93 protein-coding genes, 6 tRNA genes and 1 pseudogene (1 of these 100 only partly in view) are annotated in these 86,285 nt (G+C 36.4%); 61 read left to right on the forward strand and 39 right to left on the reverse strand.

What is annotated here, in order from left to right; translation table 11 throughout:
* The 36 genes from AC4NPH_RS25345 to AC4NPH_RS25520 form a co-directional block, all read right to left on the reverse strand.
* Nucleotides 1-210, reverse strand: the beginning of a protein-coding gene (locus AC4NPH_RS25345; RefSeq protein ID WP_491939116.1) for a phage holin family protein. The gene continues 264 nt to the left of window position 1, outside the view; only the first 210 of its 474 coding nucleotides appear in the window; it begins with the start codon at nucleotides 208-210; the stop codon falls past the left edge of the window.
* 120 nt (nucleotides 211-330) lie between these two features.
* Complete coding sequence (locus AC4NPH_RS25350) at nucleotides 331-951, reverse strand: DUF4376 domain-containing protein (RefSeq protein WP_491939117.1); 621 nt, start codon at nucleotides 949-951, stop codon at nucleotides 331-333.
* Nucleotides 952-1,015: 64 nt separating this feature from the next.
* Complete coding sequence (locus AC4NPH_RS25355; protein WP_491939119.1) at nucleotides 1,016-5,809, reverse strand: poly-gamma-glutamate hydrolase family protein; 4,794 nt, start codon at nucleotides 5,807-5,809, stop codon at nucleotides 1,016-1,018.
* A 28-nt stretch (nucleotides 5,810-5,837) separates the two neighbouring features.
* Nucleotides 5,838-15,056, reverse strand: coding sequence for a hypothetical protein (locus AC4NPH_RS25360; RefSeq protein ID WP_491939120.1), 9,219 nt, complete (start codon nucleotides 15,054-15,056; stop codon nucleotides 5,838-5,840).
* An 80-nt stretch (nucleotides 15,057-15,136) separates the two neighbouring features.
* A complete protein-coding gene (locus AC4NPH_RS25365; RefSeq protein WP_491939122.1) occupies nucleotides 15,137-18,340 on the reverse strand; it encodes a hypothetical protein in 3,204 nt (1,067 codons plus the stop codon).
* Between the two features lie 20 nt (nucleotides 18,341-18,360).
* Complete coding sequence (locus AC4NPH_RS25370) at nucleotides 18,361-21,039, reverse strand: LamG-like jellyroll fold domain-containing protein (protein ID WP_491939123.1); 2,679 nt, start codon at nucleotides 21,037-21,039, stop codon at nucleotides 18,361-18,363.
* Nucleotides 21,040-21,051: 12 nt separating this feature from the next.
* Nucleotides 21,052-21,387: a hypothetical protein gene (locus AC4NPH_RS25375; protein ID WP_491939125.1), complete on the reverse strand. Its 336-nt coding sequence runs from the start codon at nucleotides 21,385-21,387 to the stop codon at nucleotides 21,052-21,054.
* Between the two features lie 12 nt (nucleotides 21,388-21,399).
* Nucleotides 21,400-21,819 carry a hypothetical protein gene (locus AC4NPH_RS25380; protein ID WP_491939126.1) on the reverse strand — a complete coding sequence of 140 codons (420 nt, stop codon included), beginning with the start codon at nucleotides 21,817-21,819 and terminating at the stop codon, nucleotides 21,400-21,402.
* Nucleotides 21,820-21,982: 163 nt separating this feature from the next.
* Complete coding sequence (locus AC4NPH_RS25385) at nucleotides 21,983-22,396, reverse strand: hypothetical protein (protein WP_491939128.1); 414 nt, start codon at nucleotides 22,394-22,396, stop codon at nucleotides 21,983-21,985.
* A 109-nt stretch (nucleotides 22,397-22,505) separates the two neighbouring features.
* The gene (locus AC4NPH_RS25390) at nucleotides 22,506-23,273 is read right to left on the reverse strand and encodes a YomU family phage tail tube protein (RefSeq protein WP_491939129.1); all 768 of its coding nucleotides are present in this window, start codon (nucleotides 23,271-23,273) and stop codon (nucleotides 22,506-22,508) included.
* Nucleotides 23,274-23,353: 80 nt separating this feature from the next.
* Nucleotides 23,354-24,109 (reverse strand): AMP-binding protein, encoded by a 756-nt coding sequence (locus tag AC4NPH_RS25395; RefSeq protein WP_491939130.1) that lies wholly within the window; start codon nucleotides 24,107-24,109, stop codon nucleotides 23,354-23,356.
* A gap of 23 nt (nucleotides 24,110-24,132) precedes the next feature.
* Nucleotides 24,133-24,648, reverse strand: a complete 516-nt coding sequence (locus tag AC4NPH_RS25400; RefSeq protein ID WP_491939131.1) for a hypothetical protein — start codon at nucleotides 24,646-24,648, stop codon at nucleotides 24,133-24,135.
* 17 nt (nucleotides 24,649-24,665) lie between these two features.
* Nucleotides 24,666-25,679 carry a hypothetical protein gene (locus tag AC4NPH_RS25405; RefSeq protein WP_491939133.1) on the reverse strand — a complete coding sequence of 338 codons (1,014 nt, stop codon included), beginning with the start codon at nucleotides 25,677-25,679 and terminating at the stop codon, nucleotides 24,666-24,668.
* A 2-nt stretch (nucleotides 25,680-25,681) separates the two neighbouring features.
* Nucleotides 25,682-26,116 carry a hypothetical protein gene (locus tag AC4NPH_RS25410; protein ID WP_491939233.1) on the reverse strand — a complete coding sequence of 145 codons (435 nt, stop codon included), beginning with the start codon at nucleotides 26,114-26,116 and terminating at the stop codon, nucleotides 25,682-25,684.
* A 15-nt stretch (nucleotides 26,117-26,131) separates the two neighbouring features.
* Nucleotides 26,132-26,650: a hypothetical protein gene (locus AC4NPH_RS25415; RefSeq protein WP_491939135.1), complete on the reverse strand. Its 519-nt coding sequence runs from the start codon at nucleotides 26,648-26,650 to the stop codon at nucleotides 26,132-26,134.
* Between the two features lie 291 nt (nucleotides 26,651-26,941).
* Nucleotides 26,942-27,925: a YonB family capsid-like protein gene (locus AC4NPH_RS25420; protein WP_491939137.1), complete on the reverse strand. Its 984-nt coding sequence runs from the start codon at nucleotides 27,923-27,925 to the stop codon at nucleotides 26,942-26,944.
* An 84-nt stretch (nucleotides 27,926-28,009) separates the two neighbouring features.
* Nucleotides 28,010-28,465 carry a hypothetical protein gene (locus AC4NPH_RS25425; RefSeq protein ID WP_491939139.1) on the reverse strand — a complete coding sequence of 152 codons (456 nt, stop codon included), beginning with the start codon at nucleotides 28,463-28,465 and terminating at the stop codon, nucleotides 28,010-28,012.
* A gap of 27 nt (nucleotides 28,466-28,492) precedes the next feature.
* Nucleotides 28,493-30,085, reverse strand: a complete 1,593-nt coding sequence (locus tag AC4NPH_RS25430; RefSeq protein ID WP_491939141.1) for a DUF8531 domain-containing protein — start codon at nucleotides 30,083-30,085, stop codon at nucleotides 28,493-28,495.
* A 16-nt stretch (nucleotides 30,086-30,101) separates the two neighbouring features.
* Nucleotides 30,102-31,586 carry a hypothetical protein gene (locus AC4NPH_RS25435; protein ID WP_491939142.1) on the reverse strand — a complete coding sequence of 495 codons (1,485 nt, stop codon included), beginning with the start codon at nucleotides 31,584-31,586 and terminating at the stop codon, nucleotides 30,102-30,104.
* Between the two features lie 18 nt (nucleotides 31,587-31,604).
* A complete protein-coding gene (locus AC4NPH_RS25440) occupies nucleotides 31,605-33,338 on the reverse strand; it encodes a terminase large subunit domain-containing protein (protein ID WP_491939144.1) in 1,734 nt (577 codons plus the stop codon).
* A 2-nt stretch (nucleotides 33,339-33,340) separates the two neighbouring features.
* Complete coding sequence (locus AC4NPH_RS25445; protein ID WP_442455869.1) at nucleotides 33,341-34,162, reverse strand: YonG family phage-derived protein; 822 nt, start codon at nucleotides 34,160-34,162, stop codon at nucleotides 33,341-33,343.
* A gap of 35 nt (nucleotides 34,163-34,197) precedes the next feature.
* Nucleotides 34,198-34,599, reverse strand: coding sequence for a hypothetical protein (locus tag AC4NPH_RS25450; protein ID WP_491939146.1), 402 nt, complete (start codon nucleotides 34,597-34,599; stop codon nucleotides 34,198-34,200).
* Entirely contained in the window at nucleotides 34,596-34,766 is a 171-nt protein-coding gene (locus tag AC4NPH_RS25455; protein WP_491939148.1) for a hypothetical protein, read from the reverse strand. The genes AC4NPH_RS25450 and AC4NPH_RS25455 overlap by 4 nt, the downstream gene beginning before the upstream one ends.
* Before the next feature lie 307 nt (nucleotides 34,767-35,073).
* Nucleotides 35,074-35,157, reverse strand: a tRNA-Tyr gene (locus AC4NPH_RS25460).
* Nucleotides 35,158-35,402: 245 nt separating this feature from the next.
* Nucleotides 35,403-35,723: a hypothetical protein gene (locus tag AC4NPH_RS25465; protein ID WP_491939149.1), complete on the reverse strand. Its 321-nt coding sequence runs from the start codon at nucleotides 35,721-35,723 to the stop codon at nucleotides 35,403-35,405.
* A gap of 56 nt (nucleotides 35,724-35,779) precedes the next feature.
* A tRNA-Trp gene (locus AC4NPH_RS25470) sits at nucleotides 35,780-35,853 on the reverse strand.
* A 78-nt stretch (nucleotides 35,854-35,931) separates the two neighbouring features.
* A tRNA-Ser gene (locus AC4NPH_RS25475) sits at nucleotides 35,932-36,028 on the reverse strand.
* Between the two features lies 1 nt (nucleotide 36,029).
* A tRNA-Arg gene (locus tag AC4NPH_RS25480) sits at nucleotides 36,030-36,104 on the reverse strand.
* A 61-nt stretch (nucleotides 36,105-36,165) separates the two neighbouring features.
* On the reverse strand, nucleotides 36,166-36,438 hold the full coding sequence (locus AC4NPH_RS25485; RefSeq protein WP_491939150.1) for a hypothetical protein: 273 nt from the start codon (nucleotides 36,436-36,438) through the stop codon (nucleotides 36,166-36,168).
* Nucleotides 36,439-36,470: 32 nt separating this feature from the next.
* Nucleotides 36,471-36,545, reverse strand: a tRNA-Asp gene (locus tag AC4NPH_RS25490).
* Nucleotides 36,546-36,763: 218 nt separating this feature from the next.
* Nucleotides 36,764-36,838, reverse strand: a tRNA-Asn gene (locus AC4NPH_RS25495).
* 203 nt (nucleotides 36,839-37,041) lie between these two features.
* Nucleotides 37,042-37,308: an HU family DNA-binding protein gene (locus AC4NPH_RS25500; RefSeq protein WP_442455874.1), complete on the reverse strand. Its 267-nt coding sequence runs from the start codon at nucleotides 37,306-37,308 to the stop codon at nucleotides 37,042-37,044.
* Between the two features lie 336 nt (nucleotides 37,309-37,644).
* A complete protein-coding gene (locus tag AC4NPH_RS25505) occupies nucleotides 37,645-38,706 on the reverse strand; it encodes a helix-turn-helix transcriptional regulator (protein ID WP_491939151.1) in 1,062 nt (353 codons plus the stop codon).
* Nucleotides 38,693-38,902: a hypothetical protein gene (locus tag AC4NPH_RS25510; protein ID WP_491939153.1), complete on the reverse strand. Its 210-nt coding sequence runs from the start codon at nucleotides 38,900-38,902 to the stop codon at nucleotides 38,693-38,695. The genes AC4NPH_RS25505 and AC4NPH_RS25510 overlap by 14 nt, the downstream gene beginning before the upstream one ends.
* Nucleotides 38,903-39,014: 112 nt before the next feature.
* The gene (locus tag AC4NPH_RS25515) at nucleotides 39,015-39,491 is read right to left on the reverse strand and encodes a hypothetical protein (protein ID WP_491939154.1); all 477 of its coding nucleotides are present in this window, start codon (nucleotides 39,489-39,491) and stop codon (nucleotides 39,015-39,017) included.
* Nucleotides 39,492-39,556: 65 nt separating this feature from the next.
* Nucleotides 39,557-40,231 (reverse strand): hypothetical protein, encoded by a 675-nt coding sequence (locus tag AC4NPH_RS25520; protein WP_491939155.1) that lies wholly within the window; start codon nucleotides 40,229-40,231, stop codon nucleotides 39,557-39,559.
* A 611-nt stretch (nucleotides 40,232-40,842) separates the two neighbouring features.
* On the opposite strand from AC4NPH_RS25520, the gene AC4NPH_RS25525 reads away from it, so the two are divergent.
* The 7 genes from AC4NPH_RS25525 (at nucleotide 40,843) to AC4NPH_RS25555 (ending at nucleotide 47,454) form a co-directional block, all read left to right on the forward strand.
* The gene (locus tag AC4NPH_RS25525; protein ID WP_491939156.1) at nucleotides 40,843-41,445 is read left to right on the forward strand and encodes a cell wall hydrolase; all 603 of its coding nucleotides are present in this window, start codon (nucleotides 40,843-40,845) and stop codon (nucleotides 41,443-41,445) included.
* A 291-nt stretch (nucleotides 41,446-41,736) separates the two neighbouring features.
* Entirely contained in the window at nucleotides 41,737-42,573 is an 837-nt protein-coding gene (locus AC4NPH_RS25530) for a hypothetical protein (protein WP_491939157.1), read from the forward strand.
* 322 nt (nucleotides 42,574-42,895) lie between these two features.
* Nucleotides 42,896-44,857 carry an ATP-dependent helicase gene (locus tag AC4NPH_RS25535; protein WP_491939158.1) on the forward strand — a complete coding sequence of 654 codons (1,962 nt, stop codon included), beginning with the start codon at nucleotides 42,896-42,898 and terminating at the stop codon, nucleotides 44,855-44,857.
* 115 nt (nucleotides 44,858-44,972) lie between these two features.
* Nucleotides 44,973-45,605, forward strand: coding sequence for a hypothetical protein (locus tag AC4NPH_RS25540; RefSeq protein WP_491939159.1), 633 nt, complete (start codon nucleotides 44,973-44,975; stop codon nucleotides 45,603-45,605).
* 22 nt (nucleotides 45,606-45,627) lie between these two features.
* Nucleotides 45,628-46,884: a hypothetical protein gene (locus tag AC4NPH_RS25545; RefSeq protein WP_491939160.1), complete on the forward strand. Its 1,257-nt coding sequence runs from the start codon at nucleotides 45,628-45,630 to the stop codon at nucleotides 46,882-46,884.
* Between the two features lie 26 nt (nucleotides 46,885-46,910).
* On the forward strand, nucleotides 46,911-47,219 hold the full coding sequence (locus tag AC4NPH_RS25550) for a hypothetical protein (protein WP_491939162.1): 309 nt from the start codon (nucleotides 46,911-46,913) through the stop codon (nucleotides 47,217-47,219).
* Entirely contained in the window at nucleotides 47,206-47,454 is a 249-nt protein-coding gene (locus AC4NPH_RS25555) for a hypothetical protein (RefSeq protein WP_491939164.1), read from the forward strand. Before AC4NPH_RS25550 ends, AC4NPH_RS25555 begins: the two co-directional genes overlap by 14 nt.
* 25 nt (nucleotides 47,455-47,479) lie before the next feature.
* Here the strand turns inward: AC4NPH_RS25555 and AC4NPH_RS25560 are convergent, their stop codons facing one another.
* On the reverse strand, nucleotides 47,480-48,115 hold the full coding sequence (locus tag AC4NPH_RS25560) for a MerR family transcriptional regulator (RefSeq protein ID WP_491939165.1): 636 nt from the start codon (nucleotides 48,113-48,115) through the stop codon (nucleotides 47,480-47,482).
* Between the two features lie 466 nt (nucleotides 48,116-48,581).
* Here AC4NPH_RS25560 and AC4NPH_RS25565 point away from each other — a divergent pair, with 466 nt between their 5' ends.
* The 35 genes from AC4NPH_RS25565 to AC4NPH_RS25735 all read left to right on the forward strand — a co-directional run bounded on the left by AC4NPH_RS25565 (nucleotide 48,582) and on the right by AC4NPH_RS25735 (nucleotide 71,419).
* A complete protein-coding gene (locus AC4NPH_RS25565) occupies nucleotides 48,582-49,550 on the forward strand; it encodes a ParM/StbA family protein (protein ID WP_491939166.1) in 969 nt (322 codons plus the stop codon).
* Nucleotides 49,543-49,809 (forward strand): hypothetical protein, encoded by a 267-nt coding sequence (locus AC4NPH_RS25570; RefSeq protein ID WP_491939167.1) that lies wholly within the window; start codon nucleotides 49,543-49,545, stop codon nucleotides 49,807-49,809. Before AC4NPH_RS25565 ends, AC4NPH_RS25570 begins: the two co-directional genes overlap by 8 nt.
* Before the next feature lie 8 nt (nucleotides 49,810-49,817).
* Nucleotides 49,818-50,045, forward strand: a complete 228-nt coding sequence (locus AC4NPH_RS25575) for a hypothetical protein (protein WP_491939168.1) — start codon at nucleotides 49,818-49,820, stop codon at nucleotides 50,043-50,045.
* Nucleotides 50,042-50,242 (forward strand): DUF2688 domain-containing protein, encoded by a 201-nt coding sequence (locus AC4NPH_RS25580; RefSeq protein ID WP_491939170.1) that lies wholly within the window; start codon nucleotides 50,042-50,044, stop codon nucleotides 50,240-50,242. Before AC4NPH_RS25575 ends, AC4NPH_RS25580 begins: the two co-directional genes overlap by 4 nt.
* Before the next feature lie 4 nt (nucleotides 50,243-50,246).
* Entirely contained in the window at nucleotides 50,247-50,405 is a 159-nt protein-coding gene (locus AC4NPH_RS25585; RefSeq protein WP_491939171.1) for a hypothetical protein, read from the forward strand.
* A gap of 64 nt (nucleotides 50,406-50,469) precedes the next feature.
* Nucleotides 50,470-50,730: a hypothetical protein gene (locus tag AC4NPH_RS25590; protein WP_491939172.1), complete on the forward strand. Its 261-nt coding sequence runs from the start codon at nucleotides 50,470-50,472 to the stop codon at nucleotides 50,728-50,730.
* Between the two features lie 2 nt (nucleotides 50,731-50,732).
* Nucleotides 50,733-50,918: a hypothetical protein gene (locus AC4NPH_RS25595; protein WP_491939173.1), complete on the forward strand. Its 186-nt coding sequence runs from the start codon at nucleotides 50,733-50,735 to the stop codon at nucleotides 50,916-50,918.
* Between the two features lie 3,417 nt (nucleotides 50,919-54,335).
* The gene (locus AC4NPH_RS25600) at nucleotides 54,336-55,211 is read left to right on the forward strand and encodes a GP88 family protein (protein WP_491939174.1); all 876 of its coding nucleotides are present in this window, start codon (nucleotides 54,336-54,338) and stop codon (nucleotides 55,209-55,211) included.
* A gap of 58 nt (nucleotides 55,212-55,269) precedes the next feature.
* The gene (locus AC4NPH_RS25605) at nucleotides 55,270-55,614 is read left to right on the forward strand and encodes a hypothetical protein (protein ID WP_491939176.1); all 345 of its coding nucleotides are present in this window, start codon (nucleotides 55,270-55,272) and stop codon (nucleotides 55,612-55,614) included.
* Between the two features lie 22 nt (nucleotides 55,615-55,636).
* Complete coding sequence (locus AC4NPH_RS25610) at nucleotides 55,637-56,050, forward strand: hypothetical protein (protein WP_491939177.1); 414 nt, start codon at nucleotides 55,637-55,639, stop codon at nucleotides 56,048-56,050.
* A 29-nt stretch (nucleotides 56,051-56,079) separates the two neighbouring features.
* Nucleotides 56,080-56,313, forward strand: a complete 234-nt coding sequence (locus tag AC4NPH_RS25615) for a hypothetical protein (RefSeq protein WP_491939178.1) — start codon at nucleotides 56,080-56,082, stop codon at nucleotides 56,311-56,313.
* Complete coding sequence (locus tag AC4NPH_RS25620) at nucleotides 56,313-56,609, forward strand: hypothetical protein (protein ID WP_491939179.1); 297 nt, start codon at nucleotides 56,313-56,315, stop codon at nucleotides 56,607-56,609. Before AC4NPH_RS25615 ends, AC4NPH_RS25620 begins: the two co-directional genes overlap by 1 nt.
* Nucleotides 56,610-56,614: 5 nt before the next feature.
* Nucleotides 56,615-56,839, forward strand: coding sequence for a hypothetical protein (locus AC4NPH_RS25625; protein WP_491939180.1), 225 nt, complete (start codon nucleotides 56,615-56,617; stop codon nucleotides 56,837-56,839).
* Nucleotides 56,836-57,078, forward strand: coding sequence for a hypothetical protein (locus AC4NPH_RS25630; RefSeq protein ID WP_491939181.1), 243 nt, complete (start codon nucleotides 56,836-56,838; stop codon nucleotides 57,076-57,078). Before AC4NPH_RS25625 ends, AC4NPH_RS25630 begins: the two co-directional genes overlap by 4 nt.
* Nucleotides 57,079-57,215: 137 nt before the next feature.
* A complete protein-coding gene (locus AC4NPH_RS25635) occupies nucleotides 57,216-57,620 on the forward strand; it encodes a hypothetical protein (protein ID WP_491939183.1) in 405 nt (134 codons plus the stop codon).
* A gap of 35 nt (nucleotides 57,621-57,655) precedes the next feature.
* Nucleotides 57,656-58,105, forward strand: a complete 450-nt coding sequence (locus AC4NPH_RS25640) for a hypothetical protein (RefSeq protein ID WP_491939185.1) — start codon at nucleotides 57,656-57,658, stop codon at nucleotides 58,103-58,105.
* Nucleotides 58,106-58,195: 90 nt separating this feature from the next.
* Nucleotides 58,196-58,618 (forward strand): hypothetical protein, encoded by a 423-nt coding sequence (locus tag AC4NPH_RS25645; RefSeq protein ID WP_491939186.1) that lies wholly within the window; start codon nucleotides 58,196-58,198, stop codon nucleotides 58,616-58,618.
* Nucleotides 58,619-58,702: 84 nt separating this feature from the next.
* Nucleotides 58,703-59,380, forward strand: a complete 678-nt coding sequence (locus tag AC4NPH_RS25650; RefSeq protein ID WP_491939187.1) for a hypothetical protein — start codon at nucleotides 58,703-58,705, stop codon at nucleotides 59,378-59,380.
* A 62-nt stretch (nucleotides 59,381-59,442) separates the two neighbouring features.
* On the forward strand, nucleotides 59,443-59,850 hold the full coding sequence (locus AC4NPH_RS25655; RefSeq protein WP_491939188.1) for a structural protein: 408 nt from the start codon (nucleotides 59,443-59,445) through the stop codon (nucleotides 59,848-59,850).
* 116 nt (nucleotides 59,851-59,966) lie between these two features.
* Nucleotides 59,967-61,253: a DUF262 domain-containing protein gene (locus tag AC4NPH_RS25660; protein WP_491939190.1), complete on the forward strand. Its 1,287-nt coding sequence runs from the start codon at nucleotides 59,967-59,969 to the stop codon at nucleotides 61,251-61,253.
* 128 nt (nucleotides 61,254-61,381) lie between these two features.
* Nucleotides 61,382-61,957, forward strand: coding sequence for a hypothetical protein (locus tag AC4NPH_RS25665; protein WP_491939191.1), 576 nt, complete (start codon nucleotides 61,382-61,384; stop codon nucleotides 61,955-61,957).
* Nucleotides 61,954-62,298, forward strand: coding sequence for a hypothetical protein (locus tag AC4NPH_RS25670; protein ID WP_491939192.1), 345 nt, complete (start codon nucleotides 61,954-61,956; stop codon nucleotides 62,296-62,298). The genes AC4NPH_RS25665 and AC4NPH_RS25670 overlap by 4 nt, the downstream gene beginning before the upstream one ends.
* A gap of 44 nt (nucleotides 62,299-62,342) precedes the next feature.
* Nucleotides 62,343-62,855, forward strand: a complete 513-nt coding sequence (locus AC4NPH_RS25675) for a defense against restriction DarA-related protein (RefSeq protein WP_491939193.1) — start codon at nucleotides 62,343-62,345, stop codon at nucleotides 62,853-62,855.
* A gap of 1 nt (nucleotide 62,856) precedes the next feature.
* Complete coding sequence (locus tag AC4NPH_RS25680) at nucleotides 62,857-63,093, forward strand: hypothetical protein (protein WP_491939194.1); 237 nt, start codon at nucleotides 62,857-62,859, stop codon at nucleotides 63,091-63,093.
* 40 nt (nucleotides 63,094-63,133) lie between these two features.
* Complete coding sequence (locus tag AC4NPH_RS25685) at nucleotides 63,134-63,415, forward strand: hypothetical protein (RefSeq protein WP_491939195.1); 282 nt, start codon at nucleotides 63,134-63,136, stop codon at nucleotides 63,413-63,415.
* A 127-nt stretch (nucleotides 63,416-63,542) separates the two neighbouring features.
* On the forward strand, nucleotides 63,543-64,181 hold the full coding sequence (locus tag AC4NPH_RS25690; RefSeq protein WP_491939196.1) for a hypothetical protein: 639 nt from the start codon (nucleotides 63,543-63,545) through the stop codon (nucleotides 64,179-64,181).
* Nucleotides 64,182-64,207: 26 nt separating this feature from the next.
* Entirely contained in the window at nucleotides 64,208-64,492 is a 285-nt protein-coding gene (locus AC4NPH_RS25695) for a hypothetical protein (protein WP_491939197.1), read from the forward strand.
* 108 nt (nucleotides 64,493-64,600) lie between these two features.
* Nucleotides 64,601-64,855 (forward strand): hypothetical protein, encoded by a 255-nt coding sequence (locus AC4NPH_RS25700; protein WP_491939198.1) that lies wholly within the window; start codon nucleotides 64,601-64,603, stop codon nucleotides 64,853-64,855.
* Between the two features lie 150 nt (nucleotides 64,856-65,005).
* A complete protein-coding gene (locus AC4NPH_RS25705) occupies nucleotides 65,006-66,034 on the forward strand; it encodes a hypothetical protein (RefSeq protein ID WP_491939199.1) in 1,029 nt (342 codons plus the stop codon).
* 16 nt (nucleotides 66,035-66,050) lie between these two features.
* Entirely contained in the window at nucleotides 66,051-67,058 is a 1,008-nt protein-coding gene (locus tag AC4NPH_RS25710; protein ID WP_491939200.1) for a hypothetical protein, read from the forward strand.
* A 380-nt stretch (nucleotides 67,059-67,438) separates the two neighbouring features.
* The gene (locus AC4NPH_RS25715) at nucleotides 67,439-67,792 is read left to right on the forward strand and encodes a hypothetical protein (protein ID WP_491939201.1); all 354 of its coding nucleotides are present in this window, start codon (nucleotides 67,439-67,441) and stop codon (nucleotides 67,790-67,792) included.
* Between the two features lie 70 nt (nucleotides 67,793-67,862).
* Nucleotides 67,863-68,909 (forward strand): tyrosine-type recombinase/integrase, encoded by a 1,047-nt coding sequence (locus tag AC4NPH_RS25720; RefSeq protein WP_491939202.1) that lies wholly within the window; start codon nucleotides 67,863-67,865, stop codon nucleotides 68,907-68,909.
* A 129-nt stretch (nucleotides 68,910-69,038) separates the two neighbouring features.
* On the forward strand, nucleotides 69,039-69,311 hold the full coding sequence (locus AC4NPH_RS25725) for an SWIM zinc finger family protein (protein ID WP_491939203.1): 273 nt from the start codon (nucleotides 69,039-69,041) through the stop codon (nucleotides 69,309-69,311).
* Nucleotides 69,312-69,423: 112 nt separating this feature from the next.
* On the forward strand, nucleotides 69,424-69,849 hold the full coding sequence (locus AC4NPH_RS25730) for a hypothetical protein (RefSeq protein ID WP_491939204.1): 426 nt from the start codon (nucleotides 69,424-69,426) through the stop codon (nucleotides 69,847-69,849).
* 250 nt (nucleotides 69,850-70,099) lie between these two features.
* Nucleotides 70,100-71,419: a phage lytic cycle repressor MrpR family protein gene (locus tag AC4NPH_RS25735; RefSeq protein ID WP_491939205.1), complete on the forward strand. Its 1,320-nt coding sequence runs from the start codon at nucleotides 70,100-70,102 to the stop codon at nucleotides 71,417-71,419.
* A 102-nt stretch (nucleotides 71,420-71,521) separates the two neighbouring features.
* Here the strand turns inward: AC4NPH_RS25735 and AC4NPH_RS25740 are convergent, their stop codons facing one another.
* Together AC4NPH_RS25740 and AC4NPH_RS25745 are read right to left on the reverse strand one after the other, a co-directional pair.
* Nucleotides 71,522-72,004: a hypothetical protein gene (locus AC4NPH_RS25740; protein ID WP_491939206.1), complete on the reverse strand. Its 483-nt coding sequence runs from the start codon at nucleotides 72,002-72,004 to the stop codon at nucleotides 71,522-71,524.
* Between the two features lie 24 nt (nucleotides 72,005-72,028).
* Nucleotides 72,029-72,403, reverse strand: coding sequence for a helix-turn-helix domain-containing protein (locus AC4NPH_RS25745; RefSeq protein WP_491939207.1), 375 nt, complete (start codon nucleotides 72,401-72,403; stop codon nucleotides 72,029-72,031).
* A 573-nt stretch (nucleotides 72,404-72,976) separates the two neighbouring features.
* On the opposite strand from AC4NPH_RS25745, the gene AC4NPH_RS25750 reads away from it, so the two are divergent.
* The 19 genes and pseudogenes from AC4NPH_RS25750 to AC4NPH_RS25840 all read left to right on the forward strand — a co-directional run.
* Nucleotides 72,977-73,477, forward strand: coding sequence for a hypothetical protein (locus AC4NPH_RS25750; RefSeq protein WP_491939208.1), 501 nt, complete (start codon nucleotides 72,977-72,979; stop codon nucleotides 73,475-73,477).
* Nucleotides 73,452-73,739: a hypothetical protein gene (locus AC4NPH_RS25755; RefSeq protein ID WP_491939209.1), complete on the forward strand. Its 288-nt coding sequence runs from the start codon at nucleotides 73,452-73,454 to the stop codon at nucleotides 73,737-73,739. Before AC4NPH_RS25750 ends, AC4NPH_RS25755 begins: the two co-directional genes overlap by 26 nt.
* A 104-nt stretch (nucleotides 73,740-73,843) precedes the next feature.
* On the forward strand, nucleotides 73,844-75,190 hold the full coding sequence (locus tag AC4NPH_RS25760) for an ATP-dependent DNA ligase (RefSeq protein WP_491939210.1): 1,347 nt from the start codon (nucleotides 73,844-73,846) through the stop codon (nucleotides 75,188-75,190).
* A 110-nt stretch (nucleotides 75,191-75,300) separates the two neighbouring features.
* Entirely contained in the window at nucleotides 75,301-76,197 is an 897-nt protein-coding gene (locus tag AC4NPH_RS25765; RefSeq protein WP_491939211.1) for a 3D domain-containing protein, read from the forward strand.
* Nucleotides 76,198-76,309: 112 nt separating this feature from the next.
* Nucleotides 76,310-76,855 (forward strand): dephospho-CoA kinase, encoded by a 546-nt coding sequence (locus AC4NPH_RS25770; RefSeq protein ID WP_491939212.1) that lies wholly within the window; start codon nucleotides 76,310-76,312, stop codon nucleotides 76,853-76,855.
* Nucleotides 76,856-77,294: 439 nt separating this feature from the next.
* Nucleotides 77,295-77,501 carry a hypothetical protein gene (locus tag AC4NPH_RS25775; protein ID WP_491939213.1) on the forward strand — a complete coding sequence of 69 codons (207 nt, stop codon included), beginning with the start codon at nucleotides 77,295-77,297 and terminating at the stop codon, nucleotides 77,499-77,501.
* Between the two features lie 11 nt (nucleotides 77,502-77,512).
* Nucleotides 77,513-78,112: a hypothetical protein gene (locus AC4NPH_RS25780; protein WP_491939214.1), complete on the forward strand. Its 600-nt coding sequence runs from the start codon at nucleotides 77,513-77,515 to the stop codon at nucleotides 78,110-78,112.
* Nucleotides 78,113-78,116: 4 nt separating this feature from the next.
* A complete protein-coding gene (locus tag AC4NPH_RS25785; protein WP_491939216.1) occupies nucleotides 78,117-78,317 on the forward strand; it encodes a hypothetical protein in 201 nt (66 codons plus the stop codon).
* 1 nt (nucleotide 78,318) lies between these two features.
* Complete coding sequence (locus tag AC4NPH_RS25790; protein ID WP_491939218.1) at nucleotides 78,319-78,630, forward strand: hypothetical protein; 312 nt, start codon at nucleotides 78,319-78,321, stop codon at nucleotides 78,628-78,630.
* A 17-nt stretch (nucleotides 78,631-78,647) separates the two neighbouring features.
* Nucleotides 78,648-78,848 carry a hypothetical protein gene (locus tag AC4NPH_RS25795; RefSeq protein ID WP_442455766.1) on the forward strand — a complete coding sequence of 67 codons (201 nt, stop codon included), beginning with the start codon at nucleotides 78,648-78,650 and terminating at the stop codon, nucleotides 78,846-78,848.
* A gap of 12 nt (nucleotides 78,849-78,860) precedes the next feature.
* Entirely contained in the window at nucleotides 78,861-79,445 is a 585-nt protein-coding gene (locus AC4NPH_RS25800; RefSeq protein ID WP_491939219.1) for an NUDIX hydrolase, read from the forward strand.
* 68 nt (nucleotides 79,446-79,513) lie between these two features.
* Nucleotides 79,514-80,125 carry a hypothetical protein gene (locus tag AC4NPH_RS25805; RefSeq protein WP_491939220.1) on the forward strand — a complete coding sequence of 204 codons (612 nt, stop codon included), beginning with the start codon at nucleotides 79,514-79,516 and terminating at the stop codon, nucleotides 80,123-80,125.
* Nucleotides 80,126-80,183: 58 nt separating this feature from the next.
* Complete coding sequence (locus AC4NPH_RS25810) at nucleotides 80,184-80,825, forward strand: PQ-loop domain-containing transporter (protein WP_491939221.1); 642 nt, start codon at nucleotides 80,184-80,186, stop codon at nucleotides 80,823-80,825.
* A gap of 193 nt (nucleotides 80,826-81,018) precedes the next feature.
* Complete coding sequence (locus tag AC4NPH_RS25815) at nucleotides 81,019-82,200, forward strand: hypothetical protein (RefSeq protein WP_491939223.1); 1,182 nt, start codon at nucleotides 81,019-81,021, stop codon at nucleotides 82,198-82,200.
* 113 nt (nucleotides 82,201-82,313) lie between these two features.
* On the forward strand, nucleotides 82,314-83,270 hold the full coding sequence (locus tag AC4NPH_RS25820; RefSeq protein ID WP_491939225.1) for an AAA family ATPase: 957 nt from the start codon (nucleotides 82,314-82,316) through the stop codon (nucleotides 83,268-83,270).
* Between the two features lie 126 nt (nucleotides 83,271-83,396).
* The gene (locus AC4NPH_RS25825; RefSeq protein ID WP_491939227.1) at nucleotides 83,397-84,041 is read left to right on the forward strand and encodes a hypothetical protein; all 645 of its coding nucleotides are present in this window, start codon (nucleotides 83,397-83,399) and stop codon (nucleotides 84,039-84,041) included.
* Nucleotides 84,042-84,052: 11 nt separating this feature from the next.
* Nucleotides 84,053-85,516, forward strand: a complete 1,464-nt coding sequence (locus tag AC4NPH_RS25830; RefSeq protein ID WP_491939228.1) for a hypothetical protein — start codon at nucleotides 84,053-84,055, stop codon at nucleotides 85,514-85,516.
* A 30-nt stretch (nucleotides 85,517-85,546) separates the two neighbouring features.
* Nucleotides 85,547-85,729, forward strand: coding sequence for a hypothetical protein (locus AC4NPH_RS25835; RefSeq protein WP_491939229.1), 183 nt, complete (start codon nucleotides 85,547-85,549; stop codon nucleotides 85,727-85,729).
* A 148-nt stretch (nucleotides 85,730-85,877) separates the two neighbouring features.
* Nucleotides 85,878-86,285 (forward strand): annotated as a pseudogene (locus tag AC4NPH_RS25840) (hypothetical protein); the annotation flags it as partial.

The following is an 86,285-nucleotide window of genomic DNA, read 5'->3' on the forward strand; positions in this document are numbered from 1 at the left end:
TCCTTGTCGCATTCTTTTACTTGAAAATTCCTTTGTGTAAAATCCCTTAATAATTCCTGTTAGCATATCTAAGACAACACATGTGATAAACACTTGAAAGGCTGTATCCCAACCTCCAAATAACGCTGTTAACCCTGTCATACCGCCTGTGAATAACAGAGGCAAGCTGTCTAAATGTTCTTGCTTAAAATAGCTGAATAGTACTTTCAATGGTGACACCCTTTCATTATGAATTTGCGTCATAATGATTTCCAGTGTCATCCAATTCCCTTAACTCTCTGATTATACCATATATCTATATATTTATCAATACTTTTGTTTAATATATTTTTACACAGTAGTATCAGGAGTTTCTGCAGGAGTTCCTTCTTCAATGGGAGTTTCGTCTACTGGAGTTTCAACATTTTCTTCTGAATTATTTTCTTCAGGAATAGTTTCCTCTTCTGTCGGAGTCTCTTCAATAGGTTTTTCTTTTCCAATGTTAAGAACCTCCTCATGTGTAGTAGCTTCAGCAACTTCCTTCTTAAGCATGTCGTACTTAAAGATAAGAGCCTCTTTGTTTTGCATACACTCGTAGAATACCTTTATCCACTCTTCTCTAGGGTGGTCAACGAATCCTGCATCTTCTGTTTTCCATTTAACAATCTGTGCGTCAGGATGATCGTTTAGATATTCTTTTCTTCCTAGCATGTTGGTTTGGTCATCACGATTTGTTCTGTATACGTGACCATTTGAAGCAGTAATTCCTACAAGTATTCTGTCTTCACATTCTTCTCTTAGCTGTTCGATTCTAAGGTTTTTATGATGTTCTAGAATATACTCTTCTGTTATTTGCTCCATAGGCACTCCCTCTTTACTAGCAAGATAAACGATAATATTATTCTTTTCAAAGATAGAGAGGGCATCAAAGCCCTTCTCTACTATTAATTTATCCAATGGATTTGTAATCACTTTTCATTCTCCCTTCTTACTTATTCTACAATAAACAACGTAATTTATCAATACTTTTGTTTAATTATCTTTTGCGGAGTTTTCCTTCTAGATAATCAACCTTTGCACTCAATTCTTGAATAGCTTTGAATGCATATGCTAGACCAGCATACAAGTCTAAACCGATCCCCTGAGCATCAACCATATCCATAGGTGCTTCTTCCAAGATGAAACCTGTTCTTTTCATCTCGTTATCATTGTCAGCATTTAAGTGATATTGATAAACAGGCGTGTCTAAGATTTCTTTTAATGCAGATTTGTATAATGGCTCAATATTCTTCTTCCATTCTCTACGAGAACTTACCTTGAATTCTGAAGCGTAGATAGGAATATAAGCATTATCGTTCGCATTAGTGGCGTGAATTCCTGCAGTTCCATCATCAACCTTTAAACGAGATGCGTTTGTTTTAAGGATAACCTCATTAGCATCAGATTGAATAACAAAGTTATTACCTGTTGCGTTCTCATGTCCAAAGAATGACTTACGACCAGCACCTGTTCCATCAGGGAACATCTCGATATATGCATCAGCAGTACCAACCATCTTCAACATACCACCTGCGCTACCCGAAATAGTAGTAACACCTTGCAACGATTGATTTCCCCAAACACTAAGGTTTCCAGTGGCTGTAATATCCTTAGCTGATAGACCACCATAGTCAGTGTCGTTCCAGTTTCTAATTTGTACAGTGTCAGAACCTACAAGACCTTTGACGATTGGACTACCTAGTTTTAATCCATAATGTGTCCCATATTTTTTAAGTGTTACATCGAAAGCCCCATCCATAACAAAGTTAAAAACTGGTGTATCGTCAATCGCTAGATATGTTAAATCGTTGGTAGCGTAACGTGTACGCTTAATAGTTCCTGCTATAGAGTAGTCGATTTTCGAACCATCATCACCAAGATAGAATGTGTTTCCTCTTGCCGATTCTAACCGCACTGCTGTTAATACAGCACCAGCGCCAAGTGTTACGTTACCATTTGCATCAACTTTAAATTGACCATTGCCAACAGTGATTCCATTTAAAGATTTGATATGTTTAGCTTCAATTGTACCATCTACAATTAACTCAGCATTTGCCATACGATGAATACGAATGTTGTCAACGATAAATGAGTTATTTGCTGTTTCATTCGAAGAGAAGCTGATCCAAATTTGAAGGTAACTAACGCCAGCAGGAACAACAAAAGTACCTGATTTATAGCCGAAGTTTTGACTCTTAGTTCCTGACCAATCTACCGCAGTGTACCAGTGGTTATCGCTACTTTTCTTAGCATCATATGTTTTAAATCCAATACGCCCAACGCCACTACCGTTGGAATTGTAGTATCTACCTTCAGCACCAACATAGAATTGCTGTCCTGCGGATACAGGGATAAGAGTGTCCATATATGCGCTAGAACTTTGTGTAGCATACGCATCAATCTGAAAAGCCCTGTTACTACCATTTCCATAGGTATAAGATGAGATATCAACTACACGATAGTTAGTCCCGCCTGTGAACCCCATAGGATTTGAATTAGGAGTGTCTAGTTCGAAGTCAGGGTTTTCACATAAGTTTGTAAAGTCACTCATCAACATAGATTTAGCGAAGATAGTTCCTGTCGCAATGTTTCCACCGTTAATCTTTGTAGCGTCACCATTGTATTTCCATAGGTCTATCTTAGTCTTGGCATCATTCCAGTTTGTCGCACCAGCAATCTTGGCATCAGGAATAGTTCCATAGATTTTATCAGGGTCTAAGTTTCCATCGCTTCTAAAGTTGCTTGCTCTATTCCAAACTGTCTTATTGTCATCAACAGTCTTTGTAACAGTATTTGCTGTGGTGTTTGCTGTATTAGCTGTACTTTGTGCGCCATCTGCTCGTGACTTCGCATCTTCACTAGTTGCCTTGATAAGAAGTGCTTTCTTATCGTAGTAATCATCAAACTTCGCTCTAAACGTTGTAGAGTTGATTGAAGTAGTTGTAGTCATATCAGCTAGTATTGAAGTTATATCTGTGTTCAGAGTATTGTAAGCTGTATTGAAAGCATCTCTTTCTGTAGTCTTGCCAAATGTTGTACCCATGTTATAAAGAGTTGTTTTCTCTGCTTGAATTGTAGCCCACTCTTTTTTAAGCTGTACTTTTTCTAAAGGAGTCACTTTAGAATCTGATGACATATCTGCAATATCACTCTTAGCTTTGTTAGCAGTAGTCTCAACCTCTTCAATATAACCAGTTACCTCTAAAGGACTTGGAGACCAAGAAGTAGGCTTAGAACCTAGTTCTACTTGCAGTTCTCTGATTACGAATCCTTGACCATCTACGCCAGTTCCAACGATACCAATCAATAAGTTAGCATCTGTTAAATCAGCAGTATGAGAGAACGTAAAGCTTACTCGTCTACTGATATTGTCGTTTTGGTCATAAACAGGAAAGTCATTCTTAACAAAGTTATTCAGCTTTTTAATAGTAGTTCCTTGACCACTTCTCAGATATACATAGTCAAATGAAGTCTCAAAACTATAAGCACTTCTAGCAATGAATGAACATACATAAGTCTTATTGGCTTGGATGGCGAATGTTGGCGTTTGAACTCCAATAGAACTTGTTGTAGCTGTTGCACTCCAAACCCTTATTCCAGTCTGCTTACTAACAGTTCCTGCTGGGGCAAATGTAGCAATTGTAGCTGAACCATACGCTTTCCAGCCTGAAAGGTCTCTAAGGAATCTAGTGTTATTGACTAAGTTTCCTCCACCAAGTTCAAGACCATCAATTGTACTCTGAGCAGTGTTTGCAAGACTTCTAGCCTTCTCATTAATTACCCTGTTAAGGATCGCTTTCTTATCGTAATAGTCATCGAACTGTGCTCGGAACGTTGAAGCTGTAACACTTGACGTTGTCTGCATATTTACCAATACACCACTAGAACCATTTAAAGTTGTATTCAAAGTATTGTATGCATTAACGAAGTTTGTCTTCTCTGTTGTGACACCATAAGTATTTGCTAATGTTTCATAAGAAGGTTTCTCAGCGCTAATTGTCGCCCATTCCTTCTTCAGTTGGACTTTTTCTACTGGCGTAATCTTAGAATCAGAAGACATGTCTGCAATCATCAAGTCAGATTGATAAGCCTTAACCTCTTCGCTCGTAGCTTCTCTAATATGAATTCTATCAAACACGATATCTTTAGGCGCTTTAGCCCATAGACCTGAGTAGTTACCCATTAGATATCCTGCCATGTTTGTCCATCCAGTTAAATCATCAGTAGGTCTGACTATCATCTTTCTAACAGTGTACCACTTATTTAAATCAGGATTAGTTACTTCTTGATTAAGCTTGATATACTGTCTATAAGGATTCATTCCTGTCCAATCAACAAGCAATCCTGCACCTTCTAAAGTTCCACTTACTAAGAGAAAGTCCATCTCTACTACAAGGTATTTAACGTTAGCTACGTTAGGGATGAAGAATGGAGCATTTAAGTTTAGTCCTAAGTCCTCTGTTCCAGTAGCAACCATTCTAATAGCATTACCACCACTTCTGCTCAGCGTATTCTCTTTCTTAACGCTTGATTGAACTGTTGAACCCCAATATCCAGTACCAGCAGGAATAGAGCCTGTCCAATCTAGGAATAGTGGATTCTTAATCATAGAGCCAGCGATTGTATTCTTAGCATCTGTAGCCATACTCTGCGCTGTATTGGCACTTGTCTGAGCATTACCAGCATTAGTATTGGCTGTATTTGCTGTCGTTTGCGCTCCATCTGCTAAAGTTTTAGCCTTAGTGGAGATTACTTTGGATAGGATCGCAAGCTTATCATAGTAATCTGCGAAGTAGTTTCGCATAGTCGTGCCATTGATACTACTTACTGTCGTTAGGTTTGATAGTAATGGATTTACATAGTTGTAAAGAGTAGTATATGATGTTCCATAGTTTGTCTTCTCTGTAGTGATTCCATAAGTTGTAGCAAGAGTATCATTTTGAGCCTTCTCTTTGATGATATTATCAAACTGGATTTTCAGGTTTCTTTTTTCTAATGGAGTTAACTTGCTGTCATTTGACATGTCGTTAACAATAGATAAATTGTAATCTGCACTTAGTTCTGATTTAGCAAGTTCCTTGAGGTTATATTGCTCACCTAGACCAAATCCTAGATTACCTTTGAAATCCATGTTGTAGGTAGTTTGATTATCTGTATTAAATCTTAGTTTCTTATACTCTTCTACTGCTGTATAAACAGCCTCTGCAAAGTCATAAATCTTCTGCGTCCAGTTCTTTCTATCTGAACGATTTGATTTTGACCAATCATAATTTGTGAAAAATGACTTTCGTTGCTGGGATGTTAATTCAAGCTGTACACATCCACCCTTCAATGTTCTATTAGATACGTTGTCAGGCTCTTCTCCAATAATGTTAGAAGGTGCGATTACAGCGTTAAATCCTCTCTTCGTTAATTCTGACCAAACCGCATTACGCAAAGGGATATCATTACCACCGATGTTTATAATCTCTGTATCTCCCGATGCACCATGCACTGCTACGTGATTCATAGCATTAGTTACCATCTTAACCATAGTAGGTTCATCATAATGAGTAGATGTAACGTGTAGGTCTCCATTATTTGCTGAGCGAATTCCTTCAAACGCAAAGTAGTTATAGCTACCTAGTTCAGCAATAAGAGTGGAGAGTTCAGAGACACCAATCTCTATCCCTCCACCATGGATTCCTGACACGAGAACATCTGTATCGTATGTTCTCGTGACAATCTGCCAATCTACTCCTTCTACTGTGTTTTGTTTCATTTCTGTCATTGAAGCATATAAATCTGCCATAGAGTAACTTTGTTACCTCCTTTGAATGTTATGCTAGTTCTTTATCAAGTCTAGCTTTCTTCGATATTCTCAATCCTTTAATAATGGTTCTACAGTCAGTTGCAACGTCTATCGTTTCTCCTGAATTGATATTTCCAAGAGCGTTTTTATCATAAGCCTGAATTCCTTGTTGAACTCCATTTATGAATAAGCTATAAGACAATGTCGCTGAAGACCATTTAATTGCCACTCTGAAATTATCTCCTGCTCTAACGAAGTCAGATAGGGTAGTTACACTAGTTGAACCAATGCTTAGTTTCACTTGGTTTGTGCTAGTTAAAGATAAGACCATCTTGCTTCCTGAAGAGTAATCCATAGACATTAAAGTTTGGTTTTTACCAGCCTCGATCGCATAGAATGCAGTCTCGATTGTACCCTCTTCAACATATACAGCATTATCAGTAGGAATCTTAAATGTTTCACCTTGAGAACTTTCAACTACTAATCCATTCATGTCGTAAACTGGCTGGTCAACTCCATAAGTTCTACCTTTGTAATCCCTTGTAGTTGCACGTTTGAAAGTTGGAGGCTTAGCACCTGAAGATATTCCACTCTCATTAGTATTCTTAGTAGTTGATTCAACCTTAGATTCTGTTGCAGTAATTCGCTCTTTTGTAGAGTTATCGAATGAAGAGAATGTTACTTGCCCTTCGATATCAACCTTACTACCTTGAATCTTAACTCCCTCTTTAGAAGCGTTGATTGAAGCTAGGACTCCATCCTTTTTAACTACGTTGATAGATACTTCATCAGCAGTTTGTTTGATTTGCGAAGCCATTGACTCTAGCTGTCCATTAGTATCTTCGATTGCTGGTTTCCAGCTAGTCTCCTTGTTTCCAAATTCGATTTGAAGATTAGAGATAGTTACTGTTCCAGTTAAATTGTCTAGTCGTAATTGGATACTCTTCGCAGTTCCATCTGTAGGTTGAGTTACTGTTTTAGAGAAGTGTTTTTTAGTTGTACTTACAGCAACAGTTCCACTCAACGTTCCCCAAGGAGTTCCACTCCACTGAACTATAGCAGTACCACTATTTACCGATGAGACAATGTCAAATGAAATTGTAATCTCTCTTCCTGCAACAAGACTGAAATCTATGTCGTAAAGATTAGATGTTTGGTTTGTTCCACCTGTACCTGTAGCAGTCTTTGCAGTACCTGTACCACGAGCCAAGTTAGTACCACCAATTGAAATACCATCAACTTTGTTACTAACGCTTGTCACAGTGCTAGTAATGCTATCTGTGGTCTGTTTGATTTCAGATTTTGCATTTGTGACAGCAGTACTAATCTTGCCATCAGCCTCAGTCTTCGTATAAACATCTGTCTTCTCAGCCTTAGAAGTTATTGAACTATTAAGCTGGTTAATAGATGTTTGTTGACTAGTAAGTGTTTGACCTTGAGTCGTTGTAGTAGACTTAAGCGTTGATACATCAGAGGCGATAGAATCAGTTGTAACTTTGATACTAGCCTTTGCATCATTGATCGCAGTCGTTACTTTCCCATCAGCCTCACTCTTCGTGTACACATCTGACTTATTAGCCTTTAATGTAATATCACTAGATGTTTGGTCGATAGTAGTCTGCATCGAAGTTAACTTAGTCTCCAATCCATCTACCTGACTTTGTGGAGTAACCTTAGTTACTCGTACATCAGTGAAGAACCAGTTACCATAACTTGAGGATGCATTGATTTGAGAGAAGAATCTTGCTCTTGTTTTCCCTGCAGGGACTGTGTATACTTGTTTGAAATATTGCCAAGTACCAGTGCCATTTCCAACGTGACCAGTAACAAGCCAAGTGTTTCCTGTGCCAGCATTGTCATTAGTATGCAATCCAAGACCAAATTTTTGAGTACTATCTGTACTAGCAACCCATCCTTCTACGATAAACTTATCTCCCTCTTTTACAGAGAAGTAATCATTGATATAGTTGTCTCTATTACTCTGTCTTCCTACGAAGTTCTTAGGTGCGCCTGAAGGCACTCCTGCGTCTGTAGAAGCGAAAGCAGTAGCACTCGTATAGTAAGTGTTCTTCTTTCCTTCAAATGAAGGGTTAGGATTATAGTTAGTCGAATCGGTATTTAGAGAGACCTTGTCATTTAATACATCAAATGTGCTCTGAGCAACTTTAGTGGCAATGTTGTCGTTCGCCACAGTTAAGCTTGACTCAGCATTTGTCACACGAGTAACTAATGCATTGAACGTTGAATTATCAGTTTTACCAGCCAATAGATTACTAGCTTCTGTCTTAGTGTAGACATCAGTCTTATTGGCTTTTAAAGTGATAGACTCATTGGTTTGTTGAATCTGAGTTGCCTGATTAGAAATCTGTAATTCAACAGCATCAATCTGACCATCAATCTCGCTCTTAGTGTAAGTTGTAGCCTTATCAGCCTTAAGAGTGATAGACTCCGCAGTCTGAGTAATAGAAGTCTCAGCACTTGTCATTCTATCTCCAAGCGCAGTTAAATCACCTTTAACCTCGTCAGGACTCAATCCCCATCCAGTAGATTTACTACCTTCTTCCAATTTAATCCAAGCGATTTGAATCTCTCCAGCATTATCTCGTTTAGATAGATAGAGTACTGGTTGATTACCTACAATCTTAGCCTTTTGAGTGAAGGATACTTCTTTCCACTCACCGTTAGTAGAATCAATGTAAGAGTAATCAAATACATTGTTTGTTCCATTACCATCCATATAAGTTAAACTGAAATCAGTTGTAGACTTAATCATCAGAGTAGTAGTATATTCTTTATCTGCCTTAAACTTTTGTGGATAGTAAGTGTATAAAGAGTTCTGTAGTACCCACCAACTTGTTCCACCATCGTAAGTAGCCTTTAGAACTTTCCCATAAGTAGAATCATCTACTAAAGCATATGATCCAGTAACACCTGAACCTTTTGATAATGCCCAATAAGTCAAGTCTTTGAACTTACCACTGTTTCTAAGAATCTGTCTTCCACCTATAGTCAGGTCTGCAAATTCAGTCTTAGTTACACGTTGAGTGATTTGGTCTGCTTGCAATTCAATTGAAGCTTCTGCATCAGACAATCTACCAGTAACCTCATCCAGTTCAGTCTTCTCAGCTTTTAATAAGATTGAATCCTGAGTCAATGAGATTTGAGTTTCAGAGTCGGTAATACGCTGGTCTAAGCCATCAATAATCTGCTCGTCAACTTTTAACGCAATGCTCTCATTCAATTGTTGAATTAGCGTTTGCTGGTCTTTGACAGTATTATTTAAAAGGTTGTAATCTGTTGTACTAACCTTTTGAGTAATCTCATCTTTTAACTGAACGATATCAGACTCTGCAGTTGTTAACTTTTGAGAGTAGGCATTGAAATCAGTTTGAGACACCTTAGAATTGATTTGGTCAGTATGAAGGGTGATTGAAGCTTCTGCATCAGAGATTCGATTGCCCATCGCTGTTACTTCAGTCTTTGTTGCTCTTAGTGCAATGTCACTTGCATTCTGAATAATAGAAGTTTCAGCTTGAGTTAATCGTGTCTCATTCTTATCTCCTACACCAATTACTGAAGTCATCTTATCTACGACATCAGATAGTTTAAGACCTAGATTAACGCTCTCTCCACCAGTGTTTTCATAGTGAAGGATTTCAATTGTATTCCATCCTGCTCTGAACGCTACCGCCACAGTTAGAGGAGTTGTGTTGCTTCCTCTTCCCATAATGCTACCGCCATTTAAGAAGATGCTTGCTCCATCATCGTTGGTAACACTCAAGTTTATTGTCTTAGCTGTATTCATATAGATATTTGTAAAGTAATGACCTACATAATAATCACCAGTAAATGGTTGTAGCTTAGAGTTATCGTCATAATCAATAACTAAACTAGGTGTCTTGCCTTTAATATGCGAAAATACAGGAACTGCAGATGATGAACCTAAGTTCATATCATATTTACTAGCAACCCATCTATTAACACCGACAGCATTATCCATCTCAGTCTTCGTTACTCTCTGAGCAATTTGATTGGCGTTAACTTCGATTTTACCTTCGGCAGTGCCAACTCTTGTTCCTAAATCAGAAACAGACTGTGCGCTTGCTTTAAGTGCGATCGCATCCTTATTAGCAGTAATCTGAGTTTCTGCTGTGGATACTCTACCCTCAAGTCCACCAATATCGTTTTGAACTTCTTGGACAGTTAAATCAAATCCATCTGCTCTTTGGTCAAGCGTCGAGATTTGACTAGTGTGACTAGATACTGTTCCATCGATATCATTAATAGTAGTCTGTTGATTAGAAGCTGTTTGCTTAATACCATTGATGTCAATATCAATCGAAGACATCTTGTTGTTATAAGTTGTCGTATCTACTTTTCCACCAAGCTTTGAATCTACTTCTGTCTTTTTATAAACATCAGTTGCATTCGCTTTAAGATTGATAGAGGTCGTATGCTGACCAATTGTAGTTTCAGCATTAGAAATTCTAGTTCCCTGACCATCGACAGTTGTACTTAAACTAGATACTGTTTGCGAGATACTATCTGCCTTTTGGTCTACGTTAGAGATACTTTGATTTACAGAATCAAACTGTGCATCTGTATCTAAGAAACTTGGAGACCAGTCAGTAACCCTTGTCCCACGAACCATCATTAAATGAGAAACCCAAAGCTTACCATTGCGTTGTAACCAAACCCTAGCATTTGCCTTTACAGTTCCTACTGGCGCTGTAATGTTTTCTGTAGTAACCTTTTGCCATTGGTCTAATTTCGATAAACTAGGCTTTGAAGTTGCAGTTGCAAGAGCACTTATTCTCGTTCCATCTGCTTTATAGAATTGCATTTCAAGAGTAGGTGAATTACCATCGATTCCATGCCCTGTAGGAATGTAAACCTCTGCACTAGCTGAGAATACTTCCCCTTCTTTCGCTTCAATAAGAGTAGGGTTGGCACTTCTCCATGCGTCTCCACTTAGTCCTGATACATCGTACTTAAATGTGTTTAACCCTTTATTCAGGAATGATGTATCTCTCGTTACTCCTGCTCCAAGAGAAAAGTAAGAGGCATCTTTCTTAATAGCTGTATTTCTTAAGATGTTCCCTGCACCAATTTGCATATTATTAATCTTAGAATCTACGTTAGAGACACTTTGACTGATCCCATCAGTTGTTACTTTAATTTCAGCTTTGGCATTGTTCACAGCAGTTGAAACTTTATTGTCAGCCTCAGTCTTCGTATAAACATTGCTTGCTTCAGCCTTCAATGCGATACTACTATTTAACTGAGTAATGCTAGTCCCTTGGCTAGAAATTGTTCTTCCTTGCTCATCAACAGTATTAGTTAAAGAACTAACAGACTGCTCAATACTGTTCGCTTTTTGAGTTACCGTAGATACATTTGATTTAGTTGTATCTAAATCGCTTGAGATATCAGATACCTCTTGTGTGATTCCATCGATGTCTAATTCAATCTGAGCAACTTTATTGTTGTATGTTGAATTATCCACCTTTCCACTCAATTTAGAATCTGCTTCGCCTTTCGTGTAAACGTTACTTGCTTCTGCTTTTAAGGCGATAGAACTTGCATGTTGGGCAATTGTAGTTCCTTGAGTTGTAACAGTTCCTTTAAGGGTATCAAAGTCAGTCTGTTCAACCTTAGATTCAATGGCATCTGCGTTAATCTGAATACTTGATTCTGCAACACTTAATCTATCCTCTGATTGACTAGTTCTATTTGCAAGTAAGGTAATATCAGATTTAGTTTGAAGAATTTCTGTCTCTTGTACAGCCATTTGCTGAGTAGTTTGGTCATACTCTGAGTATTCAACTTTCTGTGAGATTGAATCTGCAAGCTGTTCAATAGAAGATTGTTGATTTACCAATCTGCTATCATGGTCTCCTAGAGTTGTATTAATCTTGGAAACATCTTGTTTAATACCATCTGTAGTAACTTGAATCTCAGACTTAGCAGTGCTTACTGCAGTGTTGATTTTCCCATCAGCTTCAGTTTTAGTATAGACATCTTTCTTTTCAGCTTTCAAGTCAATACTTTGGTTTAACTGAGTGATTGATGTTCCTTGGGATGAGATTGTCTCACCCTGTTCGTCAACGGTTGTACTAAGAGAAGTTACTTGCTGTTGAATACTGTCAGCTTTTTGGTCAACACTAGAGATATCTTGGTCTAACTGAGTGATTTGACCAGTTTGAGTATTGACTGTGCCTTTTACATTAGTTACTTCTTGACTAATACCATCTGTAGTAAGTTTGATTTCAGCCATCTTATTGTTATAAGTAGTATTATCAACCTTGCCACCTAGTTTACTATCAGTCTCGCCTTTTGTATAAACATTAGAAGCTTCTGCCTTCAATGCAATTTGATTTGAGTGCTGGGCGATTGTAGTTCCCTGAGTCGCTACAGTTCCACTTAAAGTATCAAAATCAGATTGTTCTACTTTAGAAGTGATAGCTTCAGCAGTTTGGGTGATGTTTGACTCATTAGTAGTAACACGAGTTGTTAAAGCAGATAAATCAGATTGCTTAGCCTTAGAATTGATATCCTGTTGCATAGCATTCTTATCTGTAGTATAAGTAGTCTTTTCTACTTTAGAAGAGATTTGACCAGCTTGTACTTCCAGTTGAGCCTCAGCATCTTCTACTCTTCCTGTCACTGTATCTAAATCAGTTTGACTAGCCTTAAGCGCAATAGCGTTTTTGTTCTGAGTCACCTGAGTTTCAGCAGTTGACAACCTACCATCGATACCCTCTACATCGTCTTGAATTCCACTTACTGTTGTTTGAATCTGAGTAGCAGTTTGTTCTAATGTAGAAACATCTGTTTTAAGGTTAGTTATTTCACCTGTAGCGTTATCAATCTCACCTTCAGTAGCTGTAACCCTCTGAGTGATTCCATCGGTTGTAAGGTCAATCTCAGCCATCTTATTGTTATATACTGAACTGTCAACCTTGCTTCCTAATTTTGTATCAGTCTCGTTTTTCGTATAAACGTCAGATTTTTCAGCTTTAAGATTGATTTGTCCAGCCTGTGTAGTAATCTTACCTTCTGCAGTTGAGACACGACCTGTTAGCGTATCCATTTCAGATTGACTTGCTTTAAGCGCAATCTGTCCAGCTTGGGCAGTGATATCGCCTTCTGCTTTAGTCACTCTTCCCTTAACAGAATCCATTTCAGATTGGGTAGCTTTTAAAGCAATTTGCCCAGCCTGAGTTGTGATACTCGCTTCAGCATTAGTAAGCCTTCCATCGATATCTTCTGATTTAGTAGCAAGGATTTCTACTTGAGAAGCAGTCTGTAGGATACTTGTTTCTTGAGTTGAAACCTGTTGAGTTAACTCATCATAATCACTATACTCTACCTTCTGCGTGATCGAGTCAGCTAACTGTTCTACAGTCGCTTGCTGATTAGTTACTCTTCCTTCTAAAGCATCATAGTCAGTCTTTTCAACCTTGGAAGCAATCTTTGTAGCTTGAACCACTAACTCAGCCTGTGCCGATTGAACATCTCCACTCAATGAGTCAAAGTCTTCTTGAGAGGCTTTGAGTGCAATTTGCTCAGCGTTTTGGTCAATTGCTGTTTCAGCATTGTGAAGTCTTGTCTCGTGACCATTCGTAGTCTGTTGTAGATTACTTACATTCTGACTAATACCATCAGTAGTAACCTTAATCTCAGCAACCTTATTATTGAAAGTCTGAGAGTCTACTTTTGTGCCTAACTTTGTATCAGTTTCAGTTTTATTGTAAACATCTGTCTTTTCTGCCTTTAGGCTGATAGACTCAGAGTGCTGTTCAATAGTTGTTTCAGCAGTACTCAATCTCTCATCAGTAGCCGACTTATCAGCGTTATAAGTATCTTGAGAAACTTTGGTTGTCAATCCCTCAGCATTTTGAACCACCTTAGTCTCAGCTTCAGCAAGTCTACCGTCTACATTTGAAAGATTGGTAATTGTTGTGGATAGTTCACCTTTTGTCTCATCAATTTCTTGATTGATCGTAGTGATATCTCCTTCAATTCCACTTGCTCTAGTTTTAAGACCTTCGATATCTGAGTTAACTGTTCCAATCTTTGTATCAACAGAGTTGCTAAGGTTAGTGATAGATTGATTAGCTGTGTTAATCTTCCCTTGTAAATCAGTCTTAGTATTACTTAAATCAGTCTTAGTTCCAGCCAAGTCATTCTGAACATTTGTCAGATTTTGCTTAGTTGTATTCAAGTCTGTTTGAGTATTAGTAATAGACTGCTTAGCATTGCTAATCTCTGTATTGGCGTTAGTGATATTGGTTTCAGCCTGTGTAACTCTATCTTCGACTTCCTCAATTAAATCATTAGTAGTTGCTACATCAGAGTTAATCTTGTTGATTAATTCTTGCTTGTTACTAGCTACTGTTCCTTCAAGCGTATCAACGTCAGATTGCACAGTTCCAATAGCATTATTCAATTCTGTCTTAGCAGTTGCTAAGTCATTAGTTGCTTTTGTTTGAGTAGCAGTAATCTTCGATTCTAGGTCAGCCTTTTGTTGAGTTACTTTCGCATCTAAGGCATCTGCATCAGCTTGAACTGTATCGATAGTAGTAAGTATTTCAGACTTTGTAGTATCAACCTTTTTATCTAAGTTAACGATATCTGTTTTAGCTTTATCAACCTCAACTGTTTGATTTGTGATATCTTCGTTAACGCTATCTACGACAGATTGTAAGTCTATGCTATTCGCTTTCTGTTCAAGACTTTCTACGATCCCAGCGTACTCTTGCTGATATTGCTCAAGGTTAACCTTTTCACGAAGTTCTGATTCGATTTCATCATATTTCTGTTGGTGAACAGAAGCATCTACCTTCTTCACTAACTGACCATCAACATAATCAACGTCAGCTTTCTGAAGTAGTTCAGTTTTAGCTTCATCTAGGTCAGAGACAACTTGGTCTTGCCTTGCTTTCAATTCATCTGCTTTAGTTGATAACGACTCTTGCTCTTGATTTAGGAGGTCTATTAGTTCTTGCTGATTCTTAATGGTTTGTGATTGACTTTGAACGTCAGATGTAACAATATCAACATCGCTCTGAACTTGGTCTATCTTATCCTGTACTACTTCTAGGATGCCACCATCAATCAAGCTATTGATTGCCGATACTATATCTTCTTTATTCTCAGTTTTAAGCAGAGCCAAGTCTCCAACTGTTTTAACAGAAGCGTACTTCCATTCGTTGTTTTCTAAGTATCTGATATACCTTGGCATTACAATCCTCCTTTTGATTATCTTTATTTTTATTATACAAAAAGAAAAAGTATATGTCAATACTTTTGCTTAATGTTTTATTAAAGTTGGAAGGTTACATTTCCATTTTTATCTTTAATCACGAACTTTTTCATAACTCCATTTAGATATCCTGAATCTGCAGAGTATCTAGTACCCATGAACATTCTACCTAGGTTTGTTGAAAAACCACTTGTAGTAGTTTTACTAACTTGTACGCCATTCAAATCAACATTTACATACTTTTGATATTCCCATTCAATCTTCAGCTTATTGTCTGTTTGAATATAAGTCTCATCTACTACAACGAGTCCCATTCCTCCCATTGAAACTTGAAGCTTCTTGACTGTAACATCATAGTTTACGAACATTCTATTGTTGGTAGTGTCAAAGAGGAAGTATCCTTTGTTCTTTGATTTCACAATATCAGCAGACCATTCAATCTCAATCGAACCTTTCTGACCATCCATAATGAGTTGAGGATTAAGAATTTCCGCAGTTTCAGACTTCCTATTACCATCAGTCCACGATGTAGCAAATGGCTTCTCTTCTACTTGGATATTAGAGATAATCCATTCAGTATTATCTACCCATGACCAAAAGTTAATAGATTGACCTATCCCATTAGTACCTTCATAAGTCATTGTCTTGGTTGATGACATATGTTTCTTTTCACCATTTTTCATAGTACCAGTGTCAACGACTGTACCACTTACAGGGTCAATGGCGATTCTTAATGAACTATCTGCTCCACCCACCTTTTCTACATCAAAGGAGAAAGTGTAAGTTTTGTCTCTTACAAGCGTACAAGGAACTGTGAATCTAGTATCAGTAGTATTAGTACCAGCAACAAAGAATACTCGATGCGTATAGTCATCTAACTTCGATACCAAAGCCCTTGCTCCCGAAGCAATTCCACTGCGCTGTTTAGCTACGTTAGAAGTGTACTCTTCTATTAACATACCGCCATCTTTAAGGCGTGGAGAGTTACGAGTGTAATAAACCCCATCTAAAATCTCTGAAGTCTCACGTTTGAAGTCAACTGAACGCTTCTTATAAGGCGCTTTAACCAACTTCTTCTTAACTTCAGGAACGTACTCTAAAGGTTCAAAAGAACTTGGAGTACCTCCTTCATATAGCATGAAGTTTTTAAAACGAGCCTTCCCTCTATTAGTTTGGAAATGCATTTCCAACCAATAGTACTGAGCAGATGCAGGAATAGAGAATGATTTCGATAGAGTTCCAGAATTAACAGTTGTATATCTATATGTTCCAGTACTATCTGCATATGCAATAAAGCATACAGCGTTAGGAGTTATTTCATCAATGCTAAGAGTATAAAGAGTGTCTCTCTTTAGCCCTATAGAATTTGAGTACTTGAATCCTGTGTAGTTACTTACAGGATTAATCTCTCCTTCATAATCTGATAAGATAACAGCATTTCCATCTGTTCGTGACCAGTATTTTAAAGAAGGAAGCATATTCTTCTTAGGCACTAGCTTATCAGCTTCATTAGCGAATGCGAAGGGTTCAAAGTCAACCTTTGTAGCGCCTTCTACCATCATAGGCTTGACAATATCAATTTCAGCAAGGTCATTAGCGCTTGTACTCTTGTACATTCCTATAATAACCTTATCATTGTTCCCACTGTTGAAAACATTAGGACTTATTTTTGCAGAAGGCGTTAAATCTGTTCCTGACATAGAATAGATATATACACCTCTTCTACCATCGTTATCACTATCATGGAAGACTGTATAAAGTGTATTTGGTTTCACATCTACTACCTGAGAGACCATACCATTTATACTTGATATGATAATCAAGCTGTCTCCGTTTAATCTATATCCCTGAGCCTTAAATGATGAATCGAAGGTTCGACCAGTGACCCAAGCTTCAGGATTAAGCATATTTCTCTTTGGGACTAAGTGTGCTGACTTATTGCTCTCTTTAAATGTCTTGAATGGAGTAGAATTAACACCTTCTTCAAGTTGCCAGTTTCTAAAGTAGAAAGTGCCAGCACCTAGTCCTCTATTTGTCAGTGAGAACATAATATACGCACAGTTTGAAGGAGTAGTACCTGACACGTTTGCACTTATAGTGTTATAAGTCTGAGTGATCGTACTCTTATTTGCATCTAGATAGAATAGATGGATATCTCCATTTGTCTCACAAGATGTTTTGTAAGTTGTATTAGGCTTTGCAGGAATGATTATCCTTACATCTCTGTTGTTTGCAGATGCGACTAACTCTAATTCATATTTTCCTTTTACAGTTACATAGTCTGTCGCACTAGGATTATAGCCTACAAGGAAGTATGTGTATAAAGGCATCAAGTAAGCATTTTGAGCAGAATTGATAAACCTATCTGTATTAGGAATTAAGTTCTTTTGGGGAACTAATCTTCCTGACTTTGGCTTTACTACTAATTCATAACCTTCAAATGGAGTAGCCATACTACCTTCTTCAATCTGTACCTTAGTACCTGAAGGAGTAGCATAATCATGCCATCGAATATAAGCTGTCCTAGGTGGCGTAGTAAACTGTATAGCAGTAGCACTATCACCTTTAAGCAGAGTCGTGATAAGTGTTAAATCCTTATCGTAATAGAAGAGTCTAGGATTCCAGTTTGAAGTTGTATCCTTTGACATGGTGTAAGTTGTATTTGGCTTGGCAGGAATGTAGTTTACACTTCTCTTATTTACACCACTTTCATTTACTCCAGTGCTGGCATTGATGTTCCCATCCTCAATTAGCCCATCAAAGATATTCTTCTTAGGAACTAATTCAGTTAAGCTTTTAGCGCCATCCATATACATTTCTTCAAAATCTGTAGCGTATATCCCCTCTTCTACCTGAAGACCTCTATAGTAGTAAGTCTCAGAGGAATATGAGTTGTTCTGAATCTTAAAAAAGATGCTTGTTATATTGGAAGGAACAGCTATGTTCTCCATCTTGTTGGAGTTTGAAAACTGAACATTCTTATTAGTTATAACTCCATCCACATACCAACTAAGTTGAATTGCTCCACCCAAACCTCTTATCTCTTGAACAGAGATTGATATTCTCTTCCCTGCTAATGAAATAGGAAGAGAACATGTCATTCCTACGTATCTAGTATTATCCACACTTGCAAAGGTAACTTCATAACCATTCTTTACAATATCTCTTGCATCCCCAGCCTTCTTCCAAGCTGGGTCTTCAAATGGTGGAATGTAGTTTTTTCTAACCCTCTTTATAGAGGGCTTATTTAATTCTTGCAACACTAATTGATGCACCTCCTAATCTATAATCTAAACGTTGTTTCGCCATTGCGATTTCTGATAATAAGGCTCTTGTAAATAGCATTTCCGCATCCATAGGATTCGGTAACAGCCCCTCTACTCCCAACGTTTAAAGAGTATTTATATGAATCTTCAAATGTCTTCATCATACTACCAACATCAATAATCTTAGAATCGTTAACCGCCAACACAGCTTTGTTATTAGCCTTATTCCAATCCATTCTATACTTGATTGTGTCGCCATTTTTCCAAGCTACATCATCTTTGTACCCAATGAGATTGATTCCACTTACTGGACTGACTATAACAAACTCAACTCTGTTAGCCTTGGAGTAGCTTCTGCGAATTATAAATCCACCAACCCCAGCAATATAGCAGGAAAGGTCATGTAATCCCCAATTCTCTCCTCCAAGTTGAACAGTCTCTCCACCTAATGGAATTAATTCCATTTCTATAGAGCCTCTTTCTTTATCTATGAATCTTCCAGCATCAGTGATAGCTAGGTTCTCTTTTCTACGCTCTCCGATCACTGGAGGTGTAGCATAGTTCTTCTGCTCAACCTGAACTCCTGCAAGATAGAAATCATTATTCAACACATTCTCAATATAGATGATAGGCTTGATATTACTAACAGCAGTTGAAGCGTATTCGATTCTATTCCAAGCATTCATTGTTAGATTCTCAAACTTCTTATCTGTAGCAGTACCTCCACCGCCACGCAATCCTGTACGAATATTATTATGTGTTAATGGATATATCCAAAATGAAATCGTATATAATACATTTGGAGTACTAATTTGATTCTGACTGTTGATATAAGGAGTAGAACTGTCACTCTCTAGATGAACCTTATAAACATCGAGACCAGCTATTGGAGGAGCGATGTCTAAAACTTTATCTACCGAAGTTTTTGTTCCACCTCTTCCCCAAATATCCTTATTGGATACATCGCTAGGAAGTATGTTTTTACTAACATCTCCTACATAAATTCCATCACGAGTAATCTGAGGTTGATTAGCCATAAGTACCTCTAAATCTGTAGTTAGCAATCCTGAACGAGTAAAAGTAAATGGATAGCTTTTAACAGAAGACTTTGGTATTAGGTTTCTTTTTAACTTACTTAGAACCTTGTATGACTCAAACTCAGTAACCACAGAGCCTAATTCCAACTGAATCTTTCTGTAGACTGCTTTGGTTGGCATTGGTGTATAATTCCCTGTCGTCACAGAAACATATCTCTCATCTGCTGTCGTAGTAAAGGTTGCAAAGCTTCTTCCTGTACCAGCAATCTGTCTTCCATTTGAAGTATTTACAATATCACCATAAACACCATTATGAGTTGCTCCAGTAGTCATTCTCTTCTGCGTCATGATAGCGAAGTTTCCAAATACTGAAGTGTCAGCATGCTCCAATGATATTGTATACGTTGTATTTGGTCTAACTTCAATATTCTTATATACAAGACTTCCTAACTGATTGCCCATCTGCAAAGATGGATCGAATTCAACGCTATGCTCATTCTTAGGCATCAAGTTTTTACGAGGAGATTTCTTAGATAGCTTTTGCCAGTATTTAGCACCATTACCGCCATTGACAGTAGTAGTATTTCCACTGACTAAGTCTACAGGGTTAGAAGAAAGAACCTTTTGTTCTGTAAGGTCATAATCAAGAACTAGTCCCACCTTAGAATCCTCTAGCACTTCTTTATCTGATAGTGTTCTATTCCAAAGTTTGCTTCGTTCTATTGTTCCAACATACTTGTAAGTTAGATTGTAGAGAGCGCCCATAGTCAACGCTGTTGAATATGTGGTAAAGTCATGAGTAGACTTGTTAACAGCGTAGTGATTTGTTGCTCTTCCTTTTAAGACACCATCTATATATAAAGATATCTCCCTATCAGACGACCTATAGGTTAGGGTTGCAGTTACCCTTTTTCCAAATGGAACTGGCGCTGTAATTACTACCCTACTAGTTGTCCCTGTAGACTTGTCCTTATAGTGGATTTGAGTTCTAACCGTTTGGTCTACTGCATTGTATATAAACCCTTCATGCCATCCTGACCAACCAAAAAGCATACCCTCCGTAGATTGTAATCCAGTTTTTTTAGGAGTAAATGTGACTTGCATAGAGAAATCTCTCTCAGCAGACAAGAAGCTGTTCATATTATCTATTGTTAAAGACGATGTGCCATCAAAGACAATTCCTTTTTTAGCAGTAGCATTCATCTCATGCATCTCTTCAAACTTAGTACATTCACTACCTATTTCTAACTGTACATTCTTAAACAGTACAAAGTTACTGCCAGTAGCAGTAGAGGACATCTTTACTCTGATGCCAGTTGCTCCTTTAGGGATAGCATAATTCTCGATTTTAGTAGTCTTAGCATTTACTCCTCTATAGACAGGACTAGAACCTCCTGCTGGTTGATAGATAATTTCTATCCAAGGAGAAATCCCTTCTGCGTACTCGCAAGATAATGAAAACACATTTCCTGCAAGAAAGTCAGGAAGATAGATATTTACTCCTTGATATTGAGGAGCAGTAAAACTCATGTTGTAACCTTCTCTAAAAAGGTCTGTAGGTGAGAACCCTGTATTGGTTGTCCACCCTTCATTATCAAAGGGTGGAAGTATATTTTTTCTATATTCTTTTAAAGCTGACTTATTTTCACCAAGTATCACTTGTTATCCTCCTTACTCTGTAGGAGGCTCTTCTTCAACTGGTGTTTCCTCTTCTACAGGTTGTTCTTCTTCAGTAGGTTCTTCTGTTGTTTCTTCTACTGGTTGTGGCTGATAGTAATAGCAGAATTCTGCAGTATCACCATTGATCCATTCACCTTTATCCCATCGATCAGGATAAGAGTTGTATACAGTTTGTAATTCCATAGAGTAAGATTCTTGACCAATCTCTTGAGCAATGTCTTTTAACTCATCTTGAACATAAAGAATCTCAGTTTCTTCTGTTGCTGGGTCAAACATTAACCCATTTGCAAATGGTGCTTTTGTATAATCGTCTGCATTAAATGGCATGATAACCCTCCTTTACGCTTTCATATTTAGATACGCTGTTACTGTTTTTGGCGCATCTGTAGCATTGTTAAAGATATTTACTCTCGCATACTTAGCTTTTACACTAGAAGCGACTGACTTATATTGACCTGTTGAACTAACAACACTGCCATCTGTGCCATGTTGAGATACTCCATCGAACGACCAGTCAATGTAAATAGAAAATGCAGTTCCAACAGTACTGTATACATGAACTGCTAATTCATCGAATCCCTCAACGTTAATCCAGCCTACGCCAGCGCTTTGACCAGTTGAAGGTGCTAATACTACCCCATTATGAGTTTGAGTGTAGTCTTGGTGATGACTCTGTACATCCACAGGCATCATAATATCTGAAGCATCTAGGTTCGTACGTCTAGCCCAAATGCCATCGCCTAAATATTTTGTAGTCACAAAAATGACTCCCTTCTATTATAATATTTTATTTAAATTACATCAATACTTTTGCTTAATAAAACTTGGATTTCATTAAGATTATTTCTGAATACAAAAAAATGTGGGGGCAAACTAATCTACATACAATTTAATGCGTAAACTAATCTGCCCCCTTATTTTCTTATTGAGTTAAATATGCGTAAGACTCAATGTCCTGCGCTACAGAGTCTTCGTTTCTTACAATCATGCGGAAATATCTTGCTCTAATAGGAGCAGATGGGTGATTGAAATCAACTCTTTGAATCTCTGAAATCATCGTCCTACCATCAACGTTTGTGCCATCCATAGACCACTCAAAATAGAAAGTTACTAAACCATCTGATTTTGAACTATTCACTAGAATGTTAACGATAGTAAACCCTTCGTCACACTGAACCCACTCACTAGCAACTTCACCTTTAGGCGCAAGTGCTGTAGCAGTTCCCATATTAACAGTTCTGAAGGATGCCTTAACTGGCATATTGGAGTGGTAATCTTTAATGATAACAGGTACTGTAGCATCGAACTTAGCAATATTTACGTTTGAATATGCCAAGGCACAGACCCTCCTTCAAAAAGATAAAAAGAGCCTCCGAAGAGACTCTTAGATGTTTAATATACTTCTAGATAAGCAGTATCATCGACACCAATAATGCCGATGTCTGTTACTCCCCCAGCACTTTGTAGATAGCGATTTCCTTATCTTTGTTAGGGAATAAATCGAATGTTACAGCTAAGTTTGTAGGCTCAGTTGCAGACATTGTAATCGTAAAATTCGATTGAGGCTTAGCGTTTACGTATTCGATTTGAACGAATTCATCCTTGCCTGTTTCTTTCTCACGGATTAATGCGTCAGCAATAATCTTGAAGTTCTTAGGGAACTTGTCAGCAGAGATTGTGATAGTCTTAGCTTGAGAGTCTAATACTAGGTAGTAAACTGCGTAAGACTCGCCTTCTACAGCGTCAGTAGCGAAAGTGATTTCAGCACCAGCCACTTTGAATTGGTTAGCATTAACAACTGATGCTCCACCAGCAACCTCGTCTAAAGGCTCACCGATATGCTCGATGTCGTCAGAACCAACACGAACTACTTGTACAGAACCTTCTAATGGAGTTCCTTTTAATGTAGCTTTCTTAGTAGAACCTACACGTACAACTTCACGTTTAGCAACGTTAGTTTCACCTTGTTTTAATTCTGAACCAGCAACTAAAGCGATCCATTTAAGGTCGAATACTTCCATCTCAACAGCAAGTGTTGATTGACGATCGTAATCCCATGCGATAGCACGAGTACCTTTAGAGTTAGCGTATACACGCTCTGAAGACCATTCGTTTGTTGATACGTTTGCGTAATCTGTGTGCAAAGCTGGAGCGCCAGTACCTAAGTCAAAAAGAGATAGGTTTGCACAATCTTTAATACCATATAATGCCATGGTTAACATGCACCTCTTTGTTATAATTTTTGTCAATACTTTTGTTTTAAAGTATTATTTATAATAAAGGGATAAACCCTTTACTTTCCGATTTTTAATGAATCTGACCAGTGTTTGATATCATCTTTGACTTCAAATTTCTGACTAAGTTTGTAACTCATGCCGACATTGAATGCATCCTTACCCATAACGCTTTTATATGCATTTTGGAATTGGTAGTATGTCATTTTATCGATATGGTCAAGTGGGATATAGCTTTGTCCTCCAAAGGCTGTATAGTTAATCATATCCTGTAGATAGACTGCTTCTTTTTCTGCTCGTCTTCTACGACCCTTTTGGAGTTTCTCCCAAATATCCTTTTGTCTTGGAGTCATGTTTTTAGGAGGTTTTTCAATCTCTAAGTCTTTTCTGCCGACAACTGTTTGAATGACAACTCTAATATTGTCAAACTCATCATTATCAATTAGATAATTCTCATCGACCACAAGCTTCTTTCGATGCTTTAAAACTTTGATATTATCAGTTTGTAAGAAATACCCTAGGCTTGACACTAGAGTATCCACCGCATTCTCACCGAACACGTTGTCCAACAAACTCTTCCCATCTGATAATTCAATAAAGAATAGTTCGAAGACATGATACTGTTGCATCAACTCTTCTTCGTTATCCAATCCACCGAATATAGATTCTGTTGTTATGACATATGGAAGTAAAAGCTTATTATAAGTCTCTTCTCCCAAGTCAACTACTTCACTAATAAGTGGCTGTTTCACCACTATATTATTTTCTTTGTTGGCTAGAATAGGTCTACCCATTAACAACTTCAGTTTATCCACTCTCACTCCATCCACCTCTCAAACTATTTAAAGTCTGTGATCGTGAAGGCTATTGAGTAACCTCCAAACTTGTTATTGTGCATCCATAGTTCATTAACGTAACGAAGCTTTAGTTCGCCCATTCCAATCCCTTTAGTTCCATCAAATAATGCGCTAACTCTAGCAAGCATTAAATCTTGACGAACTCCACTATCAGTTCTCATTAAATCTACATGAGTGAAGAAATAGAAGTATATTTCTCCAGCTTGATAGTCATCATATACTTTGAAACCTTCTTGGTTTCTTCTAAAACCATTGACACCTAAAGTTAGGTAAGTCCCTTGTACCTCTACAGGCGCAGGAACAAATCTATATGGAAATACTCTGTCATACATTAATGAGAAAGTATCTTCAACACTTGGTCTAAACAAAGCGTTAGGTGAATCATGTGCTATTAGCCTTGTTAGGTCATCATCTGCTAGTATGCGATTCAAGACTTCCATCTTGTACTCGCCTAGCTTTTCCATGGCTGATTTACCACGTTTAATTTCTTTGGTCACTTATCTCACTCACTCTCTTAGTATGGACTTATAATATTCACAGGTTTAGAACCAATTGTTCCATCGGCAGTCTTACCGATTACAGTAATAACAGAGCCTACTTTTTGGAAGTTGTTCACGATTCTAATAGTGATGTACTTCTCAGTTTGCTCCACAACTGTTGCTACCGCCTCAGTATCAGCGATAGTCCATTCAGCAATGCCTTCTGATAGAGCAGTTCCATCTTGGAATACACTAGCCTCAAACTTTTGAGTTGAGCCAATTCGTGCCTTATCAGCACCACTGATTGTTACTACCTTTTCAGATTCAGGTACAGTAGGTTCTTCTACTTCCTGATTCGTGTCGGAATTTATAGCAGGGTAATAATCTGCAATTCCTAATTCTAAGTTATCTCTGTCTTCTGCATAGAAGTCTTGTTCTAATAGGTAGTTTATTAGACCTTTACGAGATACATAGTCTTTAAACATTACTTGGAAAATAGCGCCACCGATAACGATACGCTGACCAATTTTAATGTTTCTACTCTCGTCAGTATTAGGAAGATACATCATCATCTTCGCATTAACGATCCAAGAGTGATTACCACTGGTAGATACCCCTAGTGTGTACAATGTTTGGTTTTGGATATATGCATTATAACCAACGCCATTACCACAAATCTTATCGCCAATCATCCATTTGATGATATGGTTAGATTCTTTAACCTTGGCTTGTTTATGGGTAGGAATAGTTTTGTTCTCGTCTGTGAAGACCATCCAAATACTATCTCGCCATTCTACATAAGAGCCTACTTCTATATTGCTTGTCTTTTCTACAACAATGTACTTATCATCCGACAGGTCTTTGTTGTTGTTTTGGTTTTGATCCTGAAAGACAGCATATTGTTCAACTCCATCAATCTTTACTAATTCTCTTCCTAGAGCATTATCAAACCAATTTTGAAAGTCTCTAGATGCATTTGACAGTCTTCTGTCGTATGCAGTCCCACCTTTGGCAAGCATTCTTTTTCTAAAAGCAGATGAATATGTCAAGATTACCAATCCTCCGTAGAGAAGTTCTTCCAAGAATATCTTCTTGCGTAATCATCAACTTCATCTTCAATTTGCTTTTCAAGCTTCGATAGTTCTTTAATATAGCTAGTACCTTGTACAGCCTTGTAATCCCTATCACCAATTGATTTAGACATTAAGTCAGCATTCTTTACCTTTGGTGAAATCCAAGCCTTAGCCATTCCTAATGCTAGGATGTATTGCTCTTGCGATGTTAAATCCTCTGCGAATTCTCCAACGCCATCTTGCTCAGTTATCGATTCTAAATCCTTCTTACACTGAGGGAAGTATAAACTTCTAGCCATGTCTAAGAATCCAAATAGAATCTCATTTAATTCTTCTTCAGGCGGTAAAGCCAATTCATAATCATCTACTAAACGTAGGAATCTAGTATAAATAGATGAAAAAGGAGTTGCCACTAGCAACACCTCCCATTAAATGTAAATATCATTCTCAACTTCTGTTTCTTCTGCATCATCGAAAATATCATCGTTATTAACATACTTTCGGATAGTCTGCATCTTATTGTAATCTCCAAACTCTTTAAGCTTGAACAGCGTCACAGATGTTTCAATAATCTTGTTTCGAAGTTTTGGCTCAATAGTTTCCATTACTTTGTCAAAAGTTAAAGCTGGTGCTTTTACAAGGAAGTCTTTAATATCTTTTACTTCTGCCATTTTGCCATTGCGTTTTCCAGTTAGCGAATAGTACTCTTCGTACTTTCTGTCTAATCCAAGGAATGTAAGAACATCGTCTAATGTGTATCGATCGTCAAGTACCTCTGTGATAAGAATATCGAATCCTTCAAGAATCTTACGATTTGAGTTAAGGATTGTACGAAGGTCTCCTACAGTGATATACTCTTCATCGTCAATGTGTTGTAAGTCAATAATCATAGACATACGTGGGTTTTCATAGAAGAACTCTCCAAGACAGTTACTTACTACTACCACTTCTACATCTCTGTCAACTGTAACTCTTCGTCTACGTTGTACAGGTTTCTCACCATTGCGAGTTGGCTTAACACTTTGATGTTGTCGTTTTGGACGACTGTGTTTATTCTTGTTGTTATTGTTATTGTTATTTCGTTGTTTGTTTTCCATCGTTATACTCTACTCTCCCACTCTTTTGTTTATTTAATACTTTTGCTTAATAACGAGATATTTAGGGAGTGTTTTTCAACTCCCCTTATATCACATTATACTACACGAAGTATCTAATATCAATACTTTTGTTTAACAAAATTATTGAATTTTGTAGATACCATAGATAGCAGATTGCATAACACCTACGCCAAATTTCTTTTGAACTAGGTATTCCATTTGTTGGTCATTACGAGTACCAGCGTCAGCAACCTCAATCATTTGAGTTTGTCCTTCTACTACTACTTTAACTAGTTTCTCACCTTGAGGGATTACTAGTAACATATTGTCATCAACGTAGAATTCGTCAGTTCCAACTTTGTGCGCTTGAGGCAATACTACTAGGTCAACTCCACCAACTGTACCAATGTACCCAATTTGGTTGAATTTCTCTTTCATGTTATCAGACATTACTAGGTCTTTAGACACTTTACGAAGAGCCTTCTTAGTACCCATAACAACTGCTTTCTTACCACCTGAACGAGCCTCGATGTGTTGAACCATATCGAATAACTTGTCTTCGTTGTAAGTTCCTGTAACACCGTAAACAGCGTTTAATGCTGTGTAAGAGTTAGCAACAGCTTCATAGATACGTTTACCTAGGTCATTAGCGAATGATAAAGTAATACGGTTAACGAACTCGTTCCAAGGAACTAGACCAGCAATAAACATCTCTAATTCTGCGTAGATTTTAGCACCGAACCAGTCAGTATCTACTTCGAATTTACCATTTAATAGCTTCTGTCTACGTAGGTCGTTAGTACCGCCAGCGATACGAGCGATGCGGAATAATGATGGGTCTTCTACACGGAATGCAGGACGCTCACCGATTGCTACGTTCTTAACTTCTGCTAAGCCATCGAATTGGTTAGTGATAACTACACCTAAAGTAGTATCTACTAATTCTTCAATAATTGTGAAAACCTTGTATTTGTTCTCACGGAAATTTCTGTAATTGAACTCTCCACCACATGCTAAATTAATAGCGTTACGAATTGCATCTTCACCTGCAACTTCGTTAAACATAACGTTTTTACCTTGATACACATCTAATGATAGACGTTGTAAATCTGTAATTTTTGCCACTAAAATTCACCTTCCGTTGATAGTATTTTGCAGGGAGTGACCCCTGCAATACTTATTAATACTTTTGTTTTATAATATTTTTAATTAAACTGTGAAACGAATTACTGCTAATTGACCAGCGTATAGGTCAGTTTCGATAGCGATAATTTCACCACGAAGACCAGCAGTTGGAGCAGTTGCAGGAACTGTGAAACCATCAGCATGAGGAGCAACTTTTGCACCCTTAGCTGGAGTACCTGAAACGATACCATCTAGAGAAACAGAAACGATATCACCAGCTTCAATTACGTATCCACGACCTACCTTACCAGCTTTAAGAACGAAGTCTAATTCATTAGTACGCTCTTCGTATGTCAGAGGTACAGAAGCGTGGAATACTAGATTCTTAGTTACATCGCCACTAGGAGTACCTAGGCGAGCCTCTCCATCTGCTTGTAAGTCGCCTAATGCGATAAATCCACCATTTTTTAAATCTGTGTTGGCTACGAATGACTCTAAGTGAGCAGTGCCTTTAACTTTGTCTAAACGAACATATGCCATGTTGCGTATACACCCTTTCGATAATTATTATTTTGTAAAGTAAATAGATGCTGATCCATAAGGATTAGAATCTGCTGTTGCACCAGTTGAAACAACTCGTGTAGAAGAAGAATCTTCTTCTGTCTTAGCTACTGAGAAATGGTTGTTACGTAGTAATGTAACAGCGATTTCTTTCTCCATGTCATCCATAGAGAAGTTTCTAAGATTGTCTTTGATAGTCTTGTAATCTTCAGCTTTAAGAGAACTAGAGTAAGTAGAAAGCTTAGCTTCTTTTTCTTTAAGTTCAACCTCTGATTTGAATTCACGTAAATCTTTAACTTCTGATTCTAAAGCTGAGAAGTTGTTACGAGAAGCGTCAATAGCTGATTTCTCAGTTGCATTAACGAACATTGGGAATAGTTCCTCTTGATCGCCAAGCGATACGCCATTCTCATGTTTTACATAGTTAACTTTGAAGAATTTACCTTCGCTTTCATTAACCACAATTGCATGATTATCATACACCTGTGAAACATAAGTGAATGTATCTTTGAAGTTATCATGACTATCTAAAGCATTATAAAGCCCTACACGAATGTCATCGTGAGAAAGTTCGAAAGTTCGTGAGAATTTCTTCGGAGATTTTTTCTTTTTCTCTTCATCGTCCTCTTCGTCTTTCTTAGGTTGAGATTCGCCTTCTTTCTTAGGCGCTTCTTTAGGCTCTTCCTTTGCAGGGTCAGCTTCTTTAGAAGGCTCAGATTTAGGAGGCTCTTCACCTTTCTTTGGCTCTTCTTTAGGAGTTTTCTCCTTAGAATCACCTTCACCAGCTTTAGGGTCTTCCTTTTTAGCAGGAGCACCTTCGCCAGCTTTAGCTTTTTCTTTTTCTTTATCCTCTTTCTCCTTATCCTTCTTAGCGAAGTCTGTTTCAGGATTTTGAGGGTCTAAAACTTTGTTATCTTCCAAGTCATTGTCTCCTTTCTGTAGTGTTGTAGAAAAGCAAGTATTAAACTCAGTAAGCATCTCGCTCAACTCAGTCTGTATTTTATTTGCGACAGAGAACTTTTCAATGGTACTAGAAATCATAGCTGGGCTAACGTTTTCTCCGAGTAGGCAAGCGCCTTCGAACTTAGCCTCTGTAAATACAAAGACTCCATTAGTGTCGGTATATCCTTTTACGCTGGAATATTGTAGTTCCATAGATTGGGATTTGAATCCACCATCTCTATCGAAAATTCTTTCGACTTCAGGAAACTTACGCCAAATCAAACCATCGCAAACAAGATATTCACGTTCAAGCCCATCTTCGCCATAGCGACTTTCGAATCTAGCATTGTTTTCTGTCGGAATTAACCCATAGGCTCTTCCAACGTACTTAAGTTTGAATTCATTGTCTTCAATGACTAATCTCTCTTCGTGTCCCATGAAATCTATTTCTTTTCCATTCTCATCAACTGCGATATATCCCAAGATAGGAATGTTAGCAAGAGATGGAATCATAGACTCCAAGAGTTCCTTAGAGAAGATAGAATTGTTTCTATTTTCGCCAGTGTGTGCAATCCACACTTTAACTTTCATGAATCTGTCATCAAGTACATTTAAAGGTACTTGTTCAAATTCAACTGGAATGTTGTAGTTAGACAACCTTTGTCACCTCCCTTCACTGTTGAGAATCTTTAATGCGAGTCGTAGTGTCGGTTGGATCATCTGACTCAGGAGCGCCAGCCTCTGACTGACCATCTGTCTGATCCCCACCCATCGTGTATGAAGTTTGCTTAGCAATCATCAAGTCATCGATAGTTAGGATTCGTTGCTCAAATACAAGCATGTTAACAATCTCAATAGGTGTCATACCACAGTGAGCGAGATACTCAGTTCTAGAACCACCATTAGCCAAGTTATCCTTAGCCAGTTTCAAAACTGCTTCTCTATCAAAGTGTGACATCTGTAAGAACTTAACCTTCCAAGTCGTACCCTTTTTGCCAGCTTTCAATAGTTCATAATTGTAATAGTTAGCAAACATCGGTAACAGGAAGCTATATAGCCATTGAGCATCTACTTGAATAGAGCGCTCTAAAGCTTGGGAACTAGTTCCATCTCCTGCGAATAACAGTTTGGATACTCCTGCTCCCTCATACAGTTGCTCTACTGACTTATCTAATAGAGCGAACTTACCATCCTTACCTGTACCATTTAGCGAAAGTGCTTTGGTTTCGAAAGGATTTGTAATGGCTACTGAGCCATCAGGCAAGTTTCGTTTTAGAGAGTTGTGATATTCTAATACCACTGGTAATTCCATTAATGGTCTACCTTTGTCATCTGTCTCAATTCGAGAGTGAACAATCTTGGTATTGTCTAATTCAGCAGTGCTCTCCATGCCATCCTTGGCATTTTCAATTTTGATAACATCCACTAGTGCATTCGCCAGTGGAGGAAGCGATAGTCCATTCTGAGTTAGAGCATCTGAGTCTAATGTAAAGGCAATTCCTTTATCACCGACTTGATACCACTTACCTTCAATTAACTTGTCTGTAGCACCATTCTTATAGCTTGTATAAGCTGATTGAAGTTCTTTTGGATAGTTTAATACTGTAGCCTCTTGAATCTTTGTTACATCAAACTGATAGCGATATACGCCTTGGTCGAGGTATCCAATTCTACAGAAGCTAATTGGCATTTCTTGATATGCCACACTCTTTGAATCTTCAAGCTTGTACAAGAAGGTTGCTCCATTTGTAAACAACTTCTCAACAATTAATGGCAAGTTAAACTTAGGGTTTAACCTGTCTAGGAAGACTGATGTCTGAGCAAACTCCATTTGCAATTGTGCTGGGTCTTCCATATATCCAATTGGATTTTCAATCACTGGATAGAGAACATGGTCATAGGTCAATAGCGAACTTAGGTATTTGATAATACGCTTATAAGCGCCATTGACTTGTTTCATATTCTTTGATAGACCAGCAATTTGAACACCATTTGTCTCAGGGTCTCTCAGCATTGCTTTAAGTCGAGACTCAGTAATACTTGTCGCACTAGATGTGTTAGAAGTATTCTTTATAGCAGATACACTTGCAAAGTGTCTGTTCTCTTGCATTGGATTTGTTCCATTGCCTCGATTTCTATATCGTTTCTTGTTCGCCAATTCCTTTTCTCACCACCTTTAGAATAAACAGAAGTTAAGCATTTCATCGTTGCGCATATTGGCACGAAGGATGTCTTGCTCTAATAATGTTGCAACATAGTTGCCATATCCAATACTGGAATATCTATCTTTAGTGGTTGTACCAACCTCTTCAATTTTGATGTATCCATTTTGGACTTTGTAAACTAAGTTTACTAACTCATTTGTTAAGGCTGTTGCCTGTACGAAAGGTTTCAGCAAGTTTACTTGCTCTTCACTTGTCTTCTTCAAGTAACCTTTGTTTTCAATCAAGTCTTCTTTAGCTTCGATGTCATTCATCAGAAGTCTAATTTTGCGCTTCTCAAATGCGCTTCGTAGCCCTGTTGCTACTTTATGGTTGATTTCACTTGTACCTTTAATAGAGTAGATTAAAGGAATGGCGTTACTGTCCATTTTTCTATCATCCATAACCTCATCATTAATAACTGTCCATGCAGGGTACTCTTCGTCCCTTACTTTGTCATAGAGGATTTTAGTGACGTTGTCGAAGACTGCGATACCATTACCATTGGTATCCATTGCAACGTAATCGCCTTCGAAGTCATAATATAGTTGCTTTAAGCGAATCGCTTGCAACTCTGAATGTTGTCCTGCTAGAGATTCTATATAGACAACGTCTCTTCTGTACTCCTCGCCTTGAGGTAGTAATCTAATAAGAGTAAATGCAGTGGTATCATTCTTCACTGCTTTAGATGATCCCATTAAGGCTATATCCATGGAAACTATTCGAATCTCTCCAGCTTGTTTCGGCATGTTGCCCAGCTTTTTACGAGTGCCTTTAGCCTCAACGTATTCCCTATCAGTTGGGGGATAGAATGCTTTGGGTAGTGTTCTACACTGTTGAATATCATCTAATTTATAGTAGGCGTTTTCATTCTCACCTACGAAGAGGGCTTCATATTCCATGTCCCAAGACATTTGGTCAAAGTCTTCCTCTGTCTTCTGTTGTTCTACACGCTTCTTAGATAGCAACCTGTGGTAGACTGATAGTTGCCATGGTAGAACTGCTACAAAGTAGTCTTTACCTTCAACCATATTCTTCAGATATGACTTGAAGGAATCCCATATCCAATGGTTTCTGTACCACGCAGAACTTATATAAATCTCTTTATTCTCCTCGGTTAAGTGGGAATACTTAGGATTCTGTAGATATGGAGGTGTTCTATTAACGTTAAGGAATGGTCGTAAGATTTGGTCGATTGTTTCTTTCGTGATTAATCGAAACTCATCGACAATAAGAATATTCGCACGATATCCACGAGCAGAGTCACCTGACGTTACTGCTGTAATTTTCGATCCATTATGAAAGACCACATAACACTCGTTGGTGCTGGTCTTAAACTCTTTAATTTCCCTATCTAAGTTCTTAGAGGTATTCTTGAGAGCGAATATCTTTTCAGTTATAATTAACTTACTTTGACCCTTCGTTCCTGACGCTAGAACAATATTAGACTGTGGATAGAGGATTGCTCTAATAACACAGTAGATTGCGATAATGTAAGATTTCCCTTGCCCACGGGCGGCGATATACATAAAAAATGCATATTTATTCATAGCCCACAGCAAAAGTACTTGGTATAGGAATAAGTTAACTCCTAGGTACTCTTTGGCAAATCTATGTGGGTTGGCTCTATAGAAGGATGTCCAACGTTTGAACCCTTCTTTAGTTTTATTTGTGTTGGTGGGTTTCTTTTTATTTTTATTCACTGCCATGATTATTCCTCATCAGGTAATTTCTGAATATCTTCATCTTTTACCCTACCGAATACACGACCTACTTGAGTGATAAACCATCTATCAATATATTGTTTAATATACTTAGGTTCATACTCATTGTTGTCTTCTGTTACTGGTTCAGTTTCTTCTATTAATCGAACCCATTCGCCCCAACTACGTAATCCACCATCTTCAGATGCACTCTTAACCTGAACAGGTTTGATATTCGCATCCTGCATTTGAGAAGATAATGTCTTCATCATCTTTTCATATTTGTTATGGTCGCCTTCTTCAAGCGCCTTATTGCCCATCCATTGAGTCTTAGCCATATTCTTGAATAATCTCTCTTGGATAGTGTTATCAACTTCGTTTCCACCTAAGTTTTCGAACTCTTCTTCTAAGAAGATATAGTCCTCTAATTCTAGGTTTCTACCCCAACGCTTAATGATCGCATTAGTAATTTCGAAGTTGTCATAGTCAATCTCTACTAACTCTGCTTTATTAGTCTTACCTGTAATGTCATCAGAGTCCTTGAAATGAAGGTCTCTATTCTGCTTTAAAGACAGGTTCTTAAAGTAAGTACCAATTGTCTCAGTGTTGGCTTGGTTTGCTTGTTTCCAAAAGTCCTTGAGATATGGAATATCCATTGTTCTTAAGAAGCTATATAGTGTGTCCATATCATTGAGGTCAATCGCCTCTTTGACACATTTCTTAGCAAAACCAAACTGTTCATTAATCAAAGGGTTTCTGTGTGAATAGAAACTTGATGATGCGAATTCTTTGCCACAGTGTAAACAGGTTTTCTTATTGGATGTAGTCACCCTATCACCACCTTGTTAAACACATGTGCTTAAGATTATTGTCTTTCAATTAATTCAGTAATATGTTCATATGTTGAAACTTCTGTAACTGTAATTACCTTGCTATATCCACCTTTAAGTAGTTCATTACGAATACTCTGTGGCAAGTAAATAGGCAATATCAAAATATCAGTTTCATCATGCTTAATAAGCCCTTCTGAATTATGAATGCTTTCAACAAAGAATAGAGTAGTGTCACCTACTACACAAGATGAGACAAAGTGAAGGTCTCCATCATAGTCAATAGATGCTTCATCATATCGAGCAACATCTAAACCTTGTAACAACTCAAGTAAATCCCTTGTACTTAGTACAACTGTGATATCTTGTTTTTCGTTGTCATTAACGTGAAAATGTTCTTCAATTAAATGATTTAATTCTTTAATAGTTTCTCTCATCTCAACGCTCCTGCGTTTAATGCAAATAAAGAATCAATGATGTTCTTTTGCATCTCGACATAACGTTGTAAATCAGAGATTTGTTTAATATCAATAAATTTACATGCTTTGATTTCCTCAATCTTAGATTGAATGAAAGCATAGTTACTTCTTAATTCTTGTTCCATCTTATTTCCCTCTCTCTCATTCAATGGGGGTGCTTGCAATGCGTTCGGCTGTGTGAAGTATAAAACTTCACACTAAGGCAACAAAAGGAGTTGTGCGAGATAACGAGTGTAAAACTAATTTGAATAACACTAACACAAAGGAGGCAATAGGTGCTTTCACACACCCGAACGCACTGCAAAACACTTAATTTATACTGTGCTCGTAAGCTGTCAGTATTGGTCTGTTTCAACCTAAAATAGTGAGCGCTTGGCTCAATCTTCATTAATATTCAGTTTTCAAGGTCGCACGATACGTGCGATAGTATAATGGTGGGAGAGACAGGATTTGAACCTGTGAACCCGAAGGGACAGATTTACAGTCTGCCAGCTTTAACCTCTTGCATACTCGCCCACTGAGGGATTCTAGACTCCCTAGGTCTCCATGGTGGGACTTGAACCCACAAAAATAGCGCTCTGCTGACTTTACCAATTTGTCCACACGGAGATAATAAAAGCGCCTATATTTCAAGGCGCATAGTTTATAGTTTAATTAGTCGCAAGAACCACTGTCATATGAACTATCGTCATAAATGATAATTGGTGATGGCGATGGTGTACTTGGTCTTGGTTTACGTTTAGTTGTCATAGCAATTCTCCTTAGTTCTGAATTTTATCAGTTAATCCATCAATTTCAGAAAAGTTCATTTTCGCTTGGCGAACTGCACTTACTACCTGACCTTGCTGATTATTAATCTGTTGAACCAAGTTTTGGAATTGCATTGCGATCATTGGCGCTTCAGCTTGTAACTGCTGTGCCATTTGAGTTAATTGTTGTTCGATAAAATCTAATTGTTGTAGTGACATCTCTGCCATATCTAATGCTGATTTACCAGCTTGAACTTTCGCATCAATCGCATTACCTACACGCTCAGCTTTTAATCCTGAACCAAATCCTAAATTACTTCCAAACATATCCATAATACCTCTCTCTTCTCTCCCACGGAGTTATAATTTAAAATATCAATACTTTTTATTGGCACAGGTTGAAGGACTTGAACCCTCTCTGACAGTTTTGGAGACTGTAGTGCTACCATTACACTAAACCCATGTGGCTTTGCTGACTGTGGAATTGAACCACGATAAGATTGGCGACTCATCGCATCTTATATATCAGCCATAATATAAATGGAGGAGGGTGAGAGATTCGAACTCTCGAAGGGCGCTCATCACACCCTTAGTGGTTTTCAAGACCACCGCATTCAGCCATGCTCTGCCAACCCTCCGTGGCTTGCCTATCAAGACTCGAACTCGAACTAACAGGGTAGAAACCTGTTGTGCTATCCTTTACACCATAGACAAATAAAGCGCCATTGCTGGCGCATATGATACCTAGAACTATAAAGGCTCTAAGATAGCGAACTTATTCACCGATGAATGATTTCATCTTATTCTTGAAGTCAACTGCTTGTTTCTTCTTAGCAGATAATTCATTGATTTCTTCTAATGCTTTGTCGATTAACTCACGCTTTTCTTTTTCAACTTTCTCAAATTGTTGTTCAGCTAATTCAGCTTCTTGAATAGCGTTAGCAAATTGTGCTTGAGCAGAATCGATCCAGCTTTGCGCTTTTTTAATTTCTTTTTCGTGACCTTTGACAGCCTTACCGAAAAGAACTAACAATAGTTTCTTTAACATCTAATTTCCCACTCTCTCAATTAATGTTATTATGGCGAGACTAACGAGATTCGAACTCGTGATACAACCGTGACAGGGTTGCGTGATAACCACTTCACTATAGCCCCAATATGAAATGGCTTGGAGCATACTCTATGTGCGCATCCAAGCCTAGGAGGTAGGAGGTCTTGATATGGTAGTAGGGAAAAGCTTTCGCTCAGCCCCACCATGTTAGGAGGACAGTAGGTGGGAATCGAACCCACATGACATTTACTTTCACCCAGCATTCAGTCGCAACTTACTAGCCAAGCCTACTATTCAACATCGCTGACCTTCACTGTCCATATGGCTGAACTAGCTGGATTCGAACCAGCGACCCTCGCATTAACAGTGCGATGCACTACCACTGTGCTATAGTCCAATAAGGAGGTGCAAGATGCCACGTCATAACATCTTGCAATTTAATACCCACGTTTAAAATCCACGAACAATTAAGTAATATATACAATTAGGAGGAGGTCTCTTCAGGGTTTGACCCTGTCATGACCATATTAAAAGAGAGCCAAGTGTTTCACCACCTGACCCTCATATATGCCTATCTAAGTAGGCTTGTTTATGATTTGATTATTGCTTACGTAAAGATTTTGCTAATGTTGCAGTTGCTTTACGATGTGCTGGTACTTCTACAGGCTCACCATTTTGTGGATTCTTAGCTGTATAAGCTTCTACTGCTTTAGAAGTGAATGATACGAAACCTTTAAGTTCAACGTCTTCTCCACGACCGATTGCTTCTACTACTACTGTTTTGAAAGCATCTAGATATTCTTTAGCTTCTTTCTGAGTTCCACCTTTTACTTCTGCAATTGCTTTTACTACATCTTGAGTTAACATAATATTTTATATCTCCCTTTCACTCTCACATTTTTAATAAAATGTTGGTTTTATTGTTTTTTTTGGTTAGCGTTTTTAATTCAGTAGCCCGAAGGAGTTACACCTTCGTTTCACGCTTGGCAAAACACTAAAAATCCTCGCTCGTATTCACGACCACATAATAAAAATGTCCAAGTTTTAGGATGCTTGGACAAGGTTAGTTCTTGGGGAATCAAATGACCATTAAGGAGGCAATCATTATGACTTTGTTGTAGTTGTTAATACTTTTGCTTAACCCCTACATATATAATAACGATTTGGCACACAAAAAGTACACATCGTTTCCCCAATTTTTTTCTATTTATTTTTTTTAGCTTTTTCGTAAAGGTCTTTAACGTAGAATTCTGCTACCTTTTTAGACAATCGTGTAAGGCTATTAGTTATTGCATTTTTCTTAACCTGTAGCATTTCAGCTAACTCTTTCTGAGTATATCCCTGTCTGAACAAAGTAATAATCTCTTGTTCACGATCAGTTAATTCCATTCTATTTAGTAAGCAGTTGAAGTCATATAGAAGGATTCCAACATCACTCATTAAATCTTCATCTGCACCAATCATAGGTAGTAACTTCTTATTTAAGTTCTCATCTGAGAATAACGCTGAGTCAAGTTTATTAGGAACGCCCTCATCTTTTAGAACATTGTTGAATTTGATAGGACGCTTAATTGCTTCCTTAATAGCTACTTGGTTATCTCTTAGCATCTTTGTATATGAGTCGATAAAGCGTTGTGTATTCTTGGCAATATACTTCAGTCGATCAGTTTCTTCTATATTAATGTGACCCTCTTCTACTTCTTCTAATAAGAACTCAGCATTCGATTTGATGTGCGCTATTCCCCAAGGAGACTTAAGGAAGTCAATAGCATCTTCTAGTTGCTTGATTTCAGGAATCTCTTTCACATCTTTTCTATTAACTGTAGTATCTCTGACAATCTTCTGATTCTTATCATTCTTTTTATCAACAAACATATCGATCACTTCTACGTTATTGCCTTTATCATCTGACGTTGATGCACTCACGTTATCAGAATCCTTATAATCTCTATATTCACGCTCTGACTTCCAAAAGCGATACTCAATCTTACGATGACTTTCTACGTCATTAGCACCCAAGATGTATGTGCCTAGAATGTCCAGCAACTTACATACAGCATCTTCTTCTGCAAGATAACCATCTTGTGATGGAGACACTCCATAGCAGTTTGAAAAGTACTCTGCAAAGAATTCATGTACAAATCCTTCTTCATATAAATGACTTTCTACATATTCAATTCTTTCCTCGTACTTAGTAATTTTGTTATCATACTGATTGAAATCGCTAAGCTTCTTTTCAGCGATTGTACCTTTAAATTGTTTCAATATACTCGTCCTCCATCAATACTTTTGCTTTGTATTGTTTTTTAGTTTTCCAGTTATATACCTTAGCCTTTGTTGTTCTTTCGAACTCCTCATACATCTTATCTAAGTCTCCACTCAGATAGAGTTCATTCATTTCATCCACCGATAAGTGGTTTAGTTCATTTTCAAATGGTGTGTAAGTACCCATGCCTTTCATGATATTTGTTTCTCTCCTATTCCTGTGTGTGTTATGAGATTATTATATCAGAAGAGATACCGTATATCAATACTTTTGTTTAATATAAGAAAGGACACAGGACAGCCCTTTCTTACTCATCTTCCTGTTCTTGACGTTTAGCCTCTTCTTCAAGTAATGCTCTAGCTTCTTCAAGCTTCTTTTCTCTTTCAATCCTAACCTCTTCCTTTTGATCGATGATTGATTGAACTAGAACAGCATATTCTTCTTCATTTAATCTATAGCTTTTTTCTTCTTTTAGATTGTTAAATTGCTCATCCATATATGCCTTTGTTACGTTTAGAGCCTTGTGGAATTTAGTTTCTGCTTCACGAGATTGAAACACTTTTTCATAAACTTCTCCAGTAGGCATATCAAGATAGTTCTTTAATTCTTGCCCCATTTGTAGACTTGGTTTATTATTAGTGCTAATGCAGTTTACATAGAATGTATAACTGATTCCGCAGATTTTACATAACTCCTTTTTAGTAACACGTTCAGCAATGCGCTTAACTTCAGCTTCTCTTACAATCTCTCTTAACTCTTCCTTTGTATACATATTCGTAGCCATAACTTTCCTCCATCGCCTTTGTTAGTGATTTTAGTATATCACTGTATTAGTAATAAATCAATAGTCTAATTTTCTTCTGCAAATTTCTTAACAATGTCACGATGCTCCCATCGTCCGTACACATTCTTAGTCTTGTCCACAGCCTTTCTCATTGATTCATAATAGACAAGTTCACTATCCATTAACAACTTAATATACTTGGTAATGGTTTTGCGATTGATCCCTGTCTCCTGTTCAATGTCTTCTATATTAGGGAGGGTGTATTTATCGCTACTGTCATTATTGAACATTCGTGCGATAATGTTGTGATAGATGGAGAATACCTTCATTTTATTCTTTTCTTCCATAGAAATGAGTTTATAGAAATCTTCGTAGAATATCTTTGTAAAGTAATCTCCTTGATATGGAACATCTATAATCTTAAAGAAGTATGTATTCGCATACTTAACCTCCTGCTCCTCCTTCGTACACATGAAATCAGCATACATCTTTATCATGCGATTCTTGATAAGCTTTTCTATGGATTCCTTAATACCTGACTTGTTTTTAGAGTTCACTACAAACCCTAGTATTCTAAGTATAGAATCAACGCTTGCAATAGAAATGCCATCGAATCTTTGATTGGCAAATCCTTTAATTAGTAAATATACAAAATGGTCACGAGAGTCATACTCTTCTTCTTTCATAAAATCATCGTACACTCTTATAAACTGCCTCCTATCTTGCTTCTCCTCTTCCACTCTTTATACACCTCCCTGTTAATACTTTTGTTTAGTAATGTTCCCGAAACGCCTTTGGGCGTGGGGCGTTACATCTCTATATTTAGTCCTTGCCCTATCTATGTTCTAGTCTGTAACCCATTTTGAGACGATTATTGTCTCGTTTTTTCGGGAAAAGTCTATTCCAAATCCAATTTGAGACGATTATTGTCTCGAATTTCTGTAGCCTCCTCATATTATAATGAATATTTTTACCTGTCAATACTTTTGTTTAGAAATCTGAGACTATATACGTCTCGAATTTCCACAAGAGCATGTTCCCTTCCCCGAAAGCGCCAGCGCTGGGGGGGCATCATATCTCTATATTTAGTCCCTCCCCCTTTCTATACTCTAGTCTGTCACCCAATTTGAGACTATATACGTCTCGAAATTTTATTAATACGCCCTCTGAAATCCAATTCGAGACGATATACGTCTCGTTTTTCTGCAGAGCATCTTTCCGTAGGATATCCACACAAAACAAAAGTATTGACAATAATTACTACTATTATCCCCTACTACTATATGATACTCTTAATATTGTAGTTGCGACAGACAACTGAAAATAAATGCAGAGAGAAGGAACTCGAAGTATGAAGCTAAAGTTTTATGTAGCGATTATGGCATTGATGTTCTCGCTATTAATTGCAAATGATGCATTCGCCTACACGGTGAAATCAGGTGATACACTATGGAAGGTTAGTCAATCACAAGGAGTTAGCTTAGATGCTCTTAGGAAGGCTAATAACAAATGGGATAATAGTTTACAAGTTGGACAGAATTTAATCATCCCTACAAGCACTACTACAGCCTCTACAGGCGTGTCTGTGAGTGATAAAGACCTACTTGCTAGATTAGTATCGGCAGAGGCGAAAGGCGAGCCATACGCAGGACAGGTGGCTGTAGCGACCGTGGTATTGAACCGAGTTGCCAGCGCTGGCTTTCCGAATACTATCAGTGGAGTAATTAATGAAACTTATGAAAATGGTAAGTATTATGCATTCTCCCCTGTACAGAACGGTACTATTAAACAACCAGCCACAGCTAGTGCTAAGAAAGCTGTAGATGAAGCCATTGATTTCCGTGGACAGGGATCGGGAAGTCTATTCTTTTATAACCCGAAAACAGCAACATCTGAATGGATCAAAACGAGAACAGTGACCGTTGTAATTGGTAATCATACCTTTGCAAAATAGTAAAAGCCGATAGGACGAATCCTGTCGGCTTTTATTTGTACTTGTCAACATTTATGTATATATGATAGAATGGAGTCACTAAAACATTCGGAAAATGAGCAACGCTCCATTCCCTAGGAGTTTGGCGACCACTTAGGAATAGAGCGCTTGGATTAAAACCCACATATAATGTGAGGATTTTCTTATTTTGTCTTGCTATTTGATTTTATTTTAGCACAGTCATTTTAAAAAATCAACACTTATATGTGTATTTAATCCTGCCTTTTCTCGACATTGGGAGGATTTTTTATTATGGCATTAATTAAACGCATTCAATTAGAAGAGAGTTATGTAAGAGTACCAAATGAAACAGCACAACACTGTGAAGATGAACTTTCATTACAGGCAGTTGGACTACTTGTTAATATCATGTCCTACTCTGAGAGTTGGGAACTACATAAAACTGAACTATATAAAAGGTATGCAAAAAACAAAGAAACATCAGTTAGAAATGCTTGGGAAGAATTGGTAAAAGCTGGATATATCATTGAGTTCAAGTATCGTGTCGGGAAAGTATGGGAGTACGAATATTACGTTCGGCTACTTCCGTTTACTCCGAAAGAAAAGGCTGAAATCCTTGATACAGCACGTTCGGAGCATTCGGAGATTTGGGGACTTGATTTTCCAGACCTCAAAATGAAGACCTCAAAATCAAGAGGTAATCAAGAAGAACTAACGAAAGAAGAACCAACGAAAGAAGTACTACATAAAGATAATAAACAAGATATAGATGATGATAAGCGAACTGAGAGTTCGGCTGTACATAACGAAGAAGAGTTGAATGAAATTATTAATTGTTTACGAGAGGCTTCTAAGGACGAACTAACAGACCGAAGCTTTAAGTCTGTACTTCGGAAAGTAATGGACAAGTATAACCAAGGTAAGATTGGCGAAGGTAAGTTCCGAGACTATTTAGTTACATCTCTAACGAACAAGATTGATGACCTAGAAAAACGTAGAATCAAAGAAGAGGCTAAGTCTGCGCTCAAAGAGGAAAAAACAAGACGTACTAAGGCGCAAATAGAGAAACAGTTATCCACACACGAATTTAAACAAACGATACCGTTCTATAACTGGCTGGAGGATTGAGAGAAGGTATGGATGCAAACATACCCCTCTCGTCTCTCACGAGCCTAGCTGTGAAACTTAATTTACGTCATTGAATGAATACATTAAAAAACTAAAGAGTCGCTCATACTGGAATCTGAGCCTTTTGGGAAGGTGATAGGTTAATGAACGGAAGCTTGTCAGCGAAACGTCCACTCCCCTTCCCTAACTAATATGCACATGCGTAAGGAAATAATACACATTTTTTAAAAACTTTCTATTTTCTCGGATAAATCTAGTTGACATGTCAATACTTTTGCTTTAGTATTGAATTCAACGAGGGAAAATAGGAGGCAATTTGATTATGAAATTAACTCAAGAACAATTAGATGCAGTGAAAACAGTTGAAGGGAATGTGTCTTGCATTGCCAGTGCTGGCTCAGGTAAGACAAGTGCTTTTACTACACGCATCGCATACATGGTACAAGAAAAGAACATTAATCCTTATAATATTCTAGCGATCACTTTCACTAAGAAAGCTTCTGAGGAAATGAAGAAGCGTTTAGCGAAGATGATTGGTAAAGACAATACAAACAAGATTGCAATGGGAACTACCCACTCTATCTTTTATCGACTGTTAAAGGCATTAGACCCTAGCTTTGCTAAGCTAAAGATTATGCCTGATTGGTGGAAGTTTGGCTTATACAACGATATGTGTAAAGAGCACGACAGCAAGAAGAATCCAAATGGTTTAAACCTAGGATGTAAAGCTGGTGAGTTAGCTTCTTTCATCTCTTATCAAAAGTCTAACTTTGTTAAGCCGACAGACGATGTGATTATCAACGAAGATACTGATTACGTAGATATGGTTTCACGAAGCGCACTACAAGAAGCTTATGTGAAGTATGAGGAACAAAAGGCTCTTTCTAAACAAATCGACTTTGATGACATGTTACTTATGATGTATGAAAAGTTAAAGACTGATGAAGCCTTCAGAACACGATTGCAAGAACAGTATCGATATGTAATGATTGATGAGTTCCAAGATACTTCACTTGTAGTTTTGGGAATTATCAAGATGATTAACATGGAGAATGTATTTGTTGTTGGTGACTTCAGACAGTCTATCTACAAGTTCATCAACGCACGAGTTGAGAATATCCTTAACTTTAAAGATGAGTTCCCTAATACTAAATTGATTGAGTTAAACAAGAACTTCCGAAGCACACAGAACATTGTAAAGCTTTCGAATGAGGTTATTGCAAACTCCCCTATCGAAAAGTACAAGCAGTACAAACCATCTGAAAGTGTTGCTGAAGAAGGAGATAAAGTCCAGTTCACTTTATACAACGATGAATATGGTCAAATTAACAGAATTGCTAATAAGGTGTTAGAACTTCAAGAACAAGGCTCTCCCCTTTCTGAGATTGCAATCCTAGTTAGAACAAATGCAATGACAGCACCAATTGAAGATACCTTCTCTGAGTTGGATATTCCTTACGATGTATCTAAAGCAATGTCATTCTTTGACCGCAAGGAAATCCTAGACATCTTAAGTTATGCTCGACTTTCAGTTGATGAAAATGACGATGCTAGTTTCCGCAGAATCTATAACACACCTAACAGATATTTAAGTAAAGCTTTTGTACAAGAGTTAGAGACATTCGCTTCTGATCGTGACATTCCTTTAGTAAGAGCAATCAGAATTACACCTCATATGAATGAGTGGAAATACAAGCGAAACATTGACCCTCTTATTGCAATCATCGCAGACCTTAAATATCAAGTGGAGTCAGGTGTAAACGCTGGTCGCTTCCTTCGCAACGTGGTTAAGAACACTCGCTACTTACACTATATTAATGAAACAACTACAAGTGCATCACAAATTACTGAGAAGCTTGAGTCTGTTGAGAAACTGTGTGAGATGGCTAGTAAGTTCCCTACTATCAAAGCATTCCTTGCACACGTTGGAACTATCAAAGACAAGCAAGCTAAGTCCAAAGGTAAAGATGCTGTACAGGTTGTAACGATGCATTCAAGTAAAGGACTAGAATGGGACAATGTATTTGTTATCAATTGTAATGAAGACCTTATGCCTCATACAATGAATAACGACATTGAAGAGGAACGCAGATTATTCTACGTTGCATGCTCTCGTCCACGTAAGAAGCTATTTGTTTCTTGGTACTTCTACGATTCTGATTTCGAAATCCAAAAAGAAGGATTGTTCATCCAAGAACTATTAGGCAAGAAAGTTACTGATGATATGAAGAAGGAATTGTTTAGAGGCGCTACTGAAGCGAATCACTTCTATCCTACAAATTAACTGACTAAGCAAAAGTATTGATATAAAAATGAGGCTATGATACACTGGTTCTATATAATAGAAGAAACTAGTTTTCGTAGCCTTAAACAAAAGTATTAACAAGGAGAATCATCGAATGGGATATACAGTTGAAATTAAGGACGATAACGGAAACGTAGTATCTACCTCCCCTATCTTTCCAAAGGATGGTCATATGCACTGCATTATCTTGGACACGAACTTAAATAAACGACAGGACTTTCATATCGATAACCTGACGCAAATCCAAGACTTTGAGAACTTCTTTAGAGGAGCAAGAGACCTTGCGAAATACAGAGGTCTACTTGGAGGTAAAAAGCGATTCACAGATATCGATGCAGTTGCTGAAACTGGAGGATATCTAATTAACTTAGAATTCAAGAATGGACTTGAGGATATAAACAAAGCATTTGCACAGCTTGTCAAGGCGATCCGTGAGGCTCAGCATAACAAGACATTTACCCTCTTTGTTATTTCAAAGCCTGATGAAGATGATGTCGAGTATATCATCCCTATCACCCCTTTCAATCTTGGCAAGATTAGAGACTGTTCAAATTCTGAACTTATCAACGCCCTTATTCAAAAGGCTGACTTCGCAAGACTTGAATGGTACATCAAACAAATTGAGGCTTGGACGATGCTTGAAGATAATTTGAGAGTTGATGACGCTATGGAATTGGCAGGAAAGATTAAACAGACTGTAAGTGACTTTAATACAAAACTAAAATAAAGGAGTTTAAATTTAAAACATTATGTACACATATACAAATCGTAAAGGTGAATTAATAGAGGTTAGTGAACAGCATCTTAGAAAAGCTGTAGACCTCAAGGTTTTGTTGCAAAAAGACAGTAATAGCTATCGTTGCTCTTGGGCTAAACACCGCAAGATGATGATTAAGGAAGGCTTTGATGATAGTGATGTTAATGAGAGTTACCGCCAGCTAATCATTAGATACCAGCGTTCTATTGGTGAACTACCCTCTTCTGATACATTTGCAGATAAAGTTGTTACAAGTAAGCTTGATTCATATAAGGAACTTGTTGGAGAGTCTATCTTCCATAAGCGTGAGGCTCAGAAGTATCTACGACAAATCAACAAAGGTAAACGTGAGATTGTTGATGGTACATTATTTATAGAAGAAATGCGTCAGGCTGTACACAATGTACTGAGCAACGTTAAGTGGGATGAAGTTCTAAACCACACATTTGAACCTATCTTTAAGCATAGTAAATCACGCATGATTGTATGTCTCACAGATTGGCATATCGGAAGTATGGTTGACGTTGAAGATAATAAGTATAACTATGAAATCGCCAAACGTAGAATTGACCAAACAATTCAAGAAGCTATTAGAATGGCACGAGAACGCAGAGTGTATCGAGTAGATGTTGTTTACATGGGAGATATTCTTGAGCATGCCTACATGCGTGAAGCACAGGCGTATGATGCTGAATTCCCTGTGACGACTCAGATGACTTTAGGTGGGCGTTTAATAATCCAAGCATTGTATCAGTTATCTAGAAACTTCTTCACCACATATCGTGGGCTGGCAGGAAACCATGATCGCATGAATAAGGATAAGAATGCAAACATCTCAGGAGATACTGGAATGGTTGTTGTAAATGAGATTGTTAAGGTATTTATTGAAACTGCAAACATCGAGAACCTTATGTATGTCGATACGCACCCCTACCATGCTAAGCTTGTGAATGTAAATGGTAGAAACTTTAAGTTTGTTCATGGAGACTTAGAGAAGAAAGATGATAAGAAGAAGATTGCTGACCATGGCTCTAGAGATAAGATTCATTATGATGCAATTGTATATGGTCACTTCCATCACTGGATGGTGTTAGAAGTTGGACTAGATAGATTTGAAATTCGAGTTGGAAGTACTAAGGGTTCTGATGATTACTCAGAAAAATTAGGTGTTGGCTCTGCCCCTTCTCAGGCTGTTATCTTCGTAGATAGCGATGGATTAATTGAGCCTGTTAGAATTCGATTAAAATAAAACAAAAGTATTGACAGGAGTAAATTATGAGAGCAAAAGATATGGATCGTGAATTGTTAGAAGAACGTTATGAGGAAATGCAATGGGCTTTATTTCATATTTCTGAAGCCTTAGACCCTGACGCATGGTTTGAGAAAAAGATGAGAAAGAAACGAGCAATTATGATTGAGGCTATTAATGAGGTATTGGAAGATACTGAATGTCTTAGAGACGTAATTAATGAATATGAAGAGCCTGACATTGCTCTCTCTATGAGTGATTTTGAATTTAAAGGTAGCTGGATGGAAGCTTTAGGACTAACAAATGATGAGGATGAGCAAAGTGAGAAAAAGTGAATTTGTAATGGTGGGTACATTATTTAATCAGAAGAAAGTATTGGTCACGCCTGACTATACTAATAAGGTGTGTAAGTATCGCTACCTAACTGAAGTTGAAGTTAACGATGATCGATTAATCTTAACGAGGAAGTATGAGTGGTTTACGAAGCCAATGGAGACTTCCCTTGAGGATGGAATCCATTATATCTACATTACTGTAGAAGGAACTCCAATTGTAGTAAATAGATTTTGAGTGGGGATTACTCCCCCACTCTTTTTTAATGTCCAAATATTTTAGCGAAGAATCCTTTAGGCTGACTCTCCTCTTTTTGTTTTTGTGCTTTCATCTCTCTCATTGTTTGTTGCATGAATTCTCTATTCTGCTTTTCTCTTTCCTCTAGCTTTTTGTCTAGGGCTTCAAGCTTCCTATCGATTTCTGCACTCGCAACAGCCAACTCTTCTTTTGCACTGGCGAATTCTTTTACTATTTCATCACGAACATTCTTAGTTGTTTCTTCCATTATAACTTGTACAAATTGTCTAATTCTATCGCTCTCTAGTAACTGCTTGATATCCTTCTGATTAAGCAAGTCTAGATGTGTGTTAGTTGGCTCAGGTCTTGGAGCATCCTCAAGCTTCCTTATTTGAAACTCTCCATCCTCCATAGCCTTCCTGTATATCGTGTAAGCTAAGTCCTTGGTAGTTGTCTTTCTACCATGTTCTTTCTTCATGTCTCTAATGTACTTGAAAATCTCTAGGTCATTGTCGTAGTATAATCTCTCGCCTTTGTCATTTCTAACTACATAGTGTACTTCGTTCTCTTCTAATTGTTCTGTCCACAACCTTAATGTCGGTGCTGGAACATCTAAGTGTTCTGATGCCAATCCCATTGTCAAAAATTCTACTTCAGGCATTGGTATACCTCCCCTATCAAACCATAATATACCTCTATTAAACCATGTTTTCACCTATATGTACATACTTAGCTACATTAAATGGTATAGACATATAGGCTTTATATCATGTGCCTTACATGAAGTTATGGCTCATTAACCTATTAATACGACATACCCTACATTAACACCTTCATTAATATAGCTATATTTAACCCTACCCTACATGAATATAGGCTTAATATAGGCTAATAAGACGGATACCCTACATTAATAAAGGTGAATATGCCGTATATGTAGAATATATCCTACATGAACATATTTATAAAAAGTTCTTAAAAACTAGTAAAATGCTACCCAGTAGCACTTGACACTACTCAGTATTACTGGTAATATAGGTAACATAAGGAAGAGTTACTAAACAGTAGCATAGAGTACTACTTGGTAGGATTGGGTAGCATAGAGAGATTAATAGGAGGAGATTATTATGACACAAACAAAATCAAAGAGAACAGCTAAAGCGAAAGGAAGCTTGGCGAAAGAGTACATTATGGGAATTGATGTTGGTTACTCACATACGAAGGGTGTATTTGGTTCAGGAAAAGAAGATAAAGATACTTTCCGAAGTACTGTAAGAGATGGAGCAATTGATATCAACGTGAGTTCAACTGTAATTGAATATCTTGGAGATAAGCTTACAATTGGCGAACGAGGTATGATGACTGTAAATGAAGATAAAATAGAAGACCCTGTATTCGAACCATTACTATTAACATCAATCTTAAGAATGGCTTGTAAGAATGATCCTGACGTTGAGGATATTACTGTTAATCTAGTAACAGGATTACCAATCGCTTGGTATCCAGCACAAAAGGACAAGCTAAGAGAATTCTTATTGAACAAGAAGATTACAGTAGGGTACAAGGGTAAAGAGAGAAACATCCATATCAAGGATTGTATTGTATTTCCACAATCTGCAGGACTAGCACTTACAAATCCAAAAGAGTTTGAAGCAGGGAAGACTAATCTAGTAATTGATATTGGTGGATTAACAGTAGATGTTTCTCAATATGAAGGTGGAAGAATTGTTAAGTTCGAAAGCTACCAACTTGGAATGCTTAAGTTCTACGCTCGTGTACGTGGAGCAATCAATGCTCAGTTTAATGTAGAAGTAGATGACCAAGATGTTGAACGATTCATTGAAGAAGGGTTTGTAACGATCGCTCAGAAACAACAGGAGTTCAATTTCAAGAAACACTTCCAATCACATATGGATGCGATCATGCTGAAGATTACAACAGACTTCCCATATCGCATTATGCACAAAGTAACATACATGGGCGGAGGTTCTTTAAGATTCAAAGACTATCTTCCTGAGAACAATGGAATCAAGTGTAATGAAGTACTATCTAACGCAGAAGCATTTTATAACGTGGGAGTGCAGAAATTTGGCTAAGACATCGATTAAGAAATCAGTATCGTTTAGAGAAGATGTTTTCGATTATGCTTTTGAACAAGCTGACATGTATTTTGGTGGAAACCTAAGCGCATATATAACATACCTTATATGCGCTGATAAACATGGAATAGCTAGAGTGGCTCAGACAGAAGAGATTGCTGTTGCTAAGGAAGAGATTAAGGAGAACTTAGTAGATAGTAAATTTGAAAAGAATGAGCAAGCAGAAAACTTCATTGACCAGTTTATGAATCTCTAGGAGGAAGCATGAGAGAAGAGATTAAGGTTTTCTACGAGTTAGAGTTGATAGGTAGTATGGGTGAATTCACAGAAGAGTTCACTCATACCTTTGACAGAGAAATATACATAGAAGATATAGATGCAACAGATGTCATGATGGTTAATTTCAAGATGCAAGAACTGAAAGAGAAGTATGGTAAGGATTTATTTCTATTAGGGTTCAGTATAGGTAGGGAAGGGGATTTATTATCATGAGCAATATAAAGAAGGTTAATTGTCCAAGATGTAACAAAGAGGTATTCACAATGGTTAAGACTATGAGTGGTGCTGAGACAGCTAAGAAGAAGTACGAAGGTATTTGTTCTGATTGCATAACTCCTGAAGAACGAGAAGAGATGATGGCGATCCAAGCGAACGCAATGTATAATAACTGTACTGCTGGAAGATGGTGATAACATGAAGAGAGAAGAATGGGATACAATTAGAATGATGATTAGCGATGAGATGGATGAAATGCTTAAGGAGACAAATGAAAAGGTTGATAGAACAGACATGGATAATCTATACTTCAATATTCGTGAGAGAGTAGAGAAGAATATAAAGCTAGAAGACTAAGCTAAGGGTTTATGCCCTTGGCTTTTTGTCTATTCTAGTAATAGTGTTGAGAGGAGAGATTCATATGATGAATGATATGGAAGTAATGTCTGCCAGTATTCTACTTGCTCAGTTAAAACAGGATTGGTTTACTAAAGGGGATACTGAGAGAGATATTGGACAGATGGCTTTAAAGGGTTTTTGTAATATGTTGCTAGAGAATGGAATGACTTTTGGGCAATTACAGGCTATACTAGAAGAGAATGGATATGAATTTACATACAACGAGATTGAAGTAGACGAGTTAACAATGAAAAGGATCAAAAAGAAAAAGGGGATGGGATAATTATGACAACTAAAACTCCACAGCAATTAATTGAAGAGGCAACTGTTTACTTACAAAGCATCGATGTTAGAGATATTGATAATATGACAGTGAAAGAATTTAGAGAATTCAAGGCTCTAACGAAGGAATTAGATGCTAGAGTTGAGACATTAGGTAGAATTTTAAAGAAGAATCAGGGCGAAAAATGAGTAAATAAGAGGGTGAATTAGACTCTCTTAATGTAAAAATGGGCTATTTTCCTCGATAAGAAGGGTGAAATAGCCTGTTTTAATGCCGAAAAGGGCTATTTTCGTGAATAAGACGTTTCAAATTTGCTCAAAAAAGGCAAAAAAACGTGAAAAATAGGTGAAAATAGGCTAAAAAAGGGCAAAAAAGCCTTAAATTTGCTCAAAAAAGCCGAAAAAAGCCCAAAAACGTGAAAAATGGCTGTTTTAAGGCTTAAAAGGGTATAAATTAGCTATGTAATGGTGATATTGGATTTAATAGGGCTTTGCTGGTACAATGGGTGATTCATTGAGGCATGGACATTTTTGTTACCCAAAGCCTTATTACACATGGCGATCGTCTATCCTAGACCCCCAATTTGTGTGTCAAATAGACCCCCATATAGGAGGGAATAGGATAGGATTTTGCTGTGAGGTTTCGATAAGCCTGTCGATAAGGAAAAATAGGAGATTCGTCAGATAAAGATGGATCGAATGGCAAGGAATCGGAAATCTCGTGGTGTGGTTGTGAGGGTACATAGGTACTTTTCTGAAAATTCAGACAGTGTTTTTGTGGGAAATACGCCCCTATGCCTGTCGTGATAATATGCATTAGTCCGACACCCACACGAGCCAGCACGACACCAGCGCAAAACAGGCACGTACCCACCCATTACAGAATAGTCTGACAATTGTATGAGCATGTATATTCTCGCATACGTGCATGTATGCATGCATACTCACGAGGCTTTGTTTTTGTGGCTGACAAACAGTCACCAGCTTTACAGCTACAAGGCTTGTCGGTATATCAAACAATATGGCGTGTGTGCAGGTGCTTATTCACCACTATGCATGCATATTCACCAATCATTCACTTATTCTAGTCTGCTGCAAACCTAGTTAAACCCTACGATACCAACACTTCAAGTCACTATACACCTTTATTCATCACCACACTTTATGTACTATCTTATTCACTCTTCACTTTCTCCAATACACCCACGCATACACATGCACACGTAAATACCACAAACTCACGAATAAGTCAACACTTATTTATCACTATGTATCACTCATTCATCACCACTCACTCTTTATGCATAGTCTATGCATGCTCAACAAAGGTTATACAAGAATCTTTAGAATCTAATAAAACGTTGATATAACAGCATTCATTCATCATTAGTCATGTGTCTTCTCTTGGTCTCTTGTCTCTTGTCCTTTATGCATCATCAATGCTTACTCATTAACCATCATCAATCACTCATCATCATTGATACATCAATGCTTAACACTATGTATGTATACTATATACTATGTACTATATGCATGTATGTATATACACTATCGTGTATGCACACTACTATCTATCTAGTACTACTACCATATATTACCAGTACCATACAGATTATGGATTTTATATTTTTAGATATAGTGCTATTATACGCATACCCATTAAGGGTATAGTAAAGCCTTATATAGCAAGCCTTCATAGGGTATCTTAGCACCCTTCTATTAAGCTACCTAGTACCCACTTGTACACCCTATCAAGCCTACTCCCATAAGGCTTTTCAATACCCTGCATAGTACCCTTGTATAACGCCCTATATAGGGAGGGTATATAAGCCCATATAGAAAGACTTTATACAGAAAAGGAATATGAAAACGTTTACAATCCCATTAAATCAATAAAGAAAGCGCTTTCAAAGAATCCAATTTTTATTTTCTCTATTCTTTTTCTAGTTTACATAACGCCATTTTTCACAATCTTTATTTAATCACTCCATAAACCCTTTAACCATGCTCATTGTAAGCACTTACATAGTATGTGAATCTATAATTCATCTCCTAGAATATGGTAGTTTTTAGGGTGTCTAATTGTGAACATTAATTGAATAGTCTGACAATTGAAAATTACGCTTTCATCCTTGGCGCTCTAAGGCTCAGCCCACTTTCTAATTGTGAACACACTTTTTCAACTTTATTTTTCGCCATTTTTCGACACTCATTTTTTTAACACTTTTTTTCGATTCTTGAATCCCTTGGTAGAGTAGGGGAGAAAGTACTTATCCACACCCTCCAAAACAGCTTTTTAAAATTTTTTTAAAATTCTTGATTTACTTGACAATATCAATACTTTTGTTCAACCTACAGCCCCAAGGCTTCAAGCTACTTTTTTTACCTCCAAATTTTTTTTAATTTATTTTTATCGAGTCGTTGAATTTTAGTAGTTGTCCACAGGGTTTTTACGCCTTTTTTTAACTATTTTTTGATATTCTTATCGAATCGCTGAAATCCCTTGTGGCTCTAAGCGTGAAGGCTCTTCGAATGGAGAAATTTGATCGTGTTTCTACTACTAAATTACGTGTATGCGTGTTACGTGAAAATCCAGCCTGAAAACTAGCTTCAAAATTTGTTCTCAAAATTAGCGTTTTGAGGTTGTACATTTTTCAAATACATTATACATTTATCTCAGGCAAACGAGACACAGCAACAAACGAACAAGAACAATATAACACATGATACACACGAGCGATTGAACATCGACTCTCTATCATATATGTGTGTGAGGGATTGCTGGAAAACAAACTTTAACAAAAGTATTGACAAACTGCTGAACATCGTTTAATCTAAAAGAGTCCCACACAGCAAGACAGGGACTTGGAAGGAATTTCCTTCTCGCTAACTTCCTAAGTATCATGCAAGAACAAATCCTTGAGCCTGTACGACTGACCAGCAAGTAAAGTGGCATATGGTGAGTATAGGAGAATCGGGTGAGCATGAACTCGCTTCACGGTTGTTAGTCCGTTGAAAATTTCTTCAAACAAAAGTATTGACAAGTCGAAATGGCTTAGATATACTGAAAGAGTACCAAGCAACACGGTACGCTGGCAGTAATTACCAACTGTATCCAGTAAAGACGCTCACAAGCACATTTGACCGATACGCTACATATTTTTTTGCGGTAGTTACTCAACAGGTAATATAGTAACAAATTAGTTTTGTACCACGAAAATTCCATAGGGTTAACAAGTTGAACAAGCCTCAACTATAAAAGGATGTTGCGAAATATCTTGGCTCACTGGTTCTACGATGAGAGAAGGCTCTCTAGAATGCAGTGCTCAGGAGTGTAAAATGCCTCCAGCGAGTACAGGTTTGACTGATGTGAAACTGCCACGTAAAGTGCGACAGGTAACTGGGCAACTATGGGACACGAGTTCTATGGAGTGAACAGAATTACTACACCATGCAGAAACCTTGAAAGCCACTAACTGTGCAAGCTTTAAGCTTGTAGCACTGGCAAGAAATTAAGTACCATTTGGTGCTTAATTCGAGCATCTAACTAGAGTAGATATTGGAATTAATCACTAAATACTAAACAATGAATTGGAGAGATTTATAATGAAAAATGTACAAGTAACTGTTGAAATGAAGAATTTAACTATAGTAGGTATCGTTGAGCGTGTTGAACTTCCAAACGTTTACATCTTGGCTGGCTCTGATATCTACAAATTCCACGTTGACGAACTAAAATTCGATAACGAAAACATGAAGCAAAAATTCGAGAAATTATATAAAACTAAAATCAAAATGAGTCAAGTTAAAATGGGTTTAAGTGAAGGTAATAAGAAGTTACAAGATAATAAAGTAGTTGCATTCTATCAATGGAATATAACATCTGTTATATCATGTCCATTCCGCACTGAAATGTGTGAGAAAGCTTGTTACGCTCTGAAAGCTGAGCGCATGTATCCAACTGTTAACGCTCGTAGAATTTCAAACCTAGAGTTCTCTAAGTCTGAACGCTTCGTAAACACTATGATTGACCAAATAGAATTTGAATTGGCTCGTAAAAAGAATCAAGGCAAAACAATATTCTATCGTATACATGAAGCTGGTGACTTCTACTCTTATGAATATCTATTAAAATGGCATGAAATTGCTAAACACTTCAAAGGCAATAAAAAAATTGTTTTCATGGCTTACACAAAATCTTTACCATTCGTAAAAACACTTTACAAAAACGTGGGAAAAGAAAATGTTAACATCACATTTAAGTCATCAATTTGGGACGACACAAAAGAAAAATTCATTAAAATGACTGATGAACTAGGCATGAGCGTGTTCACAGCAGTAGATAAAGGAACGATGGAAGAAAAAAATTACTTTGCTTGTCCTTCTTCAGAAGCTTTCAAAGGCACTGAAAAAGAAAAAGACTGTGGTCAATGTAAAGTATGTTACCTTGCAGAAACTAACGTAGCTATCGAGATTCATTAATCTTGGTAGCTTAAACAAAAGTATTGACAAGAAAAATAAAATTGAAGGCGGAGAAAAAATGACAACTACAATTACTAAAGAAATGTTAGAAGAAGAAGGCTTGAGCGTAGGACACTATTACAGCGAAAGTATTTACATCTTACAAGATGGCACACTGGTTGACGGTGGTTTTGACTGTGGTATTAGGTCTGTTGAACATCGTGAAATGGAATTGTTTAGCGAATTCGATAGATATGATGGTGATAAATTTTGGAACGATATCATGCACACAAAAGGCTTGCTGATGGTTATTCCTGAAAAAGAAAAAATAATGATTCATCCTGACTACATGCCAACTGAAGAGCAGAAAAAGATAATTATAAAAATGGTTTCGTGTAGCTTTACAGTAGATTTATTCAAATAAATTATGAAGGTGGAGAAAATAAATGATAACAAGTTATAAAGGTAGAACAGTCAAAGAAGGTCAAAAGGTATCTGCATTTTGGAATTTACATCACCATGTATTTAGCTTGCAAAGCAATGTAACTGAAGAGGGAAAAAGAAAAACCTTAGTAATATCACATTGCAATGGCGTAATACTTAAAGATGTATCGTTTGTAGTTCGTAAGGCTGGGCGTGAGAGAGTTTTAAAAGAGCGACAAAAAAATATTCATGCATTCGTTAAAGGTGAATTTGTAGGCGAGACAGATTTTTTACAAGAACTAAGCATTGGCGCTGGCATGCGTGAAGCTTATTACAATCCATTTAAACAAGATTGTTTCACAGATAAAGAGACAGGCGCAAAATTATTTGGTGCTGAAATAGTTATCTTAAAAGATAGAAAAGTATTTTACAAATAAAAAATAAACTATATAGGAGAGTGTTTTAAATGTCAGGAACTACAACAGTAATTAAAGAGGAAAGAAATTCAAAAGGATTTGTAAAGCTTAGTAAGAACGAAGGTTGCATGATGATAGGCAGAGGCAATTGCCTTACAGTATGGGGAAACATTGGAGGCGTGGGAATGTTTACACTGTCTTATAAATTAGATGATGAAGAGACCGCAGAAAATAAATTCAAAGAGTATTCAATAGTATTAGCAAGCAAGGGAGGCGTTCAATAATGGCTAAGAAAGCAGATGCAAAAACAAAGAAGCAATATGAAGCAGTGATAAAAAAGATTCAAGATAAAGGGTTATTAATGAATGGAGAAATACTTGAGAAGGGTTACTTCTCTATGGCTGTATACAAGACGCAGGAAGAAATAAATTCCCTCTATTGCTGTATTACATATTACGAAGATGAAAAACCTTACAACGTAGAATTCTTTGATAATCGTAACGATATTTTCGAAGAGTGTGGAACATTTAAAACACCAGCAACAGCATTAAATAAAATTACAAAAAAATTAGGAGCGTGAGCAAAATGATTTTTAACAACGTAGAAATGACAGTAGAAATGAAAGATTTAAAGTATATGACAGTGGCAGAAATAAATATTATTGAATGGATAACAGCACTTGAAATAATAGAGATTCAAGGTTCAATAGTGTTAGCTATACACGAACTAGAAATAAAGCGTAAAGCAATAATACAGAAGCGAAAAAATATAATAGACATGGCAATGCATGAATTAATGGAGGTGCTATGATGAACTTAAATTTCATACCTAAAAAATATCAAGCTGTATTAGATGAGGTTTATAAAGATTCTGATGGTTGGTGGGCTTATACTAAAGAAGGCTACTTCTTTGAAGCTATGGAATGCCACACAGCGCATGAATACACGCAAGTAGAATTAATGAAAGTAATAAGAACTATAAGACCATGTACATGTAAATCATGTGAAGAGGCGAGAGAAAATAATAAGGGAGTTGTTAAAAATGGCTAGATGCACGTTTTGTGGAAATGAGCAAGAAGATGTAAATACAAGGTATGTCCAAGGATATGAAATCCTTGAGACATGCACAACATGTGAAGATGAAATTATTGAAGGCTAAAAAATAAATTATATGGGAGATGTTTTAAATGTTTAAACAAAAAATAATCAATACTAATTCAATGGTTAAATTTATTTCGGAAGCATTAGGTGAAAAATTAGATAAGAATAATCGTGAGGAGGTTAAAGAGTTTAAAAAGAAAATAAAGCAAGCTTACAAGAGAGAATTTCCAAGCAGAATAAAAAGAAGATATCCTAAGCACTTTATAAACAAATTTCACTTTGCAGATGAGCATGGAGAAAATTCTACAACAGTAATAATATTCGAAAATAAAAAAGGTGTCATGGAAGGTATACACGCTAACTTAAATGTGCAAGGTGATAGTAACTATTATGATTATTCACCAACTGGATTATGGTTTTCAAGTCCAGCCAAGATATATGAATTCAAAGAAAGAATCGTATATGTACAACATTCTACACTTGATTGTTAATCACGAAAAAATAAATTATATAGGAGATGTTACAAATGGCAGTAAATAGAACTTGGGAAGAAGCTTTAGAATTAAACAGAATGATGAAGGCTCAACGCATGGAAAGAATTAAAGAAATAATGAGTGAAAGATATCCTGCAGTTAATATAGATGAATGTGTAATGAGAGATGATTTCATAGAGACAAAGATATTTCCAAATGGTAGAGAGTGTTACATAGTTAAATCTAATATAGCAGTGCGTGTACAAACTTTACTTGGTAGTTACTTAGCTGAGGAAAATAAATATCTTGTGATTGAAGAGCCAGCTTATACAACACTCATAGAGGATGAAGGCTCTTATGTATGGATCAGGAAGTTTTGGACAAGTACAGGAGAAAAAATAAAAAATGTAAAGATGTACAGAGAAACAAAAGAAACGTCCAAGGGTAGATACATAACACTGGACAGAAGAAGAGTTTATTTAAATGAATTGCCGAAACGCTAGAAATAAACTTTCTAGCGTCATCGCTTGGTGATGCTTGCGGTCTGACGATGGCAGTCAGTAGTTAAACAAAATGTATGGGAGATGGTATAAATGGCAAAGGCGAAGAAAAAAATTAGATGGAGACCATGGGTAAAGGTTACGTTTGGTCTAATGGTAACAGCGTTAACAGTAGTAGTTGTAACTCAAGTTTATGAAGCGTTTGGAACTTTTGCATCTGATGGAAGAGATTATAAAGAGGCGCAAGAAAAAACTTACCCTGACGTACTACACGCTGTTGTAACAACGTCTGTAAATGGTTCTACACATATTACATTCATTGAAGATTTAGGCAAGCCTGACATGGAAATAAAGGCTGAGAAGAGCCATGTAAAAGGAAGAATCTTAACAGTAGCATTTGATAGAGATGGTAACATCGATACGACATATTCAACTAGTGAAAGCGCAGTAAAAAAACTTAAAGAAAAATATTCTACGCAGTACAAGATAGTCATGGATAAATTCTATGATAATTAATTATTGACTATTTACTATATAGGTAGTATAGTAATAAATGTGTTAAGTGAAGTGAAAATAAAAAAATATTGGAGATGAATTGAAATGAAAAAAATTAAAAAAGTTTTAGCAATAGCAATGATAGCAATGGGATTAACTGGAGGAGTTACACAAGCACAGGCGCAAGAAAAAAATTACACGACTGATGTATTCATGGTTCAGTATTTAAATGAAGATGGCATGCTGGAAGCCAAGCCAGTTAATCCAAAACATGATGGTGGTTATCTATTAGATAATAAATATGAATTAGGTGACATCGTAGAAGTTACATACAATAATGATGATATTATCGAAGAGCATAAACTAACTGGTAAAGAACTTGAAAAGGTTGAGAAAAAATTTGAAGGCAACATTGATGCATTAATGGATGAAGGCGAAAAAATAACACAAGAGGGTAGCGTAGCAACAGATAATTATATGATTCAAAATATCGATAAAGATGGATGGGCAACAGCAAAAATAGTTTCTGATTACTTCACAGGTCAAGCAACATTCAAGGTAGAAAAAAATATGTCATTAGGCGATATCGTAAGCGTAACATACAATGATAATACAGGTGATATCATTGAATATCATGAAGTATCTGACGATGTAAGATTTGCATTAATGGGTGTAGATGCTTATATGAAAGTAATGAAAGAAATTATGAAGGATGGTAAACAAACAAAAGATTTAATCATGGCTGAGGATGGAACTTTTGTAGATAAAGACTTCAATAAATAATTAGTTAACTGCTCGTAATTTGAACGATAAAAACCAAAAAAATAATAAAGGAATTGATAAAAATGAAAAAAATAATAACTTTACTGCTAACAATCGGGATTTTATTCACTGGAACAACTGGAGCATTCGCAACATCAAAAGCTGGCATTTCAGCTAATACAACTAAAATAAATCACTATCTCAAAAAAGACTTAAGCATAAGTATTAAAGTAAAAAATGATAACAAATATGAGATGGGAGTAGAGTTACAACCACAGAAAAAAATCAATGGTAAATGGGTTGATTTAGATTGGTATGATTATGACTTCTACAAACCTGAGCAAAAGATAGCGACACAGCACAGTATCAAGGCTGAGTACAAAAATAAAAAAGGTGAATACAGATATAAAGTGACAGCAAATAAGTTTGATAAAGATGGATTTGAAGTGCGTCAAGGCGTGTTCTACACAGGAATTTTCAAAATAAATTGATAAATCGTTAAAATAAATTATTGACTGTATGTATAGGGTAGTGTAACATTGATAGTGTGATACCTGTATCACTGAGCAAGGATTAAAAAATTAAAATCTAAAGGAGTTTGGCGAAAATGAAAAAATCAAGAATGAACTGGACAGTAAAAAGATTTATGAAAGAACAATCAACTGGAAATGTACAATTTAGTTACCCAATCCAACGTGCTGGTGAACAGTGGGACAAGTTACAAAAATCTTTATTGATTCACTCAATCGTTGCAGATTTTCCAGTACCTGCGCTATATGTAATTACTGAGGAAGTGGACAAGAAAACAATCTTCCAAGTACTTGATGGTAAACAACGTTTAACAAACATTCGTGACTTTATGACAGGAGAATACTTCTTACACGAAGAAACTCCTTCTGTAATGATAGATGGAAAAAAAGAAATTCTTGCTGGTATGACTTTTGATGAGTTGAGCGAGGATGCACAAGATGCTATTAAAGATTTTACATTAGATTTATTCAAGATAGAAGAAGCGACAGATGAAGAAATTGAAGACATGTTCTATCGCTTAAATAATGGTACTCCATTATCTAAACAACAAAAAGCAAAAGCTAAGATGGGTAGAGATTGGGCAAATAAAATTCAAGACCTTGTTAATCATGACCTTGTTAAAAATAAAGCTTCATTCACACCACTTCAAATGCGTAAGGCTGACCATGAAACAGCATTGTTACAAACTATGATGTTAATTGATGAAAACCACGAATTAAAAAGTATTGCATCTAATGATGTATTTGAATACTCACAAACATTCAAAGAAGACGCAGAAAATAAAGAAGCGATCGTGAAGAAACTTGTAGATGTAATGGATTATATTGATAATTCATTCGAATCAAAAGAACCTGTGTTATTGAAGAAGGTTCACTTCCCAATGACAATTCTAACTGCAATGAAGGCTAAAGAAAATAAAATTTCAGAGTATAAGTTTGGAGATTGGAGAACAGAGTTCAAAAAATCTCTTAAAGCATCTGATGAAGATATCCAAGCTGGTGCAGTTATTCCAACTGATTATAAATTATTTGGTGGTGCTGGTTCAGTTAAGAAAGAAAAAACACTTGGTCGTGTAAAATCAATGCAAGAGCATCTTGATAAGTATGTAAGCAAAAACAAAGTTGCTACAAGCCCTACAAAGCCTGTAGAAGAGCCAAAAGCTGTAGTTAATACTCAACCATCTAAAGATGAGAAAAAACCTGTAGAGGCTAAAAAAGAAGAGCCTAAAGCACAGGTTAAGGTTGACGATAAAAGAAAAGCAACTAACGAGAAAAAAGAAACACCAGCTAATAAGCCAGCAGGAACAGGTAAGGCACAGCAAGTGAAAAAAGAATCAAGTAAAGAAAAATCTACAACAGCGTAAAAATAAATTACTCACCTTGGAAAGTTCTGAGGTGAGTATAATATATAGAACAGGGCAAAAGTATTGACAGTAAGAAATATTTATATATAATTGGTAATACATACTAACTGAGGAATGGAGTGGTTTTAATGTTTAAGAAGAGCACGATAAAAACTCAAATTTGGATGAAGGTTCATAGTATTTGGAAACTGATTTACAAATTGGAGTTCTCAGAAAAACATTCTGAAAGAGTTGATGAGATAAGAGAAAGTGAAATATTAAACACTCTATGGAATATTGGCGATAAAAAAACTGTTTACCAAAAATATAAAAAAGATGAACTATTTGAACTGTTAGAAGAGGCAGGAAAAATATTAGATGAATTAGAAGAGATGGAAAAAGAAGTTCAAGTATACGTGGCTGGTGGCGTTGAGTTCGCAGACTATGAAGAAGTAGTTGGAGTATCATACATCAGAAAAAGTTTTTATTGGAGCACATTCTTAAGAACTGTGCATGGAGCATTTCATAAGCCGATAACATTCATGGTTAGGAAAACAAATGAAAAAGAAATGAAAATAAAAGAGAACTGGAATCTCGAAGTTATGAAAGAAACATCTGATTATTATAAATGTTTGATACCAGTTGAAGACCAAATAAAAATGTCGTACAAGGACGATGTTATAATTATGGTATCTGAAGAGAAATGGAGAAAAATAAAATCGTGATATTAGAAGCAACTAGTTTAGTAGAGTTCGTATATGAACACCTGATAAAAAAATCTAAACACAAATTCGTGAATATAGATGATGTGTCAGAGTTCTTGAAGAAAAAACTTAAAGATGACTACACAAGTGAATTATCAATACAAGTTAAGAATGAGTTAAAGGATCATGAGAAGCTTGATTTCTTTCGTGAGGACACTTACATCGAAGAAAATAAATATCATTACTGCACTGGAAACTGGCTTGCTGTAAAGGGTTTATATGATAATCCAATACAGGCAAAAAATAAACTAGGGTGGTACGCATGGCAATCAACAGAAGAGATAGATTGGAGCGATGTCTAATCTATCTCTTACATAGAATATATAAATATTGGAGGCTGAAATAAATGTCAAATGTACAATATGAAAAAATAACTGGTTCAATCAGCAATATGCGCAAAGGCTACAAAAATAGAAGGGATGAAGTGGTAAAAGAATTAGTTGAAAGTATAAAAGAAATTGAATTAAGTGTAGATTCAATGAAGGATAAGAATGAGCAAGATTATTTATATCTAGGTATCATCAAGCTACACATGGAAAAAATTCATGAGTTACAGTCTAAGATGGAAGTACTAGATGACCTTAAAGCTTCTCAAATATTAATTGAAAAGAACTTTCCTATAGAAAGACTTTCTACAGAATTAGGAAGCAGTGAAAATAATATTTACTGGTATACATATAGACATCGTGGTTTCAGCCTAGGATGCCAGCCAAAAGATTTTATCAGACATGATGAGAGTGTTGGGAAGTTTGGTGCAACAGCATATAGAAGACCATTGACTCATGACGAGTTAGTAGAATATGAAATGCATTTATATAAGGTTGAAGAAGGAAATAATCCTGCAGAGTGGGTGAAATGAAATGCCAAACTATAAAGATAAATTTGTTGGAATTAAAATCTATGGATTCTGTAATGGTTACTTTGGTAGAGATTCATATGATGACAAAATAATAATTGCTAGTGGTGAGAACTGGATTGTAGCTAAGAGTGAACATGAAGGAGACCTTCCTGAATTCGCTACATTCGATAATGCAGAAGAAATGCAAGAAATGATTGAAAAATGGAAAATCGATGAAGATGAAGAAGAGTTGTTTTAATTAATGAAATCAACCTTTTATTAGGATAGGAGAATATATTATGAAGATTAGATTAAACCTTTTAGCGCAGGGTTATTCAACAATTTCAGATAAGATAATAGATAATTTTGGAGAATTTGTCTCTCGCTCAAGAATAGGCGAGGAATTGCACGTAGGCGACATTGTTCTTTTAAAAGATAACAAAGAAGCAATTGTTACTAGAGATGGCATCTATAGCAGAAAAATGATTGCTGATGGAGTACATGTAGATAGAATTGTAAAGAAGTTTACCTCTTTGGAAGTTGGAGATATTTACTTAAAAGGTTTAGTAGAAATTATCTAAAATATTTTTGTGTAAATGGGCATAAGGATGGAAACTTTATGTTGACATCCCTCTTTTTTCCCATGTATACTTAATACATGGTATAGTAAATTACTAGGTTATTAGTAAATGGGAAAAGGGGAGAAAAATGATGACAGAGAGAAAAAAGAAAAAAGGTCTTGTTATCGGAATTGGCGTTGGTATTATTGCTGTATTGTTAACTGGTGTGGTTTCTTATGACGCTGGTGTAGATAGTGTTAAAACAGAAATTAAAGGCGCTAAGGTTGATTATAATGAACTAGTTGATACATATAATTCAACGCTAAAAGATTTGAAAAAAGAAGATGCTAAGCTTCAAGATAAAAAAGATGAAGTCCAAGAAGCTATGGCACTGGTTGAGCAAAAAGATGAAGTAGTTGAAAAAATTTCTAAGACAAATAAAGAAGTGGATGAAAAGAGAGCAGAGTCTTCTTCTTTAGATGATGAGATAAAGAGTAAGCAAGATGAACTATCAAAGATTGAAAAAGGCATCAAAGAAAAAGAAGGCGCACCAATTACATTAAATGCTGGTGAATATATTGTTGATAAAGATGTACCTACTGGTCGATATAAAGTCACTAATATTGGTCGAGGAACTAACTTCCAAGTATTTGATTCAAGTGGCTCAGCAGTAGTAAATACTATCCTTGGTAATGGCGATATTGGTCGAGGAGACTATGTATTTTTTGCAACAGAAAATACTTTAATCAAGACTGCAGGAGCAGTAAAACTAATTCCTGTAGAATAATTAATCAATCATCGGAGGAAATAATCATGGCACAAGTTACATTAAAAAATGAAGTAGGCGTAGCAAAAGAACTTAAGGTAGGATTCTCTTGGACAACATTTTTCTTCGGAGGTTGGGTTGCAATGTTCCGTGGTCAGTGGGGAGAAGTATTAAAATGGTTCTTCTTAAATCCTATTACAATAGGTATTTGGGGAATTGTTCAATGCTGGACAGCGAATAAAAAAACTATCGTACACCACATGGAGAAAGGCTACAAGCCAGCAAGTGACGTAGATACAAACATTCTAAAAACTAAAGGAATCATTGCTTAATTAATCCAAAGGTTGTCAATTTAATCGTTGACAACCTTTTAAAAAAAGATTTATACTAAACAAGTAATATAGTAATTAACTAATATACATATGTCGGAGGAATTAATAATGATTAAAATCGAGCGCACATATCCAACAGCAGTACAAGTAGAAGCAGGAGACATCTTTTATGTGGAAGGAACTGAAACTTATCTTCAACTATTGGAACTAGAAGATAAATTTGCATTACTTGACCTGTCAACATCATCTATAACTTCAGCATCAATCAATTGTGAAATTCATGCAATTAACCATGTGAAAAAACATTATGGCGAATATGAGTTAATTAAAAGTTCTCGTGTTACCTTCAAAATTCGTGACTGAACTAAAGTATTGACAATAGTAATGATGTTAACAAAGACAGAAAATAAATAATATTCTGTGAATAAGTTGACATCCTTTGGTAAAGATTATATACTGTAACCATAAGTTACTAAGTTACTAACAAATGAATTAAGTAGGAGGTCATTACACATGAGTAATGCAGGAGAAAGATTTAAAGAGATTTTGGCGAAGCTAGAAGCAGAAGAGAAGCGTAAGAAAGATGTTGTTGCTCCAATAAATTCTATTCGTGTAAATCCTGATTTCACATTTGAAGGCGCAGATTTTGGAAAAGCAAAATTCACTGACCATGCATTTGGTCAACTTTGTAACACTGTTTACAAGTATCCATTACCACCTGAATACTTTAAAAATGTTTTTGAAGATGATCCCGAATGGTTTGCAATTCAATTAAATCGTCATCTTGAAAAAGGAAAGAGCCTTGAAAGAAAATTCCGTACAATAGGAAATGATGGAGAAGGCAATCATGATGCACTGGTTCGAGGAGTTGTTTCAAAGAACTTTATACCATACGACAACTTGGATACGTTGAGTGTATTTGAAGATGTAGCTAGGTCAGGAAGAATTCCTGAGTTCGATTTAAAGATAGGTGATATCAATGACAATAGAATGTTTCTAAGATTTATGTTCCCTGATACAGAACGAAATTTTGGTAGGTCTTATGATGGTCAAGACGATAGAAACTTCGTAGCACTAGACTTAATCAATAGTGAGGTAGGATTAACTTCTATCATGGCTAACCCTTCAATATACAGATTGATTTGTACTAATGGAATGGTAGCTAAGGAAGCTGAATATGGCTGGTACAAGCAACGTCACATTCATATAGACCCATTACAAGTGAATATGGATTTAAGAAAGTCAATTGTACATGGCATAGAGATGGGAAAAGATATTCTAGGTAAGTTTGGACAGGCTCGTCAAATAACAGTTCAGAATCCATATGAAGAAATAACTCGATATGGTAAGAAGGCTAGACTATCTGAGAAGATGCTGAAGACTGTTAGAGAGAATTACGACATAGAGGCAGATAAGAGTCTCTTTGGCGTAGTAAACGCATTTACAAGGTGTGCGAGAGACCTTAAGAGCATACAAGCTAGAATAGATTTAGAGAAATTTGCATCAAAAGTACTAGATGAAGGTTTAAAGCAAGCAATGTAAAAGGAGTAGTGTCAGGATGCCTATAAAAGTTACAATAGATGACGCAGTAGATGTATTTAAAAATATGGGTTATGAATTACTAGAAGATGTTTATGTGAAAGCAAAGTCTCCAATGAGATATCGTTGCGATAAACATCCTGACAAAGAATTATATTCCACTTATGACAGAATGAAGAGGGGCTTAGGTTGCCCCTTTTGTGCAGGAAATGCTAAGCGCACAATCGAAGAAGTGAGAGATATATTTAAGAATAAAGGATTTATTCTCTTAGAAGATAGTTATAAAAATAACAAGCAAAATCTCAGATGTGAATGTGAGAATCATAAAGGAGTCATTCAATACAAGAAGGTTGTTGACTTTACAGAGAAAAGAAATACTGGATGCGCACTCTGCTGGGAAGAGAGAAAAGGTCAAGCTTTAAGGATAGATGTTAAAGAGATTGAAAAAGCAGTAATTGAACGTGGTTATGAATTCATTGACATAGACTATAGTGGTCAAAGAACTCAGGTAGTATTTCGTTGTGCGAAGCATAATAAGATAACTAAGATGATTTTAAATAATTTTACAACTCATAAGCAAAAATGTAGTGAATGCGCAGATGAACTAATGAGAGGTGAAAGTCATCCCAATTGGAATGGTGGAAAGTCTCAGCTAAGGGATTACCTTCGGAAGTTATTAGCAAAATGGAAGATTGATGTTTTAGAGCAATCAAATTACACATGCTTTGTCTCAGGCGTTCGTGGAGGCAGTCTAGAAGTACATCATGTTAGAAATTTCTCAAGTATATGCGAAGACGTCTTGGATGAACTAGGTTTAGAGTGGCATGAAAGTATTGGAGAGTACAGTACACAAGAATTATCTGATATATCTAATCTATTATTGAGCAAGCATACAGTTGACATTGGCATTCCAATGACAAAAGAACATCACTTCATGTTTCATAATACGTATGGGAAAACAAACAACAATATGGATCAGGTTTTAGAGTTCAAAAAGTCGCTTCAAGAACAACTTGTAGTGATATAATAGGGGAGTGGGTATATAATCCCACTCCTAATATAAAAATAAAAGGGTGTCATATTATGGATACAGTAAATCTTATCCTTAGAATGATACTAGGTACAGATTATAAAAAAGCACCATGGGATTGGAGAGTTCATAATCAAAGAATTTTCACGCAGTATGTAAGAATGATGACAGGGACTATAATTATTTTGTGTATCCCTTTTCTGTTCTTAGCAACAAAAGAAACAGTTATTCCATTCTTCGTGTGTTGTCTTATTTATATCGTGTTCAATTGTATCTGTAGATTTCTGAGATGGTAAAGGCATACTGCCTTTTCTCATGAGCATTTTACTGTATTAGTAATATAGTTATAAAGTATATACATAAAGGAGAAGATAAAAATGAAGGAAATGAAAATTATTACTTGGGATAAGGATAGTGCGGAGGATACATCAGAAGCGTTGGATAATATGAAGGCAGTTCAGGACTTAGTAAATGGTCTTGTTGATGAATCAATAGACTTTGCCCATGTAACGACTCAGGATGCCATAGCGCTTGTTAAAACACATTTGATGGGTGAATACCATATGATTCTTATAAGGGGCGAGGAGGAATATTTAGAGGACTCTGAGGTATATGTGTTAACTTGGGATGGTGAAGCCAGCGATGGTGGAAAAATGAAGAAGTTAGATTCCTTACAGTTGTACAAAATGGCTACAGGTATCTTCACAAAACAAAACGATGAAGATTGTTAATACTTTTGCTTGACTATATTACTTTATTAGTGATATAGTAATACACAGATAAACAAGAGGAGATGAGAAAATGTCAGCAGTTGAAGCCAAAGCGATCATAAAGGTTAAAGGTCTAAGAAAAGCAGGAGGTAATGTTTCGGCTCTTCGTGATTATCGTGTTCAAGAGGTTTATAAGTCTTTTATAAGTTCTCAGATTTCTGAGAGAACTGCGTATGAGTACGATAAGAGAGTAAGGGAGTTCTTTAGACTAGTTCTAGATAAAGATGTTGAACATGTTACTTACGAGGAACTTCGAAATATTAAAAAGTCTGATATTAAAAATGATTATGTAGCAATGCTTATGGCTAAAGGGAACAGTGGTAACACCATTGATACCAAGGTAAGAAGCGTAAAAAGTTTTTATAATGAGTTACAATCAAATGATTTAAAAGTTAATCCAATGATATTTAAAATGAAGTTTGATATAGATGTTAAGCATCATAACGCACTATCATCTGACGAACTACAGCAGTTATTTGAATTCATGAAAGGTGAAAAGAACCTTGGTATAGAGAAATATCTACTAGCCAAGACTCTTTTCACTACAGGGAATCGTAGAAGTGCAACGTTTGGTATGACTTGGAACGATAATTTTATCATCAGAAAAGATATTGATACCCATCGAGATATCCATGTTATCAGAGTTAAGGATAAGGGTAGTAAGTGGATAGAGAAGCCTATATCAGATGAGTACTACGAAGAACTACAACAATTGAATAAAGGTCAGAAGTATGTATTCGAATTTAGCGATAGAACCATGGAGAGAGCCTTAGAGAGATTTTCTAAGGAACTAGGTAAAAAGATAACAATGCATGGTTTAAAGGCTACAGCGATAACTCTAGGGTACAAGATGACTCGTGATATTAATCTTTGCAAACAGTTAGGTGGTCACAGTTCTATAGTAACCACAGAAATCTATCTGAGAGAAGAGCAGAGCCTAGTTAATCAATTAAGTTACAATATGAGTAGAACTATTGATGAATCAATATTAGATGAAATGGATAAATATGACTTTATAGAGTTCTTAAATCAAAATGAAGATATTAAGACTATGATGTTGTTACGACTAGGTAAATAAGCCTAGTTTGTAACAACCTTAGAAAATAACTAGATAAATTTTAAAAATATGTTGACTTTGGGATTATATCCCTTTATAATAATAAATATCAAGTCAAGCAAAAGTATTAACAAACTGGAGGAATTACTTATGACAATTTCAAATACTCAAACATTATTCCAAAGCTTTGATCGTGCTCTTATGGAGTCGCTGAAAGTTTACCGCAATGGTAGTGTTGGTTCAGAACAAAACTTCGTTGTAGTTAACCACGAAAGCGTTGATGCATATGAGGTTAAGGTAGAGCAAGGAATTATCAAAGAATGTACTTGTCCTCATTCTCACTGGAGAAAAGCAGTTTGTAAGCACATGATTAAAGTAGGTTTAGTTCATAGCATGGATATTGAACAACTGAAAAGACCATAATTTTTTTATTAAATTAAAGCAAAAGTATTAACATATAATGTCAAGGAGTTGGGGAACTCAATGATAATTACAAGGAGGCAATACATATTGAAAATTAGGGGAGCGTACAAAGATGAGAGACATTTTAAACTTACAGGCTTTAAAACGTAGCAAAGTTAAGAAGCATAACACTATCTATCAAAAAGCCCATCGGATCATGCAGAAAGGCTGGGAGACAGTAGAGTTAAGCGAAAAAGAGATTATGGAAATTGCAAATAGATTTCCTCAGTTAGATGTTCAAGTCTTGATTGGTGGAGACATCTTAGTAAAGAGTAAGAAAGATACTTGGTTGATTAGAGATGAGATTAGATTCTTCACTCTATATCATAAAGGGTTATTCTTACAAAAGGGTAGAACTAGAGAGAAATACCATGTTCAGGACGTTTTCTACGATATAGAATTTATCTTCGCAAGCATTATAAGTCACGATGATTATTCAATGGGCATTCGCTCAAGAAATACCGATGATATCCAAAAGTTAGTCAATGAGAGCAGATAGTCCTGCTCTCTACTCCACATACATATATTACATAGTAAAAAAGGATTACCGTTCTCAAAAGTCATCTAGGAAAATCTCCTTAAAATATATACAGTAAACATTAACTAAAAGTATTGAAATTATTAAACTAATGTATTACAATGAATATATCGCATATAGCGAATACATAGAGATAATAAAATATAGAGAAAATATGAATTATAATACTAATAATAATTGGTCGAAGCACATTTAAAGGAGAGTTTATAAAATGAAGATTAAGGTTACTAAAGAAGCTAAGGCTAAAATTCCATCGGTGATTGATAGCATTAATGCGTTAGAATCAGTTAGAGATTATATTAAATCAGAATTACTTTCTAAAGATATTTCAGAAGATAAGGTTGAATCTATTTTAAATAAAGAAGAAACTATTGATATTTTAAATGCTAAAGAAAAGTTTAGATTTCTAAAAGTAATGTTTAACTATAGCAGGGGAGATGAAACACTTAACCCTAAGAAAATGATCGTTGATGATAATACTGATACTAAAGTTAGTACCAAGAAAGGTACTAAATCTAAGAAATCTACAAGTGCAACAGATAATGAAGAAGATAAACCTAAGTATCATGAAATTCCTGAATTATATTATGACTATGAATTTAAATTAGAATATGCTAATGAATTTCCTGCAGAAACTAAACGAGTTATCATGTCTTTGTTTAGAAAGTCTAGAGTAATGGAAGAGAAGTTTGGTAAGGATTTATGTAACTTTAATATTAAAGAACTTACTGAATTCTTTAAGTCATTACATGCTACAACAATTAGAAGTCTTCAAAATTCAACTTCAACAGTTGAGAGATATGTGGATTGGGCGCAACGTCCTGAAAATAGAGATGGTAAAACGTCTTTGAAAGTTAACTATGCTACAGCATTTGATACTAAAGATAAACTTGAGAAACTTATTGATAAAGAAAAAGAACATAGCATGATTATTCCTAAAGCAGAGTTATTAGATAGAGCAATGAGTGCTGATAATCCTCAAGATGGAGTCATTATTGCATTATTAACTGATGGAGTATCTCATAAGAATGAATTCGAAGAATTAATTGAATTAACTATTGATGATGTTGATAGAACTAATGGTGTAATTAATTTCCCTGATAGAAAAGTTCCAATTAGTCATGAAACTTCAATCTTAATTAGAGATGCTTATAGACAAGAAAAGTATATTAGTTTTAGTGAAGATGGAGAAAGTTCTCGTAAATACAAAATTGCAGATGGTATTAATATTCTTCGTGGACTTAGAGGAAAAGCAAAAGTTAAGGCTCAAATCATTCACCAAAGATTAATGCGCCTTAGAGATAATTACAGTAGTAAAGAAGATAATCAATACTTCAATGCAACAACTATTTCTTATAGTGGTCAAGTTCACAGAGTAAATGAGTTAATCGAAGAAGGAAATAGTATTGATAAGGCAGTGGAACAAACTTTGGTACAATTTGCAGTACCTGTAAATGAGACATCTAAATTCTATTTAAAAGAACGTGTAGAGAAATATAATGAAGTCTTAAAATCTAGATACGCTAATTAATTATTAAATTAAATTAATTAAATAAGACTGCGCTGAAAACAACGCAGTCTAGAATTTTGGGATATTAAACTAAAGTATTAATGCAAATATTAAATAATATTATTATTTACCGATATAATCAAATATGTCCATACTCTTTTCAAAGGCAGATAAGATGAGCGTGATCGAACTAAGTCCACAGACAACAATCCAAACGATAGTTATTACTGAGAGTATTCTAATTCTAATCTTACTGTTTCTATCAATCACTTTGTCTCTACCTCTATCAAAAATACATAGGTAGAAAACATCAAACCATTGCATAAGAGTAGTAGGGTTAACTATGAGCCATTTCTTAGATTTTTTTTCGCAGTCTGTAAATAGTCTCATGACCATTCCTGATTCCAAAGTATAATCTATCCTATACTTTGTGTTATGGAGTCGCTTAATAATAAGCATTGCGATAAGTGCTCCTATAAACCAACTTACAATAGCAAGCCATATATGCTCGTTAAGGTGTTCCCAAAACTCTGCATCTACAACAAGTGGGTCTTTTGTGTGGTCTACACGACTGCCGAGTCCTAAAATTAGTTCTGTAAAAAACAAAAAGCAACAATCCTTTATTAAATATTATTTACTGTCCCTAGATAAAATTTTATGCCAGTGTATAAATTTTCTCTTAAGTTCCTCCTGTTGTGCTTCTGATAGCTGTTTGTCGCTATCAATCTCAGCAAAAGCTTTTGCGAAAACAGGATTATTCATAAGAGTATCTTTAGCTGGACGAGGGACTTTCCCAAACATATTAAACAGGGAATCCTCATCTACGTCAAGTATTTCAGCGATTTTTACAAGGATTTCCTCTTTAGGATTGAGGACTTCTCCTTTTTCTAACTTGGCAATATAGCTGTGAGATACGCCTACTGCATTTGCAAGACTCTCTAATGAGTGTCTTAACTCAAGTCGCTTTAAACGTATGTGCTCACCAGCAATTTTTTTCATTGGCATATATAAATTTTCACCACCTATTAAGCGTAAGTAACAATAATGCATGATATGGTATACAAATATCTTTAGTTCAATATAGTTCCTAATTCATCCTAATACTACAGTATACCAACATACAGAATAATAATACCACCAATAGAGAAGAATTTATAGTAGGAGTATAAAATTTATTTTCAAAGTTTAATATTTGTAATGTAAGTTTAAAATTTTTGCACTTCAATTACAAAATTCCTAAACTTTCAGTTGAAAAATACGGTTGGCTACATTATACTAAGATAGTCATGAATAACCATTAAAAAAATAGCGTTAAGCAAATGAATTAAAATCCTTAAACAGATGTATTAAAATTTTTAATTTGGCTGTAATATTGTTGTTACGAAAGTGTAACAGATAAAATGATGCTACAGCCAAGTTAAAAATAATAAAGAAATAACTTGGATTTTAGCGTCTGATTCAGTGTCGTGAGATACAGATAAAGGCAAGTTGACTATATAGGGATTATTGTTTAAGGTCATTTATTTTCAACAACACAACATACAAAACAATAATAAGAGACAAAAGGTGGAAATTTAGATGAAGCAAATAACTTTAGAACAAGCGAAAACAATCAGAGGATTCAAGGCACTGACTCAAGGGGAAGAGCGAATTGAGCAGATGTTAGTGGATAATATTAACAAACTTAATGGCGAGTCACTTGGATTCAACGCCACTCGAAAGCACTTACTTCATAATGAGTTTAATAGAAAAACACTTGAGCAAGTTTCCAAAATGTTTTTAGAGGCTAAGCGAAAGGGAATATCCATATCAAAAGACAAGATGATGACAGGAATCGCTAAAGACCTTCTAGAAAAGATTTTCCGACATCAAGTAACATACGATCAGGCGTTAGTGTTTGGTAACGCTATCGTGAATCGAATAATGATATGCGGAGACATACATAAGGCTTGCGACACTATAGAAAAATATTTCACGCAAGGAGAAGTAGTACCAGTAGCGCTCGTAGAACGAGAGGCAGAAGCAGAACTAGAGAAAGGAGCGATGATATACGATGTCCCAAGACAAGAAATCAGTTAACGAGAAAGATATCAACTTGTTAGAACAAATGGATGAAATCATTGAAGACATTCATATTGAAACACAAAAATCACTAGCATTGTCACGTTTAAATCCTTCACAAAGTGAAACATTTTTTGCTGAAGTTTTCAGACTAATAAATACTTTGGAAGATTTAGCTAAGGAAGTAGAAAATGACTCAGCTAAAATGGTAGCCCAAGGCAAGATTCAAGTTGTTAAGTTTGACCTTGAAGCTAAGCTAAACATGCAAATCAAGAGATAAGCCCTTTTTTCGTGTTTAATATTTGTCGAAGTGTGTCGAACCTTATGTAAAAATTATATTACTACATTGCAAGTAGTAATTAAACACTCAAATGGAGGTAATTCATGAAAAATTTAACAGTAGTCGCAGACATTATTCAACAGGTAAAAGAAACTTCAGGAAAGAAGGATAAGGAGCACATTTTGTCTCTCCATAAAGATAATACCCTTCTTGGGGAGGTCTTAAACCACATTTTTAATCCTTATATAAAAACAAATATCGCCAAGAAAAAGCTTTCTAAGCAAGTAAAGACAAGCACAATCTTTCCAGCAACATTGACAGTGAATGGCTACATGGATAGACTATCAAAAAGCACTGGAAAAGATGAGGATATCGCATTTGTACAAAATTATATCGCTTCTCAATCAGAAGATGTTCGCTGGTTATTAGAAGCCATGGCAATTAAAAGCTTGAAAATTGGAGCAACAGCCTCCACAATAAACAAGGCGTTTGGGGAAGGGTTCATTCCCACGTTTGATGTAATGCTGGCTGAGAAGTATGTCGAGATTAAAACAGTAAAAGTCAAAGGTGTTCCTACGAAAAAACTTTATGAGCACTGGAAGAGATATATTGGAAAGCGTGTCATTGCTACGAAGAAGCTTGATGGTAATCGTTGCGCTGTATTCGTTCGAGATAATGGACAGGTGACACTATATACTCGTGAAGGACATGTTATGGAAGGCTATATTGAGTTAGAAGAGGCGTTTACAACATTCCCAAGAGGATTTGTTTATGATGGAGAAATTCTCGCTACAAACGAGGAGGGATTGAATTCACAAGACTTGTTCAAGAAAACTTCTAAGATAGTTAAGAAGAAGGGCGAGAAAAAAGGATTGCTGTTCCATGCGTTCGATGTGATTCCTATTGTAGATTTTGAGAAAGGCATTTGGGAAGAGACATGCGAGAAGCGTAAAGAAGGACTAGAAAAATTAATCTCCCTTAAGAACAATCCATTAGTTCACTATGTTCCAATTCTATTTGCTGGACTGTTCGATAAAGAGGTTATTGATCGCCTTGCAGAAGAAGCAAAAGCGAATGGAGAAGAAGGTATCATGGTTCAACTTGCAGATGCTCCATATCAATGTAAGCGAACGTTCGATATAATAAAAGTGAAAACTTTTGAATCTGCTGACATCCTTTGCCTAGATGTTTACGAAGGTAAGGCTGAATCTACAGAAGGTAAGCTGGGTGGGGTAGTATTAGATTTCAAAGGTAACAGAGTTAATATTGGTGGAGGATTCTCTGCTGAACAGCGTATCGAGTATTGGGAAGACCCATCTAAAATCATTGGTAAAATTGTAGAGATTCAGTACTTTGAAGAATTCTATGATAAGGAAACTGGAGAACTGGACTTACGATTTGCAACATTTAAGACCGTTCGAGATGATAAAACAGAACCAAGCTACTACTAAAAGCTTTGTGGTGTAATATTCTGACCACAAATTGTAATCTTACTGTAAAACAAAAGTATTGACAGATATGTTACAATTGATGTGTAAGCATCGAGAAAGGAAATGATATTGTGAATATTTTTAAATCGAAGGAGAGTGTTGGAAGGGTAGCCCTAGCTGTTACCTCTGCAACAACAATAATCTTTGGAGGATTGTTGTATGATAGCAATGCAGAAGGGAAGGAGAGAGAAGCACAGCTAGGCAAAGCGCAGATACTAATAGAACAAAATCAATCTGACTATAAAAAACTAGAGCAGAAGTTCTTAAGCGTTGAATCAGAAAGCCACAAGCTATCGAAGAGACAAGAGGAATTAATGTCTCAAGTAAAAGAATTAAATAAAGAGAAAGAGTCTCTAGAGGACAGCAAAAAGAGTCTAGAGGCTAAGAACAAAGACCTTGAGGTGCGTCTTAGGCAAAAGCAACTAAGAGAAGCCCAAGCGAAAAAACAGAAACAAATTCAGCAAGAAAAAGAAAAGCAACAAACAGTAAAAGTAACACCAAAAATAAAAACAGAATCTAAGCCTAAGCAGATTGAGCAGAGAAAAGTTGAGACGAGAGTAGTAGAGAAAAAAGAAGTTGCACCAGTTCCTGAAGTTAAACCAGTGCAACCACAGCCAGTAAAGGAGACTCGTACAGCGCCTAAAGTTGAATCTAGTTCTACAGATGGATGGAAAAAAATTACCGTTGTAGCAACAGGATACAGCTTGTATGGAGACCCAACTGGAAGTGATGGAACGCCACAGACTAGCACAGGCGTGTTGCCTAGGGCGAATCACACACTGGCTGTCGATCCTAGTGTTATTCCTTATGGCTCACAGGTAAAAATCCCTTCTCTTGGTGGAGGAGTCTATGTAGCTGAAGACACAGGTGGGGCAATTAACGGAAGGCGAATTGATATCTATATGTCGCATGGAGATGTGGCTAGACAATTCGGAAGACAGACGATAGAAATTTATGTTAAACAGTAGTACTATAGCCTACAGATTACAAGAGTTTTCCAATGAATTTGGTAAAACTTACTCATTGATTATGTTAAGCAAAAGTATTAACATAATAGTATAAGAAAGAGAGGGAGAACGAGTGATAAAACTTAGCTTATGTAATTACATTGCAGGAGCAGGAAAAGACACTGTAGCCCAATATCTTGTAGAGGAACATGGATTTAAAGCTTACGCATTAGCCGATGGAATCTATGAAATTGCGGAAAAGTATTTTGGGATGCAAGTCAAAGACCGAGACCTTTTGTGGCACATTGGAGAAAAATTAAGAGAGTACGATATGATGCTTTGGATTAACCATACTATGAAGCGTATCCAAGAAGATGGTCATGATCGAGTAGTTATTACGGACACTCGAAAATTACTAGAGTACGCTTATCTGAAAGAAGCTGGTTGGGAAAATGTTATGGTATACGTTGACCCTGAAATCGCCATAGAACGCCTCAAAAAGCGTGATGGTAAGGTAGATGTCGAAAAGGTTATGAATAGCCCATTAGAGAACCAGTTACGACCTCTAAAGGACAGTATGAAGGTTATAGAGAACGATATTGATTTTGAAGAAGTTAAAAAGGAAATCGATGCTTACGTTCGTTTTCTAGAAGAATCTTCTTTTCCAAAAGTTGGTTAAACAAAATTATTAAAAGAAAATACTTGAATTCGAACAGACGTTCTGTTACTATAGTAATAGGAAATCAGAACAGATGTTCGGAATACATAATAGAGATAGAGAATTAGACTTAGTTTCAACTATAAAATAAAACTTATAAGAAAATGGGGAATTAATCATGATAAAAGCATACAAAAACTCACAGGTAAACTACTTCACAAAAGGCTTAATGGTATATGTTAAGAAGCAATTCAAATTCTTAGTAAGCTACACTTGGTTGAACCACGGTAAGACATGGACTAGCAGTAAAGGTAAGGAATATCGCATTGGATTCGACAAGATGGTTCTTCCAAACACAACTACTAAGTCAGTTGCTGTAGGTCGAGTGAAATTCAACTTTGTAACACCAACAAACAAATAATAAAATGCATCTTTCATTAAGATATTAGGAGGAAATAAGATGAAGTTTGAGAACATTGGAGGTAACGCAACCACAACAATGTACAGCCTGTATGACTACTCTACAAATCCTTTTGGTAGAACAGCGATTTGTATTGAGGTCAATCGCCAAACGAAAGATTGGTGGTTTGTTAGTTTCATAGGCGAATTGAATGTTGAGCACATGAAAGCACTACATGAATTCTTAGAACAACTACTTGAAGGTTAATGGAGGAAAATATGATGGTGAAAAATTCTTGGAAGACAATGTACATGTATGAACAGTATCGCAATCTTTGGTCTAAGGGAGAGCCTGAGTCAAGCCTAGAAGAGAATCAGGAGGCTTGGGGAGACTTGTCTCAGGAAGAAAAAGATTACTACATCAGAGCACTTGATGTTATTACCACAATTGAAATGCTTGGATTTACTCCATCAAAAGAATTAGTTGAGAATGTTATGAGAGAGTATGAAGAAAAGAAAAGTATCGCATACATCGTTAAAGATGAACGAGTACACGCAGACTTCATGATGAGCGTTGGCTCAGGTAGCGTTACTGGTGCAGAGATTGATGAGCGAAGAGAAGCCTTAATCACAAGTCGATTAAACAACATTCCAGTTCCTATGCCAGTGTATGAACAAATGCATCCTCCAATTGATATGATTGGCTTAGATGTATCTTGCAACCTAGGCACTATCGTAACTGTAGATAAACTTTTTGATCGCTGTCTTGAAATTGATTCTATGAGAGTAGCAGAGATTACGATTGAAGAGCCTGAGCCAAAGAAAAAAAGTTATCGTCAAGAGGTTCGTCAATTTCTAAATAAGGGTAAAAGGTGGTGATAGGTTGAAAAGGCTTATTAGAAGAGTTTTATATGAAGCTAGATTCTGTTTCTATGGACTAGCTGTAGGTATATCTGAAGACATGGTAGAATGCTTGGTCAAAGGTGATATTATGGATGCTTTAATCCTGTCGCTATGGATAATTATTGTAGCGTGGTTTCCACACGTTTATGGACTTAAAGAAGAATTGAATGGAGGAAAATAAATTGATTAATATTAACGGTAAGACTTACTATGGAAGAAATGTAACAATTACAAATGATAAAGTTATCGTAGATGGAGTAGTTCAAGGCGATGTATCGTCAGCAAAAACTATCAGTATCAATGGAGAAAAATTTTGTGGGAATCTGGAAATTCACGGTAGCGTTAATGTCTTTGGTGATGTTGAAGGCAGTGTTCAAGCAGGAGGATCAGTTACTTGTGATGATGTTAAAGGAAATGTAATGGCTGGAGGAAGCGTAGATTGTGACGATGTCGGTGGAAATATTTCTGCTGGTGGTTCTGTAATGCATGGATAACAATTAGGAGGGATTTCATGTTGGAGGTCAAAGCTTTTGATATATGGACAAGCAAGAATACAGGTAATGACTATGCTGTGTCATCTGTGGGATTGCATACAGAGACAGGAGAAGAAACTGTGGCATTCATTGATTATGCTGACAGATGCTTCTACATGCCCACAGAAAAATTTTTAGATAAGCATGAGTTAACACATAGAGTATATAAAGATATTTAAAGGAGAAATGTTATGCCTAGCGAAAAAACTTTATTTGAGACAAAATGGTCATCTATTATCAAGAAAACAATGGACAATGGTTCAGTGTATGAGTATCTTCATTCCCCATGGTGTAATGGTGAGGGAGTAGCTATTCTACCATTCAGACGCACAGCTTCATCATTTACTAGATTGGATGCTATCGATTATGAGTTTCTTGGTAGATTCGAAGTATGCCCAGCACATTCAAACGATTTTGAGTTATGCTCTATTACTGGTGGAATGGATAAACAGGGCGAGAACCCAATGATAACAGCTTGGAGAGAGTTGATTGAAGAGGGTGGATATAGAGTACCTCTAGAAAATATTATTCCTCTAGGTAGTGTTAGACCAAGCAAAGCGTCAGATACTAAAACACACTTATTTGCTGTGAATATGGATAAAGGATTCGATGAGTTCGAAGCGCTAGGCGATGGAACTCTGTGTGAAGAAGGCGCATATTGTAAATGGGTAAGCAGAGATGATATTCTTCTAGCTAAAGACCCTTTGTTACACGCTATGTATGTACGTTTACGCTTTAAGCCAGTTCACTACATTAATTCTCAAAAAAATAATTAAGCAAAAGTATTGACAATTAACCGTATAATGGTTATACTGTTAATACAGTTCAAGAAAGGAGAGTTGCTATGAAGGGTGTTATTAAATTGCATGCTGAAATCAACTACAATGAAATGATTGTCGATGATAGATTAGAAGCGCTACATGCTTTCACAGGCAAAAAAACTTTTGACGAGTTATCTAAGCTTCATATGGATATGCTGGGAGAAAGAATCGCTGAGTTATTTAGAGACATGCCTTATGTTAAATATGAAATTGAAGGTAGTTTTGTTAGTCCTGAGCAGAAAAAAACTTGGGGAGACTTTATATCAGATGTTGAGGGAAGAGCGATGAATCTAGAAGAAGTACAAGGCGCTCACAATGCCTTATCTGATACAGCTAATGAAGTTCAGGACGAGTCAGAAAAAGAATCGCACAATAAGTATGTAGAAATGCTTGATGAAGCGATAGAAAATACTTCTATGGTTGCAGGAATGCCTACTCTAATCACGATCAATGACGCTATGAGTGTTGCTCTTGGAACTCATGTAGACTATCTGAGAAATGCAGATACAGAGAATAGCATTGTAAAGACGTACAAAGGCTTTCCAGTGAGAGTTGAAGGTATGGAAGACTTATTCATCATTGAATATAAAGATTATGTAAGTGGCGAAGTCAGAAGCGTAACAAAAACTTTATAAAAATTCTTGCTTTTACTAAGCAAAAGTATTAAAATAAGAAAGAGAGAAAAAATAATTTATGACACATGAAAATTGGATATTGATTGGGCTAATCGCTCAGACATTAGGCTCAGTTCTATTACTTGGAGGTTACGCCCCTCAAATCATCAAGCTTCACAGAACAAAGATTCCTACAGGAATTTCACTTCTGTTTTGGACGATGATCGCAGTAGGGTGTACATCAATCTTAATCAATATGATTATCCAAGGTACAGCAATTGAGGTAATGATTACACAAGGATTGAACGCTCTAGGCGCTTGGTACACATTATTCCTAGTAATCTATTGTAGAGTGAAACGCCAAGAAAAAATTACTCCTAACATCTTTGTAGTGATTGTGGCTGTTGTTATCGTTGCTATTATGATTCCTCAGATTGTTAGTGCGCCAACACAAGATGTTGGGTACATGTTCCAAGGAATTGGTACTGTAGCATTGTTAACAGCTTATATTCCTCAAATCATTTACTTATTCCAAGTGAAAGATGCTACAGGAATTTCTCGCTGGCTGTTCATCGTATTAGGCTTAGGTCTTCTATGTGTAACAGGAAATATGATTATCACAGGAACTTCTGTAGAGATTATTATTACAGAGTTTGTAAATATTGCGTTAATCCTAGTTCAATACTTTATGACCGTTCATTATCAACAAAAAAATAATTAAACAAAAGTATTGACAAGTAATATAAATGATAGTAAAATAGATAGAGTGAGACGAGGCTGTTGCCTCTCTCGACTCACTATTGATACCGTAATTAAGTCAATAACTTATTAAGCAAAAGTATTGATAAGGTGTTGTTGACTTAACAAAGTTATCAATAAAAATAATTCATATAACAGAAAGAGGTAATTAAATTATGGCAGAATTACAACGTGGTAAAGGTTTTAACACAATTACAGGTAAGGCTAAAATCACAGAAGGCAGTTTCGTAGGGGAAAAGACATCTGAGACTACAGGTTATAAATATACACGTTTTCAATTTGGAGTTGAAACAGCAGAAGGAAATACAGTTTGGTGTGAAATGATGGGTGGATATGCTCCTTCAAATCCAATTATCTATGCAATGAGCAAAGAAGATAATTCACCATTCACAGTAAACTGGAATGATCGCTTAACTGAGAGTATTGTTTCTACAGTAGCAGATTTCAAGTTACACAAAGTAGGTCTTGAACGTGACGAGAATGGAAAATTAATTGTTAAGAGTTTCTTATCTCCAATCGATGTAGAACAATATTTAAAACAACACCTTAAAGATGGAATGGAAATCACTGTTCGTGGTCAATTCGAATTCAGTGAGTACAACGATGATACTCAACGTAAAATGAAAATCCAAAATATTTTCTTACCTTATCAAGAAAAAGAAAAAGATGAAAAAGGTAATGAGACAGGAAACTTACTTCCAGTTAAATACGAAGCACGTTTCACTCAAACAATCCTATTAACAGAGGATTCATTCAAACGTATTACTAAGGCTGATAAAGATAGTGGTGAAGTTATCATCCAAGCTAGAGTAGTAGATTACGTGAGCAAGCGTAATGGCAAGCAAGTTAAAAAGAATTTAACATTCCCATTACCAATCGTGGTTAAAATCAACCAAGATAAGCCTGAAATCACTGATAAAATTCTTAGCGCATTCTTTGATGTTAAGAAAGGTAAAGTTCGTGAAATCACTATTGAAGGTGACATTATCGAAGGTTACGAGCAATCAGAAACATCTAGTAAGGATATCGAAATCTCTCCTGAGATTCAAGAGTTAATCGATATGGGCTTATACGATGAAGAAGAGGCTAAAAAGAAATTAACTGTACGTGGAAGCAAAGTTAGCAAATTAGTATTCTCTCGTCCATTCTTAACTAAGAATGACCAAGGAAAGCTTGTTACTGATATTAACGATGATAAGTACAAACCTGAAGATTTATTTGTAAACATTGATGAAGAACAAGAAACTGGCGATAGCTTATCAGGCGCTGTAGATGAAACAACTAGTGGCGGTGCTGGAGCAGGAGACACTTCTTGGATGAATGCTCTAGGTATTTAATAATTACCTTAAGCAAAAGTATTAATGTTAAACAAAAGTATTGACAAGTGAGCGATAAGGGAGCGCTTAATCTCCCTTCACTAAACTAAAATAACGAAAGAGGTATATATAACATGGGATTATTTCGTAAACCTTCAGCTAAAAAATTAGGACTTAAAGTATTAGTAATGGGAGAAAAGGGTGTAGGTAAATCAGTATTCACACTATCATTCCCTAAAGTATACGCTATGGATGCAGAAACTGGTATGGCATTTTATGAAAGTCATCCAGTATTCGGTAAGAACTTAGAAGCTATCGCAAACACTCAAGATTTCAATGAATTACAAGAAGCTATTGAAGAGATGATGGACTTAGAAGAGGGTACTTTAGTTATCGATTCTGAAACTAAGTTCTACCAAAACTTAACTGATGCAAGCTTAAAAGTAGAAGAAGCTAAGGCTCGTAACAATGGTAAGAATGTTGATGACTCTGCAGTATCAATGCGTGGATGGGGTCGTATTAAATCAGTGGCACAGCGCCTTCAGAATTTAAAAATCGACTTGTCTGCAAAAGGTGTTAACGTTATCTCTGTATCACAAATTGATGATGTTAAACAAAAAGTTGGCGACAACTTCGTTAAGATTGGTGAAAAGCCAGTGATGCAAAAAGGTTCAGAGTACGACTATGATATCGTTCTTAAACTTTACACTGAAATGGATGCAAACAAAAACGTTAGTTACAAAGGTCTTATCCTTAAGGATCGTACTGGTGTAACAAAAGTAGGTCAAGTAGTTTCCGATCCTTCATACGATACATGGAGATTATTCTTAGAGTCTCGTGATGGCGCAGACAAGATTCAATCTACTCTTTCTAAAGACTTGAACAAATCTCAGAAAGCTTTAAAAGAAGAAGACGCAGAACTTGAAAAGACTTTAACAGATAAATTCCGTGAACTTGTAGCTAAATCAGAAGAGCACAAAACGAAGTTAATCGGCTTAGTACAAAAAGCTGGAATTGAAAATCCTCTTTCACCTAAAGCAAATGAATTGAAAAAGTTAGAAGAAATCATTGAATTAGTATCGGCTATCTAATAGCTAATCCGAGGGGAAGTAATTTATTTTACTTCCCCTTAAACAAAAGTATTGATATAATGTTTAATATATATTATAATAACTAAGTAACCAAAGCAATAACTTTATAGGGTAGGGTGATTGAGGATGGCAAATGCTCCAAAGAAATTAGATAGAGAAGAGATACATCATTGCTATTACTGCGATGGAATCATTGAAAGTGTAAATGATATCGCATGGAAGAAGTTCCCCATTCAGGGCAAGAAGAAGGAGTTATGGAAAAACAGAAAACTCCATGTTGAATGCCTACTTAAGTACAACGAGGAGATTAAGAATCCTGAGTTGAAACGAGAAGAGAATAATGATTGGGATAAGCTTTATCAATATGTCAAGAAGGAAATCCTAGACATTAAGAGCAAGGAAGGTCTTGATAGTCATTTAACTAAGCGACTGTTAGGTCTAAGACTTGGTCAATATTATCCTAGTGGTAACAATACTCGAATCCTTCCACGAGGCTATGACTTCTCAACTATACTGATCGCTTTTAAAGTAGCAAGAGTTAAAATTGACCACTATCTAAGCACAGGAAACTTCAAAGATGAAGGTCATCGTATCAATGGAATGATGAAGTTTGTCGTGTCAGAAATCGATGATATTTCTAGAAGACTTGAGGCACAGAAGAAAGCAAATGAGAAGCTTCGTAACGATGAAGTTAAGCCATTGTTTGATTATACTCAAGGTCTCAAGCGCAAAGAAGGTAAGAAGAAGATTAGAAATGGGCTAGATGATTGAGGAGGATTTAAGTGAGTGAAGCAACAGATTTACAGAAAATGAAGGATGACTTTAGAAAAACTCTGATAAATGCTAAGGCTATGTCAGAGTCATATGTTGTCCTTAGTATCTATAAAGCCTCAGAGTTAATGGGCGATACAAACTTAACAGTAGATGACTTTGACAATATGGAATGGAAATTTTTCTTCTCAGTCGCTAAAGACCTAGTGAAAGCAGAGAAGAAGGTTCTTGATGATATTGTAGTAGGTCTACGTGTAGCAGAGAATGAAAACTTACAAAAGATGTACGATGAGTATGGTGGCTGGGATACACTTCGCCAAGGTATGTCATTCGTAAAAGAAGACAACTTTGATGGCTATGTAAGAGACCTCAAGAAAGCAAATGCTCTTATCAAGTTACATGACTTAGACTTCCCTATCATGCAGAACTTCGAAAACTACAAGATGCAAACTGTAGAATCTCTTCAACAGAAACTTGAAGAAACATTAGCATCTGTATTCGCAGATGTTGATATAGTAGAGAAAGTTGAAGATATGAGTAAGGGACTATGGAATGTAGTAATGGATGCTCACGAAGGTAAAATGCGTGGATTCCCATATCAATCAGCATTACTTAATGAGTATGTTAATGGTCAGGCGTTAGGAAACCTGACGATGTTATCAGCGAATAGTGGAATGGGAAAAACCTTCCTCGCACTTGCTCAAATCCTTCCTAACATGATTGAGTTTGGTGAAAGCCTTATGATACTTGCCAACGAGGAAGACATTGTTAAATGGAAGCGTGAAATCATTACTTGGTCTGTCAACAATATGACAGATGGAGATTTTGAGAAGAAAAGATTTAACCAAGGTAACTTTACTCAAGATGAGTTAGACACACTTAAAGCTGGTGTAGATTGGTTAGATGATATGATGGAAGAGGGTAAGATTCGATTCATCAACTTCAACTCATTTAGCATGAAAAAGGCTATCAAGATGATTAAGAAAGAGTCTACATTTAACGATGTGAAGTACTACATTCTAGATACACTTAAGCTTGATTCAGATGCGATCAATGAGAATGTACAAGCATGGTTACAGCTACAACAAAACATGGTACATCTATATGATTTAATCAAGCCTTCGAATCGTAATCTTCATGTTTTCGTAACTTATCAGTTAGGTAAATCTGCTATGTTAACAAGATACTTAAGCCAAAATAGCTTGGGTATGTCTAAGAACGTTGTAGATACTGTAAGTACTCTAATGCTTGTCAGAAGGGCTTTAGAAAGCGAGAAAGCTGGAGGTAAGAACGAAGTTACCGTTATGAACGCTGAGGGCAAAGAGGTTAAGATGGAGAAGGGTAAAGAGTACTTTATCATGTTCCTAGGCAAAAACCGAATGGGTGCTACTCATAGACAGCTTGTATTTGAGGTAGATATGGGTAGAAATATCGTTAAAGATTATGGAACATGTCTAATCGAACAAGATATCTAAACAAAAGTATTGACAGTTAGGAGTAATTGTATGGAAAAGTTAATTGAACTGTGGTTAGAAATCAAGGTAATTGAAATGGTGATTGGTGCAGGTTTTATAGGTCTTATACTACTATCCTTTATCGTTGGAGGCATTTATCATCTATTTGCAGGAGGAATGGTTAGTTGGAGAAGAAAGAAGAAAATCAAAAGCCATGTAAGCACGAGAATATGATTGAGTATGAGTTTGGCAGAAGTTTATACTGTCCTGACTGCAATACAATGTTTAAAGAAACGATGTTCGGAAGATTAATATAAAGCAAAAGTATTGATGTAGTGCTGTTGGCGTTACGCTATCAGCACCATTATTGTAGGTGGAAAATATGAACGCACAACAATTTAAGGATTGGTTAAGTGAAGATATAGAGAGAATCGAAAAGCTTCTTGAAGAGATAGGGTGTCATCGCCCATGGAGAACAGGGGATGAAGTTCGTTGCGCACCTCCTGAGTCAAACAACCACACAGCTATATCAGTAAACGTAGATACTCTTTACTGTAGATATTATCGTGAAGGGGAGACATTCAGAGGAGACATCTTGAGTTTAACAAGCTTGCTTCGAAACGAAGATTTTCCAGCCACGTTTCGATTCGTAAAGGCTCTCTTCGGTTTATCAGGAAAATTCGTCAAAGAGAATAAGGTAGACCCTTTAAGCATGTTTAAGCAGATTAGAAAGCAACATAAAGTCTTTACAGATGTGAACGAAGTAGAGATTGCTAAGTTTGGTATGGAG

It is taken from the genome of Priestia sp. MDV22-iso46, from assembly GCF_058629175.1.

Coding starts and splice junctions, on each gene's coding strand:
- AC4NPH_RS25355 (WP_491939119.1), bottom strand. CDS start 5,809: ATGGCAGATTTATATGCTTCAATGACAGAAATGAAACAAAACACAGTA.
- AC4NPH_RS25360 (WP_491939120.1), bottom strand. CDS start 15,056: ATGCCAAGGTATATCAGATACTTAGAAAACAACGAATGGAAGTACGCT.
- AC4NPH_RS25375 (WP_491939125.1), bottom strand. CDS start 21,387: ATGCCATTTAATGCAGACGATTATACAAAAGCACCATTTGCAAATGGG.
- AC4NPH_RS25390 (WP_491939129.1), bottom strand. CDS start 23,273: ATGGCATTATATGGTATTAAAGATTGTGCAAACCTATCTCTTTTTGAC.
- AC4NPH_RS25425 (WP_491939139.1), bottom strand. CDS start 28,465: ATGGCATATGTTCGTTTAGACAAAGTTAAAGGCACTGCTCACTTAGAG.
- AC4NPH_RS25440 (WP_491939144.1), bottom strand. CDS start 33,338: ATGGCAGTGAATAAAAATAAAAAGAAACCCACCAACACAAATAAAACT.
- AC4NPH_RS25450 (WP_491939146.1), bottom strand. CDS start 34,599: ATGAGAGAAACTATTAAAGAATTAAATCATTTAATTGAAGAACATTTT.
- AC4NPH_RS25455 (WP_491939148.1), bottom strand. CDS start 34,766: ATGGAACAAGAATTAAGAAGTAACTATGCTTTCATTCAATCTAAGATT.
- AC4NPH_RS25465 (WP_491939149.1), bottom strand. CDS start 35,723: ATGGATATGTTTGGAAGTAATTTAGGATTTGGTTCAGGATTAAAAGCT.
- AC4NPH_RS25485 (WP_491939150.1), bottom strand. CDS start 36,438: ATGTTAAAGAAACTATTGTTAGTTCTTTTCGGTAAGGCTGTCAAAGGT.
- AC4NPH_RS25500 (WP_442455874.1), bottom strand. CDS start 37,308: ATGTTAACTCAAGATGTAGTAAAAGCAATTGCAGAAGTAAAAGGTGGA.
- AC4NPH_RS25510 (WP_491939153.1), bottom strand. CDS start 38,902: ATGAAAGGCATGGGTACTTACACACCATTTGAAAATGAACTAAACCAC.
- AC4NPH_RS25515 (WP_491939154.1), bottom strand. CDS start 39,491: ATGGCTACGAATATGTATACAAAGGAAGAGTTAAGAGAGATTGTAAGA.
- AC4NPH_RS25525 (WP_491939156.1), top strand. CDS start 40,843: ATGAAGCTAAAGTTTTATGTAGCGATTATGGCATTGATGTTCTCGCTA.
- AC4NPH_RS25530 (WP_491939157.1), top strand. CDS start 41,737: ATGGCATTAATTAAACGCATTCAATTAGAAGAGAGTTATGTAAGAGTA.
- AC4NPH_RS25535 (WP_491939158.1), top strand. CDS start 42,896: ATGAAATTAACTCAAGAACAATTAGATGCAGTGAAAACAGTTGAAGGG.
- AC4NPH_RS25540 (WP_491939159.1), top strand. CDS start 44,973: ATGGGATATACAGTTGAAATTAAGGACGATAACGGAAACGTAGTATCT.
- AC4NPH_RS25545 (WP_491939160.1), top strand. CDS start 45,628: ATGTACACATATACAAATCGTAAAGGTGAATTAATAGAGGTTAGTGAA.
- AC4NPH_RS25550 (WP_491939162.1), top strand. CDS start 46,911: ATGAGAGCAAAAGATATGGATCGTGAATTGTTAGAAGAACGTTATGAG.
- AC4NPH_RS25560 (WP_491939165.1), bottom strand. CDS start 48,115: ATGCCTGAAGTAGAATTTTTGACAATGGGATTGGCATCAGAACACTTA.
- AC4NPH_RS25565 (WP_491939166.1), top strand. CDS start 48,582: ATGACACAAACAAAATCAAAGAGAACAGCTAAAGCGAAAGGAAGCTTG.
- AC4NPH_RS25575 (WP_491939168.1), top strand. CDS start 49,818: ATGAGAGAAGAGATTAAGGTTTTCTACGAGTTAGAGTTGATAGGTAGT.
- AC4NPH_RS25580 (WP_491939170.1), top strand. CDS start 50,042: ATGAGCAATATAAAGAAGGTTAATTGTCCAAGATGTAACAAAGAGGTA.
- AC4NPH_RS25585 (WP_491939171.1), top strand. CDS start 50,247: ATGAAGAGAGAAGAATGGGATACAATTAGAATGATGATTAGCGATGAG.
- AC4NPH_RS25590 (WP_491939172.1), top strand. CDS start 50,470: ATGATGAATGATATGGAAGTAATGTCTGCCAGTATTCTACTTGCTCAG.
- AC4NPH_RS25595 (WP_491939173.1), top strand. CDS start 50,733: ATGACAACTAAAACTCCACAGCAATTAATTGAAGAGGCAACTGTTTAC.
- AC4NPH_RS25600 (WP_491939174.1), top strand. CDS start 54,336: ATGAAAAATGTACAAGTAACTGTTGAAATGAAGAATTTAACTATAGTA.
- AC4NPH_RS25605 (WP_491939176.1), top strand. CDS start 55,270: ATGACAACTACAATTACTAAAGAAATGTTAGAAGAAGAAGGCTTGAGC.
- AC4NPH_RS25610 (WP_491939177.1), top strand. CDS start 55,637: ATGATAACAAGTTATAAAGGTAGAACAGTCAAAGAAGGTCAAAAGGTA.
- AC4NPH_RS25615 (WP_491939178.1), top strand. CDS start 56,080: ATGTCAGGAACTACAACAGTAATTAAAGAGGAAAGAAATTCAAAAGGA.
- AC4NPH_RS25620 (WP_491939179.1), top strand. CDS start 56,313: ATGGCTAAGAAAGCAGATGCAAAAACAAAGAAGCAATATGAAGCAGTG.
- AC4NPH_RS25625 (WP_491939180.1), top strand. CDS start 56,615: ATGATTTTTAACAACGTAGAAATGACAGTAGAAATGAAAGATTTAAAG.
- AC4NPH_RS25630 (WP_491939181.1), top strand. CDS start 56,836: ATGATGAACTTAAATTTCATACCTAAAAAATATCAAGCTGTATTAGAT.
- AC4NPH_RS25635 (WP_491939183.1), top strand. CDS start 57,216: ATGTTTAAACAAAAAATAATCAATACTAATTCAATGGTTAAATTTATT.
- AC4NPH_RS25640 (WP_491939185.1), top strand. CDS start 57,656: ATGGCAGTAAATAGAACTTGGGAAGAAGCTTTAGAATTAAACAGAATG.
- AC4NPH_RS25645 (WP_491939186.1), top strand. CDS start 58,196: ATGGCAAAGGCGAAGAAAAAAATTAGATGGAGACCATGGGTAAAGGTT.
- AC4NPH_RS25650 (WP_491939187.1), top strand. CDS start 58,703: ATGAAAAAAATTAAAAAAGTTTTAGCAATAGCAATGATAGCAATGGGA.
- AC4NPH_RS25655 (WP_491939188.1), top strand. CDS start 59,443: ATGAAAAAAATAATAACTTTACTGCTAACAATCGGGATTTTATTCACT.
- AC4NPH_RS25660 (WP_491939190.1), top strand. CDS start 59,967: ATGAAAAAATCAAGAATGAACTGGACAGTAAAAAGATTTATGAAAGAA.
- AC4NPH_RS25665 (WP_491939191.1), top strand. CDS start 61,382: ATGTTTAAGAAGAGCACGATAAAAACTCAAATTTGGATGAAGGTTCAT.
- AC4NPH_RS25675 (WP_491939193.1), top strand. CDS start 62,343: ATGTCAAATGTACAATATGAAAAAATAACTGGTTCAATCAGCAATATG.
- AC4NPH_RS25680 (WP_491939194.1), top strand. CDS start 62,857: ATGCCAAACTATAAAGATAAATTTGTTGGAATTAAAATCTATGGATTC.
- AC4NPH_RS25685 (WP_491939195.1), top strand. CDS start 63,134: ATGAAGATTAGATTAAACCTTTTAGCGCAGGGTTATTCAACAATTTCA.
- AC4NPH_RS25690 (WP_491939196.1), top strand. CDS start 63,543: ATGATGACAGAGAGAAAAAAGAAAAAAGGTCTTGTTATCGGAATTGGC.
- AC4NPH_RS25695 (WP_491939197.1), top strand. CDS start 64,208: ATGGCACAAGTTACATTAAAAAATGAAGTAGGCGTAGCAAAAGAACTT.
- AC4NPH_RS25700 (WP_491939198.1), top strand. CDS start 64,601: ATGATTAAAATCGAGCGCACATATCCAACAGCAGTACAAGTAGAAGCA.
- AC4NPH_RS25705 (WP_491939199.1), top strand. CDS start 65,006: ATGAGTAATGCAGGAGAAAGATTTAAAGAGATTTTGGCGAAGCTAGAA.
- AC4NPH_RS25710 (WP_491939200.1), top strand. CDS start 66,051: ATGCCTATAAAAGTTACAATAGATGACGCAGTAGATGTATTTAAAAAT.
- AC4NPH_RS25715 (WP_491939201.1), top strand. CDS start 67,439: ATGAAGGAAATGAAAATTATTACTTGGGATAAGGATAGTGCGGAGGAT.
- AC4NPH_RS25720 (WP_491939202.1), top strand. CDS start 67,863: ATGTCAGCAGTTGAAGCCAAAGCGATCATAAAGGTTAAAGGTCTAAGA.
- AC4NPH_RS25725 (WP_491939203.1), top strand. CDS start 69,039: ATGACAATTTCAAATACTCAAACATTATTCCAAAGCTTTGATCGTGCT.
- AC4NPH_RS25730 (WP_491939204.1), top strand. CDS start 69,424: ATGAGAGACATTTTAAACTTACAGGCTTTAAAACGTAGCAAAGTTAAG.
- AC4NPH_RS25735 (WP_491939205.1), top strand. CDS start 70,100: ATGAAGATTAAGGTTACTAAAGAAGCTAAGGCTAAAATTCCATCGGTG.
- AC4NPH_RS25745 (WP_491939207.1), bottom strand. CDS start 72,403: ATGCCAATGAAAAAAATTGCTGGTGAGCACATACGTTTAAAGCGACTT.
- AC4NPH_RS25750 (WP_491939208.1), top strand. CDS start 72,977: ATGAAGCAAATAACTTTAGAACAAGCGAAAACAATCAGAGGATTCAAG.
- AC4NPH_RS25755 (WP_491939209.1), top strand. CDS start 73,452: ATGTCCCAAGACAAGAAATCAGTTAACGAGAAAGATATCAACTTGTTA.
- AC4NPH_RS25760 (WP_491939210.1), top strand. CDS start 73,844: ATGAAAAATTTAACAGTAGTCGCAGACATTATTCAACAGGTAAAAGAA.
- AC4NPH_RS25775 (WP_491939213.1), top strand. CDS start 77,295: ATGAAGTTTGAGAACATTGGAGGTAACGCAACCACAACAATGTACAGC.
- AC4NPH_RS25780 (WP_491939214.1), top strand. CDS start 77,513: ATGATGGTGAAAAATTCTTGGAAGACAATGTACATGTATGAACAGTAT.
- AC4NPH_RS25795 (WP_442455766.1), top strand. CDS start 78,648: ATGTTGGAGGTCAAAGCTTTTGATATATGGACAAGCAAGAATACAGGT.
- AC4NPH_RS25800 (WP_491939219.1), top strand. CDS start 78,861: ATGCCTAGCGAAAAAACTTTATTTGAGACAAAATGGTCATCTATTATC.
- AC4NPH_RS25805 (WP_491939220.1), top strand. CDS start 79,514: ATGAAGGGTGTTATTAAATTGCATGCTGAAATCAACTACAATGAAATG.
- AC4NPH_RS25810 (WP_491939221.1), top strand. CDS start 80,184: ATGACACATGAAAATTGGATATTGATTGGGCTAATCGCTCAGACATTA.
- AC4NPH_RS25815 (WP_491939223.1), top strand. CDS start 81,019: ATGGCAGAATTACAACGTGGTAAAGGTTTTAACACAATTACAGGTAAG.
- AC4NPH_RS25820 (WP_491939225.1), top strand. CDS start 82,314: ATGGGATTATTTCGTAAACCTTCAGCTAAAAAATTAGGACTTAAAGTA.
- AC4NPH_RS25825 (WP_491939227.1), top strand. CDS start 83,397: ATGGCAAATGCTCCAAAGAAATTAGATAGAGAAGAGATACATCATTGC.
- AC4NPH_RS25835 (WP_491939229.1), top strand. CDS start 85,547: ATGGAAAAGTTAATTGAACTGTGGTTAGAAATCAAGGTAATTGAAATG.